We start from the raw sequence: 113,366 nt of genomic DNA, 5'->3' as shown, positions 1-113,366 counted from the left end.
CGCGGGCGCGCTCGCCTTCGCAGCAGCCCTCGTGGCGATCTTCGTGCTCGCCGGCCCCGAATCCCAACCCGGCAGGCCACTCGAACCACCCGGCCCACCCGGCACCGGCCCACTCACCCTCGTCAGCCTCGGCGACAGCACCCTCTCCGGCGAAGGCGCCGGCCTCTACACCCCCGAAACCAACGGCCTCAACGGAAACTGGTGCCACCGCTCACCCAACGCCACCATCCACGAAACCGACGTCGCCGACATCGAAGCCAAAGTCAACCTCGCCTGCTCCGGCGCCCCCTCCGCCCAAGTCGGCTTCGGCGACACCCAGCAGTGGACCGAACCCTCCCAAGCCCAGCGCCTCGGTGAACTCACCACCACCCACCGCGTCGCCGCCGTGGTCATCGCCGTCGGCGCCAACGACGAACCCCACTTCTCCCAGCTCATCTCCGAATGCTTCCAATCCTGGTTCAACGTCCGCGCCGCCCCCTGCAGCGAACGCCTCAAAACCGAATGGCAGCCCCGCGTCGACGCCATGGTCCCCCGCGTCGTCAAAGCCGTCGGCGACGTCAAAAAAGCCCTCGCCGACCGCGGCTACGACCCCGAGGACTACGACCTCGTCCTCCAGTCCTACGCCGCCCCCATCGGCCCCGGCATCCCCGAACAGTTCCGCAACCTCAACGGCTGCCCCTTCCGCACCGAAGACCTCGACTGGGTCGCCGGCCCCGGCATCACCGCCCTCACCGAAGGACTGCGCACCGCCGCCGCCCAATCCGGCGCCCGCTTCCTCGACCTCTCCCGCGCCGGCGTCGGCCACGAAGCCTGCAGCGGCGGCCCCAACGCCACCCACGAATGGTTCAGCAGGCTCACCGTGCAGTGGACCGACCTGTCCTCCGTGGACCGCGCCAACCACGCCATCCAGGAATCCTTCCACCCCAACGCCGCCGGCCACGCCCAGTTCGGCCGCTGCCTCGGCGAATTCCTCTCCACCGAAGCCCCCACCGCCGCCTGCCTCAAAGGCCAGGACGGCAACCTGCACGCCACAGCCGCGCCCTGACCGCGCTCACCCCGGGTTCCCGCGGCACCCCTCGGTCACGGCCTGACCGCGCTCGTCCCCGGACCGACAGCCGACCAGCGCACCGGTCGCCCCGCACCGATTCCACGCACCCCCAAGCGCGCTTGACCCCGGACCGGCGTCCGGGCGGCACCCCATCAACGATCCCGCGGCATCCCCTCCAGCACCGCCATGTTGCGCTCACCCCACTCACCCAGCGGCAACATCGCCGCGACCAGCGAAGCGCCGAACCCCGTCAGCGAATACGCCACCCTCGGCGGCACCTCCCGGTAGTCCTCCCGGTGCACCACCCCGGCATCCGCCAACTCCCGCAACGACAGGATCAGCATCCGCTCGCTGATCCCCGGCACCTCCCGCCGCACCTCCGCGAACCGCAACGGCCCGTCCTGCAACGCCCACAGGATCAACGCCTTCCACTTCCCACCCATCACATCGACCGCCGCGTCCAGCCCGCACGTGTAACCCCGCCGCTTCACCCAGCCACCCCTTCCACACGAACAAAAATGTAGGTACTTCCCCGAATGTACGTGCCGGGCGAAGATCAGCGCATGCACAACACCGAAGTCACCGTCGCCGGTCTCGGCGCGATGGGCTCCGCGCTCGCCAAAGCCCTGCTCGACGGCGGCCACACGGTCACCGTGTGGAACCGCACCCCCGGCCGCGTCCCCGAACTCGCCCCGCACGAAGTCCGCGACATCGAACAGGCCGTGGCCGCCAGCCCCGTCACCATCACCTGCCTGACCACCTACGACGCCACCCTCTCCGCCCTCGAACCAGCCGCCGAGGCCATCACCGGCCGCACCCTGATCACCCTCAACAGCGGCACCCCCGCCGGCGCCCGCACGATGGCCGCCTGGGCCACCGCCCACGGCGCCGACTTCCTCGACGGCGCGGTCAAGGACGTGCCCGACGCGGTCGGCAAACCCGACACCCTGCTCTACTACAGCGGCGACCGCACCGTGTTCGACCGGCACGCCGAACTGCTGCGCACCCTCGGCGGCGACACCGTGTTCCTCGGCCCCGACGTCGACCTGGCCGCGCTGTACGAATCTGCGGTCGGCGGCACACTGCTGCCCGCCCTGCTCGGCTTCTTCCAAGGCGCGGCACTGGTCACCGCCCGCGGGCTGCCCGCCGCGTCGCTCGTGCCGTACACGGTGAAGTGGCTGGAGATGATCGCCCAGGTGCTGCCCAGCCTCGCCGAGCACATCGACACCGGCGACTACACCAACCCCGCCTCGGCGCTGGGCCTGTTCCACGCGGGCATCGCGCACGACCGGGAACTGGCCGAGGAATCCGGCGTCGACTTCTCCTGGAACGCCCCGATGCACGATCTGCTCAACCGCGCCGTCGACCAGGGGCACGCCGAGCACAGCATCGCCGTGCTGACCGAGCTGCTCCGCTGATCTCGATGCCGTTTTTTCTACTTGATCGGATTTTGTACTAAACAGCCCGAGCGTATAGGTCGTTATACGTCAGAATGTCGGTGGCATCGGCTTGACTGTGGATCATGCACATCACCGAGCTCATCGACGACTGGGTGCACGGCTGGGCCGTGTCCCGCCGGGTCGGCCGGCCGGTCCCCATCGCAGCCGGCTTCCACCTGCACGTGGGCCTCCCCGGTCACCGCGAACGGTTCGTCCTCCCCCGGCTCGACGGCCTGCCGCCGGTGGCCGCCGGCCTGACCAGGGCGGACACCTGGATCAAGGTCTGCGCGCCGGAAACCGCCGTGCGCGCCGCCCTCTCCCCCGCCTGGACCTTCGACATCCCCGGCCACCTGATGTTCACCCCCCTGCACACCGCACCGCAGCGCCCGCTCCCGCCGCCGTACCGGCTCGAGTCCACAGTGGAGGGGAAGCTGCACCGCGTGGTGGTGCGCACGGCCGACGGCGAACTGGCTGCCCGCGGCCAGTTCGGCCTGGCGGGTCCGGCGGCGATCATGGACCAGATCGTCACCGAACCCGCCCACCAGCGCCGCGGCCTCGGCAGCGTGGTGATGGACGCGCTGCGGGAGCAGGCCATCGCGGCGGGCGCCGGGCGCGGCGTGCTGGTCGCGACGGACGACGGCCTCGCCCTCTACCGCCGTCTTGGCTGGACGCTCGTCTCACCGGTGACCGGTGTCCGGCTCACCGAAAGCGTGGCTGAATAGGGCGTTATACGCCGGGGGATCCAGCGGAGGGCCAGCACGCCGAGCAGCACGTGCAGCACCGCGGCCACTCCGGTAGCCACCCGCAACCCGGTGACGAACGCGCTCTTCGCCCCCTCCGCCGCCGCGGCCGCGAGGTGCGGCAGCTGGAGCGTTTCGCCGAGGGTCGCGGCCAGGCCGGGGCCGTCGAGCCGGAAGACCAGGGCCGCGAGCGAGCCGAGCAGCGCGATGCCCAGTGCGTTGCCGATTTCGTTGCTGGTCTCCGCGATCGCCCCGGCCGAACCCGCCCGTGCCGCGGGCACCGCACCGACCGCCGTATCGGCCACCACCGCGAAGGAGATGCCGTAGCCGACCCCCGCGACCACCGTGGACGCGACGTACCAGCCGATCCCGCCGGTGACCGCCGCCGGCAGCAGGAGCAGCAGCCCGGCCGCGATGGAGAAGTGGCAGCCCACCAGCGCCGCCCGCTTGCCGAGGCGGTCGACCACCACCGGCGTGACCACGCAGGTGAGCGTGAGCACCGCGGCACCGGGCAGCGCCAGCAACGCCGTGCGCAGCACCGGCAGGCCGAGCACGGACTGGAGGTAGACCCCCGCCAGGTACGCGGCCGCCGACCACGCCGCCAGCGGCAGCAAACCGGTGATGACCGCCACGGTGAACACCCGGTCGCGGAACAGGGTGAAGTCCATCAGCGGGTGTTCGAGGTGCCGCTGCCGCCGGACGAACCAGGCCACCAGCACCGGTCCCCCGATGCCCGCGAGCACCGGAACCACCGAAAACCCTTCGGTGGCAACGGCTTTGAGCGCGTAGACGGTGAGCAGCAGCCCCACCGCCGAAGTCACCACGCTGACGGCGTCGACGCGCCCGGGCCGGGTCGCCCGCACCTCGCGGAGCAGGACCGGCGCGAACACCAGGAACAACGCCAGCACCGGCAGGTTGACCAGGAACACCGAACCCCACCAGAACCGCTCCAGCAGCGCCCCGCCGACCACCGGGCCGATGGCGAACCCGGCGGCGAACGCGGCCGCGAAGATCCCGATGGCCCGCGCCCGCTGCCGCGGATCGGCGAACAGCTCGCTCAGCACCGCCAGCGCCGACGGCAGCAGGGTCGCCCCGGCCACCCCCATCAGCGTCCTGGCGGCGATCAGCAGTTCCGGGGTCGGCGCGAACGCGGCTCCCGCCGAGCCGATGCCGAACACCGCCGCCCCGATCACCAGCAACCTCAGCCTGCCGTACCGGTCGCCGAGGTTGCCGAACGCGATGAGCAGCGAGCCGACGGCGAAGCCGTAGCTGTCGAGGATCCACAGGGCCTCGCCGGCGCTCGGGGTGAGGGCCTGCCCGATCCGGGGCATCGCCAGGAACAGGATCGAACCGTCCATCGAAACCAGCAGGACCGGACCGAGGACCACCAATAACCCGAGCCAGGCCCGGGGTGCTTGCTGTGCTGACATGCCGTCGACCATCGGGCAGGCCGCGACCGGCAACCACTCCCCTGCCGTGGGTAGACCCAGCAGGTGCACCCACGGCGTGCCGGAGCGACCTAGGCTCGGTGCCGTGGAGAACCTCGGAGGATTCCTGAAGAGCCGGCGGGACCGGATCACCCCGGCCGACGCCGGTCTGCGCGCCTACGGGACCGCCCGCCGGGTGCCCGGCCTGCGCCGCGAGGAACTCGCCCAGCTGGCTGGGGTCAGCGCCGGGTACTACACCCGGCTGGAGCAGGGGCAGGCCGAAACCGCCTCGGCACAGGTCCTCGACGCGCTCGCCCGGGTGCTGCGGCTCGACCCGGTGGAAACCGCGCACCTGCACAACCTCGCCCGGCGATCCGCCGGCTCCCGGCTGGCCGAACCACCGCCCGAAGTGCTCCACCCCCGCGTGCTCGCCCTCCTCGAATCCCTCGGCGACGCGATGCCCGCGCTCGCGCTCGGCCGCCGCGGTGACGTGCTCGCGTGGAACCGCACCGGGCACGCCCTGTTCGCCGGGCACCTGCCGTTCGACGCCCCGCTGACCCCGGCGCGGCGGCCGTCCATCCCGCGGTTGTTCTTCCTCGACCCGCTGACCCGCGACCTGCACCGCAACTGGGCCGAACTCGCCCGCATCCACGTCGCGTACCTGCGGCTCACCGCCGGCCGGTTCCCCACGGACGCGCGCCTGGCCGAGCTGATCGGGGAACTGACCATGCGCAGCGACGAGTTCGCCGAGCTGTGGGCCACCGGGGACGTGGCCGACTGCACCGTGGGCCGCATGCACCTGCAGCACCCGACCATCGGCGCCGTGGACGTCGAGTACCAGGTCTGGCTGCAGCCGGACAGCCCCGACCACCGCCTCGAGATCTACACCCCCGACGACCCCGCCTCCGCCGACGCGCTGCGCATCCTGACCCACCTGACGAAGGACCGGCGGTGACCGGGCCCCGGTAGTGCGGGGCCCGGTCACGGGAGCAGGTCAGGGATGCGACGCACGAGACACTGACGATGAGGGCTTCGGCGGGGAGCCGCGTTCGGCCTCGTCGATCAGGGACCACGACAGGGCGATCAGCTCCCGCTCCTGCTCGTCCGCGTGGTTGGCCGCCGCCCAGGCGTGCCACGGGCCGCCCGGCCAGGTGAACTGCTCCGCGTACCTGGTGCCCAGCCCGGCATCGACCCGCCGCAGCGCGACCAGCGCCCACTGCTGGTCGTAGCGCTTCTCCAGCTCTCGCAGGTAGCGGTCCAGGTAGGTGGCCAGGATCGCGGCGTCCGCGACGGTGCCGAACCGGGCGAGCGCGTAGCAGTAACCCTGCCCGGCGTAGACGAGCCTGCTCTCCAGCAGCAGTTCCCCCAGCCGCTGCCGGAAACCCTCCCGGCGGCCCACCCCGATCAGCCAGGCCGCGGTGATCCTCGGCCGCCAGTCCTCGTCGAGCATCGAGGCCAGTTCCTCGTCGGTGACCCGCGCGGCGTCCTCCACCAGTGCCCTGGCGAACTCCTCCCGCCGCGGCCCCAGCCCGATGAAGTTGCCGTGCAGCAGCTGGCCGTACCGCGGCCGCTCCCCGTCGCCGATCACGTACCGCTCGATGATCTCCCCAGTCATACCCCGGATTCTGGCACCCCCGGGGCTCTGGGAAGTTGACCCCATGTACTCGATCTCACTGGGGGACGCGGAGCTGGGGCCGCTGGAGCCGTGGCACGCCGAGGAGTTCCTGGCCAACATCGACCGCGGCCGGGAGTTCATCGGCCGGTACGTCGGCCTGCCGGACCTGGTCACCGACCTCGAATCCAGCCGTGCCTACCTGCGCTCGTACGCGGAGAAGACGGCGAACGACACCGGCCGGATCCACGGCATCCGCAGCGGCGGCACGCTCGTCGGCGGCGTGTTGTTCCGCACCATGGACGTGCCGCAGGGCACCGCCGAAGCGGGCTGCTGGCTCGAACCCGCCGCGGCCGGCCGCGGCCTGGTGACCAGGGCGATGCGCGTGCTCATCGACTGGGCGATCGAAGACCGCGGCCTGCACCGCATCGAGTGGCAGGCGGCGTCGGGGAACGAGGCCAGCATCGCCGTGGCCCGGCGGCTCGGCATGCAACGCGAGGGCGTGCTCCGCCAGCACAGCGTGCACCGGGGCGAGCGGCTCGACCTCGAAGTCTGGTCTGTGCTGGCCCCGGAATGGCGCGCTCAGAAGCACGACTGAATAGGGCGTTATACACCTAGTGGTCCGGGAAGGCGCGCATCGCGGTGCCCAGCGCTTCCCGGACCACGGCGGCGAGATCCGCCCAGTCCGCCCGCTCGCCTCCGGCGTAGTGCTCGACCGCGGCGCGGACGGCACCGTTCACCATCGCGGCCAGTACGCGTACCTGCAGATCCCCGGCGGGCCGGTCCAGTGAACGCGCGATCGCGTCGGCGAACACGAGTTCCGCGTCGTTGTGCGCGCGCAGCCACACCGCCCGCAGACCCGGTTCGGCCTGGGCCAGGCGCACCAGCGACAGCATCGCCGGCACGTCGGCGACGGTGGTGCGCGCCGCGGCGTCGAACACCGCCGAGACGTCCCCGCCGGGCCGCCACTCCCCCAGCACCCCCGCCAGCACGTCGATCCCGGCGGTCAGCAGCGGCCGGACGCTGTCCTCCTTGCCACCGGCGTAACGCCAGAAGGTGCGCGGTGAGATGCCCGCCCCCGCCGCGATGTCCTCGACGGAGGTCGCCGCGACACCGCGGCTGGTGAACAACCGCACGGCCTCGCGCGCGATCTCCAGCCGCGTCTCCGCCTTGCGCCGCTCGGTGAGCGGCGGCCGTCCCAGCGCACTCCGGTCCACCACCTGCTCAGCCTACTATCTGGCACACTGTGCCTTAATGTCATGACATGCCAGAAAGTAGGTCCAGCATGCACGGACTCGACCAGCGCAGCGTGATCGTCACCGGCGCGGCGGCGGGCATCGGCCGGGCGGCCGCGCTGCGCTTCGCCCGCGAAGGTGCCCGGGTGGTGGTCGCCGACCTCAACGCCGCGGGCGCCGAAGCGGTGGTCGGCGAGATCTCCGAGGCCGGCGGCACCGCCGTCGCGGCCGTCGGGGACCTGAGCGAGCAGGCCGTGGTGGACCGGGTCGCGGCGACCGCGGCCGAGGCGTTCGGCGGCATCGACGTGCTGGTGAACAACGCCGGGATCATGGACGCGATGACCGCCGCCGCCGACGTCACCGACGAGGAGTGGGAGCGGGTGCTGCGGATCAACCTGACCGCACCGTTCCTGCTGACCCGCGCGGTCCTCCCCCACCTGCTCGCCCGCGGCAAGGGCGCCATCGTCAACACCGCGTCGGAGGCGGCCCTGCGCGGCAGCGCCGCCGGGACCGCCTACACCGTGTCGAAGCACGGGATCGCCGGGCTGACGAAGTCGCTGGCGATCATGTACCGGGACTCCGGCATCCGCACCAACGCCGTCGCGCCCGGCGCCACCATGACCACGATCGCCACCCGGCTGCCCGCCGAGGGGCACGGCCCGGCCGCGCTCGCGCCCTACCTCGGCAGCTTCGGCCGGATCGCGGACCCCGCCGAGCAGGCCGAGGTGATCGTCTTCCTGGCCTCCGACGCGGCGAGCAACCTCAACGGCGTGATCCTGCCGGTGGACAACGGCTGGTCAGCCGTCTGACTCCATCGGGTCGTCCGGGTAGTCGCCCTTGACCCGGTCGAGCACGGTGCCGAGCACGCCGAAGGCGATCATGCCGAGGCCGAGGCCGAGGTGCAGCCAGTTGTCGGCGTTGTTCAGCGGCACGAAGTTCGCCGGGCTCTCGTCGTCCAGCGCCACCCCGTAGATCCACAGCACCAGGTACAGGCCACCGCCGATCATCAGGAACGCGCGGGCGGCCCCCGGCCCGGTGAGGAAGGCGGCGACGCCGAGCACGCCGAACAGCAGGTGCACCAGGTTGTGCAGCACGGAGACCTGGAAGGCGCCGAACAGCTCCGCCTCGGAGTGCGGGCCGGCGAAGTGGAGGTCACCGCCGGTGATGCCCGGGATGAACCCGAGCAGCCCCACCACCAGGAAGGCGAGGCCGACGACAAGAGCCAGGACCTGGACGGGACGACGTGCTCGCTGGGTGCGCATTTTTTCCTTGCCTCCGGTTCGGTTGACCCCGCTGTACCCGTTACGTTCGGGTTCACGCGAACGAGGGGAACATTCGATGCGCGTTCTGACCTTCAACGCACTGGCACCGGACCTCGCCGACTGGCCACGCCGCCGCGAGGTGGTCGCCGAGGGCATCCGGGCGCTCGCGCCGGACCTGATCACCCTGCAGGAGGTCGGCGACGACATCACCGGACTGCTGGGCCCGGGGTGGCACCTGGCCTGGCACTCCGGCCGGGACGAGGGCGGGGCCGGCGCGGTCGCCGCGAGCCGCTGGCCGCTCGGTGAGGTGCGCGAACTGGACCAGCGCCCGCCGGGCCGGGAGGTGCAGAGCCCCTGGTGCGCCACGGTGCTGGCCGAGGTGCTGGCGCCGTCGCCGTTGTGGCTGGTGCACCACAAACCCAGCTGGCCGTACGGCTACGAAGCCGAACGCGAACTGCAGGCGGTGGCGGCGTCCCGGTTCGTCGACCGGCTGGTGCCCGACCCCGCCGCCACCGTGGTGCTGGCCGGTGACTTCGACGCCGATCCCGACGCCGCCAGCGTCCGGTTCTGGTCCGGGAAGCAATCGCTGGGCGGGCGCAGCCCCTGTTACGTCGACGCCTGGCGGGCGGTGCACCCGGACGAGCCGGGGCACACCTTCACGCCGGAGAACGCGCTCGTCCGGGACGGCGACATGCCCGCCGAGATGGGCCGCCGCATCGACTACGTGATGGTGCGCGCCGGGGTCCACGGTCCACCGCTGGCGGTCGCCGACTGCCGCCGCGTGTTCACCGAACCCGTTGGCGGGGTGCAGGCCAGCGACCACTACGGCGTGCTCGCCGAGTTCCGCACCCCGCCCCGCCGCCCGGGTTCGCTGGCCGGACTGAGAAGCGCGAGCTCTGGTTCCGCGCCGGACTAGCATCGGCGGTCATGGAACTGAGGCAGCTGGAGTACTTCGTCGCGGTCGCCGAGGAACGCGGCTTCACCCGCGCGGCCGAGCGGGTGCACATCAGCCAGTCCGGGGTCAGCGCCCAGATCCGGCAGCTCGAACGCGAACTGGGTGCCGAATTGTTCGACCGCACCGCCCGCACCGCCACGCTCACCGTGGCGGGCAAGGCCGCGCTCGAACACGCCCGTGCCGCGCTCGCCGCCGCCGGTTCGCTCAGCCAGGCCGTCGGTGAGGTGACCGACCTGATCCGGGGCCGCCTCACCGTCGGCATGGTCATCGGCTGCACCGTCACCCCGCTGTTCGACGCGCTCGCCGCCTTCCACCGCGCCCACCCCGGCGTCGAGCTGTCGCTGCTCGAGGACAACTCCGACCGGCTGGTCGACGGCGTTCGCGACGGCACCATCGACCTCGCGCTGATCGGCACCGCGGCCGCCACCCCGGCCGGGCTGGCGGCGCTGACCATCGTCAGCGACCGGCTGGTCGCCCTCGTCCCGGCCGAGCACCCGGTGGCCTCGGCACCGAGCCTGGGCCTGCGGGACCTCGTCACGCACCCGCTGATCTGCATGCCGCCCGGGACCGGCCTGCGCGCGGTGCTCGACCGGGCGTGCGCGGCGCAGGACCTCCACCCGGTGATCGGCCTGCAGGCCAGCGCCGCCGACGCGATCGCCGACCTGGCCGCCCGCGGCCTCGGTGTCGCCGTGCTCAGCGACTCGATGGCCGCGGGCTACCGCGACCGGCTGACCGCGGTCCCCCTCGACGGGGTCGACGTCCCGGCCCTGCTGGCGCTGGTGTGGAAGGGCACGAGCAGCCCCGCGCTGCGTGAACTGCTCCGGCACAGCAGGAAGGCGTTCGGCTCCGGGACGGGGTGACCCCGAAGGCATTCCGGACGACGATCGACCTCGGCGGCAGAACGGCGACCGGCTTCGCCGTGCCTTCACCGGCCGGCGGCCAGCACCGCCGCGAGGCCCTCCCGGAGGTCTTCGACGAAATACCCGGGGACCTCCAGCGACGGGAAGTGCCCCCCGCGTTCGGGCACCCGCCACCGGACGATCCGCCGGTACCGCTCCTGCGCCCAGGGGCGCGGGTACTTCTCGGTGTCGCGGGGGTACATGGTGATCGCCGACGGGACGTCGACCCGCAGCTCGGGGTCCAGTGAATTGTGGCTTTCGTAGTAGATGCGGGCCGCCGAGGCACCGGTCCGCGTCAGCCAGTACAGGGTGACGTCGTCGAGAACCCGGTCCCTGGAAATCGTTTCGAACGGGCTGTCCTCGGTGTCCGACCACTCGGCGAACTTGTCGAGCAGCCAGGCGAGCAGCCCCACCGGTGAGTCGACGAGCGAGTAGCCGATGGTCTGCGGCCGGGTCGCCTGCTGCTTCGCGTAGGCCGCGCGGTGGTGCCAGAAGTCGCGGGTTTCCTCGGCCCACCCGCGCTCGGCCGCGGTCAGCCCGTCCGTGCTCAGGCCGGGTGGTCCCGCCGCGAACGTGCTGTGGATGCCGAGCACGTGCTCCGGGAACCGGCCGCCGAGGATCGTGGTGATGTTGCCGCCCCAGTCACCGCCGTGGGCCAGGAACTCGCCGTAGCCGAGCCGTCCCATCAGCTCGACCCAGGCGGCGGCGATCTTTTCCGTGCCCCAGCCGGTGGTGGCCGGTTTGCCGCTGTAGCCGAAGCCGGGCAGCGAGGGGACCACGACGTGGAACGCCGACGCGTCCGCGTCCTTCGGGTCCGCCAGTTCGTCCACCACGTCGACGAACTCGGCGATGCTGCCCGGCCAGCCGTGCGTCAGGACCAGCGGGGTGGCATCGGCGCGCGCGGAGCGGCGGTGCAGGAAGTGGATGCCCAGGCCGTCGATGGTCGTGCGGAACTGGCCGATGCGGTCGAGGCGCGCTTCGAACGACCGCCAGTCGTATCCGGTGCGCCAGTAGTCCACGAGCTCGGTGAGGTCGGCGAGCGGAACCCCCTGTGCCCAGCGGCGATCGGTCGTTTCAGCCTCCGGCAACCGCGCCGCGGCCAGTCGCGCGCGCAGCTCGTCGAGGTCGGCGTCGGCCGCGCGGGCTTCGAATGCTTGCACGTCAGTGGTGGGCATGGGACCTCCTGATCCTCGGTGGAACCGGCTAAGACGGTTCTAACACGCCGCCGGGTTCCGGAGCAACCGGCTAAGGTGGTTCCATGCGTGATGGCTTTCCCGAGTTCCGCCTCGGCACCGTGCTGGCGACCAGCTTCACGGCGACGCTGACGGAGCGCTGCGGTGACGCCGTGGAGCGGATTCCGACCCCGCAGCGGCTCGTCGACTGGCTGGCGGTGAACGGCCTCGCCGTGGACTCCTGCACCAGCGCCCAGCTCGACCTCGCCCGGGAGCTGCGTGAATCGATCCACGCCGCCGCGACCGCCGCCGCGGTCCAGGAAGCGCTGCCCGCGTCCGCGGTCCAGATCCTCAACGACCGCAGCGTTCAGGGCCGGGCCGCGGCCGTGCTGACACCCGACGGCAAGCGGCGGTGGCAGCTCGGCTCGGCTTCCCGCGTGGAAGACGCCCTGAGCGTGATCGCCGCCGACGCGATCAGCATCATCGCGGGCGAGCGGGACGGGAAGCTGGCCCTGTGCGCCTCACCGACCTGCCGGGCCGCCTTCTTCGACACCAGTCAGAGCCGCACCCGCAAGTGGTGCGACATGAACACGTGCGGCAACCGCCAGAAGAAGGCGCGCTTCCGGGCCAGCCACCGCGAAAAGGCCCGCTGAATAGGGCGTTATACACCCGTTGTCGCGTTGGTGGCCCGTTCGGCGAGCAGGCGGGTCTGCTCGACCAGCTCCGGCGGCCCCTCGATCTCGTACGGCACCCCGACCGCGGCGACGGCCACCGCCAGCCACGCCCAGTCGTCGGTGCCGGTGACGTACCGGCACCGGCCCCCGCTCAGCGCGGTGAGCGAACCGGCTTCGGCACGCAGGTGCTCGGCGACCGTGCCGACCGGGGCGTCGAACCGGACCGCCGCTCCCCCGCCCTGGTCGGCGGTGAACGCGCTGACCCCGTCGGCGGGCAGCTCACGCGCGCGGAAGGTGGTGCCCGGCACGTCCACCGCACGGATCCGGTCCAGCCGGAAGGTCCGCCAGTCCGCCCGGTCGCGGTCGTAGCCCTGCAGGTACCAGCGGCCACCGAGCAGCACCTGCCGGTACGGCTCGACGCGGCGCCGCGAAGGCGTGCCGTCGCGGCTGGTGTAGTCGAACTCCACGTGCTGGTGCGCGGTCGCGGCGGTGGCCAGTCCGGCGACCACCGCCGGATCGGCGGGTGCCACCGGGCGGGTGCCCTCGGTCGCCGCGGCGACCGCCTCGGTCCGGTGCTTCAGCCGCTTCGGCAGGGCCTGTTCCAGTTTGCGCAGGGCGTCGTCGGCACCGGGATCACCGGTGGCCAGCGCCGCGAAGCGCAGGCCGACCACGGCGGCCACGGCCTCGTCGTCGGTGAACATCAGCGGCGGCAGCGCCCGCCCGGCCACCAGCCGGTAGCTGCCGCCGGGACCGCGTTCCGAGCGCACCGGGTAGCCGAGTTCCCGCAGCCGGTCGAGGTCGCGCCGCAGGGTGCGCGGTGAGGTGCCGAGCCGCTCGGCGAGTTCGGCGCCCGGCCAGTCGCGGCCGCTCTGCAGCAGCGACAACAGCTCCAGCATGCGTTCCCCGGGCCCCGCCATGCCCGCCAGCCTAGGACGGTCAGCGCAGGCGCCGGGCCCGCAACACGGTGTCGCGGCTGTGGTGCGTGCCCTCGGGCGGCGGCGCGACCCGCGGGCGGGTTTCGTTGACCAGCACCGCCCAGTCCTCGCCGAGCAGCCCGGCGATGTCGTCCGGCTGGTAGAACTCGGCCGGGTCGAACTCCGGGGGCAGGTCGGCGGGGTCGTGGCTGGCGAACAACAGCGTCCCGCCCGGGGCGACGGCGTCCAGCAGCCCGCGCAGCGCGGGGTGGCCCGGCTCGTTGCGGAGCGGGAAGTACTGGACCGACACCAGGTCGAAGGCACCGGCGGGCGGGCGCACGGTGGTCGGGTCGCCGTGGATCCACGCCACCCGGTCCGCCAGGTCCCCGCCCGTGGCCGCGGCCCGCTCCAGCGCCACCCGGGAGATGTCGATCGCGGTCACCCGCCAGCCGCGCCCGGCCAGCCACCGCGCGTCGGCGCCCTCCCCGCAGCCCACGTCGAGCGCCTGCCCCGGTGGCAGGCCGGCCACCTCGGCCACGAGCACCCCGTTGGGCTCACCGCTGAAGACCCGGTCACGGCTGCGGTACATCTCGTCCCAGAACTGCGCGTCCATGCGGTCGAGCCTGCCGCGCCCGGCGGGTTTTGGCAAAGTTCGTTGCCGAAACCGCAAGATCGGGGCACGGCGGGCCGACCGCGCCCGCTCAGGCGCCGCGGCCAAGGCGTTCGGTGAGCACGACGGTCACCTCGCTGCCCGCCTCCTTGCCGATCGCCTGGCGCAGCGCCGCCCGCACCGGGAGCTTGTGCTGCCCGTCGCCGAGGGCCATGAACGCGCCCTCGAAGGGGTGCCCGTCGATGGTGCCGCGCACCTTGACCAGGCCGCGCGTGCCGAAGTACGCGGCCGACTCCGGCCAGATCAGATAGGTGTGCCCGCCCTTGGCCGGGCTCTTGCGCAGGGTCTCGGTGAATCGCTCGTTCAGTTCCATGCCCCGACGTACGACGCCGCCTGCGCGTTTTCGACACTCCGCAGGAACTGGTCCGGCCGCAGTGCCCCGGCCACCACCCGCGTGTCCCCGAGCCAGCCGTGGAACCCGTGCCCGTAGGCCAGCGCGAACTGCGTGGCGCCGAGGACGAACGGCTTGCCGAGGGTGGCGATGCCCCGCGACTCCCCGGCCGCGTTGCGCGCGATCGGCGCACCGTCGACGTGGACCGTGGTCCGGTGGCCGTCGTTGACCACCGCGACGTGCGTCCAGCGGCCGGTCGGCAGCGCGTGGCTCCACGAGGTCGGGTCGGCGTCGGCGTGCTTCGGGTACACCACGAACTGCAGGAACCGCTCCCCCGACAGGTTCAGGCTGCACGTCGGCTCCTCCGGCGACCACCCGCTGGTCTTGCCCGCGTCCCCGGCCCGGCCCTCCCAGCTGAGGATGCCCATGAACGCGTGGTCACCGGTGAACGGCTCGGGCAGCTTGAGGAAGGTCTCGATGGTGTAGCCGTCCAGGAAGGCCATGCCGTTGATCGGTGCGTTCGGCCCGGTGCGCAGCACCGCACCCCGGTTCGGCGACTTCCCGCCGTCGAAGCGGAGGCTGGCGTGCGCGGGCTGCGCGTCGTGGTGTTCGGCCGACCAGGTGAGCACCTCGGGGGCGCTGGCGTGCAGCCGCTCGGCCCGCAGGTCGTTGCCCCCGCCGGTGAGGTCGCGCGCGACGGTGCCCGGCGCCACCGGCGAACCGTCCGGCCCCGGTGACGTCCCCGCCGCGTCGAACCGCCAGTACGCGACCGTGCCGGGCACCAGCACCGCCGACGGCGGGCGCGGCGGCGGCACCACCGGCGGCGCGAAGGCGGCGAACCGGCGGCGGAAGTCGATCTCCACGGAGAACCGCTCGACGTCCCCGCTGAGCTCGACGTGCTCGGCCTGCGGCAGGCTGCGCGCCTCCGGTCGCGTCCCGAGCAGCCACGGGCTGAACGTCTCCACGTCGATCACGTTGCGCGCCAGGTCGAACCGGTAGTACCGGAGCATGCCCGCGCCGCCGTAGTAGCGGTCCTGGTAGTTGGTCAGGTGCACGTGGACCGGGTTCCCGGCGTCGTTGGTCAGCGTGGTGCGGCCACACGGCCAGTAGTGCCCGTTCAGCGTCAGGAAGATCTGGTCGTTGCCGCGGATCAGCCGGTTCCACAGCAGCTCGCCGTAACCCGAGAGCGCGGCCCGGCCCCGCTCGTCCGCCGACGCGATCTCGTGCGTGGTCAGGATCGCCGGCAGCGCCGGGTGCCGGTCCAGCACGCCCTGCGCCCAGGTGATACCGCGGTCGGAGATCCGCCAGTCGAGCGCGAGCAGCAGCCACCGCCTGCCGCCGCCGGTGAGCAGGTGGTAGCTGTGGTAGCCGTCCGGGGACGAACCGCCGTGGGTCGGCATGCCGCGGAACCGATCCGGGCCGAAGGTGCGCAGGTACGGGGTGGTGCCGCGCTGGTCGTCGCCGGAGACGTCGTGGTTCCCGGCGAGCACGCTGTAGGGCAGGCGGCCGTCGATGGTGCGGAAGACCTCGTCGGCGGAGCGCATCTCCGCGTCGGTGCCGTGCTCGGTGACGTCGCCGAGGTGCGCCAGGAAGACGATGTTGTCCTCCCGGCGGCGGCGCACCAGGTGCATCAGCGTCTCGCGCACCGGCGCGGGATCCGAACCGCCCTGGTCGAACAGGTACTGGGTGTCCGGCAGCACGGCGAGGGTGAACCGCGGGTCGTGCGGATCCACCGGCCCCGCCGCTCCGGCCGGTCCGGCCGCCCCGGCGGGCGGAGCGGGCCACAGCGCCGAGGAAGCCGCGGCGGCGGGTACGCCGACCGCGGCACGCAGCAGCGAACGGCGGCGGATGGTGTCGTCCACGGGTCCTCCAAGATCGGGTTTCGCCGGGACAGCGTTCACCCGTTCGCTGGACCGTTCGTGACCTGCGGCCGAACCACCGGCGAACAACCGCCGAGCGTCAGTGCTCGGCAGGCTCCCGGCTGAGCGCGGTGTAGCCGAGTTCCAGGCTCTGCCGGAACAGCGGGTGCTGCACCGCCGGGACCGCCGCGAGCAGATCGGCTTCGATGGCCTCGACCAGCGGGTCGCATTCGGCCAGCAGCGCCTCGCCCGCGGCGGTCAGGCCGAGCAGCAGCACCCGGCGGTTCGCCGGGTCCCGGGTGCGCTCGATGTGCCCGCGGTCCTCCAGCCACCGCACCATTTCGTTCATCGTCTGCGGGGTGACGAACGAGCGGCGCGCGAGCTGGGCCGAGGACAGCCCGCGACGCCGCCGGAGCGCGGTCAGCGCGGTGAACTGCAGCGTGGTCAGCCCCTTGGGCCGCAGTGCCTCGTCCATCCGCGCGCGGATGGCCAGTTCCAGCCGTTTGACCAGGTAGAGGGTGAGCGGTTCGGCCATGTGCTGATCGTCCCGCAGCGCCCCGGTCACGAGTACAGCGCCCGCAGTTCGGCCTTGCGCACCTTGCCCGAGCCGGTGCGCGGCAGCTGGTCGCGGAACTCGATGTACTTGGGCACCTTGTACCCGGCGAGCCGCGCGCGGAGGTGGGCACGCAGTTCGCCGGCGCCCAGCCGGGCCCCCGGCCGCAGCACCACCACCGCCCGCGGCACCTCGCCCCACTTCGGGTCGGGCGCGCCGATCACCGCGCACAGCTCGACGTCCGGGTGCTCCAGCGCGGCGGCCTCCACCTCGGCGGGCGCGATGTTCTCCCCACCCGAGATGATCATGTCCTTGAGCCGGTCGACCACGGTGAAGTAGCCGTCACCGTCCACCGTGGCCACATCACCGGAGTGCAGCCAGCCACCGGCCAGTGCCCGTTCGGTGTCCGCCGGTCGGTTCCAGTAACCGAGCATGACGTTGGGCCCGCGCACCACCACTTCCCCGCGCTCACCCGGCGGCACCGGTTCCCCGTCCGGGCCGACCAGCCGCACGTCGGTGAAGAACGACGGCACACCAGCGGATCCGGCCTTGGTGTGCGCGGAGTCCGGATCGAGGATCAGCACGCCCGGCGCCGCCTCGGTCATGCCGTAGCCCTGCAGGAAGGTGAGCCCGCGATCCAGGTAGCGCCGGGTGGTCGCGGGCGGCACCGGCGCCCCGCCGCAGAGCAGGGTGCGCACGCTGGACAGGTCGGCCGCCGCCCAGCCCGGCTGCGCGGCCATCGCGTCGTACATCGCGGGCACGCCGAAGAGCAGGGTGACCCGGTGCCGCTCGATCGCGGCCAGTGCCGCGGCCGGGTCGAACGACGCCATCAGCACCGCGGTCCCGCCCTTGAGCAGGGTGGGCAGGCAGGTCATGCCCAGCGCGGCGGTGTGGAACAACGGGGCGGCGACCAGCGCCACCTCGTGGCCGGACAGGTCGGACTCGACCAGCACGTTGACGCAGTTCCAGGTCAGGTTGCCGTGCGAGAGCACCGCGCCCTTCGGCCGCCCGGTGCTGCCGGAGGTGTACATGATCAGGCACGGGTCGCCGAGCGCGACCGGCTCGTCCGCCGGTTCGGCCGGTCCCTCCGCGAACTGTTCGTACTCCGGCCCGTCGACGGCCAGGCGGTGCCGCAGCGCCGGGCCCGCCACCTCCACCGACGGGGCGTGCACCAGCACCGAAACCCCGGCGTCGTCGAGCACGTACGCCAGTTCCGGCGCCGCCAGCCTGCTGTTGACCGGCACGAAGATCGCGCCGAGCGAGGCGGTGGCGAACAGGGTCTCCAGGTAGGCGGGGTGGTTGGGGCCGAGGTAGGCGACCCGGTCGCCACGCCGCACCCCGAGCGAGCGCAGGCCGCGGGCCAGCCCCGCCGACCGGGCTGCGAGCCGGGCGTAGCTCACCGCCCGGTCACCGTGCACCAGCGCGATCCGGTCCGGGGTCATCCGCGCCCGCCGCACCGGCCACGAGCCGAGGCCCTCGTCGCGCATCAGTCGTTCCGGTAGGCCGAGAGACCGGGACGGTAGGTCTTCTCGTCGAGGAACTGGGTCATGCCCTTCTGCCTGCCGTGCTCCGGGTCGAGGAACTGCGACTGCTCCAGCTTGGCGTAGAGGTAGTCCTCGGCCTGCTCCCACGGCATCTCCTTGGCGAGCTTGTAACCCACCTTCGCCGCCCGCAGCACCACCGGGTTCATCGACGCCAGCTTCGCGGCCAGTTCCCGGGTGCGCTCCCGCAGGCGGTCCGCCGGCACCGCTTCGTTGACCAGCCGCATCTCCGCGGCACGGCGGCCGTCGAACGGCTCACCGGTCATGATGAAGTACAGCGCGTCCCGCTGGCTGACCGTGGCCGCCAGCGCCCGGCTGACCACCCCGCCCGGCGGAATGCCCCAGTTCACCTCGGACAGCCCGTACTGGGCGTCCTCCGCCGAGACGGCCAGGTCGCAGGCGACCAGCGGGGTGAACGCCCCGCCGAAGCACCAGCCGTTGACCATCGCGATGGTCGGCTTCGACCAGGTCGACAGGCGCTTCCACTGCCATTCGGCGCTGGCGCGGCGGACCCGGATCTGCACCGCCGGATCGCCGGACTCGTCCACCTCGCGGAAGTACTCACGCAGGTCCATGCCCGCGGAGAAGGCTTCGCCCGCCCCGGTCAGCACCAGCACGCGGCAGCGCGGGTCGCCTTCGAGCGCGTCGAGCGTGCGCACCATCTCGTCGTTGAGCGCCGGGTTCATCGCGTTGCGCTTGTCCGGGCGGTTGAGCGTGACCCAGGCGATGCCCTCGTCGAACTCGACGAGCACGTTGCGCCCCCACGGGGTGGCGGCGGAGTCGCGGGCGGTGGCTGGTGCGGACATGGGGTTTCCTCTCCAGGGATGCAGCGCAGAAAGCAGCTCAGAACGGGTAGCGCGCGGATTCGGCGCGCACGGTGACCCACTGGGTCTCGGTGAAGGCGTCGACGTTCGCCCGGGCGCCCCCGACCCGGCCGACGCCGGACGCGCCGACCCCGCCGAAGGGGGCGGCGGGATCGTCGTTCACCGTCTGGTCGTTGATGTGCACCAGGCCGGTGGGGATGCGGTCGGCCAGGGCGAGCCCGGCGGCCGGGTCGGCGGTGAGCACCCCCAGGCTCAGCCCGTACTCGGAGTCGGCGGCGAACTCCGCGGCCTCGTCGAGCGTGTCGAACGGGCGCACGCAGGCGACCGGGCCGAACACCTCCTCGGTGTAGGCCGGGATCGACGGGCCGCAGTCGGCGAGCACGGTCGGGCGGAAGAACGGCCCGTCCGCGCTGCCGCCCTGCACCAGCCGCGCCCCGGCGGCCACGCTGCGGTCGACCAGGTCGCGCACGTGCGCCAGCTGGCCGTCGTCGATGATCGGGCCGAGCACCACGTCCTCGGTGAACGGGTCGCCGACCGGCAGCTGTTCGGCCTTCTTGCCGAGCAGTTCGACGTAGCGGTCGTAGCGCGAGCGGTGCACCAGGTGCCTGCCCACGGCCATGCAGATCTGGCCCTGGTGCAGGAAACTGCCGAACGCACCGCAGGACGCGGCGGCCTCCAGATCGGCGTCCTCGAGCACCACCAGCGCGCTGTTGCCGCCGAGTTCCAGGTGCGCCCGCTTCAGCAGTTCCCCGGCGCGGGCGCCGATGGCGCGCCCGGCCCGGGTGGAGCCGGTGAAGGAGACCACCGGCACCCGCGGGTGCTCGACCAGCGCGGCCCCCGCCTCGGCCCCGCCGGGCAGGACCTGGAGCACCCCGGCGGGCAGCCCGGCCTCCTCGAAGAGCCGGGCGATGACCACCCCGCCGCACACCGCGGTGCGGGGATCGGGCTTGACGATCACCGCGTTGCCGAGCGCGAGCGCCGGCGCGACCGAACGCATGGACAGCAGCAGCGGGAAGTTGAACGGCGAGATCACCGCGACCACCCCGGCCGGCACGCGGCGTTCGAAGCTCATCCGGCCCGCCGCGGGCAGCAGTTCGCCGTACGGCGCCGAGGGCAGCGCGGCGGCCTGCACGCACTCCCCCGCCGAACCCTCGATCTCGATGCCCGCCTTGAGCCGGGCCGAACCCGACTCGCGGACCAGCCAGTCGCCGACGGTTCCGGTGTGCTCGGCCAGCAGGCCGGCGGCCCGCAGCAGCACCGCCGAACGCTCGGCGTGCGGGCGCGCGGCCCATTCGCGCTGCGCCGGGATCGCGCGCTCCACGGCAGCCGCGACGTCGGCCGCACCGGCCAGCCCCACCTCGCCGAGGCTCGCCCCGGTGGCGGGTTCGCGCACGGCACGGGTGCCGTCGCCGCCGTCCACCCAGGTACCGGTGAAAACCTTGCCGGTCCACCGCGCGGGATCGAGGAAATCCATCCGGAGCCTCCTTGCTCGGACTCGTTCATCAGGTTTCCTGATGAACCTGCGCACAGCCTGCGGGCCAGCCCACGCGGAAAGCAAGAGACGGTGACCTGGGTCACTGAAAAATACGCAGGCTTCCTGATGGATCAGTCGTTGCGGAGATCGTCCAGGCGCCGGGCACGCACGGCTTGTTCGAACGGGGTGTCCCCGCGTTCCTCGTGACCACCGGGTTCGGCGTACAGCTCGGCGATGCGGGCGCTGTCGTGGTGCGAGGCCAGTTCGGCCAGTTCCGGGTCGGATTCGGCGAGCACCTGCCGGAAGCGTTGTTCGGCGAGCGGGCCGAGGCGGTCGTAGATCTCCAGGAACAGCCGCTGCGCCCGGGCCCGGCACCAGCCGGGTGGCAGCATCACCGCGGGCAGGTCCGGATCGCGCTCGGGGAAGCCGCGCCAGTCCACCCGCAACTCGGTGCGCGTGCGCAACGCCTCGGCCGGGCCGACCCGGCCTGCCGCCAGGTGCGCGAGCAGCGGTTCGTAGCGTTCGACGAACTCGCGGTACTGCTTGGCGAGCGGTTCGAGGTCGAAGGCCCCGGCGGGCCCGCCCGCGGCCGGTCCACCCGGGACTTCGGCGGCCCGCAGCACACTGCCGCGCTCGACGCCCAGTTCGGCGAGCAGCGACACCGCCGGTCCGGCCAGATCACGCGGACAGACCCACAGGCCGTCGTACAGCGCGGCGAAGCCGAGCACGCGCAACCGCGACCGCAACGCGGTGCGCACCTCGCGTTCCTGCTCCGGCACGGAGAACGCGACCACGGTCCACTGCCCGTCCCAGTCCGGCGCGGTGGCACCGAAGGTGAGCATCCGGTGCGTGCGGGCGACGATCACCCCGCTGGTGCGCGGCGGGATCCCGTAGGCGGTGGTGCGCCCGCGGCGGGAAGTGGTCAGCAGGCCCTTGGCCGCCAGCCGCCGCATCGCCGCCCTGGCGTTGTCCGTGCCGATGCCGAACTCCGCGAGCAACCGCACCAGCGCGGCCGACGGGATGTGCTCGTCGCGCCAGTACCAGTAGTCGCCGAGCAACGAGGTCAGCAGCAGCTGCGGTTCGGCCCGCGGCGCGGTGTCCGGCATCCGCGCTCCCTTCATCGTCCGCCGGAGCCTACGGGCCACCGGGGTCTTGCAATTGGCTACATCTCATGCGACGCTCGTCGCCATCCTAGTCGGCTATCTGCTCCGACTCCTTCGTACACCACGCCTGGCCAGGCCCAATGCAGGGAGAACCACCGCCATGCGACCAGTCACCTCCGCGCGCAGAGGCGCCGCCACCGCCGCGGTCCTGCTCGCCCTCACCGGGTGCGGCGCCCAACTCGGCGAGGGCACCGCCGATCCGGCACCGGCCGGATCGAACACCGCGCTGCACGACGCGCTGCCCGAGGCCGTCCGGCAAGCCGGGGTCATCCGCTTCGCCGGCGACTCGCACCCGCCGTACCGCACGGTCGGCGCGGACGGCACCGTCACCGGCATCGACAAGGACTTCCAGGACGCGCTGGGCCAGCTGCTCGGCGTGCGCACCGAGACCATCGTGGTGGACAGCCTGCCCGCGGCGCTGCAGGGCATGTTGTCCAACCGGTACGACGCGTTCAACGGCCCGGTGAAGGTGACCGCCGAACGCGAGAAGCAGTTCGACACCATCACCTGGATGACCACGCGCACCTCCTACGTGGTGCCGACCGGCGCCCCGGTACCCATCCCGGCCACGGACGCGTTGTGCGGCAAGCGGGTCGCCGTGGTCACCGCGAGCGTGGTCGAGGAGCAGCTGCGGCAGTTGTCGGCCTACTGCGAACGCACCGGCCGCGGCCCGGTGCAGTCGATCGGGCTCGCCGACACCAACGCGACGCTGCTCGCCGCGCAGTCGGGCCGGGCCGAGGCCGCCGGCATGACGCAGGCCGCGGCGATCGACGTGACCACCCAGCAGCAGGGCGCCTACACCTACGTCACCCAGACCGAGGAACAGGGCGCCACCTCGGACAAGCTGGCCCTCTACACACCCAAGGCCGGGCAGCTGGGCCCGGTGCTGCACCGGGCCTTCGGTGAGCTGTTCGCCAGCGGCCGGTACCAGGAGATCATGCAGAGGTGGGGGCTCGGCGACGTCACCGTGCCGCAGCCCGAGTTCAACGCCGGGACCCCGGCATGACCGTGACCACCGAACCGGGGACCACCGCGCCCGCCCACGACGTGGCCACCGCCCGGCGGCGGTTCCGGCCGTGGCGGTGGGTGGCCGCCGCCGTGCTCGCGGTGCTGGCCGCGCAACTGCTGGTCTTCCTCGTCGGCAACGAGCGGTTCCAGTGGGACGTGGTCGCGGCGCACCTGTTCGCGCCGTCCGTCCTTTCCGGACTCGGCACCACCGTGCTGCTGGCCGTGCTGGCGATGGTGCTCGGCTCGGTGGTCGGCGGGCTGCTCGCCGCCGCGCAGCTGTCCGGCTTCGCCCCGGCGCGCTGGGCGGCCACGCTCTACGTCGGGGTGTTCCGCGGCATCCCGCCGCTGGTGCAGCTGATCTTCTGGTTCAACCTGGCCTACCTGCTGCCGAAGCTCTCGCTGAGCGTGCCGTTCGGCGGCCCGGCGCTGCTCACCTGGAACGCCAACGACCTGATCACCCCGCTCACCGCGGGCATCATCGGCCTCTCGCTGGTCGAATCGGCTTACCTGGCCGAAATCATCCGCGCCGGGGTGCTCGGCGTGGACCGGGGGCAGCGCGAAGCGGCGTCGGCGATGGGCTTCACCCCGGCGCAGACCTTCTTCCGGATCGTGCTGCCGCAGGCGATGCGGGTGATCATCCCGCCCAGCGGCAGCCAGTTCATCAGCGTGCTCAAGGGCACCGCGCTGGTTTCGGTGATCGCGATGAACGACCTGCTGCACGCGGTCCAGGTGATCTACAACCAGAGCTACGAGATCGTGCCGATGCTGATCGTGGCCTGCGTCTGGTACCTGGTCGTGGTCACGCTGCTGACCGTGGTGCAGCGGCGGCTCGAACGGCGCTTCGCCAGGGGAGGTGCCTCATGAGCAAGCCGGTGCTGCGGATGAGCGGCGTGCGCAAGTCGTTCGGCGCGCACGCCGCGCTCGACGGCGTCGACCTCGAGGTCAGCGAGGGCGAGGTGGTGGTGGTCATCGGGCCGTCCGGCTCGGGGAAGTCCACTTTGGTCCGCTGCGTGCACCAGCTGGAGTCGATCGACGCCGGAGCGATGTACCTCGACGGTGAGCTGATCGGCTACGAGGAGCACCGCGGGCGGCTGCGGCCGCTGAGCCCGCGTGGCGCGGCCGCGCAACGCAGGCGGGTCGGCATGGTGTTCCAGCAGTTCAACCTCTTCCCGCACTTCACCGCCCTGCGCAACGTCACCGAAGCGCCGGTGCGGGTGCACGGCCGCGGGCGCGCGGAAACCGAACGGGACGCGATCGCGTTGCTGGAGCGCGTCGGCCTCGGCGAGCGGCTGCACCACTACCCGCGCCAGCTCTCCGGCGGGCAGCAGCAGCGGGTGGCGATCGCCAGGGCGCTGGCGGTCCGCCCGCGGATCATGCTGTTCGACGAGCCCACCAGCGCGCTGGACCCGGAACTGGTCGACGAGGTGCTCGGCGTGCTGCGCGGGCTCGCCGCCGACGGGCTGACGATGGTCGTGGTCACCCACGAAATGGCGTTCGCCCGCGAGGTCGCCGACCGCTGCGTGTTCATGGAATCCGGCCGGATCGTCGAAACCGGTACCCCCGCCGAGTTGTTCGGCACCCCGCGCAGCCCGCGCCTGCGCGCCTTCCTGTCCCGTCACACCGAGGAAGTCTCTTGATCACCATCGCCGCCGTCGGGGACCTCATCCTCGACGAACCGGACCCGGAAAGCTTCTTCGCGCCGTCGGCCCCGCTGTTCCGGCAGGCCGACGTCGCGATCGGGCACGTCGAGGTCCCGCATTCGACCACCACCACGCAGATCAGCACCGACGTGCCCGCCCCGCCGGCCGATCCGGCCGCGCTCGGCGCGCTCACCGGCGCCGGGTTCGACGTGGTCACCTTGGCGGGCAACCACATCTTCGACGCCGGCGAGGTGGGGGTCACCGACACCGTGGCACACGCCCGCGCGGCCGGACTGCTCACCGCCGGGGCCGGGGCGAACCTGGGCGAAGCCCGCACGCCCGCCGTGGTCGAGCGCGACGGGCTGCGGATCGGCGTGCTGTCCTACAACTGCGTCGGCCCGCGGGAATCCTGGGCCACGTCGAAGAAGGCGGGTTGCGCGTACGTCCACGTGCTCACCCACTACGAACTCGACCACGCCAGCCCCGGCGGGCCACCGCGCATCTACACCTTCGCCGACCCGGACGGCCTGGAAGCGATGGCCGCCGACATCACCGCGTTGCGGGCCGAGGCCGACGTGGTGCTGGTGGCCCTGCACAAGGGCGTCGGGCACACCCCCGCGGCGGTGGCGATGTACGAGAGCCCGGTGGCCCGCGCGGCGGTCGACGCCGGGGCGGACGCGGTGTTCGGCCACCACGCGCACATCCTGCGCGGCATCGAGGTGCACCGCGGCAAGCCGATCTTCCACGGCCTCGGCAACTTCGTCACGGTCACCCGCGCGCTCACGCCGACCGGCGGGGACAACGCCGAACGGGCGGCGTGGGCGGAAAAGCGCAAGGCGCTCTACGGTTTCGCACCCGACCCGGCGATGCCGTACTACCCGTTCCACCCGGAGAGCCGGCACACCGTGGTGGCCGTCTGCCGCTTCGACCACGACGGGCTGGCCGAAGCCGGGCTGGTGCCCTGCCACATCGACGACCGCGGCCGCCCGGTGCCGCTCGCACCGGATTCCGAGGCGGGCGAAGCCGTGCTCGCCTACGTCCGCGACATCACCGCCCGCGCCCGGCTCGGCGCCGACCTGCTCCGGCGCGGTGGCGAAGTGCTGATCGCCGGGGCCGGCCACCGAAACGCCCAGGAGGACCACGCATGACCGACCAGCCGCTCGCCGGCCGCACGGTGATCGACCTGACCACCGCGCTCGCCGGGCCGTACGCCACCCTGCTGCTGGCCGGGCTCGGCGCCACGGTGATCAAGGTGGAGAACCCCGCGACCGGCGGGGACACCGCCCGCAGCAACGCGCCCTACCTCGGCCGCGACGGGCTGGCGCTGGGCCGCAGGCACGACGACGACATGTCGGTGTCGATGCTGGTGCGCGGCCGGGGCAAGCTCAGCGTGACGCTGAACCTCAAGGACCCGCGGGCGAAGGCGGTGTTCACCGACCTGGTGCGCGACGCCGACGTGCTGGTGGAGAACTACTCCCCCGGCGTCACCGGCAGGCTCGGCATCGACTACGCCGCCGTGCGGGAAATCAACCCGCGGCTGGTCTACACCTCGATCAGCGGGTTCGGCACGCAGGGCGGGCCGGGTTCGGGCAAGGCGATGGACTCGATCATCCAGGCGCTGTCCGGGGTGATGATGACCGCGGGCGAGCCGGACGGCGACCCGGTGCGCTTCGGCCTGCCGATCGGGGACCTGCTGGCGCCGCTGTTCGCCGTCATCGGCACGGTTTCGGCGCTGCTGCAGGCGGAAACCACCGGCGTGGGCCAGCACGTGGACGTGTCCATGCTCGGCGCGCTCACCTCGCTGGTGGCCTGCGAGCCGTTCGACGCCTTCGACGCGGTCGGGCTGCCGCAGCGCACCGGTTCGCTGGTGCCGCGGCTGGCGCCGTTCGGCGTCCTGCCCACCGCGGACGGGCACATCGCGCTCTGCGCGCCCACCGACGCGTTCGCCCGCGGCGTGCTGCGGGCGATGGGCCGCGAGGACCTCGTGGACGACGAGCGCTACCGCACCCGGGACGAACGCGTCCGCCGCGCGGACGAACTGCACGCGCTGATCGGCCAGTGGTGCCGCGCGCTGCCGTCGGCGGAGGTGGTGGACCGCCTGGCCGAGCACGGGGTGCCCGCCGCCGAGGTCCGCGAGCCGCGCGAAGCCGTGCGGGATCCGCTGGTGCGCGAACGGCGAGAGGTCGTGCCGCTCACCCATCCCCGGCACGGCGCGGTCGCCGACCTGTCCGCCACCGGGCTGCCGATCGTGTTCTCCGGCGCCTCGGTCGGCCTGGACTCCCCCGCGCCCGCGCTGGGCGAGCACAACGAGCACGTCTACCGCGAGCTGCTCGGGTACAGCGAAGACGAGCTGGCCGCGCTCGCCGCCGAAGCGGTCATCTGATGCTGCCGGAACGCACCGCCGCCGTCGCGCACCGGCGCTCGGCCGGGCTCCCGGTGGCCGGGTACGTCGGCGCCGACGTGCCGGTCGAGCTGCTCACCGCCGCCGGGCTGCTGCCGCTGCGGCTGACCGGGTCACCGGACGAGGACGCGAGCGCGGGCCGGGAGCGGCTCGGCGGCGGGCTCGACCCGGTGGCCTGCTCGGTGCTCACCCGGCTGCTCGAAGGCGCCTACGGGCACCTCGACGTGCTGGTGCTCTCCCGCGACTGCGAGGCGTCGCTGCGGTTGTTCTACGTGCTGCGGGAGATCCGGCGGGTCGAGCCGTCGATCGCGCTGCCGCCGCTGCACCTGGTCGACGTGCTGCACCTGCCGCACCACACCACCACCCGGTACGTGCTGGCCAAGGTGCGCCAGTTCCGGTCGTGGCTCGAAGCGGTGGCGGGACGCCGGATCGGCGACGACGACCTCGCGGCCGCGATCACCGCCCACGACCGGGTCCGGGGCCTGCTGCGCGAACTCGGCCCCCACCGGCGGGACCGGCGGCTGACCGGCACCGAAGCCCTGGGCGTGGTGTCGGCGGTGACCGCGATGCCGGTCGACGAAGCGGAGAAGTCGTTGCTGGAGTTGCTTTCCACGCTGCCCGGCCGCGAGCCGCGGCCCGGCCGCCCGGTCTACCTGACCGGCAGCAGCCACGACCACCCGGGGGTCTACACCGCGCTGGAGGAGGCGGGCCTGCTGGTCGTCGGCGAGGACCACGACTGGGGCGATCTGCTCGCGGTGGCCGACGTCGGCGCCCCCACCGAACCGGCGCTGGCCGAGCGGTACCAGTTCGCCGGTCCCGCCGCGCCCCGGGCGTCCATCGCCTGCCGCGCCGCGCACACCGCCGCCGCCGTGCGCGAACGCGGTGCCGAAGCCCTGCTGTCCTACGTCCGCCGCCACGACGACGCCCCGCCGTGGGACTTCCCGGCCCAGCGCGAAGCCGCCGGGGTGCCCGCGGTGCTCGCCGACCGCCAGGAGTACGGCCGGATCGACCTCGGCCTGATCGGCGCGCTGCGATGAGCGCCCGCCTGGCCAGCGCCACGGCGGCGACCGCCTACCAGCGGCGGTGGTTCGCCGGGCTCCGCGAAGAGGTCGCCGCGGGAACGCCGATGGCGCTGGTGAACGCGGACGCCCCGCAGGAGATCTTCCGCGCGATGGGCATCCCGTACGTGGTGAACCAGTGGTGGGCCTCCATCGTCGCGGCCAAGCAGCAGACCCAGGAACAGCTGGCACGGCTGCGTGAACGCGGGTACCCCGACTACACCGAGCAGTACAGCTCGACCTCGCTCGGCAGCGCGTTCGCGCCCGGCTCCGGGCCGTGGGGCGGTTTGCCGAAGCCGTCGATCGTGCTCGCGGAGACCACCGGCGACGCCTCCCGCAAGATCTTCGACGTCTGGGGCGAGCAGCCCGGCGTGACCTTCTACCCGCTGGAGAGCGCCGCCGCCGACACCGTGCCCCCGCGCTGGTGGGAGCTGATGCCGCACCGGTGGGAGGAGGCGGTCGGCACCGACCGGCTCGACCTGATGACCGGTGAGCTGCACGGCCTGATCCGGTTCCTGGAGACCACCACCGGACGGCGGTTCTCCGAGCAGCGGTTCACCGAGGTGATGGCGCTGGTCAACGAGCAGGAGGAGTGGAACCGGCGCACCCGCGACCTGATCGCCGCCGCCCGGCCGTGCCCGGTGGCGGTCACCGACAGCATTCCGGCGGTGATGGTGCCGCAGTGGCACCGCGGCACGGAATGGGCTCGTGACGCGGCCAAGGCGCTGCACGATGAGGTGGCCGCGCGGATCGCCGACGGCGTCGCCGTGTGCGAGCGGGAGCGGGCCCGGCTGATGTGGGTCGGCCGCGGGCTCTGGTTCGACCTCGACTTCTACCGGCGCTTCCAGGACCGCTACGGCGCGGTTTTCGTCTGGTCGATGTACCTCGCGATCGCCGCCGACGGTTACCTCCGGTACGGCGGTGACCCGGTCCGCGCGCTCGCCGCCCGCTTCGCCGCGTTCTCCGACCAGCTCTACACCCCGCCGTGGTCGGCGGAGTGGTACGTGCACCAGGCCCGCACGCACGGCGTCGACGGCGTGGTGCACCTGGTCTCCGACGACGCCCGCGGCAGCTGGGCCACCACCCGCGCCCTGCGGGCCGCGGGGGTGCCGGTGCTCGAACTGCACGCCGACAACGTCGACGCCCGCCGGTCCGATCCGGCGTTCCTGGACCGGGCGGTGGGCGACTGGCTCGCCACCGGGGTCCTCGGTGGTTAGGGCCGCCCCCGTGCTGGCCGGGGCGCTGGTGGCGTTGTTCGCCGGTTCGCTGACCAACACCATCATCGGCATCGCGCTGCCGACCATCGCCGGTGAACTCGGCGGGCAGGACCTCGTCGCCTGGGTGGCCGCCGCGGCGCTGCTGACGATGACCGCGGCCACGCCGGTCTGGGGCAAGCTGGCCGACCGGCGCGGACCGCGGCCGATGCTGCTCGCGGCCACCACGCTGTTCGTCGCGGCGTCGCTGGTGGCCGGGCTGGCGTCGTCGATGGGCTGGCTGATCGCCGGCCGGGCACTGCAGGGCGCGGCCAGTGGCGGCATCCTCGCCTGCGCCAACGCCCTGGTCGCGGTGCTGGTCCCGGCTCGCGAACGCGGTCGCTACACCGGGTGGTTCGGCCTGTCCTTCGGCACCGCGTCGGTGACCGGCCCGCTGCTCGGCGGCCTGCTGGTCACCCCGGGCGGTCCGGGCTGGCGCTGGTGCTTCCTCGGCGTGGTCCCGCTGACCGCGGTGGCCGCCCTGCTCATCCGGCTCGCGCCCGACCGGCGGCCACCACGCCCGGCGGCCCCGCTGGACCACCTCGGCGCGGCGCTGCTGGCCCTGGCCGCGAGCGGGCTGGTGGTGCTGCTCTCGGCCGGCGGGGTGGCCTGGCCGTGGCACTCGCCCGCCACCTTCGGCCTCGGCGCGGCCGTGCTGCTGGTCGCGGTGCTGGCGGTCCGGCGTGAACTGCGGGCCACCGACCCGATCCTGCCGCCGCGGTTGTTCCGCAGCCGGAACTTCACCGTCTCCTGCGCTGCCGGGCTGCTGGCCGGCACGGTGGTCTTCGGCGGGCTCATCTACCTGCCGCAGTTCCTCCAGGTGGTGCACGGGCACGGTCCGATGGCCGCCGGGCTGCTGATGCTGCCGCAGGTCGGCACCATGATCGTCACCTCGGCGGTGGCCGGGAGGCTGGTCACCAGGACCGGGCGGTGGAAGCGGTTCCCGGCCATCGGGTGCGCGCTGCTGGTGGCCGGGCCCGCCGTGCTGGCCCCGCTGAACGCGGACTGGCAGGTCGCCGTCGGCATGGCACTGCTCGGTGCGGGCGCCGGGCTGGTCCAGCAGGTGCTCGTGCTCGCCGCCCAGGACGCGGTCGATCCGCGTGACGTCGGCGTGGCGAGTTCGTCGGCCACCTTCGCCCGCACCCTCGGCGGCGCGGTGGGGGTGGCCGCCTTCGGCGCGCTGATCGCCGCGCGCCTGCGTGCCGAGCTGCCCGCCGCCCTCGGCGCGGCCGGGCTGCCGGCCACCGACGAAGCCGTCCGGCGCCTGCTCGGCACCCCGGCCCAGGTCGCCGCGCTCCCGCCGCACCTGGCCGACGCCGTCCGCGCGGCCTACACCCACGGGCTCCAGCTGGTTTTCCTCGTCACCCTCCCGGTCGCCGGGCTGGCTCTGCTGGCGGTCCTGTCCGCCCGCGAAACCCCACTCGGCGAAGCCGTTCCCGCGCACTGAAAGGACCGCCCATGTCCCGGCGTTCACGCCTGTTCCTCGCCGTCGCGCTCGCGCTCGTGGCCGCCGGTGCCGCCGCTTTCCTGCTCGTCCCGGACCGGTCCGCGCCCGCGGCCGGTTCCTTCGGCTCGTACCGGCCGGAACCGGCGTTCACCGAGCGCGTCAGCGAATCGTTCTACCTGCCGATGCGTGACGGCACCCGGCTGGCCGTCCGCGTCGACCGGCCGTCCGCGCCCGGCCGGTTCCCCGTGCTGTGGCAGCACAGCCTGTCGATCGACCGCAAGCCCGAGGACGGCGCCGGGCCGAAGACGGCGGGCTTGCAGGCGATGCCGGAGCTCACCGCGCACGGGTACGTGGTGGCGCAGGTGGCGCGGCGCGGCAACGGCCAGTCGTTCGGCGTCCGGCGCGGGTACAACGACCGGATCGAAGCGATGGACGCCTACGAGGTCACCGAATGGCTGGCCGCGCAGCCGTGGTCGACCGGGAACGTCGGCGTGTACGGCTGCTCCAACACCGGCGACGCCGCCATGCACGCGCTGTCCGTGCGGCCGCCGCACCTCAGGGCCGTGCTCGCCGGGTGCTTCTCGTGGGACAAGTACGACGCCTGGCGGGTCGGTGGCATCTCCGCGCAGTGGGGTTCCGGCCCGGCGCGCACGGTCGAACAGGACCTGCAGAACCAGCCGGTGGACGGGGACCCGGACAAGGTGCTGCTCGCCGAGGCCGCGCGGGAGCACCAGCAGTCCACGGTGCTGGCCGAGCTGTGGCGCGGCATGCCGTTCCGCGACAGCCTTTCCCCACTGGTGCAGTCCCGCTTCTGGAGCGAAGGCAGCGCGGGCAGCTACGCCGGGGCGATCCGCGACTCCGGCGTGCCGGTGTACGTCATCGGCGGCTGGCGGGACGAACTGCGTGGCCAGGGCGTCGCGGCCCTGCTCAACGTGCCGGGCTCACGGCTGCTCATCGGGCCGTGGAAGCACTGCGAGAACGCCGGTTTCGCGTTGCTCGAGGAAGCACACCGGTTCTTCGACCAGCACCTCAAGGGCATCGACACCGGGATCGGCGCCGAACCGCCGATCCACTACGCCACCCCGGCCGGTGATCGCGCCGACGCCACCGGGCTGACCTGGAAGTCCGCCACCACCTGGCCCTCCGGTGGCACGCCGACCCCGCTGGGCGGGGACGGGGTGCTCGGCTCCACCGTGCCCGGCGTGCGCGGGTTCACGGTCGGCACCGGGGTGCGCTGCCCGTCGGACCCGGGCAGCGGCGCGACCATCCAGCCGTGCCACATCCCCGGCAGCGGGACCGGCTGGGCCGGTCCGGTGCTGGAGCGGGACACCGAACTCACCGGCACCCCGGTGGCTGAGCTGTCGATGCGGGTGGACCGAGCCGACGCGCACGTGTTCGCCTACCTCGAAGACGTCGCGCCGGACGGCACCACCACGGTGATCACCGAAGGGCGGCAGCAGGTCTCGCTGCGTGCGGAGCACCCGGCGCCCTACACCCTGCCCGAAGGCGTGCCGTGGCACCGCTCCTGGGCCCAGGACGCCGCGCCGGTGGCGCCGGGTGAGACCACACGCCTGCGGTTCGCCCTGCTGCCGACGTCCTATTCGGTCCCGGCCGGGCACCGCGTGCAGTTGACGGTCACCGGTTACGACCCGCGTGAGACGGGGGTGCTGCCGGACGCCGAAGGTTCCCGCATCGAAATCGACGGCGGCACGCTCACGCTGCCCTAGGCAACTCCTTCGATCCGTTCGGCCACCCGGCTGGGTTCAGCGGGGGGTGTAGGTCAGGCAGTTGGCGGCGTGGTCGTCCGAGCCGCCGGGGCCGACGCGCACGCCCGAGGCGGTGCATTCGAGGCTGGCGTTGTGCACGCAGTCGGTCCGCGAGCAGGCGCCGACCTGGGCGACCACCTTGTCCAGGCCGCCGCGGGTGTTGAGGGCGACGAAGGTGTCGCAGTCCGCGGCGCCGTTGCTGCCGCCGACGGTGATGGCGTACGCGTGGCAGCCGTCGTGGTTGTAGGAACACCCGGTGACCGTGCACTCGTTGACCGCGGGCATTTCGGTGGCGGAGGTCATCTGCTACACCTCGCAAAGGTTGGTGGTGGGAATGCGTCAGTAACAAAACCGTCTCACCGGGAAACCGCGTTCGCAACCGGGCTGGCAATGAGGCAAGCCTTACCTGCGCGCCTTTTTCCCGGCACATCCGCGCAGGTCAGCCGCCCAGCGCGGACAACTCCACCCCAATGAGTGACTTTCTCCGGGAAACGCCGGAAAGCCATTCCGCCGGAAAATCGGTTGCCCCTCGCCACGGCCGTGCCGGACGATGCGCGGCGTGCGCTACTCGATCAACATCCCGAACTTCGGCGACTTCGCCGACGCCAGGACGGTCGCGGAGGTGGCCAGGGCCGCCGAAGACGCGGGCTGGGACGCCTTGTTCGTCTGGGACCACGTGGTGCTCGACAAGCACAAGTACCGCGGGCAGCCCTTCGGCGACCCGTGGATGCTGCTCACCGCCGCCGCGCTGGCGACCACCCGCCTGCGCCTGGGCACCCTGGTCACCCCGGTCGCCCGCCGGCGGCCCGAGCAGCTCGCCCGCCAGGTCGCCACGCTCGACGCGCTCAGCGGCGGCCGGGTGGTCTTCGGCGCCGGTCTCGGCGGCCCGATCGAGGACGAGTTCGGCAGCTTCGGCGACACCACCGACGCCGTGGTGCTCGCCCAGCGCCTGGACGAGGGCCTCGGCCTGCTGGAGCGGTACTGGTCGGGCGAGCAGGTCGACCACCAGGGCACCCACTACCGGGTGACCGAGGTCGAACTGCTGCCCGCCACCGTGCAGCGGCCCCGCCCGCCGGTCTGGATCGCCGGGTTCTGGCCGCACCGCAGGCCGATGCGCCGGGCGGCGCGCTGGGACGGTGTGGTGCCGCTGTTCAAGAGCGCCACCCACGGTCACCCGCCGCCCGTGGACGAGGTGCGGGCCCTGGTCGAGTTCGTCCGCGAGCACCGCACCGCGCCCGGTCCGTTCGAGGTGGTGCTCGGCGGGGTCAGCCCGGGTGACCCCGCCGAGGCGCGGGAGCTGATCGCCCCGCTGGCCGAGGCCGGGGCGACCTGGTGGGACGAGCGCAAGGTCCAGGGCAGCGACGAACTGCACCGCCTCGGGCCGGTGCTGCGTCGCGTGGTGCAGGGGCCGCCGGACTACCGGGCCGATTCGTAGCGCTTCAGCTCGGCGAAGAAGTCCGGGATCCCGGTCAGCGCACCGGTGGCCGCCACCGTGTCGTAGACGTACTTGCCGACCGCGAGGTCGAGCACCCCGAGGCCGAACGGCGAGAACACCACCGGCCGGTCCGCCGGCACCCGCACCGCCCCGGTCAGCACGTCGTTCAGCGTGCCGTCGAGGAAGTCGCGGTTGCCGGTGGCCTGCTCGGCCAGGTGCGGCGAGGTGTCGGCCTTGAGGCAGTGCTCCACGTCGTCGACGATGTTCACCGAGTTCAGGATGATCTCCGGCGACAGGTCCCGCAGCGAAACGTGCAGCACCAGCGGGTTGTGCGCGAACCACGCCGGGTCGTGCACGTGCGGGGTGCCCGCGACGGTGGCGAACACGACCAGGTCGGAGTTCCGGATCAGCGACTCCGCGTCCTCGTGCACCCGCGCGGCCCCGTCCACCCCGGCGACAAAACCGGCGGCGTGCTCGGCGGACAGGTCGAACACCCCCGTCTGCTCGAACGTCCAGCCCAGCGCCGCCAGGTAGGTGTGCAGGTACCGGGCGATCAGGCCGACGCCGATGAACCCGACCCGCCGCGGGCGGCCGCGGTCCCGGCTGAGCCGGTCGGCGGCCAGCGCCGCCGACGCCGCCGTGCGGGTCGCGCTGATCACCGAGCTTTCCAGGCAGGCGAACGGATAACCGGTGTCGTGGTCGTTCAGGATGAGCACCGCCGAAGCCCTCGGCAGGCCGTTCTCCACGTTGCCGGGGAAGCTGGAGATCCACTTCACGCCGTCCACCCGCACGTCGTCGCCGATCGACGCGGGCAGCGCGATGATCCGCGAGGACGGCCGGTCGGGAAAGCGCAGGAAGTAGGACGGCGGGTTCACCGTGTGCCCGGCCGCGTGCGTCCGGTAGGCCGCCTCGACCAGGTCGATCACGTGCTTTTCCTGACCGTGCAGTGCCTCCAGCACCTGGGCACCGGAGATCACCGCGAAGGACGGGACAGTGGGCACTTCTGGCTCCTCAGTTCTCGGGCAGGACACGGAATACACCGCAGCCGACCTGGCCGTCGGGATCGACCGCGGTCACCACGGCCAGTTCGCCCGCGCCTGCGGTCAGCGCGGTGGCGAGGCCGAACGCACCCGCCGCGCCGGAGGTGTCGCCGATCAGCTCGGCCGGGCAGCGCAGCCGGGCGTGCCCGCCCAGCGCCTTGGCCACCGCCGCGTGCTCGTCGTCACCGTCCACTCCGGACACCACGGCGGTGGTGACCGCACCGGCGTCCACCCCGGCACCGGCCAGCGCCCGCTCGATCCGCGTGGTCAGGGCCGCCGGCACGGCCTCGGGCTCCGGCGCGGTGCCGAACTCCAGTGCCCGCACCTCGGCGATCGGCGTGCGGTGGTGCTCGGCGGCGGATTCGGCGGTCTCGGTGAGGAACACGCAGCAGCCCTCCCCGAGCGGCCGGGCCGCCTGCTCACCGAGCCCGTGCCAGGTGATCCACGACCGGCGCGGGTTGAAGTCCTCCACCGCACCGGCCACCACCACCGGCGCCCGGCCCGCGCGGTGCAGGCGCCGGGCGTAGTTCAGCACCGACAGCCCGGTCACCCGGCCCGAGGTGACCGTCGAGTTCGGCCCCTGGAAACCGAAGCGGATGGCGCACTGCGCGGCCGGGTGGTTCATCACGCTGCCCGGGTACTGCTTGGCGTTGATGTGGTACGGCAGCGCCTCGGTCAGCGAGTCGTACATGATGTCCATCGCGCGGTCGGTGGTGGTCAGGTCACCGCCGAGCACCAGCGCGCGCTCCCCCGGCAGGTACGCGGAGAAGTCGTGCTCGCGCAGCAGCAGCGCCAGCGCGCCGACGGCGAAGCCGCCGGGGCGGCCGAGGCTGCGCTGCGCCCGGCTGTTGATCTGGCAGGCTTCACCGAGCAGTTCGGCCAGCGCGTCGTCGTCGACCAGGCCCGCCAGCTCGTACGGCAGCTCTTCGTCCACGGCGGACAGGGCGGGGCGGTCCGCCCGGATGCCGTCGCCGAAGGCACCGGTGCCGATGCCGTACGGTGAGAGCACCGACATGGCCGAGATGATCACGACGCGATCCTTTCCGCTTCCCGGTCGAACCGCTTCAGCACCACGGCCGCGTTGACGCCGCCGAAGCCGAGCGAGTTGACCAGGGCGATCCGCGGTTCGGCCCGGCGCGCCCGGTTGGGCACGCAGTCGACCGGGCACTCCGGATCGGGGGTGGTGTGGTTGATGGTCGGCGGCAGGAAGCCGTGGCCGAGGCCGAGGATGGCGGCGATGCTGGAGTGCGCGCCCGCCGCGCCCATGGTGTGCCCGATCATCGACTTGATGCCGGAGACCGGCGGCAGCGGCACGTCGCCGAAGACCTCGGCGAGCGCGGCGGCCTCCATCGGGTCGTTGGCCTTGGTGCCGGTGCCGTGCGCGACCACCAGATCGACCTCCGCCGGGGTGACCCCGGCGTTGCGCAGGGCGCCGCGCAGGCACTCGGCCACGGTCTCCTGCACCGGCCGGGTGGGGTGCGCGGCGTCGCAGTTGAGGTGGTAGTCCAGCACTTCGGCGTGGATGACCGCGTCACGGGCCAGCGCCGAGTCCAGCGGTTCGAGCAGCAGCATGGCCGCGCCCTCGCCGAACACCACCCCGCCGCGGTTCAGGTCGAACGGCTGGCACACCTCGTGCGCCAGCGCGCCCAGCCGGTAGAAGCTGGCGAAGGTCTTGCGGCACGGCGAATCCGCCCCGCCGACCAGGGCGTAGCCCACCTCGCCGGACCGGACGGCGTCCAGCCCGTACCCGATCGCGTAGTTGCCTGCCGCGCAGACGTCGGGCAGCGTCACCAGCTCGACGTCCTCCAGGCCGAGGTCGTCGGCCACCGACACCGGCATCCGGCCGAGCCTGGCCCGCCGGGCCACCACCGGGTCCAGGTCGGCCAGGCCCTTGTCCACCTCGGTGGTGGTCAGCTCGTCGACGTCGCGGGATTCGCCCTCGGTGGTGCCGATCGCGACCAGGCCGCGGTCCGCCCGCAGCCGGGCGGGCGCCATCCCGGCGTCCTCCACCGCCATCAGCGCGGCGGCCGAGGTCATCTGCGTCGCCCGGCCGTAGTGCGGTCGTTCCTCGTCGACGGGGAAGTCGGGCACCTCGCAGATCGCCCCGTGGTCGAATCCGGTCACGTCGAAGGCGGTGACCGGACCGGCGCTGCCGCGCCCGGCCAGCAAGCCCTCGAGGTACCCCGTTCTGCCGTTGCCGATGCCGGAGATCACCCCGATCCCGGTCACCACCACCCGGTTGCCCATGCCTCTCTCCTTCCGGTGCGCGCGCTCAGCCGCCGTAGCCGCCGTGGATTTCCAGCACCGAGCCGGTGATGTACCCGGCCCGCTCGGAACTGAGGAAGCCGACCAGGTCGGCGACCTCTTCGGGGCTGCCGGGGCGGCGCAGCGCGATCGAGTCGATCAGGTTGTTGCGGGCCTTCTCCGGCATGGCGTCGGCCATGTCGGTGTCGATCAGGCCGGGTGCCACCACGTTCACCCGGACGCCGAACCGGCCCGCCTCCCTGGCCAGCGACTTGGAGAAGCCGATGATCCCGGCCTTCGAGGCGGCGTAGTTGGTCTGCCCGGCGTTGCCGTAGACCCCGGTCACCGAGGACAGCGTGGTGATCGAGCCCTCGCGGCGCTTCATCATCGGGTAGACCACCGCGCGGCAGACGTTGAACACCCCGTCCAGGTTGGTGCGCAGCACGCTGGTCCACTTCTCGTCCGGCATGGTGGCCAGCGGGGTGTCGGCGGTGATCCCGGCGGCGGTGACCGCGGTGGTGACCGGGCCGAGTTCGCGTTCGGTGCGGGAAACCCAGTCCTTGACCGCGGCGGCGTCGGTGACGTCGGCGCGCATCGCCAGCACCCGGGTGCCCTCCTCACCCAGTTCCTTCTCCAGTTCCGTGGCCGCGCGCTCGTCGGCGCGGTAGCAGAAACTCACGTCGTAGCCGTCCTGGGCGAGCTGCCGCACGCACGCCCGGCCGATCCCCCTGGCTCCGCCACTGACCAGGGCCACCCCTGAACTCATCGATTTCCCTTCACTCGCAACAGGATTCCCGCGGCGCTGCCGGCCGGATCACCGGACGGCACGAGCACGAGCCGGTCCGCCGGACCGGGTTGGCAGAGCGCGGTGGCCACGGCGAAGGCCGCCGAGGCCGCGCCGGTGTCGCCGAACCAGCCGCCGGGTGCGCGGCCGAGCACCTCGCCGCCGAACAACTCGGCCGCCACCGCGCGTTCGGGTGCCGAACCGGTGGCCGGGACGACCGCCCAGACCTCCTCCGGCGCCGCTCCCGCCTGCGCCAGCAGGGCGGCGGTGGTGGCGCGCAGGGCTTCGGTCACCGCCTGCTCGCCTTCGCCGAGCACCACCCGGCTGTGCAGCGCGGCGATCTCGGCCAGCCCGGTGGCCGGTGCGGGCTCGACGCTGAACACCACGCCGCCTTCGCCGAGCGCTCCCCCGCTGTGCAGCCAGGCGCGCTCGGCCGAGCACTCCTCGACCGCACCGGCCAGCACCCGGTCGGCCCGCCCGGCGGCGAGCAGCCGGTTGGCGTAGGCCAGCGCGAACAACCCGGCACCGGGGCCACCGGCGATCGTGGTGTTCGGGCCGGTCAGCCCGTACCGGATGGCGCACTGGGCGGCGGCGTAGTTCATCACCGCCGCGGGCAGCACCTTGGTGTCCACGTGGATGGGCTTCTCACCGAGCAGCGAGTCCCTGGTGATGCTCATCGTGCTGCGCATGCTGCCCGCGGTGGTGCCGAGCACCAGGCCGACGCGGCCGCTGGGTTCGGCCTCGGGCTCGGCCAGCCTGCCCACGGTGGCCAGCGCGAACACGGTGGCGCGATCGGTCGACCGGCCCACCCGGCCGCTGACCAGCGTCTTCGGGTCGTAGTCCGGGACCAGGAAGGCGGGTCCGCCCTCGATCGGCCGACCGGTGCGGACGCCCTCGGCGAAGTCGCCGGTCGCGGCGCCGAACGGGGACACCGCCGACCAGCCGGTGATCACCGGGTTTCCCGCCGTCACAACGCGCTCCTCTCGTACTTGCCGAGCAGCAGCACGGCGTTGTTGCCGCCGAAGGCCAGCCCGTTGTTCTGCACCACCCGCAGTTCGGCCGCCACCGCCCGGTTCGGCACGCAGTCCACCCCGCACGCCGGATCGGTCTCGCGGTGGTTGATCGTCGGCGGCACGAAACCGTGCTCCAGCGCCACCGCGCAGGCGATCGTGCCCAGCGCGGCCGAGGCGCCCATCGCGTGGCCGAGCATCGATTTGAGCGAGATGGTGCGGGGCGGCCGTTCGCCGTAGACGTCGCGGATCGCGTCGCACTCGGTGATGTCGTTGAGCTTGGTGCCGGTGCCGTGCGCGGAGATCAGGTCGACCTCCTCCGGTTTGACCTCGGCGTCGTCCAGCGCCAGCCGCATGCACCGCGCGACGCTGGACCGGGTGGGCGCCACCGGGTGCCTGCCGTCGCAGTTGAGTCCGTACCCCAGTACTTCGGCGTGGATCGGGGCCCCGCGGGCCAGTGCCGAATCCAGCGTCTCCAGCAGCACGATGCCCGCGCCCTCGCCGTTGAGGATGCCCACGCGCCCGGAGTCGAACGGGCGGCAGGCGTCCGGGGCGACCAGGCCGAGCCGGTGGAAGCTGGCGAAGTTGCGGCGGCTGACCACGTCCGCGCCACCGGCGAGCGCGTAGTCGGCCGTGCCGGAGCGGACCGCGTCGAAGGCGTCGCCGATCGCGTAGTTGCCCGCCGAGCACGCCGTGCCGATGGTGTAGGCGTCCACATCGGACAGTTCGAACTCGGCGGCGATGTCGAGCGCCAGCCGCTGCGCGGACAGCCGCCCGGCGAGCACCGGGTCCGCCTGCCCGCCGCCGACCAGCGCGGCCACCAGGCTGTCGATGTCCTGCGACTGGCCGTCCGTGGTGCCCACCACGATCGTGCCGCGCCGGGGCCGGAGCGCTTCGGCGCCGATCCCGGCGTCGGCCAGTGCCATCGCCGTCGCGGCCACGGAGAACTCGCTGGTCCGGCTCAGCCCGCCGGGCGGGCCGGACAGCCAGTCCCCCGGCTCGAACCCGGTCACCTCGCAGAGCAGTTCCGACGGGAAACCCGTGGTGTCGAAGGCGGTCGCCGGACCGGCGCCGGACCGGCCCGCCCGCAGGCCCGCGGTGAACTCGGGCAGCCCGATGCCGATGCTGGACACGGCGCCCATGCCGGTGATCACCACCCGGCGGGCCGGCGCGGCGGTCATCAGGACCTGCTCACCGCGCCGGTCACCGGCTCCGCGGCGGCCGGGACGCCGGTGCCGGAAGCCCAGCCCAGCTCTTCGGCGACGAACTCGTAGACCGCGGCCAGGCTCATCAGCCGCGACAGGTCCACCTGGTCGATCTCCACGCCGAAGCGCTTCTCCAGCGCGGCGAGCAGGTCGATGGCGCTCAGCGAGTCGATGCCGAGGTCCTCGTCGAACAGGGTGTGCTCGGTTAGTTCCTCCGGCTCGATCTCGAACGCCTCGCAGGCCAGTTCCTTGATCACGGCCTTGCGCTCGGCGATCTCCACGTCGTTCACAGTGGCGCCCCTTCCCTCTCGTAGTTGCTTGCCAGCCACCCGTCGTCGTAGATCGAGTCGAGGTAGCGCTCACCCAGGTCCGGCGCGATCAGCACACCGGTGCCCGACATCCGGTTCCGCGACAGCCAGTCCAGCGCCCCGGCCAGCACGGTGCCGGTCGAGCCGCCGAAGAGGAAACCGTGGCCGGCCAGCTTGCGGCACATCGCGATCGAGTCCGGTTCGCTGACGTGGACCACGTCGTCCACGAAGGACCGGTCGAAGATGGCGGGCGGGGTGCTGGTGCCGAGGCCGGGGATCAGCCGCCGCGCGGGCGGCAGGCCGAAGGTGACCGAGCCCGCCGCGTCGATCGCGACCACCTTGACCGGCAGCCGTTCGTCGCGGATGTACCGCGCGCAGCCCATCAGCGTGCCGGTGGTGCCCGCGCCGACGAAGAGCACTTCGACGTCCGGGAACTGCTTCAGGATCTCCGGGCCGGTGGTGCGGTAGTGCGCGCCCCAGTTGTCCGGGTTGGCGTACTGGTTGAGCCAGACGTACCGGTCGTCGCGGGCGCAGAGCTCACGCACGTGGTCCAGCCGCGCGGTCAGGAAACCGCCGTCGGCACCCGGTTCGGTGACCAGGTGCACCACCGCGCCGTAGCTTTCCATCAACCGCACCGCGGCCGGGTTGCAGCGGATGTCGGTGACGCATTCGAACCGGCGGCCCCGGGCGGCGAGAATCATGCTCAGCGCCACGCCGAGATTTCCGGAAGACGATTCCACCAATACCGATTCCGGGCCGAGCGCACCCGAGCGCTCGGCGGCGGAAACCATTTCCGCGGCGGCCTTGAGCTTGATCGAACCGGCGAAGTTGAACCCCTCGCACTTGAGGTAGAGCGGCTGCCCGAGCATACCGAGCAGATCGACGTAGAGATCGCCGACGTTGAACTGGTGCGGTTCGGTGATCAACGGCATACCGGCCGCCTTCGCCGAATTCCGGAACGCTGGAACATAGGACAATCATCTCCCTGTGGACTGGTGGGGACAATCCGCGAAAATCTGATAAAGCACGCGGATCGCGCATCACGCGACCTGGTATCGCAAGCCGGTCAGCTCGACCCGGGAATTCACGTCCAATTTCCGGAAAATGCGCCCGAGGTGCGCGTGGACGGTGTGCGGTGAGACGAACATGCGGGCGGCGACCTGCCGGTTGGTCAGCCCCTGCGCGACCAGCTCGGCCACGTCGCGTTCGGTGTCGGTCAGGCTGGCCCAGCCGGAGACCGGGCGCTCGGCGTAGGTCCAGTGCCGCCGCCGCACCCCGGCCGCGCGCAACCGGCTGCGCACCCGTGCCGCGTCGCGCAGCGCGCCGGTCGACTGGTAGCCCTCCAGCGCGGTGTCCAGTTCGGACACCACGGCGGCGGACGGCTTGCCTTCGCGGGCCAGCACCCCGGCGAGGTCCTCCGCCGCCGACGCCACGGCCCAGCGGTGCGCGTGCGCGGCCACCGCCTCCCGCAGCCTGCCGGGGTCGCGCAGGCTCACCCCGGCGGCGTGCGCGGCCGCGGCGGACAACACGGGGAACTCCGGGTTGCGGGCGGCGAGTTCGGCGGCACCGGAGGCCGCGAGCCCGGCCAGCGTGGGATCGCCGGCGGCGACGGCGGTGCGTGCCAGCCACCCCGCCGCCACCGGGTGCAGCAGCAGGGGCGGGCCGGGCCGGGTCCGCCCGTACCGCGTGAGCACCTCGGCGGGTTCCAGCCGGGCCGACGCGAGTTGCAGGTCGAGCCAGGTCCGGGTGGCGGGGTCGTGGCCGGGCAGGCCGCGGTACCGCTCGATGTGCTGTTCGGCGTCGCCGAGTTCCCCGCGGCGCAGGGCGACTTCGCCGAGCACGGCGTGCGCACCGGGCAGGAACCGGGCCACCCCGGCTCCGGTCTCGATCGCGGCCTCGGCTTCGGCCGCCGCGTCACCGAGCCGCCCGGCCCAGAGCGCGAGGCGGGCGCGGGTCACCCGCACCGCCACCCCGAACGGCACGTGCGCGGCCTGCTCGACGCGGGCTTCGATGTCGGCGAGCACCGCTTCGGCCTGCTCGGCCTCGCCCAGCTGCGCCAGGCGTTCGGCCAGCACCAGCGCGGGGTGCGGCAGCGGCACCACGGCCAGTTCCGGCACCGGGCAGGCCGCCGCGGCCCGGGCCAGCCGCAGGCTTTCCGCGACTTCCCCGGCGCCCCAAGCCTTTTCGGCCAGCAGCAGCCGGGCAACGGCACCGGCGGCGTCGTCCTGCCCGGCCAGGTCTTCGGCCAGGGTCACGCCCGAGTCGGTCCCGGCCAACGCGGCCAGCCGGACGGCCTGGCTCTCCGGATCGCCGCCCGGCTCCAGTTCCGCCGCGGCTTCGGTGCCGCGGCCGGTGAGCACGCGCAGGGACGCCGCGATCGTCCGCAGTCGCGTCCCGTCCCCCGCGGTCACCAGGTCGGCCGCGTCGGCGAGGGCGCCCGAGCGCACCAGCGCGTCCGCGCGCGTGGCGGTCAGGCCGGGTACTTCGGCGTCATCGGCCGAAGCCAGCGCCAGCGCCTTCGCCGCGATGGTGGCCGCCGTGGCCGGTTCGGTGTCGACCACGCGCGCCGCGGCGGTCGCCAGCGCCTGGACCGCTTGGGTGTCCCCGGGCAGCGCGCCGCTGAGCAGGTGGTCCACCGCCGCCCCGCGGGCACCGGTGCCGCGGCCGAGCAGCAGCAGCCCCGCCTGCCGGTGCAGCGCGGTGCGCACGGACGCGGGGATCACCTCGCTGATCGCCCGCCGGAGCAGGCCGCAGTGGAACGACAGTTCGCCGTCACCGGAGCCGGTCAGCACACCCGAGTCGACCACCTCGCGCACCGCGCGGGCGATGTCGGCGGCCGTGCGGCCCAGCAGTTCGGCCACGTCGGCGGCGTGGAAGGTGTGGCCGAGCACGGCGGCGACCTCGAGCACGCCGACGGTGTCCGCGCTGAACGCGCTCAGCCGCTCGTGCACCGCGCCGGTCAGCCGGGCGGGCAACCGGCCGGTGCACAGCTCGCCGTCGCGGACGGCGTTCTCCTCCCGCAGCCCTTCGGCCAGTGCCACCAGCAACGCCGGATTGCCGCCCGCGCCGGCGATCAACGCGGCCAGCTCCTCGCCCGGCGGGGTGCCGAGCACGTCGGCGACCAGTCCGGTCGCCGCGGCCTCCGGCAGCGGGGCCAGCCGCAGGCGCTGGGCCCCGGCGCCGGCGAGGCGGTCGAACAGGCGCGCGGCGGCCGCGCCGGTGCGGCCCTGCTCGGTGCCGTCCCGCCGCGCCAGCACCCAGGTGACCGGCGCACCACGCAGGTGCGCGGCGAAGGACTGCAAGGCGGCCAGGGTCATCGGATCGGCCCACTGCACGTCGTCGAGCGCGATCAGCTGCGGGGCCCGGCGGGCGCGGTCCTCGATCTCGCCCAGCAGCCGGGCGGACAGGCGCATCGGGGTGTCGTCGGGGCGCGCCAGCGCCCACACCGTCGCGCCGAGCGCGTCGGCCAGCGGCGCCAGCGGCGTCCACTGCGTCAGTTCGTCGGCACGGGCCGAACAGGCCGCCACCCCGCACCCCGCCGCCGCGGCCACGGTCTCGGCCAGCAGGCGGCTGCGGCCGGCCCCCGGCTCGCCCTCCACCAGCACCACCCCGCCCGCGCCCCGGCCGAGCGCGGCCAGCGCGCCGGTCAGCACCGACCACTCGCGGTCACGGTCGGTCAAGGCAGTCACCAGATCTCCAGCCATCCTCGTCACCCATTTCGAGTAGCACCGCCCGAAAGGTAAGTGCGCCGGCGGCGCACCGGCTATCCGCAGTAATCGGAAACCGATTCCGCGCGGCGAAGACTGAGAATTCCCGTAGTTTTCTCAGGAATTCGATCGGGATACGCACACGGAAACCACCCCGGTCAGCAGAAAGCGACCGGGGTGAGAATTGAGAAAACAGTGTTATTTTTACGCGGAATCGCGTGAGGCGTAGACGGTCATCGCGGCACCGAGCAGTTGCGCGCCGCGGCCGGTCATCGGGTTGTGCCCGGTGATCTTCTCGATCCGCCGCAGGCGGTAGTCCAGCGTGCTGCGGTGGATGTAGAGGTCCTTCGCCGCCCGGCTGCGGTTGTAGTCGGCCCGGATCAGCACGCCGAGCGTTTCCCGCAGCACCGTGCTCGCCATCAGCGGCCGGATGATCTCCACCAGGTTGTCCGCGATCGCCTCGTGCTGGGAAACCGCGTATTCGACCAGGAAGTCGCCGCGGCCGTAGACCCCCGGTTCGCTGCCCGCGGCCTTGGCCAGCTTCAGCACCTCGACCGCTTCCCGGTAGCCGTCCGGGATCTCCGCCCTGGTGCGGCCGGCCACCGCGCACCAGACGCGGCCCCGCAGCCGCCTGCCCAGTTCCTGGGTGATGCGCGAAGAGCGGTCCCCGTCGTCGTCCGGGATCAGCGCGACCGCACCCGAAGGACAGGGCGCCACCAGGGTTTCCGGCCCGTAGCCCGCCAGCGCGTCGGCGATTTCGCCCTGCTCGCGCGGCCCGGCCTGCAGCACGGTCACCACGTACAGCTGTGCCAGCAGCGGTTCCACGTGCGGCGGCGCGGTGCCGTCCGCGATCAGCCTGGCGGCCAGTTCCGCCGGTGGGTGCACCGCGGCTTCCAGCGGGGTCACCGCGTCGGTCTGCTCCTGCGCACTTTCCAGCAGCACGCGCAACCGGGCGCGGACCGCGGGCGGCGCGCTCTCGGCCAGCGAGCCGATCAGCTCCGCCAGTTCGCTCATCGGCGATTCGCCGGCGGGCACCAATTGCAGGGGCCACCTCTTCTTCGCGGCCGAAGCCATCGGTTCATCCAACATGGAATTCACCTGCTTGCTCTGGGCGGCCACCTACCTGATTACCCTTTTCCCGGAGCTGCGCCACCACTCGCCGGTATTCGACTGCATCGACCGTCCCCTGCCTGGGAATGAGCGCCGCCGGACAGCGGCATGTTTCGGTTACGTTTGTCGAGGCTAGGAACGGCCGGTGATCAAGTCAACCCAAACCCACACGGACTCATAGACCCGGACTTAATCTCGTGGTGCCGTACCGCCGGTTACCCGACCAGTGGGCGGACCACACCACCGGGGTACGGTTGGTGAAACCCCACCTCAGCGCTGCTGGGCGCGGACGGCCCCGGCCAGCTCGGTGCGCCGCCGCACCCCCAGCTTGCGGAACGAGTTCGTCAGGTGCTTCTCCACCGCCCGCACGCTGACCTCCAGCGACCGGGCGATGCCGGCGTTGGTCTCGCCCGCCGCGGCCAGCTCCACCACCCGGCGTTCGGCGGGGGTCAGCGTGCCCGCCCCGGCTCGCCGCTCCCCCACCCGGCGGGCCCACCGCTCGGCCACCAGGTCCCCGCACTCTTCGGCGAGCTCCCGGGCCCGGCTCAGGTGCTCCGCGGCCTCGTCCGGCTCGGTCTCCCGCAACCGCTGCCCCAACCGGACCAGTGCCCTGGCCAGTTCGGACCGGTTGGCCGAGGTCCCCAGCACCGCCACCGCCTCACGCAGCAGCGCCAGCCCTTCGGCGCCGGGGGTGAGGTCACCGGCCACCCTGGCCGCCCGCCCGATCGCGGCGGGCGCCCCCCACTCGCGGGCCCGCAGGCGCTCCTGCTCGGCCAGTTCCCTGGCCGAGGCCGTGTCCCCGAGCCTGCGGTGCAACGCCGCCGCGGACAACCGCCACGAGAACAGGCCGGGATTGCGCCAGCCCGCCCGTTCCAGCTGCCAGCCGATGTCCAGGGTGAACGCCAGCGCCGACTCGCGATCGCCCTCCAGCGCCGCCGCGGTGCCGCGCAGCAGCCCCAGCACCGCGGCGGCCAGCACGTTCGTGCCCTCCTCCGGCGGATCGGCGAGCAGGCGGCGGATCAGCTCGCCGTCCCTGGTGGTCACCGCGGTCAGCGAGAGCGGCACCAGGATGGCCGTGCCGGTCCTGGCCCAGTCCGGCGGCGGGCCGGCCAGCACCCGGTGGGCGATTTCCCCGGCTTCGGTCAGCCTGCCCCGGTTGAGCGCGACCAGCGTCCGCTCGGCGTCGATCAGGTCGCGTTCGACCGCGCTGCCGCTGTCCCCGCACTGCTCCCGCGCGCTGTCCAGCCACGGCGCCAGCTCCTCCACCGAATCCGCCGCGCACAACGTTTCCACCAGCAGCGGGAGCACCCCGTGCACGTGTGACGGCGTGGCGGGCTCGCGCCGGAGGATGCGCGCGGCCAGCCGGGCCGCTTCGGCGGCGGTGGCGCCGGAAACCTTGGTGGTGGCGTAGAGCAGGACGGTCAGCAGTTCCCGCTCGGCGGTCGTGTTCACCGCGGGGTCCGGGCCGAACCCGCGCAGCCGCCACGCCGAGGCCATCAGCTCGGCCGGGTCCGTCGAGCCGAGGTGCCGTGCCCTGGCCTCCAGGTGCAGGGCGAGTTCCCGGTCGCCACCGGTGAGTTCACCCGGCGCGCCGAGCTGGCCCACCACCTCGTCGAGCAGGTCGCGCACGTAAGGGGGTGCGTCGGCGAACAACGCCGGCGAGAGCCGGACCAGCGCGGCGGCGCGGTCACCCGGGGTGGTGAGCAACGCGGTGGCCTGGGCCACGTGCCGGACCGACGCCTCCCGGTCCACCCCGACCTCGGCGGTGGCCAGTGCCATGTAGGCCGCCGCGCGGTCGTTGTCGTCCAGCGTGTCGTCCAGCAGCAACCGGCGCAGGTACCGCACGGCGGCCTCCGGCGCCCCCCGCCGCACCGCCGCGTCGGCCGCGCTCCGCAACGCCTCAGCGGCCCACGGCAGGCGCACCGAGAGCACGCCGAGCAGGCGTTCGGCCACCTCCTCGGCCGGGATCCCGCCGAGGTGCAGTTCCTCGGCGGCCCGCACGTGGGCCCGCTCCCGCTCGTCGACGGTCATCGACTCGTCGAGCGCGTCGCGGACCAGTGCGTGCGCGAACCGCGGCGAGCGCCCGTCCAGCAGGCCGAACCGGCCGAGCGTGCGCAGGGCGAGCTCGCCGGCCACCTCGTCCAGCCCGGTCAGCCGGCAGATCAGGTCCAGGTCGGCGTGCTCGCCGAGCACGGTGATCGCCTTCGCCACCTCGCGCACCGGTTCCGGCTGCGCGTGCAGGCACGCCAGCAGCCAGTCGCGCAACCGCACCGGCCGGGCCGCGTGCACGCGGGCGCGGTTCGCCGCCACCGGCTCGACCTCCTCGGCGGCCAGTTCGTCGAGCAGCGTGGCCAGGAACATCGGGTTGCCGCCGGTGACCTCCCGGCAGGCGGCGGCGAACTCCGCCTCGGCCTGCCCGCCGGTGTGCCAGTTGACCAGGCCCAGCACCGCCGACGCGCTCAGCGGGCGCGGGCGCACGGTGGTGGTGGCGGCCTCGGCCAGCTGGCGGACCAGCGGCTCGTCGGCCAGTGCGTCACCGTCGCGGACCGCGCACACCAGCAGCAGCGGCAGGTGCGCCACGCGCTGGGCCAGGTGCGCCAGCCAGCGCAGCGACGGTTCGTCGGCGTAGTGCACGTCGTCGGCGAGCACCAGCAGCGGACCGCGGTCGGCGCTGATGTTGGCCAGCAGCGCGTCCAGCCCGGCCAGCAGCTGCCGCGGCGGGATGTCGCGGCGGATCAGGCCGTTGGTGCTGGGCCCGTCCGAGGGGGCGCAGATCCGGCCCGCGGCCCCGGTCAGCCAGCGGTCGCGGACCTCCTGGGACGCGGCGAACAGCTGCGGGTTGAGCAGCTGGCCGATCACCCCGCAGGTGAACTCCCGTTCCAGCCGCGCCCCACCCGCGCGCAGCACGGAGGTCCAGGCCAGCCCGGCGACCTCCGGCAGGGCCCGCAGCAGGGCCGACTTGCCCGCCCCCGGCGGGCCGCTGACCAGCAGCACCGAGCCGGTGCCCGCCCGCGCGGCGGTGGCGGCGGCCTCGGCGATGGCCAGTTCGCCGTCGCGTTCGAGCAGCGGGGGCCGCCGCACGGTGATCGGGCCGCTCATGACCGCTCCAGCACGGGCGCGCTCATCGCCCGGATCCGGCCGAGGTAGGCGGGTTCGCCCCAGCGCTCGGCGAGGGCGTGTTCCTCCAGCACGAGTCGCCTCGCCTCCTCGGGTTGCCCGCAGGCCAGGTGCGCGATCCCGGCCAGCACGCGCCAGGACAGCAGCACCGGGTTCAGCCACTGCCTGGCCAGCATCCGCCGCCCGCTTTCCAGGAACAGTTCCAGCGCCTCGGCCGGATCGCCGTCGGCCAGGCGGACCAGTCCGGCGGCGAACAACGCCTGCGCGCCGCCCATGCTGTGCTCCACCCCGGGCGGCAGCGGTTCGGCGGCGCACCGGCGGGCCTCCTCGGGCCGGTTCCGCTGCAGGTGCAGGGTCACCGTCAGCGCCCTGGCGTGCCCGGCCACCATCGGGTGCCAGCTGTGCTCCGGCAGTTCCTGGCCCATCCAGTCGAAGTACTGCGCGGCCTCGTCCCAGCGCTCCTGCACCAGCGCGACCGAACCGCGGGTCAGCATGGCCCACACCGCCGCCGCCCGCATCCCGCGGCGGCGGGCCTCGACCAGCACCTCGTCCACGCTCCTGGCGGCGTCCTCGGCGGCACCGGCGAGCATCAGCACCGCGCAGGCGAGCAGGCTGGGGCTCAGCGGGTGCGCCGAGCGGTCCGGCGGCGCCAGCGCGATCTTGGCCAGTTCCACCGCTCTGGCGCGGTCCTCCCCGCGGACGGCGAGCACCCAGGCGGTCACGCCCGCGCCCGCCGGGGTCTCCACCGCCGTCCCGGCCGGGGTGGCCGCCGCGGTGGTGAAGGGGTAGTCGTCGAGTTCCGGAATGGTTTCCTCGGCCAGGTGGCACAACGCGGTCAGCGCCTCGCGTTCGGTTTCGGAGATGCCGTGCAGCCGGGCCGCCGCGATCAGCGTGCGCCGGGCCACGGCCGGCCGGCTCTGGGAGACCAGCATGTCCGCCGCCCGCAGGCGCAGTTCGGGCGCCACCGGCCCGCCGCCCAGCAGCACCCGCACCAGCCGCCGGTCGCTCGCCTCCGGCGCGGTGACCGATTCGACCGCGGCCAGTTCGACCATCAGCCGGGCCTTCGCCGGTTCCGCCGCCGGTTCCCGCAACGCGCGTTCCAGCAACCGGGCCGCCTCCTCGTGGTGACGCCGGGCGTGCAGGCGCCGGGCTTCGCCGTGCAGCAGGCGTTCGGTCCCCGGCGAACCGGCCGGTGCGCTGAGCGCCACGCGGGCCAGGAACGCGGGCTCGGCGCCGGTGCGCAGGCCCAGCACGAGAACCCGGCGGAACAGTTCGGCCCGCTCGGCGGCGGGCATTCCGGCCAGCACCCGCTCGGCCACCACCGGTTCGGTGAAGCGGACGGGCCGCTCCGGCGGGCCACCGTCGGCGAGGCCGAGGCGGCGCAGCACCCCGGCCGCCCTGGCCGCCACCGCCGGCGGCAGCCCGGACACCGCGCAGACCAGCTGCCAGTCGGCGTCGTTCCCGCAGCCGGCCACGGTGCGGGCCAGCGCGGCGGGTTCCGCCGCGAGCACCCGCATCACCCGGCTGACCCAGTCGCCCCTGGCCTCGGCCGCGGCCACGGCCGGCGGGTCCTCACCCGAGAGCAGCGCCGCCCGCACCACCGACGGCACCCCGCGGGTGCGGAGCCGAAGTTCCGCGGCCTCCTCCGGACCGGCCGGGCGGTCCAGGTTCGCCGACAGCAGCCGCCGCACGCCGTCGACGGTCAGCGGGCGCAGGCGCAGCACGTGCCGGGCGGGCTCGTGCACGGTCGCCTCGGCGCCGAGTTCCCCGGTCATCGCTTCGGCCGGGGTGCCGATCTCGTTGATCGCCACCACCACCAGCAGCGGCGCCCAGCTCAGCCGCCGCAGCATCGCCCGCAGCCAGAGCCACGACCGCTCGTCCATCCACTGGGCGTCGTCGAGCACCAGCAGCAGCGGCCGCTGCACGGCCGCGGTGACGAAGGGCTCGCACAGCACGGCCGCCGGTTCCCCGGCGCCGACCTCGGCACCGAGTCCGGAGGCGAAGGTCCCGACCACGTCGTTGCCCGCCCCGGTTCCGCCCGGCGGGTACGGGATGCCGGCGGCGTGCAGCACCCGGACGTCCTCGGTGGCCGCGGCGGCCATCGTGTGCCGCAGCAACGCGGTGCGGCCGGCTCCCGGCGGGCCGGTCACCTGGACGTAGGCCGAGCGGCCCGCCGCCAGCCCGCGCACCGCCGAGGTGAGCACTTCGAGTTCGGTTTCGCGATCGACCAGCAGTTCCCGGGGCAGGACCCCCGTGCCTCCGCTCACGCGCCCAGCCCTTCGGACCGCGCGCGCAGCGCGGCGGGGAGTTCGTCCCGCAGCCCGATCCGCAGCTTGCGGTACACGCTCGACAGGTGGGTCTCCACCGTGCGCAGCGAGACGAACAGGCGGTCGGCGATCTCGCGGTTGCTCTCCCCCGCCGCCGCCAGCTCGGCCACCCGCAGTTCGCTGCCGCTCAGCGCCCCGAGGCGCCGGGCGTCGAGCAGGGTGTGCATCCGGCCGCCCGCCGAGACCAGCAGGTCACGCGCGACCGAACCGAGCGCGAGGTAACCGGACTGGGTGGCCAGCGCGATCGCGCTGCGCAGGTGCGCCCGCGCGCCCTTGGTGTCGTCGGCGGCCAGCAGCGCCCGGCCGAACAGGTACTCGGCCCTGGCGTGGCTCAGCGGCGCGGGTGCTTCGGCGAGCTGGTCGACGGCGTCGCGGAGCACGTCCAGCGCCCGGCGGCCACGGGCGGCCACCCCGGCGGTCAGCCGCGCCAGCCCGAGGCTTTCGGCGGTGCGCCACTCGCCTGCCAGCTGCTCGCCGTATTCGGCCAGCTCGGCGGCCTCGGCGTGCCGGTCCAGTTCGGCGAGCACGCACGCGGCTTCCAGCCACCACGGCACAAAAACCGGATTGCGCACGCCCGCCTCGGCCAGCCGCCTGCCGCAGTCGAAGAGGATGGCCAGCGCGCTCGGGTGATCACCGCGCAACCGCAGCACCTCGGCCGAGGCCAGCACGGCGTGCGGGTACATCCAGCCGAAGTGCGGCCAGCGGGTGCGCACCAGCAGCGCCTCGGCCCGGTCCGGCTGCCCCATCTTGACCAGCACCGAGGCCAGGCGCACCGAGGGCACCACCGCCTCGGCGGTCATGCCCTCCAGCTCGGCCGCGCCGTGCATCGCCGCCTGCGCGTCGGCGGCGGCGTCGGGCAGCTCGCCGAGACCTTCGAGCACGGTGGCGCGCGCCGCCAGCGCGGTCCGGCTCACCGGCGCGCCCGCGGTCTTGAGCAGCCGGTTCAACGCGGCCAGCGCCTCCCGCGGTTCACCGGCGTAGCTGAGCGCGGTGGCCGCGGCGACGATCGGCGGCGGGTAGTGCGACGGCAGGCCCTGCACCAGGGCCCGGCGGGCCTGCGAGGCCACCGCGGCGGCGTCCCGGCCGCCGAGCATGGTGGTGTAGGCGGCCAGTCCGCCCTGCACCCGGCTGACGTGGGAGGGGCCGCGCAGCCACCGCGCTTCCGGCAGGCGCGCCAGCACGTCGGCGGTGGTGGTCTCCTCGCTCAGCCCGACGGTGGTCAGCGCCACCTGGATCCGGCCGCGCAGTTCGTGGTCGCCCTCGTCGGCCCGGCCACCGCGCTGGGCGTCGAACTCGGCGAGCATCCGGTTCAGCACGCCGAACGCCTCGGGCGCGCGGCGGGCGGCGAGCGCGGAGGCGCCGAACAGGTGCGCGAGCCGGGCACCGACCCGTACGTCACCGATCCGGTCGATGGCCCGCCCGAGGAAGGCCATCGCGGCGGCCGGCTCGGTGCCCACCACGGTTTCGGCCAGCCGCACCACCGATTCCGCGTCCTCCGGCGCCGAGTCCAGCACCCGGGACAGGTAGCGCACGGCCGTGTCCGGTTCCTCGGCCCGCACCGCGGCGGCCGCCTGGCACAGCACCCGGTGCATCCACCGCTCCGGCAGTTCGGGCAGGGCCATCAGCAGGTGCGCCACCTTCGCCGCCGGCCCGCCCTGGTCGGTCAGCACCGCGGCGGCGTGCCGCCGCAGCCGCACCACCTCGTCCCCGGGCAGCTGCGCGAGCACCGCGTGGCCGAACGCCGGGTGGGCCAGCGAAACCGGTTCCGGGCGCAGGACCTCGTCGTGGCGCAGGATCTGCAGCGCTTCGGCGACCAGCCGGGCGGGCAGGTCGCACAGCACCGGCAGGGTGGCGGGCTCGGCCACCCCCGCGGCGTCCAGCACGGCCAGCACCCGCAGCACCGCACCGACGTGCGGTGGCCGTTCGGCCAGGTACGCCACGGCGACCGAGTGCAACAGCCGTTCGCCCGCCGCCACCACCGCGGGCACGGCACCGGCTTCCGGGCGCACCCCGCGGGCGGCCAGTTCGTCGAGCAGGCGGCGCAGCAGCCGGGGGTTCCCGGCGGAGACCCGGGCGCACGCGGCGGTGAACCCGCCGTCGGGCACGGCACCGAGCGAGCGCACCACGGCGCGGCGCACCTCCGCCTCCGGCAGCGGGTCCAGGCGCAGCGACACCGGCTCGTGCTCGGCGGCCAGCCCGGTCACCGGCCCGGTGTCGCCCGGCCGCAGCGCCAGCACCACCAGCACCGGGCACCTGCCCGCGCGCCGCAGCACGAAGTTCAGCCACTGCAAGGATTCCTCGTCCGCCGCGGCCGCGTCGTCGACCAGCACCACCAGCGGTCCGCGGCCGAGGGCCCGCATCACCGGGCACATCAGGTCGTTGAGCAAGGCGAACCGGTCCCCCTCCGGTTCGACCACCACGTCTTCGTCCAGCGAGGCCAGCAGTTCGCGGAGCACACCGAAGGGCTGCGCGGGTTCGCGCGCCACGGCGGGCAGCACGGTGGCTTCGCCGGCCAGTTCCCGGTGCAGCAGCCGCAGCAGCGTCGTCTTGCCCATACCACCGCCACCGCGGAGCAGGACCAGCGACGCGCCGGTGGCGCCGCGAGCGGCGTCGAGGAGGAAACCGAATTCCGCCATCCGGCCCATCAACTCGGGGGGCTGGGCCGGAGCACCGGTACCACGAGTCGACACGCCACGCCTCCGTCAACCAACACAAACCAACATCCGGTTACGGAAACGACATTACCGAATACACGACCCGTGCGGGGCACACGGAAACCAATGGAAAAGCTAGATTCCGGCGGCAGGCGTGAAAGTCGTTCACATTGCCAGCGCGGCGAACGCCGTGGCGAGCAGGACAACCCCCGAAAGGAGCATTCCGGCACGCGGGTCGTGCGGTACCGACAGCAAACGGACAGCTTGGCGGGGTTGCGCCGCGGGCACCCGCGTGAGCGTGGCGCGGACCCGGCCGAGCACGGCGGGCAGCACCGGCAGGCAGGCCACCACCGCGAGCACCGGCACCGTCGGCGAATCCGCCGGGATCGCGCTCACCACGTGGTGCACGGCCAGGTGCAGGGTGGCGGTGGCGAGCACCACCGCGGCGCCGGCGAGCCGCACGGGCTGGCCGGTGGTGGTCAGCTGCCGGTTGGCCAGCAGGTGCCTGGCGTGCGGCCGGGAAGCCAGTTTCCGCAACCGGCGGCGGTCCCGGCGCAGCATCGACAGCGCCTGGTCGAGCCCGATCAGCGCGCCGATGCCGAAGAGCACCAGCCCGGTGGCCGCACCGGTGTGCGCGACCTGCGAGAGCACCAGCGAAGCCCCGGCGGCCGCCGCGGCAGGCGCCCACAGCTGCCGCGGGGTGGCGCCCGCCAGCAGCACCGCGGCGCAGCCGAGCAGCAGGATCAGTGAGGCGGCGGGCAGATCGAACAATTCCGGGGCCATCCGACGTTCTCCGTTTCCGCGATTTCGCCGTTGCTTACCCCATCGATGCTGGTCGAATGCGGTGCGGCGGGCAGCCCGGAGCGCCCCCGGAAGGGGGGTGGGGGCAACCCCACCACGCGGGGCCTTGATCCGCCGGACGCGGAATCGCCCTCCGCGAAACGCGGAAAGCGACGGGCAGGACGAAGCGAAAATGGGGCTCCCGCGACCGGATGAGTCGCGGGAGCCCCATTTCATGACGCTGTTTCTATCGGGAAAGCGAGCGCACCCCGGGGCTGGCGGCGGCGAGCACGGTCAACCCCGCCATCACCCCGCCGACGGCCAGCACCGTGCCGCTCACGCCGAGCGCGGCCAGTGCGAAACCGCCGAGCAGCGAACCGAAGGCCAGCGGCCCGTAGGCCAGCAGCGAAGCCACACTGGTCACCCGGCCGCGCAGGTGGTCCGGCACGATCCGCACCAGGTAGGCGCTGACCGCCACGGTCCACACCGCACCGACGTAGGACATCAGCCCGAACACCGCGCCGAGCAGCACCGGGTCCCCGGTGACGAGCAGTGTGGCCGGCACCAGCAGCGCCCACAGCGCGTTCGCCCCGATCACCAGTGCCGGCAGGGAAACCCGGCGGATCCAGAAGGTGGCACCGAGCGCACCGAGCAGGCCGCCGACCCCGCTGACCGCCGAGACCAGTGCGGCCACCGCCTGCGAACCGCCGTCCTCGCGCACGATCACCAGCACGGTCAGCACCAGCACCTGGAACAGCAGGTTGCTCACCGCGATCAACCCGGCCGCGGCACGGGCGAACCGGTGCCCGCCCAGCCACCGCAGTCCTTCCAGCAGCGCCGCCAGCGGTTTCTGCGGTTCGGCCGACCGCGGTTCGGCCTGCAGCTTCTTCTTGATCATCAGCACCGTGCCGAGGGAGAAGGCGTGCAGCACCGCGGTGGCCAGGAACGGGAACCACTGCGTCACCGCGCTGAGCACCCCCGCCCCCGGCTGCCCGAGCAGCCCGGCGCCCTGTTCCCTGGCTTCGTTGCGCGACATCGCCGTGGTCAGGTGCTGTTCGGGCACCACGCTGGGCAGGGCCGCGCGCTCGGTGATCCGGTACACCACGGTGAACGCGCCCTCGACGAAGGCGACCACCGACAGGTGCCACAGGTTCAGCCCGCCGAAGACCATGCCGATCGGGATGCTGCCGACCGCGACCAGCCTGCCCAGATCGCAGGCGATCAGCAGCCGCCGCCGGTCGAAGCGGTCCACGATCACCCCGGCGGGCAACTGCACCACCAGGTAGGGCAGCTGCGCGGCGAAGGTGATCAGCCCGGCGGCGGCCGCGGAACCGGTGGCCCACAACACGATCAGCGGATAGGCGAAGGCGCTCAGCCGCGAGCCGAGGAAGGACAGCCCGGCCCCGGACCACAGCAGCAGGAACTCGCGGTTGCCGCGCAGTCCCCGGTCCGGGGCCGTCGTCCCGGCGGCGGTCACCGCCGGGCCCGCCGGGATTCGGCGGGCCCCGCGCACCAGTCCAGCACCGCCATCGCGCTGTGCAGTTTGTGCTGCGCCTGCCGGAAAGCCAGGCTCATCGGGCCGTCGAGGACCTCGGCGGTGACCTCCTCGCCGCGGTGCGCGGGCAGGTCGTGCAGGAACACCGCGTCCGGGCTGGCGTCCCAGAGCCCGGCGTGCACGGTGAACGGCGCGAACACCGACCGCCAGTCCGGGTCGGCCTTCGCCGTTCCGGTGGTCTGCCAGCGGGTGGTGTAGATGGCGTCGAACCCGCCGGGCAGCGCGGCCATGTCGTGCCGTTCGGTGATCGAGGCACCGCACCGGGCGGCCTGCTCGGCGGCGGTCTGCACGATCGGCTTGGCCAGCCCGTACCCCGGCGGGGTGCGCAGTTCCAGCACCGTGCCGGGGAACCGGGTCAGCCCCAGCGCCAGTGCCGCCGCGGTGTTGTTGCCCTCGCCGACGTAGAGCACGCGCAGGCCGCTGATCCGGCTGAAGTGGCAGAACAACGTGGTGAGGTCGGTCAGGCCCTGGGTGGGGTGCTCCTCTACGTTCATCGCGTTGATCACCGGGATGCCGTGGCCCGCCAGTTCGGCGAGGTCGGCGGCGGGCAGCGTGGTCCGCGCGATCAGCACGTCCAGCATGGCGGCGAGCACGCGGCCGGTGTCGGCCAGTGTTTCGCCGGTGTTCAGCTGGAGGTCGCCGGGGCCGTAGGTGATCAGCCGCCCGCCCAGCCGCAGGGCACCGCTGGAGAAGGCGGTCCGCGTGCGGGTCGAGGTCTTCTCGAAGTAGACGCCCACGACGGCCCCGTCGAGCGGGGCGCCCGGCTCGGCACCCGCCGCGTACGCCGCGCCGCGGCTGATCACGTACTGCAGGTCCTGCTCGCTCAGATCGTTGAGGGACAACAGGTTCCTGGTGAGCTTGGTCGGTGCAGCGAGCAACTCGGTCATCGCGTTCCTCCGTCGGACAGCAGCGCCTGGACCAGCGCCGCGAGTTCACCGGCCCGCCGCGGCCGGAGGGCCTCCTCGTGCTCACCGGCCATCCGGTGCACGGTCAGCCCGCCACCGGCCAGCTCCCGCCAGTGCGCGAGGTAGCCGGCGTAGGACAGGCCGCGGAGCACCCCGTGGCGTTCCTCGGCGCACTCGTCGGTGATCACCAGTCGGATCGGCGTGCCGGCCACCGGGTAGCGGTAGCCGTACATCGCCTCGGTCAGCGCCCGCGCCCGGTACACCTGGCGGCGCATGGCCGCCAGGTCGCCCGAGTCGGCCGACAACCCGGCCAGCCGCAGCAGCGATTCGACCTCGCCGGTGGGCGCCAGTTCCGGCTGCGCGCACAGTTCGGCCAGGCGGTCGGTCAGCACGTCGCTGGTGACCACCTCCGGGGAGACCGCCGGGTCGCCGATCGGGTCGATCAGCACCAGCGCCGCCGCCGGGGTCCGGGCCTCGGCGAGCTGCCGCGCCATCTCCCAGGCCAGCGTCGCGCCGGAAGACCAGCCCAGCAGCGCGAACCGGCCCTCCGGTTGCATCTCGGCCACGTAGCGCGCGGCCAGTTCGGTCAGCTCGACCGGTCCGTCGCCCACGCCGTCGGGGGCTTCGAAGGCGGCCACCGACCGGCCCACCCGGTCGGCCAGCGGCAGGAACCAGTGCGCGCTGCCGCCCTGCGGGTGCACGCAGTACAGCGCCGGGGCGGTGTCCCGGTTGCGCAGCCAGGCCAGTGCCCGGCCGCTGCCGCCGGCCGCCGCGTCCAGGCGGGCGGCCAGTGCCTCGACGGTGCGGGTTTCGAACACGTCGCGCACGGACACGGTGAACCCGGCCGTGCGCAGGCCGGCGACCACGGTCAGCGTGCGGATCGAATCCCCGCCCACGGTGAAGAAGTCGTCCGTCACGCCGATCCCGGCCACACCGAGCACCGAGCCCCAGACCTCGGCGATCCGCCGCTCGGTTTCGGTGCGGGGCGCCACCGCCGGTTCCTCGGCCAGCTGCGAGCGGTCCGGGTCCGGCAGCGCCTTGCGGTCGACCTTCCCGTTGGCGGTCAGCGGGAGCGCGTCGAGCACGAGCAACGCCGAGGGCACCAGGTGCTCCGGCACGGTCTTGGCGAGTTCGGCCCGCACGGCTTCCCGGTCGGCCTCGCCGACCAGGTAGCCGATGAGGCGGCCACCGGCGGCCTTCGCCGCGGCGTCCCGCACGCCGGGCACCGCCCGCAGCGCGGCTTCGACCTCCCCGAGTTCCACCCGCTGCCCGCGGATCTTGACCTGGTTGTCGCGGCGGCCGATGAACTCCAGCTGCCCGTCCGGCCGGTAGCGCACGCGGTCCCCGGTGCGGTAGAGCAGTCCCTTGCCGGTGAACGGGTCCGGCACGAACGCCTGCGCGGTCCGCTCGGGGTCACCGAGGTAACCGTGGCCGACGCCCTCACCACCGACGTACAGCTCACCGGGCACCCCGATCGGCGACGGGCGGCGGTGCGCGTCGAGCACGTACAGCCGCGTGTTCCGGATCGCCCGGCCGATCGGCACCAGTGCGGCCCCGGCGGGCAGCGGTTCGGTGAGCACGGCGTGCGTGACGTCGTCCGAGCACTCGGTCGGCCCGTAGGCGTTGACCACCGGGATGCCGGGGAACCGCGCGAACCACCGGGTGCACAGTTCCGGCGGCAGCGCCTCACCGGTGACCACCAGCCAGCGCAACGCGCCCAGCGGCGGCACCGGGGCACCGGCGTCCCAGTCGTCCAGCGCCGCCCGCAGCAGCGACGGCACCACTTCCAGCACGCTGATCGCCTCGGCCTCCACCGTGCCGAACAACGCGGCGGGATCGGCGGCGCAGGCCGGGGTCACCACCCGCACCCGGCCGCCGGTCAGCAACGCGGCCAGCATCTGCCAGATCGACACGTCGAAGGTCAGCGGCGCGTTCTGCACCACCGAGTCGGCCCCGGTCAGCGCCAGGTCCTCGACCTTGGCCAGCAGGTGGTTGACCATGCCGCGGCGGTGCACCATCGCGCCCTTCGGCGCGCCCGTGGAACCGGAGGTGTAGAGCACGTACGCCAGGTCGTGCTCCCCGCCCCGCGGTGGCAGCAACTCGGTGTGCTGCTCGTCGCCGAGCACCACGATCTCCGCGCCCGTCCCGGCGGCGGCCCTGGCCGCGTGCCCGGCGTGCTCCGGGGTGACCAGCACGACCCGCGCGCCGCTGTCGGCCAGCAGCCGTGCCGTCCGCGCCTCGGGCGCGGCGGTGTCGAGCGGGAGGTAGGCCGCGCCCGCCCCGAGCACCCCGAGCACCGCGGTGACGAACCGCGTCCCGGGATCGGCCAGCACGGCGACCAGCCAGCCCGGTTCGGCGCCGTCCAGCTGCCCGGAAACCGCGCTCGCACGGCCGACGAGCTGCGCGTAGGTCAGGGTTTCGCGGTCGTCGGTCACGGCCACCGAAGCCGGCTGCCGAGCAGCCACCGCCCGCACCCGCTCCACGAGACCTTCACCGTCGAGGGGCCGTTCGGTCTGGTTCCAGGTGTTCAGCACCAGCTCGCGCTCGCCGGCGGGCAGGCACGCCTGCCTGGCGTCGCCGTCCGGGTCGGCGATCATCGCCTCCAGCACCGCCCGGTACATCGCGGCCAGCCGCTCACCGTCGGCGCGGCGCACCACGTCGGTCCGGGTGTGCAGCATCAGCCGGTCCCCCATCACGCCCATCTGCAGCGCGAACTCGTTGGGGCTGTCGTCGATCACCGTGTCGCCGTCGACCAGGCCCACGTCGACCACGTGGAAGTCGAGGTAGATGAAGAAGGTGTCGATCAGCCGGTCCGGCGAACCGGTCTCGCGGTGGATCTCCGGCAGCGGGAACCGCCGGTGCGGCCACAGCTCGACCTGCCGGGAGTAGGTCGAGCGGATCAGCTCGCGCCAGGTGGCCGCCGAGCGGTCGAAGCCGAACGGCACGGTGTTGAGGTACATGCCGAACACCCGGTCGGCGCCGAGCAGTTCGGGCCGGGTGTCGCAGACCAGGCCGGTGCTGAACGCCTCCTGGTCGGTGAGCATGCTCATCACCTTCAGGTAACCGGCGTGCCAGATGCTCTTGAGCGACACCCCCAGCGAGGTGGCCAGCCCGCGCAGCCCGTCCATCAGGTCCGTGCACGACAGGTCGACGCGGTACGGCAGCCCGGGTTCCGGGTCCTTCCAGCCCTGCGGCAGCTCGATCTTCGGCTGCCGCGCGACGACGTCCTTCCAGTACCGGCGATCCTCCGCCGAGTCCAGCGAATCGAGTTCGGCGGCGATGAAGTCGGCGTAGCGCACCTCGGGCAGCGCCGCCAGGTCCGCGTCGTGGCCGTCGCGCAGCCGCCCGTAGGCGGTGAGGATCTCCATCAGCAGCGAGTGGTAGCTCCAGCCCTCCAGCACGGCGTGGCACTCGGTGATGGACAGCCACCAGCCGTCGCCGACCACGTGCGCGAACAGCCGGATCAGCGGGGGCACGGCGACGTCGAACAGCTCGGCCCGCTCGGCGGCGGTGAACTTCCGCAGCGCGCCCAGCTGGGTGCGCTCGTCCTGCCCGCGCAGGTCGCGCATGCCGACCGACATGGTCGCCTCGGCGTGCACCAGCTGCATCGGCACCGAGAACGAGGTGGCGTCGAGCGAGGTGCGCAGGATCTCGTGCCGGTCGACCACCAGTGCCGCGGCGGCCCGCAGCGCTTCGAAGTCGAACTCCTCCTCGTCGTTGACCTTGAACGAACTGATGTTGTGGTAGATGTGGTCCGATCCGCCGGCCAGCATCTCCACCAGCATGCCGGTCTGCACCTGCGACATCGGGTACGCGTCGGTCACCCCCGGCGCCAGCCGCGCGCGGTCCTCGGCGGTGATCAGCTCGAACGGCGCCACCGGCGTGTCGATGGGCGCCGGTGCCGAACGCTCGTCGCAGAAGGCCGCGAGCTGGGCGATGGTGCGGTATTCGAAGATGTCGCGCACCGAGACGTCGAACCCGGCCGTGCGCAGCGCGCCGACCAGTGCCACCGCCCGGATCGAGTCGCCGCCGACTTCGAAGAAGCCGTCGTGCACGCCGAGCGTGCCGGTGTCCAGCGCCTCCCGCCAGATCGAGGCCATGCGCGCCTCGGTCACCGTGCGCGGGGCGGTCACCTCACCGGCTGCCCGCATCGCCGCGCCGTCCGGCTCCGGCAGCGCGCGGCGATCCAGTTTCCCGTTGGTGGTCAGGGGAATCCGGTCGAGCACCACGTAGGCGGCCGGCACCATGTAGTCCGGCAGCGACTTGGCCGCCAGCGCCCGCAGCTCGCCGGGATCGGCCTCGTCGGTCACCAGGTAGGCCACCAGCCGCTTGTCGCCGGGGGTGTCCTCACGCAGCACGACCACCGCGTCGCGCACCGACGGGTGCCCGGCCAGCACGGCCGCGATCTCGCCGAGTTCGATGCGGAACCCGCGGAGCTTGACCTGGTGGTCGATGCGGCCGAGGAACTCCAGGCTGCCGTCGGGCAGCCGCCGCGCCAGGTCGCCGCTGCGGTAGAGCCGGTCACCGGGGGCGCCGAACGGGTCCGGCACGAACCGTTCGGCGGTCAGCTCCGGGCGCCCGAGATAACCCCTGGCCACCCCGTGCCCGCCGACGTGCATCTCCCCCGGCATCCCGGTCGGCACCAGGTTGCCGTGCCGGTCGAGCAGGTGGATGCGCTCGCCGTCGAGCGGGTGGCCGACCGGGTTGCCCGCGCCCGGCTCCAGGTCCGCCTCGGTCAGCGCGTGGAAGGTGGAGTGCACGCAGGTCTCGGTGATGCCGTACATGTTGATCAGCGCCGGGCGGCTCAGCCCGAACCGCCGCACCCACGGCGCGAGTTCACGCTGCTCCAGCTTCTCCCCCGCGAACACCACCGCGCTCAGCGACAGCTCCGCCAGGCGGGGGTCGCCGGCTTCGGCGGCGGCGACCAGCGAGCGGAAGGCCGACGGGGTCTGCGACAGCACGGTGACGCGTTCGCGCACCAGCAGGTCGAGGAACTCCTCCGGCGACCGCGACACGGCGAACGGCACCACGACCAGCTTCCCGCCGTGCAGCAGCGCACCCCACATCTCCCACACCGACACGTCGAAGGCGTAGGAGTGGAACATCGACCAGCTGTCGTCGGCGCCGAAGCCGTAGTGCAGCTGCGCGGCCCGCAGCAGGCCGTGCACGTTGGCGTGGGTGACGCAGACGCCCTTCGGCCGCCCGGTGGAGCCGGAGGTGTAGATGACGTAGGCGAGGTTCTCCGGGCCGCTCAACGGCTCGGGCGCGGTCCCGGGGGCGGCCGAGACCGCGGCTCGGTCGTCACCGTCGAGCACCACGATCCGTCCGGAGTGGACTTCCCGCACCAGGTCCAGGTGCTTGGCGGTGGTGACCACCAGCGGGGCCGCGGCGTCCTCGAGCATGAAGCGCAGCCGGTCGGCCGGGTAGGCCGGATCGAGCGGCAGGTACCCCGCGCCGGACTTGGTCACGCCGAGCAGCGTGGGCACCAGGTCCGGACCGCGGTCGAGGCAGACCCCGACCAGGGTTTCCGGCACCGCGCCGAGCTCACGCAGGTGGTGGGCGAGCCGGTTGGCGCGGCGGTCCAGTTCGGCGTAGCTCAGGCCCGCGCCGTCGCAGGTGACCGCCACCCCGTCCGGGGTGCGGGCGGCCTGCTCGGCGAACACCTCGTGCAGGCAGCGCGCTTCGGGGTCGACCTCGGCCCGGCCCGCCTGCCGGACCAGGCGCGCGCGTTCCGGCTCGGGCAGCACGTCCAGCTCGTGCACGCCGGTGCCGGGTGCGGTGGCGATGCTCTCCAGCAGGCGCGTGTAGTGCTCGGCCAGCCGCCGCGCGGTCGGCGCCTCGAACAGGCCGGTGGCGTACTCGACCTGCCCGCCGATCGAGCCGTCCGGCAGTTCGGCCAGCCGCAGCGCCAGGTCGAACTTGGCCACCTGCCACTTCAGGTCCACGTACTCCACCCGCAGCCCGGCCAGGTCACCGCCGAGCACCGGCAGCGCGTGCATGGTGAACGCGACCTGGAACAGCGGCGTGACCGACATGTCGCGCTCGGGCTGCAGCTCGTCGACCAGCCTGCTGAACGGCACGGCCTGCCGGTCGAGCGCCTCCAGCACGGTGATCCGGTTGCGCGCCAGCACGTCCTCGAACGACGGCTCGCCGGAGATCCGCAGGCGCAGCGCCAGGCTGTTCATCACGTACCCGAGCAGCCCGTCGAGTTCGGGGTGCGTGCGGCCGGAGACCATGGTGCCCACGGTGACGTCGTCCTGGCCGGTGTAGCGGGCGAGCAGGCACTGGAACGCGGTCAGCAGCACCATGAACGGGGTGGCGTCCCCGGCCTTGGCCAGCTCCCGCAGCGCGTTCGCGGTGCCCGCGGGGATGTGCACCGGCACGCCCGCCCCCCGCCAGCCGCGCACCGGCGGCCTCGGGTGGTCGGTGGGCAGTTCGAGCCGCGGGGCGTCGGCCAGCTGGTCGCGCCAGTACCACAGGTGCTGCTCCATGGCCGCGTCTGAGAAGAAATCCCGTTGCCAGGCGGCGAAATCGGCGTACTGCACGGCGGGTGGCGGCAGCGGCGAGGGCTGCCCGGCGGCGAACGCCAGGTACAGCGCGCCGAGTTCGCTGAGCAGCACCTCCTGCGACACCTCGTCGGAGGCGATGTGGTGGAACACCGCCAGCAGCAGGTGGTCGTGCTCGCCGATGCGCAGCAGGGTCAGCCGCAGCGGGTGCTCGCGCTCCAGGTCGAACGGGCGCAGCGCCTCCTGCTCGGCCCGCGCCACCGCGGCCTCTTCGCCGGGCACCTCGATCTCGGTCCACCGCGGTTCGGACGGCGGGTCGACCAGCTGCACCGGTTCGTCACCAGCCAGCTCGTACCGGGTGCGCAGGATTTCGTGGCGGGACACCAGTTCCGCCCACACCCGGCGCAGCGCCCCGGTGTCCAGCGGGCCGCGCAACCGCAGCGCCAGCGGCACCAGGTACTCGGGGCTGCCCGGGTCCAGCCGGTTGAGGAACCACTGCTGCCGCTGCCCGAACGACAGCCGCAGCGGCGCGGTCCGGTCGGCGGGCCCGATCGACACCCGGTTGCCCGCCGAGCTGCCCGCCATCCGGCGGCGCACCAGCTCTTCGCGGTAGAGCTCGGTTTCCTGCATGGTCATCGCTGGGCCTCCTTGCTGCGCGCGCGCACTTCGGCCGCGCTGAGTCCGTCGATCTCGGCTCTGATCAGGTCGCCGACGGTTCCGGCGAGCCCGGCCACGGTCGGCGCGTCGAACAACGCGCGCATGCCGATCTCCAGGTCGAACTCCTGCCGCAGCATGGACACCACCGTGGCGGCCGACATCGAATGCCCGCCGAGGTCGAAGAAGTTGTCGTGCACGCCGATGCGCCTGCCGAGCACCCGGGACCAGATGGCGGCGATGCGGCGTTCCAGCACCGTGCGCGGCGCCTGACCGGCCTGCTCCGGCGCCTGCGCCGCGTCCGGTTCCGGCAGCGCCCGGCGGTCCACCTTGCCGTTGGCGGTCAGCGGCAGCGCCTCCATCGGCACGAACACGCTGGGGATTTCGTGGCGCGGCAGCGAGTCCGCCAGGAACTCGCCCAGGTCCGCGCCACCGACGTGGTAGGCGACCAGTTTCTGGCCGCTGAGGACGACCACGGTCTCGCGCACCTCGGGGTGCGCCAGGATGGCGGCCTCCACCGCGCCGAGTTCCACCCGGTACCCGCGCACCTTGACCTGGTTGTCGGCGCGGCCGCGGAACTCCACCGTGCCGTCGGGCAGCACCCGGCCGAGGTCGCCGGTCCGGTAGAGCCGCCCGCCCGGGGTCCCGTGCGGGTCCGGCAGGAACTTCTCCGCGGTCAGCTCCGGCCTGCCGGTGTACCCCCTGGCCACGCCGATGCCGCCGATGTGGATTTCGCCCACCACGCCGATCGGCAGCGGCTCCAGGTACTCGTCGAGCACGTACATGGTGGTGTTCGGGATCGGGCTGCCGATGGACAGGAACTCGTGCACCCGCTCCCCCGCTCCGGGGAACAGCGCCGAGTTGCCCACGGTGATCTCGGTCGGGCCGTATTCGGCGGCGAAGCGCGCGTCCGGCCGCCCGGTCACCGCGCGCCAGCGGTCCGCCAGCGTGGCGGGCACCCAGTCACCGGCGGCGCTGACCAGTTCCGCCAGCGGCACCGGACCGGCGTCGGCCAGCTGCCCGAGCACCAGTTCCAGCTGCGCGGGCGCGAGCTTGACGAAGCTGAACGGGCCCGCGTCGGCCAGCATCGGGCCGAGCTTGGTCAGGTCGAACTCCTGCGGGAACAGGTGCACCGGCTGCCCGGTGAGCAGCGGGGTGTAGAGGTTCGGCAGGCCGAGGTCGTAGGCGATGGAGGTGAACAGCGGCGCGCCACCGGTGCCGTGCGCGGCGTACGCGCCGACCGACCAGTCCAGGTAGTTCGCCAGCCCGCGGTGCGCCACCGCGACACCCTTCGGCGTGCCGGTCGAACCGGAGGTGTAGATCAGGTACGCCAGCCGGTCCAGCCCGCCGCCGGCTTCTGCCGGTGCCTCGTCGGACTGCCGCGCCAGCTCCGCGCGGTCGAGGTCGACCAGGAACCGCTCGACCTCCAGGCCCCCGGCCAGGTCCGCGTCGGACACCAGCAGTTCCGCCCCGGAATCGGCGAGCAGGTGCCGCACGCGGTCGGCCGGGAACGACGGGTCCAGCGGCAGGTGGGCGCCCCCGGCCTTCCACACGCCGAGCAACGCCGCCACCAGGTCCGGCCCGCGGTCCAGCAGCACACCGACCACGGATTCGGCGGTGACGCCCCGCGACCGCAGCAGGTTCGCGAAGCGGTTCGCCTCGCGGTCCAGCTCGCCGTAGCTGACGGTGCCGCCGTCGTGCACCAGCGCCACCGCGTCCGGCCGCCGGGCCGCCTGCTCGGCGATCGCCAGGTGCACCGGCCGGGACGGCTGCTCGGTGGCCGTGTCGTTCCAGGAGCGCAGCAGCAGTTCGCGTTCGGCGTCCGCGACGAGCCCGGCGGTGCCGACCGGGGCGTCCGGTGCCGCGGTCAGCGATTCGGCCAGCCGCACGAAGTTAGCGCCCAGCCGTTCGATGGTGGCCTCGTCGAACAACGCGGTGGCGTATTCGAGGATGCCGTCGAGCGTGCCGTCCGCGTGCGTGCGCATGATCAGCGTGAGATCGGTTTTCGCGGTGCGCCAGATCGACCGCATCGTCTCCGCGTCGACCCCGTTCGTGCCCGCTTCGGCCAGGTCGGCGTCGTGCAGGTCGAAGATCACCTGGTACACCGGGGTCCTGGCCAGGTCGCGGCCCGGCTGGATCTCCTCGACCAGCCGCTCGAACGGCAGGTCGGCGTGGGCGAAGGCACCCGTGCAGGCGGCCCGCACCCGGCCGAGCGCCTCGGTGAAGCTCAGCTCCGGGGTCAGCTTCGCCCGCAGCGCCAGGGAGTTGAGGAAGAAGCCGACCGCGGACTCGGCCTCGGGCGCGGTCCGCCCGGCGACCGGCGTGCCGACCACCACGTCCCAGTCCCGGCTGTAGCGGGCGAGCAGCACGGTGAACACGGTCAGCAGCGACATGAACGGCGTCGCCCCGGCACGGCGGCCCTGCGCCAGCAACGCGCCCGCCACCTCCGGCGGCAGCGTGAAGTCCAGCACCGCACCACGGGAATCGCGTTCGGCGGCCCGGGGGCGGTCCACCGGCAGCTCCAGCGGGTGCACCCCGTCGAGCGCGTCGCGCCAGTACGCCAGCTGCTCCTCCAGCAACGCCCCGGTCAGCGCCCGCCGCTGCCGGATCGCGTGGTCGGCGTACTGCAACGCGGGGGCGGGCAGTTCCTCGCCCTGGCACAGCCGCGCGAACTCGTCGGTCAGCACCGCCAGCGACCGGCCGTCGACGGCGATGTGGTGCGCGGTGACCAGCAGCAGGCTCCCGGCGTCCTGGCGGTCCACCAGCAGCGCGCGCCAGACCGGGCCCCGCGCCAGGTCGAAGCCGCGGGCCAGTTCCGCGGCGAACAGCTCGGCTTCGGCTTCGCCCGGCCCGGCCACGCGCAGTTCGACCGCACCGGCCGGATCGATGACCTGGCACGGCTCGTTGTCGTGCACCACGTACCGGGTGCGCAGCACTTCGTGCCGTTCCGCCAGCAGGTTCAGCGCCCGCGCGACCTCGTCCCGCCCGATGCCGGCGGGCACGGTGAGGAACAGCGGCACGATGTACTCCTGGTCGCCCTGGCGCAGTTGCTCCAGGAACCACAGGCGCCGCTGGCCGGACGACAGCGGCAACCGGCCGTCCGGGCGGGCCACCGGCTCCGGCGCCGCTTCCACGTCCTTCGTGGACAGCAACGCGGCCTGCGTGCGCACGGTGGAGGCGGCGAACAGGTGCCGGACCTCGATCCGCCTGCCGGTCCGCGCCCGCAGCCACTCGGCCAGCCGGGTGATCAGCAGGGAATGCCCGCCCAATTGGAAGAAGTCGTCCTCGGCCCCGACGCGGTCCACCTCGAGCAGTTCCGCCCACGCCTCGGCGACCACCTGCTCGGCGGGCGTGGCGGGGGCCTGGTACCCGGGCCGCCCGGCCAGCGCGTCCAGGTCCATCGCCCGCAGCGCGGTGCGGTCGACCTTGCCGCTGGTGGTCAGCGGCAGTTCGGCCACCGGCACCACCAGCGTCGGCACCAGGTGCTCAGGCAGCCGCCCGCGCAGGAAGGTGCGCAGCGCGGCGGGCTCGGCCTCACCCACCACGAACGCCGCCAGGCGCAGTTCACCACCGGGACCGGGGACCGCGAGCACGGCCCCGCCGCGCACCGCGGGGTGCACGCGCAACGCGGCTTCGACCTCACCCGGCTCGATCCGCACGCCGTTGACCTTCACCTGGTCGTCGAGGCGGCCGAGGTAGTCGAGCATGCCGTCCTCGCGCCAGCGCGCGCGGTCGCCGGTGCGGTACAGCCGCGCCCCCGGCGGGCCCAGCGGGTCGGGCACGAAGCGCTCGGCGGTCAGCTCCGGCTGACCGGCGTAACCGAGGCCGACCCCGGCGCCGCCGATGTAGAGCTCCCCGGCCAGGCCGATCGGGGTCAGTTCACCGTGCTCGTCGAGCACCACCACGTGGTCACCGCTGATCGGCGCGCCGATCGGCACCGGGCCGGTGGTCTGCGCGGGGTCGCAGCGGTAGGCGGTGGCGTCGATGGCGCACTCGGTGGGGCCGTAGGTGTTCCACAGCTCGACCGGCAGCTTCGCCCACACCTGCTGGCACAGCTCGGCCTGCAGCGCCTCCCCGGCGGAGAACAGCAGCCGCAGCGAGGTGCACTCGGCCAGCCGCGGCTCGGCGACCAGCAGCCGCAGCACCGAGGGCACCACCTGCAGCACGGTCACCCCGTCGCGGACGACCGCCTCGACCATGGTGCCGGGGTCGCGTTCGGCACCGGCCGGGGCCAGCACCACCGTGCCCCCGCTGACCAGCGGCGCGAAGACCTCCCAGCCCGCCGCGTCGAACGACAGCGAGGTCTTCTGCAGCACGCGGTCGGCCGGGGACAGGCCGTGGGTCCGCACGGTCCAGTGCACCCGGTTGGCGATGCCGCCGTGGGTGACCACGGCGCCCTTGGGCCGCCCGGTGGAGCCGGAGGTGTAGATGACGTAGGCCGGGTGGTCCGGGGTGAGGGCGGGCCGGGGCACGGCGGGTGCGTGGCCGGGCACCGCGGTCAGCTCGGCGACGGACTCGTCGGTGAGCACGATCCGGGCGCCGGTTTCGGCGACGATGCCGTCGATGCGGTCCTCGGGGTGGGCCGGGTCCAGCGGCACGTACGCCCCGCCGGTCCGCCACACCCCCAGCAGGGCCGCCACCAGGTCGATCCCGCGGCGCAGCCGCACGCCGACCACGTCGCCGGGGGTGCAGCCGCGTTCGTGCAGTTCGGCCGCCACCCGCCCGGCGCGGCGGTCGAGTTCGGCGTAGGTGGCGCTGTCCCAGCCGTCGATCGCGGCGACCGCACCGGGGGTGCGCACGACCTGCTGGGCGAACGCCTCGTGCAGCAGCACGGCGGTCACGACCTGACCCCGGTGGTCCGCACGCTCAGCGGCCGCAGGTCCTGCCACACCTCGCCGATCCGCGCGAGGCAGGCTTCCCGGCTGCCTTCGGTGCCCTCCGGCCGCCACCCGGCGGGCAGCTCGCGCCGCGCGGGCCACAGGGAGTACTGCTCTTCGCTGTTCACCACGACCCGGTAGCCGGGGCCGGTGTCGCCGGGAAAGGTCATCGTTTTCCTCCGTAGGAAGCGGCGGTCAGTGGTTGGCCGGTGGCGAAGGCAAGCAGCCTGGCCCGCTCGGTGTCGTCGAGCAGCGGCACGCCGGCCACCGGGCGGCCGGGATCGGTGTAGGCGGCGCGGATGAGCAGCCGGAAGTGCTCGGCCAGCCGCGCGATCGTGCCCGCGTCGAACAGATCGGTGTCGTACTTGAGCGCGCACCGGATGGAGGTGCTGTCGCGCACCACCTCCAGCGTCACGTCGAACTGGCCCTCCTGCTGCGGCACGTCGAAGGTGGACAGCCGCAGGCCGGCGTGGTCGGCGGTGGCACCGTGCCCGCCGGAGGCGAGCGAGAGCAGCGTCGCCTGCCGCCGGGCGGTGACCGAGGTGGCCAGCACCTGGAACAGGCCGGAGGTGCCGGACGCCCGCGTCCGGCCGAGCGCGCGCGGCAGCAGCGCGGACGGGTAGTCGACCCGCGCCATGCCCTCGCGCAGCTGCCCGCTGGTCTCGGCGAGCACCTCGCGGAAGGTCGAGTCCGGGCCGCAGCGGGTGCGCAGCGGGATCGAGTTGACGAAGTAACCCGCCACGCCCTGGCGGTTCAGGCCCATGGTGGAGGTGGCCGCGCAGCCGATCAGGAAGTCGCGCTGGCCGGAATAGCGGTGCAGCAGCGCCTGGAACAGCCCGATCAGGTACCGCGCCGGTGTGGTCCGCACGGCCCGCGAGGCGGGCACCAGCCCGGCGACGATGTCCTCGGGCATCTGGAACACGTGCGTCGCGCCGCGCATCCGCTGGTGCCCGGGCCGCGGCCGGTCGGTGGGCAGGTCGAGCACGGCGGGGGCGCCTTCGCACAGCTCACGCCAGTAGGCCGCCAGCTCCTCGGCGCGCGGGGAGTCGAGCAGGCGCCGTTCGGCGGTGACGAAGTCGTCGTAGGTGGCCTTGAGCGGGGCCCAGCCGGGCGTGCCGCCCGCCCGCAGCGCCTGGTAGGCGTCGAGCAGGTCCTCCAGCACCAGCACCTGCGACGGCAGGTCCAGTGCGATGTGGTGGCTGACGAAGACCAGCAGCGCGTCGTCGGGGGCGCGGCGCAGCAGCACCAGCCGGGCCGGTGCACCGGCGGGCAGCTGGAACGGGCGGATCACCTCGGCGCGGGCCAGCGCGGCCAGCACCTCCTCGCCCACGTCACCGACGTCGCGGACCTCCAGGCGGAACAGGCCGCCGTCGCTGACCACCCGCCGCGGCACCCCGTCGATCTCGGTGAACACCGAGCGCAGGGTGTCGTGCCGTTCGGCGGTCAGCGCGGTCGCGCGGGCGAGCGCGGGCACGTCCAGCCGGTTGTGCAGCCGCAGGGTGAAGACCACGTTGTAGGCGGCGCTGTCCGGGGCCATCCGGTTGATGAACCACAACGCCTCCTGCCCCACCGACAGTGCGTGTTCCATGCTGAATCCCGTCTGGTGCGGGGATCCTGGCCGGTGCGCGCACCGGCCAGGACCGCGGAGCACCGAATCAGTTGTTGTTCGCGTTGTTGTTGTTCAGGTTGTTGTTGTTCACGTTGTTGTTCAGGTTGTTGTTGTTCATCGCGGCTCACCCCCTTCAGCGCGGGACGACGGGGACGGGGAGGAAGTGATCGGGCACCGGGGATCGCCCGGCACGACCACCATGTCCGCCGCGGGCTCCCGGCCACATCACCCATGTTGCTATCGGCTTCCCGGGTGACCACATGGGTGATGTGGGCGCCGCGCCGCCCCGGCGATGCTCGCCGCACGTGCTGTCACAGAAGGGATTTCCAGATGACGCTGCAGCTCGACGGCATCGGCACCGAGGCGGGCGCCCCGATGTCGCATGTGCTGTCCGAAGCCGACCGGCAGGCGGTGCGGGGCCTGGCCGCCGAACTGGCCGATCCCGCGGGCCGGATCGACGACCCGGTGTGGGTCGACCGCGCCAGGGAGGCGGCCAGCAGGCTGCCGTCCGCGCTGGGTGCCGCCGTGCGCCGGTTCCGCCGCGACCCCGGCCGGGAGGGTGTGCTGCAGGTGCGCGGGCTCCCGGTCGACGAGGACGCGCTGCCCCCGACCCCCACCGTGCCCGGCTCGGTGCAGCAGCACCCCACGGTGCCCGCGTCGTCGCTGGTGCTGACCAGCATGCAACTCGGCGAAGTGGTCGCCTTCCGCCAGGAGAAGGGCGGGGCGCTGGTGCAGAACGTGGTGCCGGTGCCCGGCAAGGAGGACTTCCAGGGCAACGCCGGCTCGGTGCGGCTGAAGATGCACACCGAGAACGCCTTCCACCGCAACAGCCCGGACTACGTGATCCTGATGTGCCTGCGCAACGACCACGACAACGTGGCGGGCCTGCTGACCTCGTCGGTGCGGTGCGCGGTGGAACTGCTGCCGGAGCACACGCGGGAGGTGCTGGGGCAGCCGAGGTTCATCACCTCGGCACCCGGTTCGTTCGAAGGCGCGGAGACCCCGCTACCGCGCCCGGTGCTCGACGGCGACCCGGCGGACCCGGACATCCGCGTCGACTTCGCCAGCACCGACCCGCTCGACGTGACCGCGGCCGGCGCCCTCGACCAGCTGCGTGAGGCGTTCGACGCGGTGCGCCGCACGTTCGTGCTCAGCCCGGGTGACCTGGCCGTCGTGGACAACCGCATCGCGGTGCACGGGCGCACCTCGTTCCGCCCCCGCTACGACGGCCGGGACCGCTGGCTGCAGCGCACCTACGTGCACCTGGACGCCCGCCGCTCCCGCCCGGACCGGCCGGGCAACGGCAACGTGCTCAACTGAGGCGGGGCGCGGGGGCGTGCCGCCGCCCCTGCGCCACCACCCCGGCGAAGTCCTCCGGCCGCACCTTCAGCCGGATCCGCTCCCCCGAAACGCTGAGCACGCTGAGGAATTCGACCGCCTCGGGCTCGGCGTTGCCGAACCAGTGCGGGACCCAGGTGTCGAACTCGACCGCTTCCCCGGTGCCCAGGGCGAAATCGCGCTCACCGAGCACCACGCGCAGGCGCCCGCTGAGCACGTACAGCCAGTGGTAACCCCGGTGCGACCGCGGTTCGGGCACCCGGCCGACCGGCCCGGCGGGCAGCACGCTCTTGAACGCGCGCAGCTCGGCCCGGCCGGTGGTCAGCGGCAGCGCGGTCATGCCGTGGCGGGTGATCGGGCGCGGGTGCAGCCGCGGATCCCCGGTCGGCGGCGGGTCGACCAGTTCGTCGAGCGCGACCCGGTAGGCCCGCGCCAGCGGGAGCAGCAACGCCAGCGTCGGCGTCCGGTGCCCGGATTCCAGGCGCGACAGCGTGCTCACCGAGATCCCGGTCCGCTCCGCCGCGGCCGCGAGCGTGTCACCCGCCCGCTTGCGCAGGGCACGCAACCGGGGGCCGATCGCGGCCAGCAGCGGCTCGAACTCGTCGGTCATGCACTGGATTGTAGGGTCAGACGGTCAGCACGATCTTCCCGCGCGTGCGGCCCTGCTGGCTGAGTTCCCACGCGCGGGCGGCTTCGGCCAGCGGCAGTTCGTGCTCGACGTGCACGGTGAGCTTGCCCTCGTCGGCCAGCCGCGCCAGTTCGGTCAGCCGGGCCGCGTCGGGACGCACCCAGAGCACGTGCCCGCCCAGTTCGGCGGCGTCCCCGTCGGCAATGGACACCAGCCGCCCGGGGGTCCGGTGCACCCCGGCGGAATCGTGCACGGCTCCGCCGCCGGCGAAGTCCAGCACCACGTCCACCCCGTCGCCCGCCAGCGACCGCACCCGGTCGGCCAGGCCCTCGCCGTAGGTCACCGGCTCGGCGCCCAGCGACCGCAGGAACTCGTGGTTCCGCTCGCTGGCCGTGCCGATCACCCTGGCCCCGCGGGCGACGGCGAGCTGGACACCGAGCGAACCCACGCCGCCGGACGCGCCGTGGACCAGCACGGTGTCGCCACGGCCCACCTCGACCCGGTCGATCGACTGCAGCGCGGTCAGCCCGGCCAGCGGCACCCCCGCCGCCTGCGCCCAGTTCAGCGCGGCCGGCTTGCGGGCGAGCATGCGCACGTTCGCCGCCACGCGCTCGGCGTAGGCACCGAGGTGCGCCGAATCCTTGCGGATGTAGCCGTAGACCTCGTCCCCGACGGCGAACTCCGGCACGTCCGGGCCGAGCGCGGTGACCACCCCGGCCACGTCCCAGCCGGGCACCAGCGGGAACTGGACCTCCATGATCGGGTCCAGGTAACCGGCGCCCAGTTTCCAGTCCACCGGGTTGACCCCGGCGGCACGCACCTCGATCAGCACCTCGCTGGGGCCGACCTTCGGTTCCGGGTGTTCGGTCAGGGTGAGCTGGTCCGGCCCGCCGTAGCCGGCCTGGGTGATCGCCTTCATGCCGCCATTCAACCCCGGTTCCGGCTCCGGCATTCCGTTCTACGGGGTGAACGTCCACACCGCCCGCGAGCCGGGGCCGACCGCCAGTTCCGAATGCCCGATCCGCTCGGTGTGCCGGTGGGCCACCGGCCGGTTGAGCGCCAGCTCCACCTGGCGCAGGCCGGTGTGGCCGAGCGGCACGGCGTCGAGGCGGATGGTGGTGCCGCCGCCCTTGGCCACCACCCCGCCGGGCACGTCCACCACGGTGAACCCGCCCGCGCGCAGCAGCGGCACGGTGTTGCCGAGGTCGCGGGCGGTGAGCGCCAGCCGGATGCCGGTGACGTCGCGCATCAGGTGGTCGCGGTAGCCGTCGGGCAGGTACCGCTCGCGGCCGACGTCACCGGGGTGGCTGGCCGGTTCGGTGCCGCTGCGCGGATCGGCGAAGTACTCCTGCCGGTATTCCATGCCCCAGGCGCCGAAGCGGTCGTACTCGACGGTGGTGTACACCGCGTCGAACCAGGGCACCGGGATGCCGTCGCCGAAGTCGCGCGTCTGCTGGAACTCGAACGGATCGGTCACGCCCAGGTCGCGCAGGTTCCGCAGGACGACTTCGAAGTCGCCTTCCCGCTCGGTCGACACGCCCATGCCGCCGGCACCCAGCTCACCGTCCTGGCCGGTCAGGTCCCCGACGCCGAACACCTCGAGATAGGTTTCGCGGCCCTTGAGGTACCGGCCGGTCCAGGTGTTGCCGCCGGCCCCGGTGGAGGTGCGGACCTCGAAGTCGGCGAACTCGCGCAGGTAGGCCGAGTGCTCGATGGCGTCGGCGGTTTCGCGGTCGACCACCCCGTAGGCGTGGTTGTAGTGGAGCAGCTGGCCGCCGGAATCCGCCGCCGCGGCGGTTCCGCCGAGGCTGATCGTCAGAACCGCGGTGAGTGCCAGGGACAACCGGCGAAAGCGCATGGTGCCATCGTAGGACCCGGCTGTCTCGGCTCACTCGAGTCCGGTTGGGGCCGCCGCTTCGAGTTCGCCGACGGTACCGGCCATGATCGTGCGCACGTGCTCGGTGAGGTGCTCGACCGGCCAGTCCCACCACGCCACCGCGAGCAGCCGGTCGATCTCGCCGGGGGTGTACCGCAGGCGGATGAGCTTGGCCGGGTTGCCGCCGGCGATGCCGTAGTCGGGCACGTCCGAGGTGACCACCGCCCCGGAGGCGATCACCGCACCGTGCCCGATCCGCACGCCGGGCAGCACCAGCGCGCCGTGCCCGAACCACACGTCGTGCCCGACCACGGTGTCCCCGCGGGCGGGCAGTCCGGTGATCAGGTCGAAGTGGTCCGCCCAGGACCCGCCCATGATCGGGAAGGGGAAGGTGGACGGGCCGTCCATCCGGTGGTTGGCGCCGTTCATGATGAACCGCGTCCCGGTGCCCAGCGCACAGAACCGCCCGATCACCAGCTTCTCCGGCCCGTAGTGGTAGAGCACGTTGCGGGTCTCGAAGGCGGTGGCGTGGTCGGGGTCGTCGTAGTGGGTGTAGTCCCCCACCTCGATCAGCGGCGAGCGCACCAGCGGTTTGAGCAGCACCACCCGCTCCTGCCCCGGCATCGGGTGGAGCACCGTCGGATCGGCGGGCACGGGCATGACTTGGTTCCTCACGGGGTCGCGGATGATCTTCCGCTCCACCCGAGCACCGTGTCAATCCGGATTCCGCGGCAGCACCCTGGTCACCATCGCGTGGACGGCCGCTCGTTCCGGGGCGGGTCCCGTCCGGTCGGCGAAGAGCAGGTGCGCGGAGCCGACCAGCATCGGTGCCAGGGCGTCGACTTCGGCGTCCGCGGCGAGCCTGCCGAGGGCGCGTTCGGCGGTGAGGTAGCCGGCGATCAGGCCCACGGCCTCGGTCAGCACCGGCACCCCGGCGGGCCAGGTCTCGCGCAGGCGCGCCCGCAGTTCGTCCCGGAAGGTGAGCAGCGCGACGATCGACACCGCGACCGAGCCGAACACCGCGATCAGCGCGTCGGTCAGGTTGTCGGCGACGGTGCCGCGCCCGGCGGCTTCACGCAGCGACTTCGCCTGTTCGCCCATCCGCTCCACGCGGTCGAGCACGAACTCGGCGAGGAAGGCGTCGAAGTCGGCGAAGTGCCGGTGCAGCACGCCTTTCGCGCAACCGGCTTCGGTGGTGACCGCCCGGCTGGTCAGGCCGCTCGGCCCGTCCCGGAGGAGCACCCGGTCGGCCGCTTCGAACAACTGCGCCCGCACCGCGCGCAACGCCACCCCGGTCGGCATCTTCCTCCTTGCTCAAGTGGGCGCTTGCCCACTAGCGTGGGCACATGCCCACTATAGCTGAGTCCTTCGGCTCGGACGCCGAACGCTACGACCGGACCCGTCCCGCCTACCCCGCCGAACTGGTGGCGGACACCATCGCCGCCGCACCCGGGCGCACGGTGCTCGACGTCGGCTGCGGCACCGGTATCGCCGCCCGCCAGTTCCAGGCGGCGGGCTGCACCGTCCTCGGCGTGGAACCGGACGAGCGGATGGCGCTGTTCGCCCGCCACACCGGTGTCGAGGTGGAGGTCGCCACCTTCGAGGCGTGGGACCCCGGCAACCGGCGGTTCGACGTGGTGCTCGCCGGGCAGGCGTGGCACTGGGTCGACCCGGCCGCCGGTCCGCTGAAGGCCGCGCAAGCACTGCGCCCCGGCGGCACCCTGGCCGTGTTCTGGCACGAATTCATCCCGCCCCCCGAGGTCGGCGACCCCCTCGCGGCGGCCCACTCACGCGCCTGCCCGGATTCCCCGTTCGACTTCCGGCAGGTCGCCAAGCACGGCTACCAGCCACTGGCCGACAAGGCCGCCGGGGAAATCCACGCCACCGGCGCCTTCGCCACGCCGACCCACCGGAAGTACGAATGGACCCGCCGCTACCAACGGGACGAATGGCTGGACCTGGTGCCGACCTGGGGCGCCTTCACCCAGCTCGACTCGGCCAAACTGACCACCGTCCTGGCAGAGGCAGGCGCCGCGATCGACGCCCTCGGCGGGGAATTCACCATGCACTACACCACGCGTGCCGTGTTCGCCGTGCGCGAGGAAGTCTGACCGTCCAGTTCCCGGCGCCTTCCCGACCGGAGCGGGACGGTCTGCCACTGATCTGCTCCATGAGTGCGCAGGCCCACCAACCGTTCCGGTTTCGCCCAGGGAGACCAGCGAACCGCCGGTCGTGATCGTCCAGGGTCGTGCTTTCAGGCCCGGTGTTGCCGCTCCGGCCAACGGCCCGTTCTGCGGACACCCCGAAACCGAGGCGAACAAGCAGCGGCTTGGTCTTTCGTGCTCATTGCCGCCTTCCTGCGCGCCGCCGACGTTCCAGGCAGCCGATCCGCGGTCCTCACCGGCAACCCAGACAGTCCTGATTCCGCTGTTGTCCCCAGCGCCGCGGCGATCTCCGCCCACAGCCGCATCGCGGCTGTGGGCCGAGGCCGCGGCTTCCGGTGGATTGACGCCTTCATCCATCTCAGCTTATGGTTCTGGGGCCGTCATCAACTCATGTCAATGCGGATTCTGGACGGGCTCGACGGTGAGGCATCCGCGTGGGGGAAGGACCAGAGTCATGTCTGCCAAGTTCGCTGCGTCTTCGAAGCGCCGCTGGCGCAGGTTCACCGCCTCGGCCTCGGTCGTTGCCATGGCGGGTGCCGCACTGCTGGCCCAGGCCCCGGCGGCCGGTGCGGCGGGACAGCTCAGCGGCAGTTGCCTCGATGTGTGGGTGCACCAGAACAAGCTGTCCGGTTCGGCGTGGTACACCACCCCGTCCGCGGGCGTGCACCACTGGACCGGCACTTCCTTCCGCGCCGACGGTTCGCTGGGCAACGAGAGCAACATCTCCATCCAGCTGTTCGCGGGCGGGCGGGAGATCGTCCGGCGCGGAGCGGACAACATCGCCGGCAACTACACCTACACCAGCACCGCCCACCCCAAGTTCGCGCTGAACGCCGACACCGCGGCCTACCACCCGGACGAGCACGTCGGGTTCTGGATCAAGTTCGACATCCCGCTCGCCGACGACGACAAGTTCTGGTGCTCGTTCGTCACCCGCAACATCTGACCTTGGCAGCCAGCCGTCCGGCGTCACGAAGGTCCGCGTCGGCCAAGGCCACGGGCGTCGGGCTCCTGGCCCTGGTCGCCGTCGCCGGTGGCGCCTGCACCGCGCCCCCCGTTCAGCGCAGTGCCCCGGCCGGCGAGCACGTGGCCTGGGTCATCCTGGACGCGGACAGCCGCGGCGCGGTACTGCTGCGCGCCTCCGGCGGGGCGCCCGACACCCTGCGCGGGACGGACCGGTTCGGTACCCGGGCCTGGGAACGCAACGACCTGGCTGCGGCCCAGCCCGCGGTGGTTTGTGCACGCCAGTGCCCCGACGCCGTCGCGTCCAGTGGAACGGTGAGCGGGATCGATGTCCCGGCGACCGCCCTCGGCAAGGCCGACGTGGCGGCCACCGGCCTCACCGCCGGCTCGACCCTTCTCTCGGCCACCGGTGACGCTGTCGTACAAGAGGTTCGCCCGGCTGGTGACCGGGTGACATTGCTGTCCACCAGTGGCTCCACACGCCGGCAGGTCGATGTCGACGGGACACGGACGACGTGGCGGGCGTCCAACGACAACCGCGCTGCCATCGCGCTGGTCGCCAACACCGGGGGTTCGGGCTACACGGTACGCACGTTCCACCGGGGAACCGCCTGGGAACCCACAGACTGGACGGCGCAGAGCAGCACGCTGTTCGGCTGCGCCAATGCGGGTGGTCGCCACGTCGTGGTCTCCGACCCGGTGCCCACCCTGATAGCTCTGCGAGACGGTACCCGTGTGGCGATCCCCGGCCTGGAATCGGGCGGGGACTGCGCATTCACCGAGCACGCGGCCGTGGTGGCCCAGTACGGGCTGACCGGATCGGGCTACCGCACCCTCCTGGTCACCACCGGCCTCGATGGTGAGGTTTTGTGGCGGCAGGAATACGGCGACGAAGCCCGGATCCGCGCGGACCTCGGCGGCGAGAATTTCCTGGTTCTGCTGGCGGGAACAGCTTACGAACACGACAGCCGGGGCGTGCTCCTGCAGACCGTGCGAGATGTGGCGGACGCGCGATACGACGAGAACGGCGACATCGTGCTGGTCTCCCCTTCAGGCACCACCCGGTGGAAACCCGGCACTGGCCGAGCATGAACACGACCTCCCCGGTCAGCTCGACGCGCGGAAAATCGAAATGCCGACACCGCCCTCGCCCTGCGCCAGGCGGTCGCCCCCACGAACGAGCCCGGCTTCCCCTTGGACACATGCTGGGCACGGTGCTCCCGGAGCACACTCGATGACGGGTTCCTGCCGAGGGGGCTGCGCATCCGTGGTGCCCGGAGGACACGCGTCACGAAACCCATAGCCGTATACCCGTCGGCAACGGGCGGGTGCAGCGCGGAAGACCGACTTTCGAGATTCTCGGGCAACTGCTGACAAAGGCCGGGAACTGTGGTCAGGTCGTCGCGGGAATTCTGGGGGGAACCTTGGTTCTTGCCGTGATTCCGAGTCCGGCGCAGGGGTTTGGCAACTCGGGCCGATACCTCTGCGGGCTTACGGCAGCTGCATCATCGCCGGCGTGCTCGTGGCCGTGTGGCTCACCCGGCGGCGGGTCCAGCGCGGTGGCGAACCCGGTGTGGTGGCCGACATCGCGGTGTGGGCGGTGCCGTTCGGCATCGTCGGCGGGCGGATCTACCACGTGCTCACCTCGTGGCAGCCGTACTTCGGGGAGGGCGGTGATCCGGTCCGCGCGCTGTACCTCTGGGAAGGCGGCACCGAGCACCTCGACCGGCTCTTCGACCGCTTCTACCGCGCGGACACCTCACGATCGCTGCCCGGCTCCGGGCTCGGCCTGGCCATCGTGGCCGGCATCGCCGAAGCCCACGGCGGAGCGGCGTTCGCCAGGAACCGAACCGGGGGCGGCGCGGCGATCGGCTTTTCCATCGGCACCAGCCGCGTCCTGCCCGGCCGGGACGCCGATCGCTGATCCGCGCGGCGAGCCCCGGTTTCGTCCCGAACAAGCCCGGTTTTCCCTTGCCGGTGCCGCGTCCGGCCCTTCCCTGGTCAGTCGGTGAAGCTGCCGGACAGGTTGGCGGTGTTGGTGCTGCCGGGTGACCCGCTGCCCCCGGTCTGCGTCAGCGGCTTCCCGTCGACCGTGGCCGTCGCGGCCAGGGTGCCGCCGCTGTGCCGCATGGTCAACGTGAATTCGTGGCGGCCGGTGCCGTAGGGGACCTCGACCGTCTTGCGCCAGGGCAGGGTGACCCCGTTCTCCTCGCTGACCTTCCCGTCGAAGGTGAAGGTGAGGGACAGGGTGGCGGTGCCGGTCACCTCCAGCTCCAGGAGGTGTTGCCGCGGCGCCGGGTCGGACGAGGTGGCCGCGGTAGTCGCCGGTGGTGGTGTGGAGGTGGCCGGCGGTGCCGGTTCCCCGCACGCGGCGAGCAGGCCCGCCACCAGCAGCACGACGACGGCTGTTCGGATCATGGCTCACAGTAGACACCACCCGGTGCGGGACCGGTCCCGGCCGTGAAACCAGCACATGGTGCTCCGGCAACGCCGTTGCGCTCGGGTCTACTTCGGACGGACCTGGCCGGCGCGATCCCGCGGCCTCGAAGTCCGGTACAGCACAACGACGAAAGCGGGCACGCCGATGATCGAGGTGACCACCCCGACCGGCACCTCACGCGGGTCCAGCGCGGTGCGCGCCAGCGTGTCCACCCAGACCAGGAACACCGCGCCCGCGACCGCCGTCACCGGCAGCAGGCGGCGGTGGCCCGGGCCGGTCAGCGCCCTGGCCGCGTGCGGCAGCACCAGCCCGACAAAACCGACCGCCCCGACCGCGCTGACCAGGGCGGCGGTCAGCAACGCGGTGGCGCACAGCAGCACGATCCGGGTGCGCGCCACCGAGACGCCCAGCGCGGCGGCGGTGTCCTGGCCGAGGGCGAACACGTCCAGCGCGCGGGCGTGCCCGAAGCACACCGCCAGCGCCACGGCCAGCACCACCGCCCCGACGCCGACCTCGGCCCAGGAGGCGCTGGCGAACGAGCCGAGCAGCCAGAACAGCACCCCGCGCGTGGTTTCCGGGTCGGCGCCGGTGAGCACGATGAACGAGGTGAGCGCGGAGAACAGCTGCATCGCGGCGACCCCGGACAGCACCACCCGGTCGGTGCTGCCGCCGAGCACCCCGCTGAGCAGCAGCACCAGCGCGAACGAGATGGCCGCCCCGATGAAGGCACCGGCGGACAGCGAGACCACGCCGCCGCCCACGCCGAGCACCACCACCAGCACCGCCCCGGTCGACGCGCCGGAGGACACGCCCAGCACGAACGGGTCCGCCAGCGGGTTGCGCAGCAGCGACTGCATCACCACCCCGCACACGGCGAGCCCGGCCCCGCAGACCGCGGCCAGCAGCGCCCGCGGCAGCCGCAGGTGCCACACGATGCCGTCCCGCAGCGGGCTGAGCACCGGCTCACCCAGGCCGAGGTGGGCGAGCACGGTCGAATACACCTCGCCGACGCCGATACCGGCCGGGCCGATGGTGATCGCCACCGCGATCGAGACCACCAGCACGCCGAGCCCCACGACGCAGAACCAGGCCACCTGCGACCCGGTGCGCGGCCGCCTCACCCCGCGAGCCCGAACTTCCGCAGCGCTTCGGCGACCTGCTCGGTGCCGTCCACGGTCCGCAGCGACGGGTTCATCGCCTGCCCGCTGAGCAGCACGTAGCGCTTGTTCTTCACCGCGTCGAGGTCCTTGGTGACCGGCTGGGATTCGAGGAAGGCGATCTTCGCCTCCCCGGTTTCCGCGGTCTGCGAGCGGCGGGTCAGGTCCCCGAGCACGATCACCTGCGGATTCCGGTCGGCGACGGTCTCCCAGTTGATCTGCGGCCACTCGTCGCGGGTGTCGTCGAAGACGTTGCGCGCGCCGAGCGTGGTGGTGATCACGCCGGGTGCCCCGCAGCACCCGGCCAGGTAGGGGGATTCGGCGTTGGCGAACCAGTACAGCAGGCTCACCCCGTCCGCCCGCATCGCCGCGCGTTCCATCCGCCCCGCCAGCTCGGTGACCAGCTGCTCCCCGCGTGCCTCCACCCCGAACAACGTGGCCAGCTGGCGGATCTCGGTGTAGACGACCTCCATGGTCAGCGGTTCGGTGCGGGCGCCGTCACCACCGGCGTTGTTGTCCTTGAGGCAGTCGGACGGTGAGACGTAGGCCGGCACGCCGAGCTGCTCGAACTGCTCGCGGGTGGCCACCCCGCCTTCACCGAGCGTGGAGACGAACGAGGCCGCCACGAAGTCCGGCTCGACCGCGAGCACGGCTTCGAAGGACGGGTTGTTCTCGGCCAGGCGCGGCACCTTGGCGTTGTCCGCGGCGAGCGCGGGCAGCACCGGGTCGGTCCAGGTGGCGGTGCCCGCCATCCGGTCGGCCAGGCCCAGCGAGAGCATGATCTCGGCGGTCCCCTGGTTCAACGCGACGGCGCGCTCGGGCGGTTTCGCCGCCGACACCCGGTGGCCGCAGTTCTCCACGGTCCGGGCGGCGGGGTCGGTGGCATTCCCGCCGGCGCAGCCCGGCAGGACCAGGGCGGCGGCGAGCAGCAGGTGGGCGGAGCGGATCTTCGGCACGGGAATCCCTGCGTCGAGGGGCTCGTCACGCGGAGCCCGAACGGTCGGTGGCCCCGGCCGCGCCGGGGTGCCGGCAGGTTTTCGGACTCGGGGTCGTCCGGGCGGAACGCCTTCCCGGACCGGGGTCCAGTGGCCGCTGTTCCGCTCGTCGCCGCTCACCGCTGCGCGTCAGCTCCGGATTCACACCGGATTCCCTCGCCTGGCGTCCGCAACCTATCACGCGGCCGGTCCTTGACCGCCGTGTCGGAAGTCGTGCAATCTTCACCGAAGATGTTCGTTGTTGTTGAATAGTGTGCAGGAGCTGCCGAAGATGACCGCTCTTCCGTTCAGATCCGCCTCCCGGGCGCTGACCGCCCTGTTCGCGTCCGGCGCACTGGTGCTCGGGGCCGTCACCCCCGCCTCCGCCGCGGTGCCCGACTACGGCACCGCCGAAGCGGGCAACCCGTTCGTCGACGGCTGGTACGCCGATCCGGACGTGGCCATCTACGGCAACACCTACTGGGTCTTCCCGACCACCTCCCGGCGCTACGCCGAGCAGACGCACCTCGACGCGTTCTCCTCGACGGACCTGGTGCACTGGACCAAGCACAGCAACGTGCTGACCACCGAGAACGTGTCGTGGGCGAAGTACGCGGTGTGGGCCCCGGCCCCGATCGAGCGCGACGGCAAGTACTTCCTCTACTTCGCGGCCAACGACATCCAGAGCGACGCCGAACACGGCGGCATCGGCGTGGCCGTGGCCGACCGCCCGGAGGGCCCGTACCGCGACGCGCTCGGCCACCCGCTGATCGACCGGTTCCACAACGGCGCGCAGCCCATCGACCAGGACGTCTTCATCGACGACGACGGGCAGGCGTACATGTACTACGGCGGCTGGGGGCACGCCAACGTGGTCAAGCTGAACGCCGACATGACCAGCCTCGGCACCTTCGAGGACGGCAGCACCTTCCGCGAGATCACCCCGACACCGGAGTACGTCGAGGGCTCGCAGATGTTCAAGCGCAACGGCAAGTACTACCTGATGTGGTCCGAAGGCGGCTGGACCGGGCCGAACTACTCGGTCTCCTACGCCATGGCCGATTCGCCGACCGGGCCGTTCACCAAGCTGGACCGGGTGCTCGCGCAGGACCCGGCGGTCGCCCGCGGCTCGGGGCACAACTCGGTGCTCAACGTGCCCGGCACCGACATCTGGTACATCGTCTACCACCGCCGCCCGCTCAGCGAGACCGACGGCAACCACCGGCAGCTGGCCTACGACCGGATGAACTTCAACCCCGACGGCACCATCGCGCGGATCACCATGAAGGTGCAGGACAACTTCGCCGACGGCAACACCTTCGGCTGGAAGACCCACGGCGGGCAGTGGGCGGTCCGGGCCGAGCAGCTGGCGGCGAGCCGCTCGGCGGGCGGGAAGGCGTTGCTGGACACCAACTTCGGCGATTTCACGCAGGACACCCGCGTGCGGCTGACCGCCAGCCGCGGCGATGCCGGTGTGGTGTTCCGGGTACGCGAAGCCGCCGTCGGCACGGACAGCTACCAGGGTTACTACGCCGGGATCAGCGCGTCGGGCCGGGTCGTGCTCGGGCGCGCCGACAACTCGTGGACGGAACTGGCGTCGGCTCCGCTGGCCGGGGCCATCGGGCGGAGCCACCACCTCCGGGTGACCGCGGTCGGCCCGGCCATCCGGGTGTACGTCGACGACCTGACCGCGCCGAAGCTCAGCGTCGCCGACGGCACCTTCCCCAGCGGCGCGAACGGCGTCCGGGTCTTCGAGGCGGCGGCTGCCTTCGACGACTTCGCGGTGCGTCCGGCACACTGACCGGTCATGGCGTTCAGCGAAGAGGAAATCGCGTACCTGCGCTCGCAGCCACTGGCCCGGCTGTCCACCGTCGCGGCGGACGGGCAGCCGGACGTGGTGCCGGTGGCGTTCGAGTTCGACGGCACCGGCTTCTGGATCGGCGGCGGCGCCACCGCGGTGCACACCCGCAAGTTCCGCAACGTGGCGGGCGGGCACGAGCGGGTGGCGCTGGTGGTCGACGACCTGGTGTCGATGGAACCGTTCGTCGCCAGGGGGATCCGCGTCCACGGGTGGGCGGGTGCGCCCGAGGAACGGGTCGGCGTGGTCGGGCCGGGGACCTTCTTCCGGGTCACGCCGGCCGTCTCGTGGAGCTGGAACCTCGCGGGTGAACCGGTCGGTGAGCGGTGGTACGGCGCGGTGCGCCGGGTCCACAGTGGAGGTGGGGCTACCATCTCCGGGTGACCGCCTACGATTTCGACGAGCTGGAGCACCTGGACGCCTCGGCCCTGCCCGAGCGCCAGCAACGGATCCTGGTCACCATCCAGGACTGGGTGAACCGGTACGGCTACTCCCCCAGCACCCGCGAGATCGGGGACGCGGTCGGCCTGCGGTCCTCGTCGTCGGTGTCGAAGCACCTGGCGGCGTTGGAGGAGAAGGGTTTCCTGCGGCGCGGCACCACGGTCTCGCGGCCGATGGACGTGCGCCTGTTCCTGCGCGGCTCGCGTGGCCAGGAGGCCGGCGGCTCGGTGAGCGTGCCGGTGGTCGGCCACATCGCCGCGGGCACCCCGATCGCCGCCGACGAGCACGTCGACGAGGTGCTGACGCTGCCCCGGCAGTTCGCCGGGCGCGGCACCGTGTTCGGCCTGCAGGTCCGCGGCGATTCGATGATCGACGCCGCCATCTGCGACGGGGACACCGTGGTGGTCCGCCAGCAGCCCGAAGCGCATTCGGGCCAGATCGTCGCCGCCATGATCGACGACGAGGCGACGGTGAAGGTCTACCGCCGGCGCGGTGGTCACGTCTACCTGGAACCGCGGAACCCCGCCTACGAGGTCATCGACGGAGATCGCGCGGTGATCCTGGGTGTGGTCGTCTCGGTGCTGCGCAGCGTCTGAGGCGGCGCGGGGTCAGGAAGTCTTCGAGGAGGCTTCCTTCGCGCGGGCGGTTTCGGCGCGGAATTCGGCCTGGGTGGCGCGTTCGCGGACGAGCCAGTCCGGGAGTTCGGCCTTGAGCGCGTCGATCTGCTCGGTGGTCAGCGGAGCGGTGAGACCGGCGCGGGTGAGGCCGCCGATCGAGATGCCGAGCTTGGCGGCGGCGACCGACCGCGGGTGCGGGCCGTCGCGGCGCAGGTCCCGCAGCCATTCCGGCGGGTCCGCCTGCAGGGCGTTCAGCTCGTCGCGGGAAACGACACCCTCCTGGAACTCCGCCGGGGTGGCTTCGAGGTAAACGCCCAGCTTCTTCGCCGCGGTCGCCGGCTTCATCGTCTGAGGGGTCTTGTGCGACGTCATGCGGTCCAGGGTAACCAGCCCGGTCACGCCCGGTAATCTGGCCGCCGTGACCGAATCGTTCAGCCTCGCGTACGTGCCGGGGGTGACCCCGGGCAAGTGGGTGCGCACCTGGGCGGAACGGCTGCCCCGCGTCCCGCTGCACCTGCTGCAGGTGGCGCCCGCCGAAGCCGAGGCCAAGGTCCGCGACCGCGAGGCCGACGCGGCCCTGCTGCGCCTGCCGGTCGACCGCACCGGCCTGCACGCGATCCCGCTCTACACCGAGACCACCGTGGTCGTGGTGCCGAAGGACCACTTCACCGCCGCCGCCGACGAGGTGTCCACGCAGGACCTGGCCGACGAGGTCCTGCTGCACCCGCTCGACGACACCCTCGACTGGGCGCGTCCGCCCGGCCGCCCGGCCCTCGAACGCCCGGCCAGCACCGCCGACGCCGTCGAACTGGTCGCCGCCGGGGTCGGCCTGCTGGTGGTGCCGCAGTCCCTGGCCCGCCTTCACCACCGCCGCGACCTCACCTACCGCCCGCTGACCGGGGCCCCCGAATCGCGGGTGGCGCTGTCGTGGCTGGAGGAGGAGACCACCGACCTGATGGAGCAGTTCATCGGGATCGTGCGCGGCCGGACGGTCAACAGCACCCGCGGCCGCCGGCCGGAGCCCGCCGAGCCCAAGCCCAGGGTCAAGGCCGAACCCCGGAAGCCGGCCCGCCGCACCCCGCCGCGGCGCGGCAGGCCCCGCCGCCGGTAACTCCTCAGACAAGCTGAGTGCTACCGTCGGGGCGTGTCCCCTTCCGTGCAACGCCGGCCGCTGACCTCCCAGACCGCGGACGTGCTGCTGGAGCACATCCGCTCCGGCCGGTGGCCGCTGGGCCACAAGCTCCCCGGCGAAGCGACCCTGGCGGCCCAGCTGGGCGTCGGCCGGTCGACGCTGCGCGAGGCCGTCCGCGAACTTGCGGGCAAGGGCGTGCTCGATTCCCGGCAGGGATCCGGGGTGTTCGTCACCGCGCTCGACGTCACCGAGGACTGGGACGCCGTGCTCCGGCGTGCCTCGGTGGTCTCGGTGCTCGAAGCGCGGATCGCCATCGAAGCGGAGGCCGCCGCGCTCGCGGCCGGGCGGCGCACCCCGGTCGACCTGCGGGCGATCAAGCGCGCGCTGGTCAGGCGCCAGTGGCAGGGCCGCGGCATCGAGGAGCACGTCGACGCGGACATGGACTTCCACCGCGCGGTGGTCACCGCGGCGCACAACGACGTGCTGGCCGAGTTGTTCGACAGCTTCGTCCCCCGCGTCCGCAAGGCGATGATCGACATGCTCCGGGTGCGCCCGCTCGACTCACCCGCAGCCGACGACGCCGCGCACGCGGAGCTGGCCGACGCGATCGCCGCACGGGACGCCGCGGCGGCGGCCGACGCCAGCCGCGCCCACCTCACCGGATTGAAGCAGGCTTTTTCATGAGCACCGCCGTACTGGAACTGCGTGAGGTCACCTTCCGCCGCCAGGGCAAGCAGATCCTGACCGACGTCAGCCTGACCGTGCGGCGTGGTGAGCACTGGGCGCTGCTCGGCCCGAACGGGGCGGGCAAGAGCACCGTGCTCGGCTTCTGCGGGGCGCTGACCCACCCCACCACGGGCACCGTGCACGTGCTCGGCGAGCAACTCGGCCGGGTCGACCTCCAGTCGCTGCGCCGCACCATCGGCCACGTCAACCCGCGTCACCCGCTGCGCTCACCGCTGACCGTGCGGGAGGTGGTGCTGACCGGGCTCACCGGCACCATCGACCTGCCACCGCGCTGGCGGCCGGCGCCGGAAGAGGTCACCGAGGCCGACGCGCTGATCGAGGTGCTGGGCCTGCGCGGGCAGGCGGAGGACCGCTGGCCGACGCTGTCGCAGGGGGAACGCGGCCGGGCGCTGCTGGCCAGGGCGCTGGTCTGCGGTCCACGGCTGCTGCTGCTCGACGAGCCGTCGACCGGGCTCGACGTGGCCGCCCGCGAGCAGTTGCTGGAGACCGTCGACCTGCTCGACCAGACCCACCCCGGGGTGGCGTCGATCCTGGTCACCCACCACCTCGAAGAGCTGCCGGTGACCACCAGCCACGCCCTGCTGCTGGCCGGTGGCCGGGTGGTGGCGGCCGGGCCGGTCGGCACCACCGTCACCACGGAGCACGTCTCCGCCGCCTTCGAGCACCCGATCGAGGTGCGCCAGGAGGACGGCCGGTGGTCGGCGCGGGCGCTGCGGGAACCGCGCCCACCGACCGGCGGCGCGGTTCCCCGGGCGAGCTGACGGGTCAGCAGTTGTTCTGCACCGGCTTGCCGGCGAACCGGTCGGCGAGGTAACCGAGCACGTCACCGGCGGAGAAGACCATCGTGGTCACGTGCTCGCCGGCGAAGGTGCCCCAGGTGACGCCGGCCCCGGCGGCGCAGTACTTCGAGCGCAGCGCCTGTGCCTGCGCCAGCGGGATGATTTCGTCGACCACGCCGTGGAACAGGTAGATCGGCGCCTCCGGGGCCCGGTTGCCGAGTTCGTTCTCGGCCAGGCGCGCCTGCCAGTCCGGCTGGGTCAGCGGATTGCTGGTGGTGTAGTCGGCGATGCGCCCGAAGGCGTAGCCGAACACCGCGTCGACGCAGGCGCCCTGCTGGGTTTCGTACAGTTCGCGCCCCTTGGCGTTGAGGTAGTCGGGCAGGTCCAGTTCCGGGTAGGCCGCGTCCAGGCCGAGCGCGGAGAGCAGCAGGAAGCCGAACCCGATGCTGCCGTCGAGGAATTCCGAGACCGCGGTCAGGTCGGCCGGGGTGCCGCCCGCGGTGATTCCGGCGACCTCGAGTTCCGGGGCGTATTCGGGGGCGAGTTCCCCGGCCCACGCCGCTCCCCCGCCGCCCTGGGAGTAACCGGAGAACGCCACGGGACCACCCGCGGCCAGCCCGGCGGCGGGCAGCCGGGTCGCCGCGCGGACCGCGTCGATCACCGTCCGCCCCTCGGACCGGCCGACCACGTAGGTGTGCCGTCCGGGTGTGCCGAGCCCTTCGTAGTCGGTGATCGCCACCGCCCAGCCGCGTTGCAGCATGGCGTCGATGAACAGCGGTTTCTCGTAGTCCGGCTGGAACTTCGACGGCGCGCACGAGTCGCCGATGCCGCGGGTGCCGCTGGCCACCGACACGATCGGGCGTGCACCGCCGCCGGTCCACGCCCTGGCGGGCACCAGCACCCGGCCCGACACCGCGATCGGCGTGCCGGTGGCCGAGGTCGACCGGTACAGCACCAGGTACCCGCGGACACCGAGCTGACCGGGCAGCTCGCGCCACCAGATCACGTCGCCGTTCTCCCCCGGCGGCAACGGGTCCGGCGGGGTGTAGAAGGCGTCGCCCGGCGGGCCCTGCGGTGGGGCGGCCGCCAGCGCGGGAGCGGCGGACACCGACAGCGCGGCGAGCACCACGACCACGAACGCCCGCCACGTCTTCCGGAAGCTGCGCATCTTCTGAACTCCTCGTTGAGCCCGGTATTCCTGTCAGAACACGGTGCCGACGTCGGTGGTGACCAGGCGGTCCAGCGCCCGTTCGGCCACCGCGGCGATGGTCATCGACGGGTTGCAGGCGGCGGTGGTGCCCGGCATCAGCGCCCCGTCGAGCACGTAGAGCCCGCGCTGCCCGAGGACCCGGCCCTCCAGGTCGCACACCGAGCCCATGGCCGCGCCGCCGAGCGGGTGCCAGGTGGCCGGCGCGATCGCGGTGGTGTCCACCAGCACGCTCAGCGGCCCGGCGAGCGCCGAGATCCGCTCGTGGATGCGGCGGCCCAGCTCGCGGTCACCACCGGCCGGCCAGTGCGGCACGGCGTCGTCCTCGGCCGGGTCGTAGACGAACCGCCCGCGGGTCTGGCTGATGCCGAAGCCGACGAGCACGGTGGTCCGCAGGTCCGGCAGCGGTGGCAGGGACGCCTGGATGACGGTGTTGGCCAGCGCCGGGTCGTCCCACTCTTTGCTGCCGTAGACCACCGGGCCGCCCTGCGGGGCGCCGAAGTCGTCGGCGAGATCGGTCCAGGTGTAGACGCGGTCGCCGTTGCTGCCCCAGCCGCCGCCGAGTGCACCGGGCAGGCCGGGGATGCCGCCGTGGGCCGCCGCGCGCATGAGCAGGCGGGTGGTGTTCGCCGTGCCGGCGGCCGGCACCAGCGCCTTCGCGGCGAGCACCTTCTTCTCCAGCACCGTGCCGCGGGTGTCGATGCGGTCCACGGTGAGCTCCCACCGGCCGTCGGCGGCCCGCGCCACGTCGGTGACGTTGTGCTGGGTGACCACCGTGCAGCGGCCGGTGGCTTCCGCGGCGGCGAGGTAGGTCACGTCCACCGAGTGCTTGCCGCCGTTGTTCACGCCGAGCGCGCAGTCGCCGTTGGTGTAGGACGGTGGCATTTCGCCGTCCAGCTCCCGCAGTGCGCAGGTCCAGTCGATCGGCATCGGGATCTTCGACACCGGGTATCCGGCTTTCTTCGCGCCGGCGGCGAAAACCCGTGCCGCGGCGTAGGTGCCGCTGTTGATCAGTTCGTCCGGCGCGGTCCGCACCCGCAGCATCCCGGCGACGCGCGGGTAGTAGACGCGGTCCATCTCGGCGTAGTCCAGCTGCTCGGGGAAGCAGGCTTCGAACAGCTCCGCGGTGGGTTGCAGCGTCATGCCCTGGTACACCAGCGAACCACCGCCGACACCCGCGGCGCACACCATGCTCATGCCCCGGCCGGACACCTGTTCCAGCAACCCGGTGCACGGCTCGAACGGCACGGGCGGGATGCCGGGCAGCGAGGGCGCCGAACCCAGCCAGAACATGCGCTTGTCCGGTGAGGTGGCGTGCGGGAACGTCTCGGCGCCGGGGCCGGTCGGCCACCGCCGCCCGCGTTCGAGCACCAGCACCGGGACACCCGCCTGAGCCAGGCGGAGCGCGGTCACCCCGCCGCCGAAGCCGGAGCCGACGACCACCACGCGGTGCTCTTCGCGGGTGACCGGGACGCGGGCCGGCGCGCTGCCGGTGCCGGTCACGGACAACCCGGTGGCGGCGGCCGCCCCGAACAACACCGAACGCCGGCTCAAGCTGGGCACGGGCGGGTCCTCCTGGCGTGGGACGAGTCGATTACCAACAGCGACAGTAGGGAGCAAAAACGAGAGACTGTACGGATTGCCCGTCTCACTACTCGTGAGTAGCCTGTTGCCCCATGCGCCGTGTGGACGCCCGCCGCAACCGGGAAACCATCCTGCGGGCGGCCGATCAGGCGTTCAGTGAAAGCACCGGTGTGGTGGCGCTGGACGAGGTCGCCCGGCGGGCCGGGCTCGGCCGCGCCACGGTCTACCGGCACTTCCCCGACCGCAACGCGCTGGCGCTGGCGGTGGCCGCCGAGCACCTGTCCGCGCTCAAGCAGGTGGTGCGGCAGCGCCCGTCGTTCCGCGAACTGCTGGACACCGTGCTGTGCCTGCAGGCCGAGCGCCGCTCGCTGGTCCGCCTGTTCCGCGAACTGCCCGAGCGCAGCCAGCGGCAGTACACCCACGCGCTGATCGGCGTGCTGCGGCCCGCCTTCGACGAGGCCCAGCGCCAGGGCACGCTGCGCCGCGACATCCAGCCAGCCGACCTGGCGCTGCTGTTCGAAATGCTCGAAGCCGCGCTGACCGCGGGCCCGGCCCCGGTGGACCGCACCGAACCGGCCCGGCGCCTGGTGCGGGTGCTGCTCGACGGGCTGTTCCGCGAGACACCCTGACGTCGTCTGTGGTGTGAACGGGTGACACCACGGCCTCGCTCCCCGGACTAGCGTCACGCGCAGTTCCACGTACCACCCGAGGAGAACCCAGCACAGTGCAGCGCGCCCTTTCCCTCGCCGCCACCGGGTTTCTCGTCCTGGCGCTCGCCGCCTGCGGCGCCAAGACCGAGGACACCGCCGAGGCGGCCAGACCAGCGAGCACGTCAGCCACGCCCACCCCGGCGGAGCCGACCACGGCGGACGGGCACACCAGCCCCGGTATGCGGTTGAAGTTCGGTGAGCGGGCCGTGCTGCCGGTGGACTACAACGAGGAACGCTTCGGCACCGTGGCGCTCACGGTGACCTCGATCGAGCCGGGCGTGCCCGCCGACCTCGAGCAGTTCCCGGCCGACCAGGTCGCCGGGGTCACGCCGTACTACCTGAAGTTCAGCATCGAATACGTCAAGGGCGACGACCTGGCCGGGCTGCCGGTCTCGCTGCGCGGCCTGGAAGCCGGCGGCAGGTCCGGCGGCATGGCGCTGATCGGCGACACGCCCACCTGCGACTCGGTCAACGCGCCCCGCGACGGGTTCAAGACGCCGGGGCAGAAGTACGACAGCTGCGTGCTCTACGGCGGCAAGGACGGGGCCGTGATCGCGGTGGCCGCGTTCAACACGGGCGACGCCTACCGCAAGAACCCGGTCCTGTGGGGTAGCTGAGGCCGCCGCACCGGGGAGACCGGCCGGCTCGCGGGGGTATCGCCCCCCGCCCCCCGCGAGCCGGCCACCCCCTCAGCCGAGGTGGGCCAGCACCGCCTCGGCGCCGGCCCGCATGCCGAGCAGGTTCGGGTGCACCGGGGCGGCGATCGAGGTCGGGAACAGCCCTTCGACCCACTTGGTGCCCGGCGGGGTGCACACGTCGTGGCCACGGCTGCCGGTGAAGGTGTCGACGTACTCGGCGCCGTGTGTCTCCGCCTGCTCGGCGACCACCTCGTTCAGCGCCTGCTCCACACCGTCCAGATAGGACACGTCACCACTGGCGATCGGCACGATCGGGAAGCAGCCACCGCTTTCCGGCAGGATCGCCGGATAACCGACGAGCACGATCCGCGCCTGCGGCGCCCGCGCGCGGATGCCCTCGATCGCTTCGCCCAGCTTCGGCGCGAACTGCTCGAACCGCTCACGCAGCTGGTCGGTGCCGCCGGCGGTGTAGTGCTGCTCGCACGGCGCCCCACCCGGGTCGGTGACCGCGAGCACGGAACAGGTCACCACGATCTCGCCGAAGCCGACGTCGTTGCCGCCCATGCCCATGGTGACCAGGTCGGTGTCCTCGGTCAGGGCGTCGAACTGCGGGGGCACGAAGCCGAACTGGCGGCCGGTCAGGTCGCGGGTGGTCGCCCCGCCGCAGCTGACGTCGGTGAACTCGGCGGGGCCCAGTTCGGCGGCCACCAGCGAGGGGTAGTTGCGGTCCGACCGCAGGCAGGGCAGGGAAACCTGGTTGGGGATCAACGGGCCCGAGGTGAAGGAGTCGCCGAGGGCGACGTAGCGGCCGAGGGGTTCGGCGGCCGAAGCCGCCGGGGAGACCAGCAGGGCGGTGGCCAGCGCCACCGCGGCGGACAGGGCGAAACGTCGTCGTTTCGAGGCCATGATCAGCTCCGGGGTGAGATGGGTCACGCGGAGGTTACTGGCGGGTTTGAATCCTGGTCAACGGTTCGACCGGGATTCGACCCGGGTAGGGTCCGCGGGTGACCCGGCCCTCCCGCACGCGGCGGCGCACCGCCCAGCCCGACCCCGAGCGCGCGCTGCTCGAGGCCGGGACCCGGCTGTTCGCCCGGCGCGGCTACGAGGCGGTGTCGATCGACGACATCGCCGCGGAAGCCGGGCTGGCCAAGGGATTGCTGTACTACTACTTCACCGGGAAACGCGCGCTGTACCTGGAGATCGTGCGCGCCGCCGGCGACGACCTCGCCGCCAGGACGACCCCCGACCCCGGCCTGCCCGCCGGCGAGCGGACCGCGGCGGTGCTGGACGCGGTGATCGCCTGGGCCAAGGAGTACGGCGAGAGCACCCGGCTGCTGCTCGCGCAGAACACCGGCGCCGACCCCGAGCTGCGGGCGATCCTGCAGGCGGCCCGCGACCGCCAGGCCGAAATGATGCTCGACGGGCTGCGGCGGACCGGCGCCGAACTCGGCAAGCCGCCCCTGCCCGGCACCCCGGTGCTGCGCCACGCCGTGCACGGCTGGATCGCCTTCGTCGAGGCCGTGCTGGCGCAGTGGCTGGAAAAACCGGACGTCAGCGAGGCGGAGCTGCGGGAGTTGTTCCTGCGTGCCGCCGGGGGTGTGCTCACCGCCGCGCTGCGCACCTCCGGTTAGGGCTCAGCCGCCGACGACGGCGGTGACGCGGATTTCGACCCGCATCTTCGGCGCACCGAGCGCGGGCACGCCGATCTCGGTCCAGATGGGCGCCCGGTCGCCCATGCGCTCGCGGAACTGCGCCACCATGACGCGGTTGTGCGTCTCGCCGATGAAGCCCGGGGTCTCCGGGACGTGGTACGAGTTCACCGCGACCACGTCACGCCAGGTGGCCCCGGCCGTGGCCAGGGTCCGCTCGACGTTCTCGAACGCCCGGACGATCTCCTCTTCGAGGTCTTCGGGGAAGTTCAGCTCGTCGTCCCAGCCGCCCTGCCCGGAGATCTCGACGCGGTCGCCGATCCGGACGGCCTGGGAGTAATGCATCCCGGTCAGTTGTGTTTCGCCGTAGCCGGGGGTGGCGAAGAACTCCGGCTCGCTCATGGGATCCCTTTCGATTGGACTTCAAGCTTGAAGTAAACCGTACCCGAGTTTACTTCACGCGTAAAGTCATGGGTGCTGGGTAGGGTGCCGCCATGGACGAGACGCGGTGGCTGTCCCCGGCCGAGAAGGAAGCCTGGACCGGGCTGGTGTCGCTGGTCCTGCTGCTGCCGGGGCGCCTGGAGGCCCCGCTGCAGCACGACGCGGGCCTGACCCTGTTCGAGTACCTGGCGCTGAGCCACATCTCCGAGGCACCGGACCGCCGCCTGCGGATGAGCGAGCTGGCCTACCTGGCCAGCGGCTCGCTGTCCCGGCTGTCCAATGTGGTCAAGCGGTTCGAGCAGCGCGGCTGGGTGGAGCGCTCCCCCGACCCGGAGGACGGCCGGTACACCCTCGCCGCCCTCACCGACGCCGGGTACGAGGTGGTGGTCGCCGCCGCGCCCACCCACCTGCGCACCGTCCGGCAGTTCGTGCTGGACCCGCTGACCGCCGCCGACCAGCAGGCCCTCGCCCGCATCGCCGCCAAGCTGCGGATCCGGCCCGCCGACCTCGCGTAGTTCAGCGCTCGCGGGTGGAGTTCAGCCAGTCCTCGTAGAACGGCGGCATGTCCGAGGCTCGGCTGGTGAAACGGGCATCGCGCTTCTCGCGGAAGGCGGCCACGCCCTCGGCGCCGTCGCCGATGCTGGTGTAGAACATCGCCAGCGAGTCGACCCGGTGGGCGTCCTCCGGGTTCGGCAGCGCCGGGTTGCGCCGCATCATCTGCCGGGTGAGCGCGGTGGCCACCGCCGACCGGCCGCGGGTCCACCGGTCCGCCAGCGCCCTGGCCGCGCCGAGCAGTTCGGCGGGCTCGTGCACCGACCGCACCAGCCCGGCTTCGCGACTCGCGCCGGCGTCGAGGATTTCGGCGCTGTAGGCCAGGTCCAGCGCGGTGGCCAGGCCGACGATGCGCGGCAGGAACCACGTCGACGCCGCCTCGGGCACCACGCCGAGCCGCCCGAACACCAGGCCGATGCGTGCCGTGGTGGCGGCCAGCCGCGCGTCCATGGCCAGCGTCATCGTCGCGCCGATGCCGACCGCCGCCCCGTTGATCGCGGCGATCACCGGTTTGCGGCAGTTGTGGATGGCCAGCGTGACCCGCCCGCCGGTGTCGCGGATCCTGGCCAGTGCGGGGTCGTCGAGTTCGGCCAGGTCCGCCAGCCCGGGCCTCCGCTCGCCGTCGAGGCCGAACACGTTGCCCTCGGCGCTGAGGTCCATCCCGGCGCAGAACGCCCGCCCCGCCCCGGTGACGATGATCGCGCGCACCTCGTCCTCGTCGTTGACCTCGGTGAACGCGGCTTCGAGCTCGTCGGCCATGGTGACGGTGAACGCGTTCAACTGCCCGGGGCGGTCCAGGGTGAGGGTGAGGATGCCGTCGCTGACTTCGCGCGTGATCGTCGTCGTGCTCATGGGTGCAGCTTAAGCACGCCGGAACTCGGCGGTCCCGGTTCGGTGCGTGCTTCGATCGGGCGCCGTCGTTACGACCCGGCGGCCTGCCGAACGCGCTCGACCGTGGTGGTGAGCTGGGTGAGGTCCGGCACGACCGCGTCGGCGATGTTCGGGTCGTTCGGGTCGTGGTGCCGGTTGACCCAGACGCGCGGCACCCCGAACTCGCGGGCGGGCCGCATGTCGTGGAAGTAGCTCTGCGCGACGTGCACCCAGTTTCCGCTGGTGGCGCCGAAGGAGCGGGCGAACCGGTGGAAGTGGTTCAGGTTCGGCTTGTACGAACCGGCGTCCTCGGCGGTGACGACGGCGTCGATGGGCACGGCCAGTCGCCGCTGGGTTTCGCCGATGATGTCGCGGTCGCAGTTCGTGAGCAGCGCGAGGTTCCAGCCCGCGTCACGGAGTTCGGTGAGCGCGGCGCGGACGTCGGGGAAGACCGGCCAGTACGGGATGCCGTCGGCGAGCACGGTGGCGTCGTCGTCGAGCAGGCCGAGCCCGGCTTCGGCGGCGGTGCGGCGCAGCGACTCGGTGAGCACGTCGCGGTAGCGCATCGCCGGGTACTCGGCCTGCACCCGCGGCTCGTGGCGGTTGTAGACCTCCAGCAGCTCGGCGCCCCGGCCGGGGTAGAGCAGTTCGGCGCCGGTGGCGATGCCGTGCCGCCAGTCGATCAGCGTGCCGAAGCAGTCGAAGGTGGCCCAGCGGGTCATCCGGAAGTCCCCTCACGCGAGTTACGGTCAGTCTGCTATACCGAGTGCCCGAATCGCAAGACTCAGCCGAGCAGCCCGCGCAGCGCGTGGCCGAGGTGCTCGCGCATCTCCTCGGTGGCCCGCACCAGGTCGCCGGAGCCGATCGCCCGCAGCAGCCGCCGGTGCTCGGCGGCCAGGTCCCCCGGCGCCGGGTACGAGCCGCTGAGCTGGGCCAGGCAGAGCTGCATCTCCTCCTGCAAGGCGGGGTAGATGCGGTTCAGCCGGTCGCTGCCGGCGCAGGCGATCAACGCCACGTGGAAGGCGGTGTGCGCGTCGACCCCGGCCCCCCAGCTCGCGTCCGGCGGCAGCGCCTCCAGTTCGGCCAGCCGCGCCTCCGCCCCGGCCAGGGACAGGTCACCGCCGACGATCCGGCGGACCGCCTCCAGCTCCAGCGGGGTGCGCACGAAGAACAGGTCGCGCACGTCGTCGCGGGACAGGGCGGGCACCCGCAGCGACCGCGCGTTCGTCTTCTGCAGCAGGTGCCTGGCCAGCAGTTCCTGCAGCGCCGAGCGCACCGTCGGCCGCGCCACGCCGAAGGTGGCCGCCAGCGCGTGCTCGGTCACCGGCTCCCCCGGCTTCAGGTCGCCGCTGAGGATGCGCTGCCGCACCTCGGCGACGAGCGCGTCCCGGGTGCTCATGGTCCGCAGCGCGACGCTCATCCGCCCCCTCCCGTCAGCCAGACAACAGAACCAGGTTACGGCAAATCGGGTCCCTCCGAAGACGGTCATACCGTCTGACCTCCCCCGCCCGGGTGGACCCTTTTGACATCCGCCCGGCTGCCGTCGCAGGATTCGCTCGTATGTTCTACTGCGGTCGGCTTCCCCTCGACAGCACGAGTGCGGAGGGGTGTCGCCGGAGTGTCGTTCAACGGTGGTGAGGGCTCGCGCTGGCAGGACCTGGCGGCCCGGCTGGACGGGCAGCGGCGCACCGAGGGCATGGAGCGCGACAGCCCCACGTCGAACCACCGGCGCGAGCTGTACGTGCCACCGCGGGACCTGCGCGACCGGTGGATGCCCGACCACACCGGCGCCGCCAAGCGCGTGCCGTTCGCCGAGCTGCACTGCCATTCGCACTTCAGCTTCCTCGACGGCGCCTCCTCCCCCGAGGAACTCGTCGAGGAAGCCGCGCGGCTGGAACTGGACGCGCTCGCGCTGACCGACACCGACGGCTTCCACGGCGCGGTGCGCTTCGCCCAGGCCGCCCGGGAACTGGGCGTGCGCACCGTTTACGGCGCCGAACTGAGCCTGAACCTGCCCCGGCAGCAAACCGGTGTCGCCTATCCCGAAGGCGAACACCTGCTGGCACTGGCGCGCGGCCCCGAGGGCTACCGGCGGCTGTGCCGGGTGATCTCCTCGGCGCACCTGCGTGCCGACGCCGAGAAGGGACTGCCGCGCTACGACTGGACCGAGGTGGTCGACGAACTGGCCGGGCACGTCAAGATCCTGACCGGCGGGGACCACGGGGCGGTGCGCCGCGCCTACCTCGCCGGTGGGCTGCCCGCCGCCGACCGGGCGCTCCGGCAGCTGGTCACGCGGTTCGGCCGCGAACACGTGGTGGTCGAGCTGATCTCCTACGGCGAGCCGCTGGACGACGTGCACAACGACGACCTCGAAGCCCTCGCCAAGGCCCACGAGTTGCCGGTGATCGCGTCCAAGGGCGTGCGCTACCACACCCCGGCCCGCGGGCGGGCCCTCGCGCCGGCGGTGGCGGCGTTGCGGGCGCGGCGCACCATCGCCGAGATGGAAGGCTGGCTGCGCGCCGGTGACGACGCTTTCCTGCGGTCCGGCGCGGAAATGGCCGAAATCTTCACGCAGTACGAGGGCGCGGTGCAGAACGCCGCGCTGCTCGGTGTCGAGTGCGCCTTCGACCTGCGCCTGGTCGCACCCCGCCTGCCACCGTTCCCGCTCCAGGACGGGCACACCGAAAACAGTTTCCTGCAGGAGCTGACCTGGCAGGGCGCTGCCCGCCACTACGGCCCGCGTGAGGCGAACCCGGCGGCCTACCGCCAGCTCGAACACGAACTGGCGCTCATCGAAGAACTCGGCTTCCCCGGTTACTTCCTGGTGGTGTGGGACATCGTGCGGTTCTGCGGCGAGCACGGAATCCTCTGCCAGGGCCGCGGTTCGGCCGCGAACTCCGCGGTCTGCTACGCCCTCGGCATCACCAAGGCCGACCCGGTGAAATGGGGGCTGCTGTTCGAGCGCTTCCTCGCCCCCGAACGCGACGGCCCGCCGGACATCGACATCGACATCGAATCCGACCGCCGCGAGGAGGTCATCCAGTACGTCTACGGCCGCTACGGACGCCGCAACGCCGCACTGGTGGCCAACGTGATCACCTACCGCAACCGCTCCGCGGTCCGCGACGCCGCCCGCGCCCTGGGTTACTCCCCCGGCCAGATCGACCGCTGGGCCAAGACCCTCGACGCCTGGGGCACGCTCGCCTCGGCCCGCGCCGATCCCGATCAGGACATCCCCGGCGAGGTGCTCGACCTCGCCGCCGGGCTCGAGGGCACGCCCCGGCACCTGGGCATCCACCCCGGCGGCATGGTGCTCACCGACCAGCCGGTCTCGGAGGTCGTGCCGGTGGAGAACGCCCGCATGGCCGACCGCACCGTGCTGCAGTGGGACAAGGACGACTGCGCCGAGATCGGCCTGGTCAAGTTCGACCTGCTCGGCCTCGGCATGCTCTCGGCCACCCACCACACCATCGACCTGGTCGCCGAGCACGAGCACGAGGTGATCGACCTGGCGCACCTCGACCTGGCCGATCCGAAGGTCTACGACATGCTCTGCGCGGCCGACGCGATCGGGGTGTTCCAGGTGGAATCCCGCGCCCAGCTCGCCACCCTGCCCCGGCTGCGCCCGCGTGAGTTCTACGACCTGGTGGTCGAAGTCGCGCTCATCCGCCCCGGCCCCATCCAGGGCGGTTCGGTGCACCCCTACATCCGGCGGCGCAACGGCGGGGAGTGGCAGCACGCGCACCCCCTGCTCGCCCGTTCGCTCGACCGCACCCTCGGGGTGCCGCTGTTCCAGGAACAGGTGATGCAGATGGCCGTCGACGTCGCCTCGTTCACCCCGGCCGAAGCCGACCAGCTGCGCCGCGCCATGGGCGCCAAGCGGTCCCACCGGAAGATGACGCAGCTCAAGCAGCGCTTCTACGAGGGGGCCGCGGCCAACGGCGTCACCGGTGAGCTCGCCGACCAGATCTTCAACCAGGTCGAAGCGTTCGCCGGGTACGGCTTCCCCGAAGCGCACTCGATGTCCTTCGCGCACCTCGTCTACGCCTCGGCGTTCCTCAAGCTCTACCACCCGGCCGCGTTCTGCGCGGGGCTGCTGCGGGCCCAGCCGATGGGCTTCTACTCCCCGCAATCCCTGGTCGCCGACGCCCGCCGCCACGGGGTGCTGGTCCACCGCCCCGACATCGAACGCAGCCTCGCCCACACCACCACCGAACCCGACCCCGCCAGCCGGGGCGGTGTCGCCGTCCGCCTCGGCCTGGGCGAGATCCGCGGGCTGGGAGCGGAAGTCGCCCAGCGCGTCGTCGCCGAACGCGCCCGGAGCCCGTTCACCGGGATCGACAACCTCGCCCGCCGCACCGGCCTGACCACCGCACAGCTGGAAAACCTCGCCACCGCGGGCGCGCTGACCCCGCTCGACGCCTCGCGCCGCCGTGCACTGTGGACGGCCGGGGCCGCCGCCCGCGACGAACCCGGGGCGCTGCCGGGCACCACCGCACCCACCCCGCCACCCGCCCTGCCCGGCATGACCGCGCTCGAACTGCTCACCGCCGACGTGCACACCACCGGCCTGTCCCCCGACCAGCACCCGGTCGACCTGCTGCGCGCCCGGCTCACCGAACGCGGCGCGCTCACCGTGGCGCGGCTGCCCACCGTGCTCAACGGCACCCGCGTGCTGGTCGGCGGCGTGATCACCCACCGGCAGCGCCCGCCGACCGCCGGCGGGGTCACCTTCCTGTCGCTGGAGGACGAAACCGGCATCGTCAACGTCACCGTCACCCCCGGCCTCGACCGGCGCCACCGCACGCTCATCCGCTCCAGCACCGCGCTGCTGGTGCGCGGCATGCTGGAGTCCCACTCCGGTGCGCTCAACATCAGCGCCGAACACCTGGAGGCGCTCCCCGCGCGCGGCACCGCCCCGTCCCGCGACTACCGCTGAACCCGGGTTCCCCTTCCTCGTGCTGGGTCAGGGGGCGGCCGGCGGAAGGTCCAGGATGCCGGTGGCTTGCGACCAGGCACAACGCCACGTGCCACCGGCATTGGTGTAGACGTCGGTGTGCCAGGCCTCGTGCCGCGGGATGTCCGCGCCGTCGACGGTGAGTTCGATAACGCACCGGTAGCGGAGGACGACGACGTCGGTGCCGACGATGGCGTCCACGTCGCCGGTCAGCTCCAGTTCCCGGTAGGCGACCCGCCCGGTGGTGAGCAGATCCAGGTATTCGGCCTTCGTCCACACGGTGCCGGTCGGGTTGCACAACCGGTACTCCGCGGCGTGCAAGCGGTCGTAGGTGCCGCGATCCACGTCGAGGAGGCATCGGATCCGCTCCTGCTCAGCCTTGATCACCCGGCCGGCCACATCGTCGGTCATACCGCTCCTGTTCACTCGTTCGGTCTGGTCGGCGACACATGCGCCTACAACCATTCCAGAAGGCGTGGCGAAGGAACCGCGGGCCAGCGCGGGCCGGACCGCTCATCGCTCGCCGCGCGGTCAGGAGGACGACAGCACGCGATAGGACACATGCAGCACCGAGCTCGTGGCCCGCGACTTCACCTGTTCGAGTTTCAGCGGCGGGACGCCGTCGAAGAGGCGGGCACCGGCGCCCAGGGTCAACGGCACGATGTGCAGCCGCAGTTCGTCGACGAGGCCGGCGGTGAGGTACTGGTTGATCGTTCGCGCGCCGCCCTGGATCAGCACATGACCATCCCCGGCGGCGGCGCGGGCCTGGGCCAGCGCGGACTCGATGCCGTCGGTGACGAAGTGGTAGGTGGTGCCGCCGTCCATCGGCTGCGGGTCACGCGGGTGGTGGGTGAGCACGAAAACCGGGGCGTGGAACGGCGGGTTGTCACCCCACCAGCCGTTCCACGGCCGGTCCCACTCGCCGCGCACCGGGCCGAACATGTTGCGCCCCATGATGAAGGCGCCGGCGGCGCCCAGCTGATCGATCTCGGCCCGGTGCTCGGCGGGGTTGTCGAACATCCAGCCGTGCAGCTGGTTGCCCCAGCCGTCGCCGCCGTCCTCGCCGAAGGGGCGTTCCTCGCTCTGGCCGGGCCCGGCCACGTACCCGTCGGCCGAGATCGTGATGTCGCTGACGACCTTGCCGGGCTGTTCGTTCATGGCGCTGTCCTCCTGGGGTCGGGGCGTTCGTCAGGACAGACCAGGCGGGCCCGCGGAACTCATCGGCCGCCCACCGCTTTTCGTCCAGGCGCACGCAGCAGTGCCCTGCACCGGTGGCAATCCGATCATGGTGAATCGCTGTGAGGCACCAATGGCTCCGCGACCCCGGCACGTGGGATCCCGAGGCGGGTGGCACCGGGGGCGAGCAGCCGGTCCACTTCGGCCCGCTGGTCGTCCGGGGCCAGGTCGAAGTGCGCCTGGTTCTGCTCCGTTTTCGGGTCCTCGGAAGGCAGGAACCGCAGCCGGAAACCGGGGTCGTCGGCGGGCAGCAGCGTGCTGCCGGTCTGCTCCCAGCCCAGCAACCCGGCCCAGAACCGGGCGAGCGCGGCAGGCTCCAGAGCGTCGAAGCAGAGCGCGTGCAGGCGAAGGGACATGCCTGATTCTGGCGCTAAGCCGAAGCGGCCCGCAGCCAGGGCAGGAAACCGGCCGAGGTGATCGCGATGGCGCACCCGACCAGCACCGCCACCTGGGAACCCGCCTGCCCGGCGAGGCCGGAGGCGAGCAGCCCGCCCAGCGGCAGCACGGCGGCCTGCCCGGTGCGCACCACGGCGAACACCCGCCCCTGCACCGCGTCCTCGGTCCGCAGCTGCCGCAGCGTGGCGGCGGCGACCGCGACGACGAGCGCGCAGGCGGAGAACACGATCTGGAACCCCACCAGCGCGGGCACGGGGGCAACCACGGCCGCCACCGGAACGCAGCACAGGCCCGCGACGGCCAGCAGCAGCGCGGGCACCATGGACCGCACCGGCCCGTAGCGCTTGAGCGGACGGCCCGCAAAAACCGAGGCCACCAGCGCACTGGCACCGCCCACGGCCATCACCACCCCCAGGGTGGGCGTGGGCACGTGCAGCACCTCGGTCACGTGCGCGGTCCACAGCGCACCGATCATCGCGCCGCCGAGGTTCACCAGCAGCATCGCCAGGGTCGCCGAACGCAGCACCCGGTCACCGGCCAACCGGCGGAGGCCGATCAGCCGGTCACCCCGGGTCCGCCGCCCTCCCCCGGCGCTCGGCGTGCGGCCGGGGAGCACCAGCAGCAGGAGCCCGGAGAGCGCGAACGCCGAGGCGTCGAACAGCAGGGCCGCGTTCGTGCCGAGCACCGCCAGCACCACGCCGACGGCGGGCGGGCCGAGCACGTCGGCCAGTCCCTGCGCCCTGGCGAACCAGGTGTTGGCGGTGGACAGCTCGGTCCGCGGCACCACCCGCGGCAGCAGGGTCTGCAGGCCGACGTCGAACACCACCGCACCGCAGCCCAGCCCGGCGGCCAGCAGCAGCAACCACGGCCACGCCACCACGCCGATCGCCGCGGCCAGCACGACCACCACCAGCAGCAGGCACCGGCCGAGATCGGCGCACGCGCACCAGTCACGCAGGCGTGAACTGTGGTCGAGCGGCCTGCCGAGCAGCATCGACAGCAGTCCCGGCGCGCTCTGCACGGTGAACAGCAGCGCCGCCTGCGCCACCGTGGCCCCGCCCTCGGTGACGGCGAAGACCGGCAGCGCCACCAGGGTGAACCGGTCCCCGACCACGCCCAGCAGGCGGGCGGCCACCAGCGGGCCCAGGGCCCTGGCCCAGGCCGGTGCTGCGGTCCGGCTCCCGGCGCTCACACCGCCACGTAGGGCACCGGCCAGGCCCGCATCCGGTACGGCAGCAACAGGAACCGCTCGTGCCCGCGAACGGCCAGCCCCAGTTCGAGCGCGGTGTCCAGGGCGTCGAGGGTGTCCTCGGGCAGTTCGTCGAGCCGGGACCGCGCCGCCAGCACCCGGAAGTGCCCGGCCCCGGTGCGATCGATGGTCAGGCGCGCGTGCTCACCGCCGGGCCGCACGTCCTTGACGGTGATGAACGTCGGCCCGTTGCGGTAGTACAGCGTGCCGTAGCGGTAGCCCGCCCGCCACCGGTCCGCGATGCCCGGCCCCGCCACCGGTGGCACCAGGTGCACGTGGTCGCGGAGGGCGAAGGCGGGTTCGCCCGCCATCCGCCACTCGACCCGGATCGTCCGGCTGGTCAGTTCCCGCAGCACCCGCAGGTGCTCGAGGTCCTCGTCCGGTGACACCCCGAACCGCACGGGTTCGGTGACCCGCACCCGCCGCTCCGGCGGGAGGGACGGCGCTTCCGGGTCGCAGTCGCCGAGCCGCGCCACCACGAGCCGCAGTTCGTCCTCGCGGACTTCCGCCCTGGTCATCTCAGCCCACCTTGACCGGGAGATCGCTGGTCGCCAGCGCGAGCAGCTGGCCGCTTTCGGCGAACAGCAGGCCCCGCCGGAGCAGGTCTTCGATCCACTGCCCGAGTTCGAATTCCGGGAGGTCGAACCCCCGGCTCTCCAGGCGCTTCACCAGTGCGGCCGGTGACCGGCCGTGTTCGAGTTCCCGGTAGGCGGCCACGAGCTCGGGGCGGTCGATCACGTGGATCGAACCGGGCCAGCCGACGCGTTCGTCCAGGATGACGATGCGGTCTTCGGTGGCGAGCCGGGTGAGGCTGCTGTCGGGATAGGCGTCGGTCCACGCGTCGAGCAGCACGAGCAGGGCCTCGGCGTCGTGGTCGGAAAGCCCGCGCGGCGGGGTGTCGTAGAGGTAGACCATGTCGTGCATGTCCTCTTCGGACAGTGCGTAGACGTGGCGGTACAGCTCCGCGGTGGTGCGCTCGGGGAAACCGAGGGCCGGGTCCTCGAAGTACGGGCTGAACCGTTCGAGCAGGATGCGGGAGGCACCCGCGGGTGGTTGCAGGTGCACCAGCGCGGGCAGCTGCTCCAGCACCGACCGGTACTGCACGGCGTCCTCACCGGGGAAGCCGTAGAGCCAGTTCCACGAAACGGTCAGGCCCTTCGACTCCAGGTCCCGCAGCGTGCGCACGTTCCGGATGCCCGACACGCCCTTGTCCATCAGCTTGAGCACCGGGCTGACCAGCGATTCGATCCCGGGTTGCACGTGGGCCACCCGCCCGGCGTGCAGCGCGCCGACCTCGGCTTCCTTCAGGTTCGACTTGACCTCGTAGTGGATGCGCAGGTCCCAGTCCAGTTCGGCGACCTTCGGCAGGAAGTCGCGGAAGTAGGAGTTGTCGATGATGTTGTCCACCATGATCACGTCGAGCACCTCGTAGCGCTCGACCAGGCCGCGCAGCTCGGTCAGCAGGTTCTCCGGCGCCTTCGACCGGAACACCATGCCGGTGCCGTTGAGCCCGCAGAAGGTGCACTGGTGCACCTCACCCCACCAGCAGCCGCGGGCCGATTCCAGCACCAGCTTCGGTTCCAGGTGCTCGGCGATCGGCGAGACCCCCATCAGGCCGAACCAGTCGTCGAAGTCGGGCACCGGGATCTGCCCGGCGGGCAACGGCCGCGGCTGCTCGTTGCAGCGCTGGTCCGTTCCGCTCCACCAGCACAGCCCGGCAATGCCGGCGAGGTCGCCGCCGTCCCGCAGCGCCTTGACGAACTGCGGGAAGGTCTTCTCGGCCTCGCCGCGCAAGACGAAGTCGACGAACCGGTGGTTGCGGTGCAGCGCGGCGCCCATCGGCCCGTCGCAGTTGCCGCCACCGAAGACGATCCGGGTCGACGGCGCCAGTTGCTTGATCCGCCTGGCCACGGCGAGGCTGGGCACGTTCTGCATGAAGGTCGTGCTGAACCCGACCAGCGACGGTTTCCGCACCAGGATCTCGGTGGCGGCCTGTTCGACGAACGCCGCCGCGTGCGTGCGCATGCGCTCGACCAGGCCGGTGTCCAGGTTCCGGCGGGCGGCGTAGGCCCGCAGCGTGTCCCGGCCGAAGCCGGGGTCGCCGTGCAGTTCCCCGGCGAACACCCAGTCGCCGAGCCCGTGGAACAACCCGGTTTCGGCGACGTCGTTGTATTCGGCGGGCCCGATCTCCTCGCCGGTGGCCGCCATCAGGTGTTCGGCCCACCGGGTGCCGCCGTGGTAGGTGTCCGGGCGGGGCAGACCGGCCGCCACGCAGCTCGACCGCAGCAGGCCCAGCGGGAGCGACGGTGACTCGATGGCCTGCCAGGGCATGGCGACCAGGCACACGGACAAGATCCTCACCTACTTCCCGGCCGCGGGCGGGGCCGTTTCGCCGCCGGCCCCGCCCGCCAGCCGTGCGTTACTTCTTCGTCGAACGCTGGGTCGGGACGAGGTACTTGCACTCGCCCGTGGTCGTCTTCTTGATCGTCGTCTTCTTGACCTTCACCGGAAATCACCTCCCTTCGGTGGGCTCACCCCGGCTGCGCGCAGCCGGGCGTGGTGGCGTCGCAGGAACCAGCGCCGGACCGCGTCCGGATCCCGGCCGGTCAGTTCGCCGAGCGAGCGGCTGATCCCGTCGAGGAAGGTGAGTTCCATGCCGATGGCGAGCCATTCGTCACCGTTCTCCTCCCAGGCTTCCTTCGCCGCCGCCGATCGGGAGGTGCGCGCCAGGTAGTTCAGCCCGATCGCGATGTGGCGTATCTCGTCCCGGCGGACGTAGTGGTAGAGGGTGCCGAGGGAGTCGTCCGCGAACACCTCGGCGAGCAGGATGAACTCGTCCGCGGCGAACCCCTCCAGCATGGTGTGCACCAGTGCCTTGCCCAGGTAAGGCAACGCGGTCAGGCCCTCGTGCAGCGGTTCCAGCACTTCCCGCGCTTCCTCCGGCTCGCCGCCGACCAGGCGTGCGTACTGGTAGAAGGCGTCGGCGTGGCGTGCTTCGTCCGAGGTCGCCGTGGCGAGGCTGAAGCGCAATGGCGCGTCCTCGGTCTGCGCGGCCAGCGTCGCGGCGGCCACCAGGCCGGCCTGCTCCGCGTAGTAGCCGCGGGAGGCCGTGCGCCAGGCCAGTTCCGCGCGTTCCTCGTCCTTGGTCAGGTCCCCGATGCGCAGCACCTCCTCGACGCGCCAGGGGGCGACGTCCCGGCCGAGGCCGAAGATCCGGTAGGCCACCGCGTCGGCGTCGAGATCGCTGGGGTGGAGAAGACCGCTCATCTGCTGGCTCCCGTTCCTCTGGCGCCCACCGACGCCACCACCTCGGCCGCCGCCGCGACGGCGGCCGGTTGCGGGAGGAGTTCCCGCCGCAGTACCGGGCTGAAGGGCATGGGGACCGGCTCGCCGGAGAGCACCCGGAGCCGTTCCGGCGGCAGCACGCCTTCGGTGAGCAGGTGCAGGCCCAGTTCCGCGAGCAGGGAAGCCGCCCGGGGGGCCTCGTCCACCAGCACCGCCGCACCGGTCCTGGCGACCCGCGCGCACACGCCGGGCCGGTCCAGTGGCGCCGCCGTGCGGAGGTCGATCACCTCCGCGGAACAACCGCGGGCGTCGAGCACCTTCGCCGCGTACCAGCAGGTGCGGACCGAGTTGCCGATGCCGATCAGGCTGACGTCGGTACCGGGCAGCGCCTGCCCGGCGACCCCGAACGGCAGCGCCGCCGCACCGGGCTCGGCTTCGGGCAGGTCCGGCCAGCCGGGCGCGTAGAGCGCCGGGGATTCGAGGAACACCACCGGATCCGGGTGCCGCAGCGCGGTGGTCAGCAGGCCCGCCGCGGAGTTGGGCGAGGCGGGCACCACCACGGCCAGTCCCGGCACCTGGGCCAGCGTGCTGTGCAGGGTGTGCTCGTGCTGGGCGCCGAGGTGCTCGTCGGCCATGGTCAGCCCGCGCACCACCAGCGGCACGGAGAACTGGCCACCGGTGAAGTAACGCCATTTGGTGGCCTGGTTCACCAGCGGGTCCATCGCGCTGTGGAGGAACGCCGCCCGCGCGATGTTCACCACCGCGCGGCGGCCGGTCAGCGCCATCCCGGTGGCCATGCCGACCATGGCGCTCTCGGCGATCGGCATGCGGATGATCCGGTCGGCGCCGAAGGTCTCCACCAGCTCCCCGGAGTGGTAGGTGCACAGCATCGCCATGTCCGGCTGCTCGGCGAGCGCCGCGCGCATGGCGTCCCGCACCGGGTGCGTCCTCATCGCTTTCCCCCGTCCCAGGCGGCGGCCGTGAGGTCCGACGCCGCGGTGGCCGGGTCCGGCAGTTCGGCCAGCAGTGCCGCCGACACGGCCTTCTCGATTTCGTCGCGGATCGCCCGCTCCTCCTGGACCGGGTCGAAGCCCGGCCCGGCGATCCGGGCGCCGATGGTGCGCAGCGGGTCGTGCGCGGTCCGGGTGGCGACCTCGTCGGCCGGCCGGTACTCGGCGGGGGCGACCGGGCCGAGCTGCATGTGGAAGTGCCGCAGGTAGGTGCGCACGACGATGGCACGCGGGCCGGTGCCCGACCGGCAGGCGGCGAAGGCATCGGCGGTGGTGTCGAGCAGGCCGTCGAGGTCGTCGTCGGTGACCACCGTGGTCGCGATGTCGGCGCCGCGGAGCACCGCTTCGGGGAACAGCGCCTGCACGTCGCTGCTGCGGGTCTGGTCCTGCCAGCCGTTGTCCTCGCACACCAGCACCAGCGGCAGTTCCAGGTGGCGGGCGATGTGCAGGGTTTCCAGCGCCGGTCCCGCACCGAGCGCGCCGTCACCGAAGAACACCACGACCGCCCGCCCCGACGACCGCGCGGAGGCCGCCACGCCCGCCGCGATCGGCAGGTGCGAGGCCACGATGGAACTGGCGCCGAGCAGCCGGGCCGCGCGGTCGGCGAGGTGCATCGAGCCGCCCTTGCCCCCGCAGCAGCCACCCGCCCGGCCGAGGATCTCCCGGAACAACGATTCCGGCGCCGTTCCGCAGCACAGGGCGTGCCCGTGGCAGCGGTAGTAGCTGACCACCCATTCCCCCGGGTCCCGCAGGGACAGCACCCCCGCGGCGGGCAGTTCGTGGCCGGTCGACGGGTGCACCGCACCGGGGACCAGGCCACGCCGGGCCAGGCCGAGCACCTCCTCGTCGAAGATGCGGATCCGGGTCATGTTGCGCCAGACAGCCGGCAGGTCGGCACTCGTCAATGGGTCACGCCCCCAATGGCCGCGACAATTCCGCCAGACCAGTGCGGCCGGCTCGGGGAATCGCGGTTCGCCGACGGTACCGCAGTGCCGTTCCGGCGAACAATCGTCCGGTCGGCGCAACGGGACATCCCGCCGGTCATGCGGTAATTCACCGAGATCAAGAAAAAGGTAGTCCGAGTCACCACTTCCCGGCACTCACTCGGACCAGGCGATTCCGGCATTACCGGAACACCCTTCACCGAGCGTCAGCCCCGCACCCGGGAATGGGCCGTCCAGGGCCATAACACCGGCGGTGGACAATGCCGGATCCGTCGTTGACGGGGTCCACCCGGCGTTCCTACGCTCGTCGGCAGGCAGGAAGAGGTGGTCATGGGGGTCGTCGAGGACATCATCCGTTTCCCGTTCACCCGGTACGAGGAACTCGAACTCGCTCCAGGGCACGCCGAAGCCCTCCGCCGGAACGCCCTGGTCCGGGTCGAACTCCCGTACGGTGGCAGCGCATGGCTGGCCACCCGGCACGAGCACGTGCGCCTGGTCATGTCCGATCCGCGGTTCAGCCGCGAAGCCGCGACGGCACCGGGCTCCCCGCGGCAAATGCCGGGAGCGCCGGGGAAGTCGACCATTCTCGATGTCGACCGCCCGGCCCATTCCCGGCTTCGGCGGCTGGTGGCCAGGGCCTTCACCAGGGAGCGCATGAACGCGCTGCGCGGTGATATCGAAACCGTCGCCGCCCGCCTGGTCGACCGGCTCGAAGAACGCGGCCGCGGTGTCGACCTGGTGGCCGAATTCGCCCTGCCGCTGCCGATGACGATCATTTGCCAATTGCTCGGCGTGCCCTACCGGGACCGGCCGCATTTCCGGCGGCTCACCGAAGGCGTGCTGGCGATCCAGGAATTGTCCGCCGACGAGTTCACCGAAGTCGTCGAAGGATTGGACGACTACCTGACCGAACTGGTCCGGGCGCACCGCGACCACCCGGCCGACGACGTGCTCGGCATCCTGGTCACCGCCAGGGACGGCCGCGACCAGCTCTCCGAGGACGAGCTGATCAGCTTCGGCGCCACCCTGCTGGCCGCGGGCTACGAAACCACCGCGAGCCACCTGTCCAGCGCGGTGTACTTCCTGGCCACCCGCCCGCGGATCCGGCAGCACCTGCTGGCCGGGCGGTGGCCGCTGCGCCAGGCCGTCGACGAACTGCTGCGGATCATCCCGATGAACGGCGGGTCCGGGCTACCCCGGGTGGCGCTGGAGGACCTGTGGGTGGGCGACACGCTGGTGCGCGCGGGTGAGGCGGTGTTCCCGTCCACGGTCGCGGCGAACCGCGATCCGGTGGTGTTCCCGGCGCCGGAGACCTTCCGCCCGGACCGCCCCGGGAACCCGCACCTGACCTTCGGCCACGGCTTCCACCACTGCCTCGGCGCTCATCTGGTGCGGATGGAGTCCGAGGTGAGCCTGGGGCTGCTGCTCTCCCGGCTCCCGGGCCTGCGGCTCGCGGTGCCCGCCGAGGAGATCGAGTGGAAGCGCGGCATGGTCGTCCGCGGGCCGAAGGCCCTGCCGGTCACCTGGTGACCGGTCAGCCGGTGACCGCGGCGAGCACGTCGTCGAAGACGTCGCGGTCGGAGACCAGGTCGAAGTGGCTGACGCAGCCGCCGTCGACGACGGTGTCGCAGGCCGAAGAGAGCGTGGTGCAGGAGACCGCGCCCGGGGTCGGGTCGTCACCGTTCAGCTGGGTGCGGAAGGCCGAGCCCCTGGTCGCCTGCTCGCAGGCCGTCGAACCCGGGGCGGGGCGGGTACCCGGACCACCGCCGAGGTTCGGGCCGCCGAGGGAGATCCGGTCGTCCACGGCCGCGGCACCGCTGAGGAACTTGACGTACCAGCGCGACGGCAGCCCGCCGAGCGAGTGGGTGACCACGTCCACCTTCGCCGCGCCCGTCGCGGCCCGGACCTCGTCCACCTCCGCGGCGAACTGGCTCGCCGCCGTGGTGAGCGAGCCCGTCGAGTCGTAGCCGAAGGCCACCGGGTGGCTCTTGGGATAGCCGTTCAGCCGGAACCGCAGTGACATCGTGTCGAAGTTGGCGGGTGCGCCGGACAGGCCGTGCACGAAAACGACGGGTTCCCGGCCGGTCGGTTCGGCGATCCCGGCGGTCAGCGCCAGCACGGCTAGCAGCTTCATCGTTGCTCCCAGCGGTCGGCGAGCGATCGCTGGAATGCTGGCAGTTCCGCCGGCGCCGGAGCATCGGCGAAACCGCCAGCCCCGGCTCAGGCGGTGACCAGGGACAACCCGTACGCCTGGAGGATCTCGTTCACCGGCTGGAACCAGGTCTCGCCACCGGAGCCGCAGTTGCCCCAGCCGCCCGAGGTGACGCCCTGGGCCTGGTCGCCGGTGATGAACGAGCCGCCGGAATCACCGGGCTCGGCGCAGACGTTCGTCCTGGTCATCTGGTGCACCGCGCCCTGGGCGTAGTTCACCGTCTCGTTGTGCCCGAGCACGGTGCCGCAGTGCCAGTGCGTGGTCGAGCCGGACCGGCACACCGAGGTGCCCACCGGCGCCACCCACGAGCCCCGGACCAGCGCGTCGCTCACCGTGCCCCAGCCGAGCACCACCGGCGCGGTCCACCAGCCGTTGCCGATGCCGACGTAGCCGTAGTCGTTGCCGGGGAACGAAGAACCGTGGAACGAGCCCATCGCCGAGCCGTCCCAGCCCACCACCGAACTGCCGGCGCCACCGCAGTGCCCGGCGGTGACGAAGCCGCCGTGCACCGAGAAGCCGATCGAGCAGCGCGTGTTCCCGTTGATGTAGAACGGGTCCCCGCCGACCGTGCCGGCCGCGAACGGCACCGGCTTCGGGCCGGTCTCCACGGTGACCGGCCCGGCCGCGCGCGCCCGGTCGAGGAAGGCCGCCAGCGCGGGACTTCCCGCTCCACTCCGGACGGTGATGACCACGCTGCCGGTGCGGTGGTCGGCCCGCCAGCCGCTGACCTCGGCCGGGGCCGGGCTCGCCGCGGCACTGGCGTCGATGGCGGCCTTGACCGCGTCCAGCCGGGCGGCGCTGATGGCGACCGGCGTGGTCACCGCGCCGGCCGCTTCGACGGCGGGGGCGGCGGCCGGGTCGGTCAGGCCGACGACCAGCTTGCCCCTGGCCGGGTCGAACCAGGCACCGCCGAACGCGGCTCCGGCCGCCTCCTGCGCCACCGGCAGCGCCCTGCTGGCCACGGCTTCGCCGGCCAGCCGCGTGCGGGCCTGCTCGGCGCTGAGGCCGAGGTCGCGTTGCATGGCCGGGACGAGGCCGGGCGAGACCGGGGGTGCGGCGGTGGCGGTTCCGGTGGTGACGGCGGTGAGCACCAGGCAGGCCGTCGCGGTCAGGGACAACAGGTTTCGGCGCATCGACACTCCTCGGGGCGGGGGCGGAAGCCGAGTTTCTCCGGCTCCCGCAGGTCTAGACCAGTTCTTGGCGGAAAATGACCACCCGCTGTCCGGATCCGGCCAACCCCGATCGCCCGGAGCGCCTTGTCCGGCCGAAATTTTCGGGTTAGATTTCGCGGGAGCGCTCCCAGGAGGCCGATCCGCCACTCGGCACCACGCCCCCAGATCGGAGTCCAGCCATGCCCCTGCCCTTCCGCCTGGCCGTTCTCGGCGTCACCACCGGCCTGCTCGGTGCGCTGCCCGCCGTCACTCCCCCGGCAGCCGCCGCCCCGGCGCCCGAGCAGCTCGACCGGGGACTGATCAGCGTCCGCGCCCAGGACGGCAACTTCCTCAGCTGGCGCTCGCTGTTGTCCGACCCGCCGGACATCGCGTTCAACCTCTACCGCGACGGGACGAAGGTGAACCCGGCGCCGATCCGCGGCGTGACGAACTACCGGGACACCGGCGCCGGCGCGGGTGCGCGCTACACCATCCGCCCGGTCACCGGTGGCGTGGAACCGGCCGCGGGCCAGGCCGCCATCCCGTTCGCCACGTCGATGGACGTGCCGCTGCAGATCCCGCCCGGCGGCACCACCCCCTCCGGGGAGGGCTACACCCACAGCGCCAACGACGCCAGCGTCGGCGACCTCGACGGCGACGGCCAGTACGAAATCGTGCTGAAGTGGGAGCCCAGCAACGCCAAGGACAACTCGCAGTCCGGCTACACCGGCAACACCCATCTCGACGCCTACGAACTCGACGGCACCCGGCTGTGGCGCATCGACCTCGGCCGCAACATCCGCTCCGGCGCCCACTACACGCAGTTCCAGGTGTTCGACTACGACGGCGACGGCCGGTCCGAAGTGGCGGTGAAGACCGCCGACGGCACGCGCTCGGGCACCGGCCAGGTGATCGGCAACGCCGGTGCCGACCACCGCAACTCCGCCGGTTACGTCCTGTCCGGGCCGGAGTTCCTCACCGTCTTCCGCGGCACCGACGGGGCCGTGCTGGACACCGAGAACTACGTCCCGCCGCGCGGCAACGTCGCCGACTGGGGCGACAACTACGGCAACCGCGTGGACCGTTTCCTGGCGGGCACCGCCTACGTGGACGGCTCGTCGCCGAGCATCATCATGGCCCGCGGGTACTACACGCGTGCCGTGGTCGTCGCCTGGGACTTCCGCAACGGGGCGCTGACCCGGCGGTGGACCTACGACTCGGGCAACGGCAACAGCGGCGCGTACGGGCAGGGCAACCACCAGCTCTCGGTCGCCGACGTGGACGCCGACGGCCGCCAGGAGATCATCTACGGCTCCGCCACCATCGACGACAACGGCGCGCTGATGTACCGCACCGGCTACGGCCACGGCGACGCGCTGCACGTCGGTGACTTCGTGCCCAGCCGCACCGGCCAGGAGGTGTGGACCATTCACGAAAGCGGCACCACCGGCGCCGACCTGCACGACGCGCGCACCGGCCAGGTCCTGTTCCGGGTCGCGAACAACAGCGGCGGTGAAGGACCGGGACGCGGTGTCGCGGGTGACATCCACGCGGGCAACCCGGGCGCCGAATACTGGGCGACCGGCGGCGGGGCGCCGAACAACCTGCTCAACTCCTCCGGTGGCAGCGTCGGCAGGCGGCCTTCGTCGGCGAACTTCCTCATCTGGTGGGACGGTGACGCCCAGCGCGAACTGCTCGACGGCACCCACATCGACAAGTACGGCACCGGTGGCGACACCCGCCTGCTGACCGGTTCCGGCGTGGCCACCGCCAACGGCACCAAGGCCACCCCGGCGCTGTCCGCCGACATCCTCGGCGACTGGCGGGAAGAGGTGGTCTGGCGGACCTCGGACAACCGGGCGCTGCGGATCTACTCCACCACCGACAGCACCGGCATCAGCCGCCCGTCGCTGATGCAGGACCGGCAGTACCGCGTGGCCGTGGCGTGGCAGAACACCGCTTACAACC

100 protein-coding genes, 1 pseudogene and 1 riboswitch (2 of these 102 cut by a window edge) are annotated in these 113,366 nt (G+C 72.8%); of the genes and pseudogenes, 38 read left to right on the top strand and 63 right to left on the bottom strand.

Features of this window, described 5'->3' with window-relative positions:
* On the top strand, positions 1-1,045 hold the 3' portion of the coding sequence (locus AC07EG_RS22425; RefSeq protein ID WP_478255094.1) for a GDSL-type esterase/lipase family protein. 26 nt of this gene lie to the left of the window's left edge; only the last 1,045 of its 1,071 coding nucleotides appear in the window; the start codon falls outside the window, past its left edge; it ends in the stop codon at positions 1,043-1,045.
* A 155-nt stretch (positions 1,046-1,200) separates the two neighbouring features.
* On the opposite strand, the gene AC07EG_RS22420 is transcribed toward AC07EG_RS22425, so the two are convergent.
* On the bottom strand, positions 1,201-1,491 hold the full coding sequence (locus tag AC07EG_RS22420) for a winged helix-turn-helix transcriptional regulator (RefSeq protein ID WP_478255220.1): 291 nt from the start codon (positions 1,489-1,491) through the stop codon (positions 1,201-1,203).
* A gap of 120 nt (positions 1,492-1,611) precedes the next feature.
* Between AC07EG_RS22420 and AC07EG_RS22415 the strand changes: the two genes are divergently transcribed.
* Together AC07EG_RS22415 and AC07EG_RS22410 are read left to right on the top strand one after the other, a co-directional pair.
* Positions 1,612-2,466 carry an NAD(P)-dependent oxidoreductase gene (locus tag AC07EG_RS22415; protein WP_478255093.1) on the top strand — a complete coding sequence of 285 codons (855 nt, stop codon included), beginning with the start codon at positions 1,612-1,614 and terminating at the stop codon, positions 2,464-2,466.
* Positions 2,467-2,570: 104 nt separating this feature from the next.
* Positions 2,571-3,209: a GNAT family N-acetyltransferase gene (locus AC07EG_RS22410; protein ID WP_478255092.1), complete on the top strand. Its 639-nt coding sequence runs from the start codon at positions 2,571-2,573 to the stop codon at positions 3,207-3,209.
* Here the strand turns inward: AC07EG_RS22410 and AC07EG_RS22405 are convergent.
* Complete coding sequence (locus tag AC07EG_RS22405; protein WP_478255091.1) at positions 3,137-4,585, bottom strand: MFS transporter; 1,449 nt, start codon at positions 4,583-4,585, stop codon at positions 3,137-3,139. The genes AC07EG_RS22410 and AC07EG_RS22405 overlap by 73 nt on opposite strands.
* A 175-nt stretch (positions 4,586-4,760) precedes the next feature.
* On the opposite strand from AC07EG_RS22405, the gene AC07EG_RS22400 reads away from it, so the two are divergent.
* Positions 4,761-5,609: a helix-turn-helix domain-containing protein gene (locus AC07EG_RS22400; RefSeq protein WP_478255090.1), complete on the top strand. Its 849-nt coding sequence runs from the start codon at positions 4,761-4,763 to the stop codon at positions 5,607-5,609.
* A gap of 39 nt (positions 5,610-5,648) precedes the next feature.
* Here AC07EG_RS22400 and AC07EG_RS22395 read toward each other — a convergent pair whose 3' ends face one another.
* The gene (locus AC07EG_RS22395) at positions 5,649-6,269 is read right to left on the bottom strand and encodes a DUF6000 family protein (protein ID WP_478255089.1); all 621 of its coding nucleotides are present in this window, start codon (positions 6,267-6,269) and stop codon (positions 5,649-5,651) included.
* A 43-nt stretch (positions 6,270-6,312) separates the two neighbouring features.
* On the opposite strand from AC07EG_RS22395, the gene AC07EG_RS22390 reads away from it, so the two are divergent.
* Positions 6,313-6,864, top strand: coding sequence for a GNAT family N-acetyltransferase (locus tag AC07EG_RS22390; RefSeq protein ID WP_478255088.1), 552 nt, complete (start codon positions 6,313-6,315; stop codon positions 6,862-6,864).
* 16 nt (positions 6,865-6,880) lie between these two features.
* Here AC07EG_RS22390 and AC07EG_RS22385 read toward each other — a convergent pair whose 3' ends face one another.
* Positions 6,881-7,486 (bottom strand): TetR/AcrR family transcriptional regulator, encoded by a 606-nt coding sequence (locus AC07EG_RS22385; protein ID WP_478255087.1) that lies wholly within the window; start codon positions 7,484-7,486, stop codon positions 6,881-6,883.
* A gap of 44 nt (positions 7,487-7,530) precedes the next feature.
* Between AC07EG_RS22385 and AC07EG_RS22380 the strand changes: the two genes are divergently transcribed.
* Positions 7,531-8,310 (top strand): SDR family NAD(P)-dependent oxidoreductase, encoded by a 780-nt coding sequence (locus AC07EG_RS22380; protein WP_478255086.1) that lies wholly within the window; start codon positions 7,531-7,533, stop codon positions 8,308-8,310.
* On the opposite strand, the gene AC07EG_RS22375 is transcribed toward AC07EG_RS22380, so the two are convergent.
* Positions 8,299-8,763: a DUF4383 domain-containing protein gene (locus AC07EG_RS22375; protein ID WP_478255085.1), complete on the bottom strand. Its 465-nt coding sequence runs from the start codon at positions 8,761-8,763 to the stop codon at positions 8,299-8,301. The genes AC07EG_RS22380 and AC07EG_RS22375 overlap by 12 nt on opposite strands.
* A 76-nt stretch (positions 8,764-8,839) precedes the next feature.
* Here AC07EG_RS22375 and AC07EG_RS22370 point away from each other — a divergent pair, with 76 nt between their 5' ends.
* Together AC07EG_RS22370 and AC07EG_RS22365 are read left to right on the top strand one after the other, a co-directional pair.
* On the top strand, positions 8,840-9,679 hold the full coding sequence (locus AC07EG_RS22370) for an endonuclease/exonuclease/phosphatase family protein (RefSeq protein WP_478255084.1): 840 nt from the start codon (positions 8,840-8,842) through the stop codon (positions 9,677-9,679).
* Positions 9,680-9,690: 11 nt separating this feature from the next.
* Positions 9,691-10,578, top strand: coding sequence for a LysR family transcriptional regulator (locus AC07EG_RS22365; RefSeq protein ID WP_478255083.1), 888 nt, complete (start codon positions 9,691-9,693; stop codon positions 10,576-10,578).
* A 65-nt stretch (positions 10,579-10,643) separates the two neighbouring features.
* Here AC07EG_RS22365 and AC07EG_RS22360 read toward each other — a convergent pair whose 3' ends face one another.
* Positions 10,644-11,792, bottom strand: a complete 1,149-nt coding sequence (locus AC07EG_RS22360; RefSeq protein WP_478255082.1) for an epoxide hydrolase family protein — start codon at positions 11,790-11,792, stop codon at positions 10,644-10,646.
* 83 nt (positions 11,793-11,875) lie between these two features.
* Between AC07EG_RS22360 and AC07EG_RS22355 the strand changes: the two genes are divergently transcribed.
* Entirely contained in the window at positions 11,876-12,442 is a 567-nt protein-coding gene (locus AC07EG_RS22355; RefSeq protein ID WP_478255081.1) for a CGNR zinc finger domain-containing protein, read from the top strand.
* An 8-nt stretch (positions 12,443-12,450) separates the two neighbouring features.
* On the opposite strand, the gene AC07EG_RS22350 is transcribed toward AC07EG_RS22355, so the two are convergent.
* From AC07EG_RS22350 to AC07EG_RS22310, 9 genes are all read right to left on the bottom strand, one after another.
* Complete coding sequence (locus AC07EG_RS22350; RefSeq protein WP_478255080.1) at positions 12,451-13,380, bottom strand: helix-turn-helix transcriptional regulator; 930 nt, start codon at positions 13,378-13,380, stop codon at positions 12,451-12,453.
* Positions 13,381-13,399: 19 nt separating this feature from the next.
* On the bottom strand, positions 13,400-13,990 hold the full coding sequence (locus AC07EG_RS22345; RefSeq protein WP_478255079.1) for a class I SAM-dependent methyltransferase: 591 nt from the start codon (positions 13,988-13,990) through the stop codon (positions 13,400-13,402).
* Between the two features lie 88 nt (positions 13,991-14,078).
* Positions 14,079-14,360: a DUF1905 domain-containing protein gene (locus AC07EG_RS22340; RefSeq protein ID WP_478255078.1), complete on the bottom strand. Its 282-nt coding sequence runs from the start codon at positions 14,358-14,360 to the stop codon at positions 14,079-14,081.
* Positions 14,351-16,240, bottom strand: a complete 1,890-nt coding sequence (locus AC07EG_RS22335) for a LamG-like jellyroll fold domain-containing protein (RefSeq protein ID WP_478255077.1) — start codon at positions 16,238-16,240, stop codon at positions 14,351-14,353. The genes AC07EG_RS22340 and AC07EG_RS22335 overlap by 10 nt, the downstream gene beginning before the upstream one ends.
* Positions 16,241-16,337: 97 nt before the next feature.
* A complete protein-coding gene (locus AC07EG_RS22330; protein WP_478255076.1) occupies positions 16,338-16,772 on the bottom strand; it encodes a MarR family winged helix-turn-helix transcriptional regulator in 435 nt (144 codons plus the stop codon).
* 26 nt (positions 16,773-16,798) lie between these two features.
* The gene (locus tag AC07EG_RS22325; RefSeq protein WP_478255075.1) at positions 16,799-18,277 is read right to left on the bottom strand and encodes an acyl-CoA synthetase; all 1,479 of its coding nucleotides are present in this window, start codon (positions 18,275-18,277) and stop codon (positions 16,799-16,801) included.
* Positions 18,277-19,137: a p-hydroxycinnamoyl CoA hydratase/lyase gene (locus AC07EG_RS22320; RefSeq protein WP_478255074.1), complete on the bottom strand. Its 861-nt coding sequence runs from the start codon at positions 19,135-19,137 to the stop codon at positions 18,277-18,279. Before AC07EG_RS22320 ends, AC07EG_RS22325 begins: the two co-directional genes overlap by 1 nt.
* Before the next feature lie 37 nt (positions 19,138-19,174).
* Positions 19,175-20,629, bottom strand: a complete 1,455-nt coding sequence (locus AC07EG_RS22315; RefSeq protein WP_478255073.1) for an aldehyde dehydrogenase family protein — start codon at positions 20,627-20,629, stop codon at positions 19,175-19,177.
* A gap of 131 nt (positions 20,630-20,760) precedes the next feature.
* On the bottom strand, positions 20,761-21,735 hold the full coding sequence (locus tag AC07EG_RS22310; protein WP_478255072.1) for a PaaX family transcriptional regulator: 975 nt from the start codon (positions 21,733-21,735) through the stop codon (positions 20,761-20,763).
* Positions 21,736-21,892: 157 nt separating this feature from the next.
* On the opposite strand from AC07EG_RS22310, the gene AC07EG_RS22305 reads away from it, so the two are divergent.
* From AC07EG_RS22305 to AC07EG_RS22265, 9 genes are read left to right on the top strand one after another with little or no spacing between them, the layout of a single operon-like run.
* On the top strand, positions 21,893-22,798 hold the full coding sequence (locus AC07EG_RS22305; RefSeq protein WP_478255071.1) for a transporter substrate-binding domain-containing protein: 906 nt from the start codon (positions 21,893-21,895) through the stop codon (positions 22,796-22,798).
* Positions 22,795-23,664, top strand: a complete 870-nt coding sequence (locus tag AC07EG_RS22300; RefSeq protein WP_478255070.1) for an amino acid ABC transporter permease — start codon at positions 22,795-22,797, stop codon at positions 23,662-23,664. The genes AC07EG_RS22305 and AC07EG_RS22300 overlap by 4 nt, the downstream gene beginning before the upstream one ends.
* Entirely contained in the window at positions 23,661-24,437 is a 777-nt protein-coding gene (locus AC07EG_RS22295) for an amino acid ABC transporter ATP-binding protein (RefSeq protein WP_478255069.1), read from the top strand. The genes AC07EG_RS22300 and AC07EG_RS22295 overlap by 4 nt, the downstream gene beginning before the upstream one ends.
* Positions 24,434-25,588, top strand: coding sequence for a CapA family protein (locus tag AC07EG_RS22290; RefSeq protein ID WP_478255068.1), 1,155 nt, complete (start codon positions 24,434-24,436; stop codon positions 25,586-25,588). The genes AC07EG_RS22295 and AC07EG_RS22290 overlap by 4 nt, the downstream gene beginning before the upstream one ends.
* Positions 25,585-26,823: a CaiB/BaiF CoA transferase family protein gene (locus tag AC07EG_RS22285; protein ID WP_478255067.1), complete on the top strand. Its 1,239-nt coding sequence runs from the start codon at positions 25,585-25,587 to the stop codon at positions 26,821-26,823. Before AC07EG_RS22290 ends, AC07EG_RS22285 begins: the two co-directional genes overlap by 4 nt.
* Positions 26,823-27,878: a 2-hydroxyacyl-CoA dehydratase gene (locus AC07EG_RS22280; protein WP_478255066.1), complete on the top strand. Its 1,056-nt coding sequence runs from the start codon at positions 26,823-26,825 to the stop codon at positions 27,876-27,878. Before AC07EG_RS22285 ends, AC07EG_RS22280 begins: the two co-directional genes overlap by 1 nt.
* Positions 27,875-29,116: a 2-hydroxyacyl-CoA dehydratase gene (locus tag AC07EG_RS22275; RefSeq protein WP_478255065.1), complete on the top strand. Its 1,242-nt coding sequence runs from the start codon at positions 27,875-27,877 to the stop codon at positions 29,114-29,116. Before AC07EG_RS22280 ends, AC07EG_RS22275 begins: the two co-directional genes overlap by 4 nt.
* The gene (locus AC07EG_RS22270) at positions 29,109-30,599 is read left to right on the top strand and encodes an MFS transporter (protein WP_478255064.1); all 1,491 of its coding nucleotides are present in this window, start codon (positions 29,109-29,111) and stop codon (positions 30,597-30,599) included. Before AC07EG_RS22275 ends, AC07EG_RS22270 begins: the two co-directional genes overlap by 8 nt.
* An 11-nt stretch (positions 30,600-30,610) precedes the next feature.
* Positions 30,611-32,326 carry a CocE/NonD family hydrolase gene (locus AC07EG_RS22265; RefSeq protein WP_478255063.1) on the top strand — a complete coding sequence of 572 codons (1,716 nt, stop codon included), beginning with the start codon at positions 30,611-30,613 and terminating at the stop codon, positions 32,324-32,326.
* Between the two features lie 36 nt (positions 32,327-32,362).
* On the opposite strand, the gene AC07EG_RS22260 is transcribed toward AC07EG_RS22265, so the two are convergent.
* Positions 32,363-32,668, bottom strand: coding sequence for a DUF1540 domain-containing protein (locus AC07EG_RS22260; RefSeq protein ID WP_478255062.1), 306 nt, complete (start codon positions 32,666-32,668; stop codon positions 32,363-32,365).
* A gap of 256 nt (positions 32,669-32,924) precedes the next feature.
* Between AC07EG_RS22260 and AC07EG_RS22255 the strand changes: the two genes are divergently transcribed.
* A complete protein-coding gene (locus AC07EG_RS22255) occupies positions 32,925-33,800 on the top strand; it encodes an LLM class flavin-dependent oxidoreductase (RefSeq protein ID WP_478255061.1) in 876 nt (291 codons plus the stop codon).
* Here the strand turns inward: AC07EG_RS22255 and sbnB are convergent.
* The 20 genes from sbnB to AC07EG_RS22155 all read right to left on the bottom strand — a co-directional run bounded on the left by sbnB (position 33,782) and on the right by AC07EG_RS22155 (position 70,171).
* Positions 33,782-34,801 carry a 2,3-diaminopropionate biosynthesis protein SbnB gene (sbnB, locus tag AC07EG_RS22250; protein ID WP_478255060.1) on the bottom strand — a complete coding sequence of 340 codons (1,020 nt, stop codon included), beginning with the start codon at positions 34,799-34,801 and terminating at the stop codon, positions 33,782-33,784. The genes AC07EG_RS22255 and sbnB overlap by 19 nt on opposite strands.
* A gap of 10 nt (positions 34,802-34,811) precedes the next feature.
* Complete coding sequence (locus AC07EG_RS22245) at positions 34,812-35,870, bottom strand: beta-ketoacyl synthase N-terminal-like domain-containing protein (protein WP_478255059.1); 1,059 nt, start codon at positions 35,868-35,870, stop codon at positions 34,812-34,814.
* Complete coding sequence (locus AC07EG_RS22240) at positions 35,867-37,087, bottom strand: beta-ketoacyl-[acyl-carrier-protein] synthase family protein (protein ID WP_478255058.1); 1,221 nt, start codon at positions 37,085-37,087, stop codon at positions 35,867-35,869. Before AC07EG_RS22240 ends, AC07EG_RS22245 begins: the two co-directional genes overlap by 4 nt.
* Before the next feature lie 25 nt (positions 37,088-37,112).
* On the bottom strand, positions 37,113-37,850 hold the full coding sequence (gene fabG, locus AC07EG_RS22235) for a 3-oxoacyl-ACP reductase FabG (protein ID WP_478255057.1): 738 nt from the start codon (positions 37,848-37,850) through the stop codon (positions 37,113-37,115).
* Complete coding sequence (locus tag AC07EG_RS22230) at positions 37,847-38,839, bottom strand: beta-ketoacyl synthase N-terminal-like domain-containing protein (RefSeq protein ID WP_478255056.1); 993 nt, start codon at positions 38,837-38,839, stop codon at positions 37,847-37,849. Before AC07EG_RS22230 ends, fabG begins: the two co-directional genes overlap by 4 nt.
* Positions 38,836-40,059, bottom strand: a complete 1,224-nt coding sequence (locus AC07EG_RS22225; RefSeq protein WP_478255055.1) for a beta-ketoacyl-[acyl-carrier-protein] synthase family protein — start codon at positions 40,057-40,059, stop codon at positions 38,836-38,838. The genes AC07EG_RS22230 and AC07EG_RS22225 overlap by 4 nt, the downstream gene beginning before the upstream one ends.
* Positions 40,059-40,373 carry an acyl carrier protein gene (locus AC07EG_RS22220; protein ID WP_478255054.1) on the bottom strand — a complete coding sequence of 105 codons (315 nt, stop codon included), beginning with the start codon at positions 40,371-40,373 and terminating at the stop codon, positions 40,059-40,061. The genes AC07EG_RS22225 and AC07EG_RS22220 overlap by 1 nt, the downstream gene beginning before the upstream one ends.
* A complete protein-coding gene (gene sbnA, locus AC07EG_RS22215; protein ID WP_478255053.1) occupies positions 40,370-41,323 on the bottom strand; it encodes a 2,3-diaminopropionate biosynthesis protein SbnA in 954 nt (317 codons plus the stop codon). Before sbnA ends, AC07EG_RS22220 begins: the two co-directional genes overlap by 4 nt.
* Positions 41,324-41,431: 108 nt before the next feature.
* Positions 41,432-44,071: a helix-turn-helix transcriptional regulator gene (locus tag AC07EG_RS22210; RefSeq protein ID WP_478255052.1), complete on the bottom strand. Its 2,640-nt coding sequence runs from the start codon at positions 44,069-44,071 to the stop codon at positions 41,432-41,434.
* 231 nt (positions 44,072-44,302) lie between these two features.
* Complete coding sequence (locus tag AC07EG_RS22205; RefSeq protein ID WP_478255051.1) at positions 44,303-45,187, bottom strand: PucR family transcriptional regulator; 885 nt, start codon at positions 45,185-45,187, stop codon at positions 44,303-44,305.
* A gap of 291 nt (positions 45,188-45,478) precedes the next feature.
* Complete coding sequence (locus tag AC07EG_RS22200; protein ID WP_478255050.1) at positions 45,479-48,307, bottom strand: ATP-binding protein; 2,829 nt, start codon at positions 48,305-48,307, stop codon at positions 45,479-45,481.
* Positions 48,304-50,592 (bottom strand): AAA family ATPase, encoded by a 2,289-nt coding sequence (locus AC07EG_RS22195; RefSeq protein ID WP_478255049.1) that lies wholly within the window; start codon positions 50,590-50,592, stop codon positions 48,304-48,306. Before AC07EG_RS22195 ends, AC07EG_RS22200 begins: the two co-directional genes overlap by 4 nt.
* Positions 50,589-53,342 (bottom strand): LuxR C-terminal-related transcriptional regulator, encoded by a 2,754-nt coding sequence (locus tag AC07EG_RS22190; protein WP_478255048.1) that lies wholly within the window; start codon positions 53,340-53,342, stop codon positions 50,589-50,591. The genes AC07EG_RS22195 and AC07EG_RS22190 overlap by 4 nt, the downstream gene beginning before the upstream one ends.
* A 129-nt stretch (positions 53,343-53,471) precedes the next feature.
* Complete coding sequence (locus AC07EG_RS22185; RefSeq protein WP_478255047.1) at positions 53,472-54,089, bottom strand: hypothetical protein; 618 nt, start codon at positions 54,087-54,089, stop codon at positions 53,472-53,474.
* A gap of 244 nt (positions 54,090-54,333) precedes the next feature.
* Positions 54,334-55,599, bottom strand: a complete 1,266-nt coding sequence (locus AC07EG_RS22180) for an MFS transporter (RefSeq protein ID WP_478255046.1) — start codon at positions 55,597-55,599, stop codon at positions 54,334-54,336.
* Entirely contained in the window at positions 55,560-56,528 is a 969-nt protein-coding gene (locus tag AC07EG_RS22175; RefSeq protein ID WP_478255045.1) for an ornithine carbamoyltransferase, read from the bottom strand. The genes AC07EG_RS22180 and AC07EG_RS22175 overlap by 40 nt, the downstream gene beginning before the upstream one ends.
* Complete coding sequence (locus AC07EG_RS22170) at positions 56,525-63,688, bottom strand: amino acid adenylation domain-containing protein (RefSeq protein ID WP_478255044.1); 7,164 nt, start codon at positions 63,686-63,688, stop codon at positions 56,525-56,527. Before AC07EG_RS22170 ends, AC07EG_RS22175 begins: the two co-directional genes overlap by 4 nt.
* Positions 63,685-68,547, bottom strand: coding sequence for an amino acid adenylation domain-containing protein (locus AC07EG_RS22165; RefSeq protein ID WP_478255043.1), 4,863 nt, complete (start codon positions 68,545-68,547; stop codon positions 63,685-63,687). Before AC07EG_RS22165 ends, AC07EG_RS22170 begins: the two co-directional genes overlap by 4 nt.
* Positions 68,544-68,753: an MbtH family protein gene (locus AC07EG_RS22160; protein ID WP_478255042.1), complete on the bottom strand. Its 210-nt coding sequence runs from the start codon at positions 68,751-68,753 to the stop codon at positions 68,544-68,546. The genes AC07EG_RS22165 and AC07EG_RS22160 overlap by 4 nt, the downstream gene beginning before the upstream one ends.
* Positions 68,750-70,171 carry a condensation domain-containing protein gene (locus AC07EG_RS22155; RefSeq protein WP_478255041.1) on the bottom strand — a complete coding sequence of 474 codons (1,422 nt, stop codon included), beginning with the start codon at positions 70,169-70,171 and terminating at the stop codon, positions 68,750-68,752. Before AC07EG_RS22155 ends, AC07EG_RS22160 begins: the two co-directional genes overlap by 4 nt.
* Before the next feature lie 351 nt (positions 70,172-70,522).
* On the opposite strand from AC07EG_RS22155, the gene AC07EG_RS22150 reads away from it, so the two are divergent.
* The gene (locus AC07EG_RS22150) at positions 70,523-71,512 is read left to right on the top strand and encodes a TauD/TfdA family dioxygenase (protein WP_478255040.1); all 990 of its coding nucleotides are present in this window, start codon (positions 70,523-70,525) and stop codon (positions 71,510-71,512) included.
* Here AC07EG_RS22150 and AC07EG_RS22145 read toward each other — a convergent pair.
* From AC07EG_RS22145 to AC07EG_RS22125, 5 genes are read right to left on the bottom strand one after another with little or no spacing between them, the layout of a single operon-like run.
* Entirely contained in the window at positions 71,505-72,140 is a 636-nt protein-coding gene (locus AC07EG_RS22145; protein WP_478255039.1) for a helix-turn-helix domain-containing protein, read from the bottom strand. The two genes, AC07EG_RS22150 and AC07EG_RS22145, sit on opposite strands and share 8 nt — an antisense overlap.
* A gap of 16 nt (positions 72,141-72,156) precedes the next feature.
* The gene (locus AC07EG_RS22140) at positions 72,157-73,077 is read right to left on the bottom strand and encodes an NADP-dependent oxidoreductase (RefSeq protein ID WP_478255038.1); all 921 of its coding nucleotides are present in this window, start codon (positions 73,075-73,077) and stop codon (positions 72,157-72,159) included.
* A 39-nt stretch (positions 73,078-73,116) separates the two neighbouring features.
* Complete coding sequence (locus AC07EG_RS22135; protein ID WP_478255037.1) at positions 73,117-74,016, bottom strand: DUF5829 family protein; 900 nt, start codon at positions 74,014-74,016, stop codon at positions 73,117-73,119.
* 30 nt (positions 74,017-74,046) lie between these two features.
* Entirely contained in the window at positions 74,047-74,694 is a 648-nt protein-coding gene (locus AC07EG_RS22130; RefSeq protein WP_478255036.1) for a CatB-related O-acetyltransferase, read from the bottom strand.
* Positions 74,695-74,748: 54 nt separating this feature from the next.
* Positions 74,749-75,336: a TetR/AcrR family transcriptional regulator gene (locus AC07EG_RS22125; RefSeq protein ID WP_478255035.1), complete on the bottom strand. Its 588-nt coding sequence runs from the start codon at positions 75,334-75,336 to the stop codon at positions 74,749-74,751.
* 44 nt (positions 75,337-75,380) lie between these two features.
* On the opposite strand from AC07EG_RS22125, the gene AC07EG_RS22120 reads away from it, so the two are divergent.
* From AC07EG_RS22120 to AC07EG_RS22100, 5 genes and pseudogenes are all read left to right on the top strand, one after another.
* Positions 75,381-76,145 carry a class I SAM-dependent methyltransferase gene (locus tag AC07EG_RS22120; protein WP_478255034.1) on the top strand — a complete coding sequence of 255 codons (765 nt, stop codon included), beginning with the start codon at positions 75,381-75,383 and terminating at the stop codon, positions 76,143-76,145.
* Between the two features lie 508 nt (positions 76,146-76,653).
* The gene (locus AC07EG_RS22115; protein ID WP_478255033.1) at positions 76,654-77,145 is read left to right on the top strand and encodes a hypothetical protein; all 492 of its coding nucleotides are present in this window, start codon (positions 76,654-76,656) and stop codon (positions 77,143-77,145) included.
* Positions 77,146-77,147: 2 nt separating this feature from the next.
* Positions 77,148-78,254, top strand: coding sequence for a hypothetical protein (locus AC07EG_RS22110; protein ID WP_478255032.1), 1,107 nt, complete (start codon positions 77,148-77,150; stop codon positions 78,252-78,254).
* Positions 78,255-78,586: 332 nt separating this feature from the next.
* A pseudogene (locus AC07EG_RS22105) lies at positions 78,587-78,873 on the top strand (prolipoprotein diacylglyceryl transferase family protein); the annotation flags it as partial.
* Positions 78,853-79,086: an ATP-binding protein gene (locus AC07EG_RS22100; RefSeq protein WP_478255219.1), complete on the top strand. Its 234-nt coding sequence runs from the start codon at positions 78,853-78,855 to the stop codon at positions 79,084-79,086. The pseudogene AC07EG_RS22105 and the gene AC07EG_RS22100, both read left to right, overlap by 21 nt.
* A gap of 77 nt (positions 79,087-79,163) precedes the next feature.
* Here the strand turns inward: AC07EG_RS22100 and AC07EG_RS22095 are convergent, their stop codons facing one another.
* From AC07EG_RS22095 to AC07EG_RS22085, 3 genes are all read right to left on the bottom strand, one after another.
* Positions 79,164-79,580: a hypothetical protein gene (locus tag AC07EG_RS22095; protein WP_478255031.1), complete on the bottom strand. Its 417-nt coding sequence runs from the start codon at positions 79,578-79,580 to the stop codon at positions 79,164-79,166.
* 87 nt (positions 79,581-79,667) lie between these two features.
* Complete coding sequence (locus AC07EG_RS22090; protein WP_478255030.1) at positions 79,668-80,723, bottom strand: FecCD family ABC transporter permease; 1,056 nt, start codon at positions 80,721-80,723, stop codon at positions 79,668-79,670.
* Positions 80,720-81,715 carry an ABC transporter substrate-binding protein gene (locus AC07EG_RS22085; RefSeq protein WP_478255029.1) on the bottom strand — a complete coding sequence of 332 codons (996 nt, stop codon included), beginning with the start codon at positions 81,713-81,715 and terminating at the stop codon, positions 80,720-80,722. Before AC07EG_RS22085 ends, AC07EG_RS22090 begins: the two co-directional genes overlap by 4 nt.
* A 75-nt stretch (positions 81,716-81,790) precedes the next feature.
* Positions 81,791-81,911, bottom strand: a riboswitch (cobalamin riboswitch).
* Between the two features lie 114 nt (positions 81,912-82,025).
* Between AC07EG_RS22085 and AC07EG_RS22080 the strand changes: the two genes are divergently transcribed.
* Genes AC07EG_RS22080 through lexA form a run of 3 tightly spaced genes read left to right on the top strand, consistent with a single transcriptional unit; the run spans position 82,026 to position 84,628 of the window.
* On the top strand, positions 82,026-83,534 hold the full coding sequence (locus AC07EG_RS22080) for a glycoside hydrolase family 43 protein (RefSeq protein WP_478255028.1): 1,509 nt from the start codon (positions 82,026-82,028) through the stop codon (positions 83,532-83,534).
* 6 nt (positions 83,535-83,540) lie between these two features.
* Positions 83,541-83,975: a PPOX class F420-dependent oxidoreductase gene (locus AC07EG_RS22075; RefSeq protein ID WP_478255027.1), complete on the top strand. Its 435-nt coding sequence runs from the start codon at positions 83,541-83,543 to the stop codon at positions 83,973-83,975.
* Positions 83,972-84,628, top strand: coding sequence for a transcriptional repressor LexA (lexA, locus tag AC07EG_RS22070; protein ID WP_478255026.1), 657 nt, complete (start codon positions 83,972-83,974; stop codon positions 84,626-84,628). The genes AC07EG_RS22075 and lexA overlap by 4 nt, the downstream gene beginning before the upstream one ends.
* A gap of 12 nt (positions 84,629-84,640) precedes the next feature.
* Here lexA and AC07EG_RS22065 read toward each other — a convergent pair whose 3' ends face one another.
* On the bottom strand, positions 84,641-85,021 hold the full coding sequence (locus AC07EG_RS22065; RefSeq protein ID WP_478255025.1) for a DUF5997 family protein: 381 nt from the start codon (positions 85,019-85,021) through the stop codon (positions 84,641-84,643).
* On the opposite strand from AC07EG_RS22065, the gene AC07EG_RS22060 reads away from it, so the two are divergent.
* The 3 genes from AC07EG_RS22060 to AC07EG_RS22050 are packed head-to-tail and all read left to right on the top strand — an operon-like array spanning position 85,020 to position 87,289.
* On the top strand, positions 85,020-85,760 hold the full coding sequence (locus AC07EG_RS22060; protein WP_478255024.1) for a LysR family transcriptional regulator substrate-binding protein: 741 nt from the start codon (positions 85,020-85,022) through the stop codon (positions 85,758-85,760). The genes AC07EG_RS22065 and AC07EG_RS22060 overlap by 2 nt on opposite strands.
* 33 nt (positions 85,761-85,793) lie before the next feature.
* Positions 85,794-86,465 carry a FadR/GntR family transcriptional regulator gene (locus AC07EG_RS22055; RefSeq protein ID WP_478255023.1) on the top strand — a complete coding sequence of 224 codons (672 nt, stop codon included), beginning with the start codon at positions 85,794-85,796 and terminating at the stop codon, positions 86,463-86,465.
* Positions 86,462-87,289, top strand: a complete 828-nt coding sequence (locus AC07EG_RS22050; protein WP_478255022.1) for an ABC transporter ATP-binding protein — start codon at positions 86,462-86,464, stop codon at positions 87,287-87,289. The genes AC07EG_RS22055 and AC07EG_RS22050 overlap by 4 nt, the downstream gene beginning before the upstream one ends.
* A gap of 4 nt (positions 87,290-87,293) precedes the next feature.
* Here AC07EG_RS22050 and AC07EG_RS22045 read toward each other — a convergent pair whose 3' ends face one another.
* Together AC07EG_RS22045 and AC07EG_RS22040 are read right to left on the bottom strand one after the other, a co-directional pair.
* Positions 87,294-88,475, bottom strand: coding sequence for a lipase family protein (locus AC07EG_RS22045; protein WP_478255021.1), 1,182 nt, complete (start codon positions 88,473-88,475; stop codon positions 87,294-87,296).
* Positions 88,476-88,508: 33 nt separating this feature from the next.
* Positions 88,509-90,077 carry a GMC oxidoreductase gene (locus AC07EG_RS22040; RefSeq protein WP_478255020.1) on the bottom strand — a complete coding sequence of 523 codons (1,569 nt, stop codon included), beginning with the start codon at positions 90,075-90,077 and terminating at the stop codon, positions 88,509-88,511.
* A gap of 113 nt (positions 90,078-90,190) precedes the next feature.
* Here AC07EG_RS22040 and AC07EG_RS22035 point away from each other — a divergent pair, with 113 nt between their 5' ends.
* Both AC07EG_RS22035 and AC07EG_RS22030 read left to right on the top strand, forming a co-directional pair.
* On the top strand, positions 90,191-90,727 hold the full coding sequence (locus AC07EG_RS22035) for a TetR family transcriptional regulator (RefSeq protein ID WP_478255019.1): 537 nt from the start codon (positions 90,191-90,193) through the stop codon (positions 90,725-90,727).
* A gap of 95 nt (positions 90,728-90,822) precedes the next feature.
* Positions 90,823-91,425 carry a hypothetical protein gene (locus AC07EG_RS22030; protein ID WP_478255018.1) on the top strand — a complete coding sequence of 201 codons (603 nt, stop codon included), beginning with the start codon at positions 90,823-90,825 and terminating at the stop codon, positions 91,423-91,425.
* A gap of 72 nt (positions 91,426-91,497) precedes the next feature.
* Here the strand turns inward: AC07EG_RS22030 and AC07EG_RS22025 are convergent, their stop codons facing one another.
* Positions 91,498-92,379, bottom strand: coding sequence for an SGNH/GDSL hydrolase family protein (locus AC07EG_RS22025; protein WP_478255017.1), 882 nt, complete (start codon positions 92,377-92,379; stop codon positions 91,498-91,500).
* Positions 92,380-92,450: 71 nt separating this feature from the next.
* Between AC07EG_RS22025 and AC07EG_RS22020 the strand changes: the two genes are divergently transcribed.
* Positions 92,451-93,077 (top strand): TetR/AcrR family transcriptional regulator, encoded by a 627-nt coding sequence (locus AC07EG_RS22020; RefSeq protein WP_478255016.1) that lies wholly within the window; start codon positions 92,451-92,453, stop codon positions 93,075-93,077.
* A gap of 3 nt (positions 93,078-93,080) precedes the next feature.
* Here the strand turns inward: AC07EG_RS22020 and AC07EG_RS22015 are convergent, their stop codons facing one another.
* A complete protein-coding gene (locus tag AC07EG_RS22015; protein ID WP_478255015.1) occupies positions 93,081-93,497 on the bottom strand; it encodes a RidA family protein in 417 nt (138 codons plus the stop codon).
* Positions 93,498-93,589: 92 nt separating this feature from the next.
* Between AC07EG_RS22015 and AC07EG_RS22010 the strand changes: the two genes are divergently transcribed.
* The gene (locus AC07EG_RS22010; protein WP_478255014.1) at positions 93,590-94,051 is read left to right on the top strand and encodes a MarR family winged helix-turn-helix transcriptional regulator; all 462 of its coding nucleotides are present in this window, start codon (positions 93,590-93,592) and stop codon (positions 94,049-94,051) included.
* Between the two features lies 1 nt (position 94,052).
* Here AC07EG_RS22010 and AC07EG_RS22005 read toward each other — a convergent pair whose 3' ends face one another.
* The 3 genes from AC07EG_RS22005 to AC07EG_RS21995 all read right to left on the bottom strand — a co-directional run bounded on the left by AC07EG_RS22005 (position 94,053) and on the right by AC07EG_RS21995 (position 96,378).
* The gene (locus tag AC07EG_RS22005; protein WP_478255013.1) at positions 94,053-94,940 is read right to left on the bottom strand and encodes a crotonase/enoyl-CoA hydratase family protein; all 888 of its coding nucleotides are present in this window, start codon (positions 94,938-94,940) and stop codon (positions 94,053-94,055) included.
* A gap of 68 nt (positions 94,941-95,008) precedes the next feature.
* Entirely contained in the window at positions 95,009-95,680 is a 672-nt protein-coding gene (locus AC07EG_RS22000; protein WP_478255012.1) for an HAD family hydrolase, read from the bottom strand.
* 62 nt (positions 95,681-95,742) lie between these two features.
* Positions 95,743-96,378, bottom strand: coding sequence for a GntR family transcriptional regulator (locus AC07EG_RS21995; RefSeq protein WP_478255011.1), 636 nt, complete (start codon positions 96,376-96,378; stop codon positions 95,743-95,745).
* Between the two features lie 198 nt (positions 96,379-96,576).
* Between AC07EG_RS21995 and AC07EG_RS21990 the strand changes: the two genes are divergently transcribed.
* Positions 96,577-99,897, top strand: a complete 3,321-nt coding sequence (locus AC07EG_RS21990; RefSeq protein ID WP_478255010.1) for an error-prone DNA polymerase — start codon at positions 96,577-96,579, stop codon at positions 99,895-99,897.
* A gap of 27 nt (positions 99,898-99,924) precedes the next feature.
* Here AC07EG_RS21990 and AC07EG_RS21985 read toward each other — a convergent pair whose 3' ends face one another.
* The 9 genes from AC07EG_RS21985 to AC07EG_RS21945 form a co-directional block, all read right to left on the bottom strand.
* Positions 99,925-100,326 (bottom strand): nuclear transport factor 2 family protein, encoded by a 402-nt coding sequence (locus tag AC07EG_RS21985; RefSeq protein WP_478255009.1) that lies wholly within the window; start codon positions 100,324-100,326, stop codon positions 99,925-99,927.
* A gap of 120 nt (positions 100,327-100,446) precedes the next feature.
* Complete coding sequence (locus AC07EG_RS21980; RefSeq protein ID WP_478255008.1) at positions 100,447-101,073, bottom strand: dihydrofolate reductase family protein; 627 nt, start codon at positions 101,071-101,073, stop codon at positions 100,447-100,449.
* A 125-nt stretch (positions 101,074-101,198) separates the two neighbouring features.
* Positions 101,199-101,507, bottom strand: a complete 309-nt coding sequence (locus AC07EG_RS21975) for a VOC family protein (RefSeq protein ID WP_478255007.1) — start codon at positions 101,505-101,507, stop codon at positions 101,199-101,201.
* A gap of 14 nt (positions 101,508-101,521) precedes the next feature.
* Positions 101,522-102,739, bottom strand: a complete 1,218-nt coding sequence (locus tag AC07EG_RS21970; protein ID WP_478255006.1) for an MFS transporter — start codon at positions 102,737-102,739, stop codon at positions 101,522-101,524.
* The gene (locus tag AC07EG_RS21965) at positions 102,736-103,314 is read right to left on the bottom strand and encodes a DUF5825 family protein (RefSeq protein WP_478255005.1); all 579 of its coding nucleotides are present in this window, start codon (positions 103,312-103,314) and stop codon (positions 102,736-102,738) included. The genes AC07EG_RS21970 and AC07EG_RS21965 overlap by 4 nt, the downstream gene beginning before the upstream one ends.
* A 1-nt stretch (position 103,315) precedes the next feature.
* The gene (locus AC07EG_RS21960; protein WP_478255004.1) at positions 103,316-105,157 is read right to left on the bottom strand and encodes a RiPP maturation radical SAM C-methyltransferase; all 1,842 of its coding nucleotides are present in this window, start codon (positions 105,155-105,157) and stop codon (positions 103,316-103,318) included.
* A gap of 141 nt (positions 105,158-105,298) precedes the next feature.
* A complete protein-coding gene (locus AC07EG_RS21955) occupies positions 105,299-106,063 on the bottom strand; it encodes a ferritin-like domain-containing protein (RefSeq protein WP_478255003.1) in 765 nt (254 codons plus the stop codon).
* The gene (locus tag AC07EG_RS21950) at positions 106,060-107,034 is read right to left on the bottom strand and encodes an alpha-ketoacid dehydrogenase subunit beta (protein WP_478255002.1); all 975 of its coding nucleotides are present in this window, start codon (positions 107,032-107,034) and stop codon (positions 106,060-106,062) included. Before AC07EG_RS21950 ends, AC07EG_RS21955 begins: the two co-directional genes overlap by 4 nt.
* Positions 107,031-107,960 (bottom strand): thiamine pyrophosphate-dependent enzyme, encoded by a 930-nt coding sequence (locus AC07EG_RS21945; RefSeq protein ID WP_478255001.1) that lies wholly within the window; start codon positions 107,958-107,960, stop codon positions 107,031-107,033. The genes AC07EG_RS21950 and AC07EG_RS21945 overlap by 4 nt, the downstream gene beginning before the upstream one ends.
* Before the next feature lie 405 nt (positions 107,961-108,365).
* On the opposite strand from AC07EG_RS21945, the gene AC07EG_RS21940 reads away from it, so the two are divergent.
* On the top strand, positions 108,366-109,565 hold the full coding sequence (locus AC07EG_RS21940; protein WP_478255000.1) for a cytochrome P450: 1,200 nt from the start codon (positions 108,366-108,368) through the stop codon (positions 109,563-109,565).
* Between the two features lie 4 nt (positions 109,566-109,569).
* Here the strand turns inward: AC07EG_RS21940 and AC07EG_RS21935 are convergent, their stop codons facing one another.
* Both AC07EG_RS21935 and AC07EG_RS21930 read right to left on the bottom strand, forming a co-directional pair.
* The gene (locus AC07EG_RS21935; RefSeq protein ID WP_478254999.1) at positions 109,570-110,169 is read right to left on the bottom strand and encodes an esterase/lipase family protein; all 600 of its coding nucleotides are present in this window, start codon (positions 110,167-110,169) and stop codon (positions 109,570-109,572) included.
* Positions 110,170-110,255: 86 nt separating this feature from the next.
* Positions 110,256-111,380, bottom strand: coding sequence for a S1 family peptidase (locus tag AC07EG_RS21930; RefSeq protein ID WP_478254998.1), 1,125 nt, complete (start codon positions 111,378-111,380; stop codon positions 110,256-110,258).
* Positions 111,381-111,598: 218 nt separating this feature from the next.
* Between AC07EG_RS21930 and AC07EG_RS21925 the strand changes: the two genes are divergently transcribed.
* On the top strand, positions 111,599-113,366 hold the 5' portion of the coding sequence (locus AC07EG_RS21925; protein WP_478254997.1) for a rhamnogalacturonan lyase. 32 nt of this gene lie beyond the right edge of the window; 1,768 of the gene's 1,800 nt are visible here — the first part of the coding sequence; its start codon is at positions 111,599-111,601; the stop codon falls past the right edge of the window.

The organism is Amycolatopsis sp. NPDC045836 (assembly GCF_056431745.1).
The sequence above is the reverse complement of the archived record's forward strand: the minus strand, read 5'-3'. Positions and strand labels throughout refer to the sequence as shown.

Coding starts and splice junctions, on each gene's coding strand:
- AC07EG_RS22420 (WP_478255220.1), bottom strand. CDS start 1,491: ATGGGTGGGAAGTGGAAGGCGTTGATCCTGTGGGCGTTGCAGGACGGG.
- AC07EG_RS22415 (WP_478255093.1), top strand. CDS start 1,612: ATGCACAACACCGAAGTCACCGTCGCCGGTCTCGGCGCGATGGGCTCC.
- AC07EG_RS22410 (WP_478255092.1), top strand. CDS start 2,571: ATGCACATCACCGAGCTCATCGACGACTGGGTGCACGGCTGGGCCGTG.
- AC07EG_RS22405 (WP_478255091.1), bottom strand. CDS start 4,585: ATGGACGGTTCGATCCTGTTCCTGGCGATGCCCCGGATCGGGCAGGCC.
- AC07EG_RS22395 (WP_478255089.1), bottom strand. CDS start 6,269: ATGACTGGGGAGATCATCGAGCGGTACGTGATCGGCGACGGGGAGCGG.
- AC07EG_RS22390 (WP_478255088.1), top strand. CDS start 6,313: ATGTACTCGATCTCACTGGGGGACGCGGAGCTGGGGCCGCTGGAGCCG.
- AC07EG_RS22380 (WP_478255086.1), top strand. CDS start 7,531: ATGCCAGAAAGTAGGTCCAGCATGCACGGACTCGACCAGCGCAGCGTG.
- AC07EG_RS22375 (WP_478255085.1), bottom strand. CDS start 8,763: ATGCGCACCCAGCGAGCACGTCGTCCCGTCCAGGTCCTGGCTCTTGTC.
- AC07EG_RS22370 (WP_478255084.1), top strand. CDS start 8,840: ATGCGCGTTCTGACCTTCAACGCACTGGCACCGGACCTCGCCGACTGG.
- AC07EG_RS22365 (WP_478255083.1), top strand. CDS start 9,691: ATGGAACTGAGGCAGCTGGAGTACTTCGTCGCGGTCGCCGAGGAACGC.
- AC07EG_RS22360 (WP_478255082.1), bottom strand. CDS start 11,792: ATGCCCACCACTGACGTGCAAGCATTCGAAGCCCGCGCGGCCGACGCC.
- AC07EG_RS22355 (WP_478255081.1), top strand. CDS start 11,876: ATGCGTGATGGCTTTCCCGAGTTCCGCCTCGGCACCGTGCTGGCGACC.
- AC07EG_RS22350 (WP_478255080.1), bottom strand. CDS start 13,380: ATGGCGGGGCCCGGGGAACGCATGCTGGAGCTGTTGTCGCTGCTGCAG.
- AC07EG_RS22345 (WP_478255079.1), bottom strand. CDS start 13,990: ATGGACGCGCAGTTCTGGGACGAGATGTACCGCAGCCGTGACCGGGTC.
- AC07EG_RS22340 (WP_478255078.1), bottom strand. CDS start 14,360: ATGGAACTGAACGAGCGATTCACCGAGACCCTGCGCAAGAGCCCGGCC.
- AC07EG_RS22330 (WP_478255076.1), bottom strand. CDS start 16,772: ATGGCCGAACCGCTCACCCTCTACCTGGTCAAACGGCTGGAACTGGCC.
- AC07EG_RS22325 (WP_478255075.1), bottom strand. CDS start 18,277: ATGCGCGACGAGGGCCTCGGCTCGTGGCCGGTGCGGCGGGCGCGGATG.
- AC07EG_RS22320 (WP_478255074.1), bottom strand. CDS start 19,137: ATGTCCGCACCAGCCACCGCCCGCGACTCCGCCGCCACCCCGTGGGGG.
- AC07EG_RS22315 (WP_478255073.1), bottom strand. CDS start 20,629: ATGGATTTCCTCGATCCCGCGCGGTGGACCGGCAAGGTTTTCACCGGT.
- AC07EG_RS22310 (WP_478255072.1), bottom strand. CDS start 21,735: ATGCCGGACACCGCGCCGCGGGCCGAACCGCAGCTGCTGCTGACCTCG.
- AC07EG_RS22305 (WP_478255071.1), top strand. CDS start 21,893: ATGCGACCAGTCACCTCCGCGCGCAGAGGCGCCGCCACCGCCGCGGTC.
- AC07EG_RS22300 (WP_478255070.1), top strand. CDS start 22,795: ATGACCGTGACCACCGAACCGGGGACCACCGCGCCCGCCCACGACGTG.
- AC07EG_RS22295 (WP_478255069.1), top strand. CDS start 23,661: ATGAGCAAGCCGGTGCTGCGGATGAGCGGCGTGCGCAAGTCGTTCGGC.
- AC07EG_RS22285 (WP_478255067.1), top strand. CDS start 25,585: ATGACCGACCAGCCGCTCGCCGGCCGCACGGTGATCGACCTGACCACC.
- AC07EG_RS22280 (WP_478255066.1), top strand. CDS start 26,823: ATGCTGCCGGAACGCACCGCCGCCGTCGCGCACCGGCGCTCGGCCGGG.
- AC07EG_RS22275 (WP_478255065.1), top strand. CDS start 27,875: ATGAGCGCCCGCCTGGCCAGCGCCACGGCGGCGACCGCCTACCAGCGG.
- AC07EG_RS22265 (WP_478255063.1), top strand. CDS start 30,611: ATGTCCCGGCGTTCACGCCTGTTCCTCGCCGTCGCGCTCGCGCTCGTG.
- AC07EG_RS22260 (WP_478255062.1), bottom strand. CDS start 32,668: ATGACCTCCGCCACCGAAATGCCCGCGGTCAACGAGTGCACGGTCACC.
- AC07EG_RS22240 (WP_478255058.1), bottom strand. CDS start 37,087: ATGGGCAACCGGGTGGTGGTGACCGGGATCGGGGTGATCTCCGGCATC.
- fabG (WP_478255057.1), bottom strand. CDS start 37,850: ATGAGTTCAGGGGTGGCCCTGGTCAGTGGCGGAGCCAGGGGGATCGGC.
- AC07EG_RS22225 (WP_478255055.1), bottom strand. CDS start 40,059: ATGACCGCCGCGCCGGCCCGCCGGGTGGTGATCACCGGCATGGGCGCC.
- sbnA (WP_478255053.1), bottom strand. CDS start 41,323: ATGCCGTTGATCACCGAACCGCACCAGTTCAACGTCGGCGATCTCTAC.
- AC07EG_RS22205 (WP_478255051.1), bottom strand. CDS start 45,187: ATGTTGGATGAACCGATGGCTTCGGCCGCGAAGAAGAGGTGGCCCCTG.
- AC07EG_RS22200 (WP_478255050.1), bottom strand. CDS start 48,307: ATGAGCGGCCCGATCACCGTGCGGCGGCCCCCGCTGCTCGAACGCGAC.
- AC07EG_RS22185 (WP_478255047.1), bottom strand. CDS start 54,089: ATGGCCCCGGAATTGTTCGATCTGCCCGCCGCCTCACTGATCCTGCTG.
- AC07EG_RS22175 (WP_478255045.1), bottom strand. CDS start 56,528: ATGACCGAGTTGCTCGCTGCACCGACCAAGCTCACCAGGAACCTGTTG.
- AC07EG_RS22170 (WP_478255044.1), bottom strand. CDS start 63,688: ATGACCATGCAGGAAACCGAGCTCTACCGCGAAGAGCTGGTGCGCCGC.
- AC07EG_RS22160 (WP_478255042.1), bottom strand. CDS start 68,753: ATGACCTTTCCCGGCGACACCGGCCCCGGCTACCGGGTCGTGGTGAAC.
- AC07EG_RS22155 (WP_478255041.1), bottom strand. CDS start 70,171: ATGGAACACGCACTGTCGGTGGGGCAGGAGGCGTTGTGGTTCATCAAC.
- AC07EG_RS22150 (WP_478255040.1), top strand. CDS start 70,523: ATGACGCTGCAGCTCGACGGCATCGGCACCGAGGCGGGCGCCCCGATG.
- AC07EG_RS22145 (WP_478255039.1), bottom strand. CDS start 72,140: ATGACCGACGAGTTCGAGCCGCTGCTGGCCGCGATCGGCCCCCGGTTG.
- AC07EG_RS22140 (WP_478255038.1), bottom strand. CDS start 73,077: ATGAAGGCGATCACCCAGGCCGGCTACGGCGGGCCGGACCAGCTCACC.
- AC07EG_RS22135 (WP_478255037.1), bottom strand. CDS start 74,016: ATGCGCTTTCGCCGGTTGTCCCTGGCACTCACCGCGGTTCTGACGATC.
- AC07EG_RS22130 (WP_478255036.1), bottom strand. CDS start 74,694: ATGCCCGTGCCCGCCGATCCGACGGTGCTCCACCCGATGCCGGGGCAG.
- AC07EG_RS22125 (WP_478255035.1), bottom strand. CDS start 75,336: ATGCCGACCGGGGTGGCGTTGCGCGCGGTGCGGGCGCAGTTGTTCGAA.
- AC07EG_RS22120 (WP_478255034.1), top strand. CDS start 75,381: ATGCCCACTATAGCTGAGTCCTTCGGCTCGGACGCCGAACGCTACGAC.
- AC07EG_RS22115 (WP_478255033.1), top strand. CDS start 76,654: ATGTCTGCCAAGTTCGCTGCGTCTTCGAAGCGCCGCTGGCGCAGGTTC.
- AC07EG_RS22095 (WP_478255031.1), bottom strand. CDS start 79,580: ATGATCCGAACAGCCGTCGTCGTGCTGCTGGTGGCGGGCCTGCTCGCC.
- AC07EG_RS22080 (WP_478255028.1), top strand. CDS start 82,026: ATGACCGCTCTTCCGTTCAGATCCGCCTCCCGGGCGCTGACCGCCCTG.
- AC07EG_RS22075 (WP_478255027.1), top strand. CDS start 83,541: ATGGCGTTCAGCGAAGAGGAAATCGCGTACCTGCGCTCGCAGCCACTG.
- AC07EG_RS22060 (WP_478255024.1), top strand. CDS start 85,020: ATGCGGTCCAGGGTAACCAGCCCGGTCACGCCCGGTAATCTGGCCGCC.
- AC07EG_RS22065 (WP_478255025.1), bottom strand. CDS start 85,021: ATGACGTCGCACAAGACCCCTCAGACGATGAAGCCGGCGACCGCGGCG.
- AC07EG_RS22050 (WP_478255022.1), top strand. CDS start 86,462: ATGAGCACCGCCGTACTGGAACTGCGTGAGGTCACCTTCCGCCGCCAG.
- AC07EG_RS22045 (WP_478255021.1), bottom strand. CDS start 88,475: ATGCGCAGCTTCCGGAAGACGTGGCGGGCGTTCGTGGTCGTGGTGCTC.
- AC07EG_RS22035 (WP_478255019.1), top strand. CDS start 90,191: ATGCGCCGTGTGGACGCCCGCCGCAACCGGGAAACCATCCTGCGGGCG.
- AC07EG_RS22015 (WP_478255015.1), bottom strand. CDS start 93,497: ATGAGCGAGCCGGAGTTCTTCGCCACCCCCGGCTACGGCGAAACACAA.
- AC07EG_RS22010 (WP_478255014.1), top strand. CDS start 93,590: ATGGACGAGACGCGGTGGCTGTCCCCGGCCGAGAAGGAAGCCTGGACC.
- AC07EG_RS22005 (WP_478255013.1), bottom strand. CDS start 94,940: ATGAGCACGACGACGATCACGCGCGAAGTCAGCGACGGCATCCTCACC.
- AC07EG_RS22000 (WP_478255012.1), bottom strand. CDS start 95,680: ATGACCCGCTGGGCCACCTTCGACTGCTTCGGCACGCTGATCGACTGG.
- AC07EG_RS21995 (WP_478255011.1), bottom strand. CDS start 96,378: ATGAGCGTCGCGCTGCGGACCATGAGCACCCGGGACGCGCTCGTCGCC.
- AC07EG_RS21985 (WP_478255009.1), bottom strand. CDS start 100,326: ATGACCGACGATGTGGCCGGCCGGGTGATCAAGGCTGAGCAGGAGCGG.
- AC07EG_RS21980 (WP_478255008.1), bottom strand. CDS start 101,073: ATGAACGAACAGCCCGGCAAGGTCGTCAGCGACATCACGATCTCGGCC.
- AC07EG_RS21975 (WP_478255007.1), bottom strand. CDS start 101,507: ATGTCCCTTCGCCTGCACGCGCTCTGCTTCGACGCTCTGGAGCCTGCC.
- AC07EG_RS21965 (WP_478255005.1), bottom strand. CDS start 103,314: ATGACCAGGGCGGAAGTCCGCGAGGACGAACTGCGGCTCGTGGTGGCG.
- AC07EG_RS21955 (WP_478255003.1), bottom strand. CDS start 106,063: ATGAGCGGTCTTCTCCACCCCAGCGATCTCGACGCCGACGCGGTGGCC.
- AC07EG_RS21950 (WP_478255002.1), bottom strand. CDS start 107,034: ATGAGGACGCACCCGGTGCGGGACGCCATGCGCGCGGCGCTCGCCGAG.
- AC07EG_RS21945 (WP_478255001.1), bottom strand. CDS start 107,960: ATGACCCGGATCCGCATCTTCGACGAGGAGGTGCTCGGCCTGGCCCGG.
- AC07EG_RS21940 (WP_478255000.1), top strand. CDS start 108,366: ATGGGGGTCGTCGAGGACATCATCCGTTTCCCGTTCACCCGGTACGAG.
- AC07EG_RS21935 (WP_478254999.1), bottom strand. CDS start 110,169: ATGAAGCTGCTAGCCGTGCTGGCGCTGACCGCCGGGATCGCCGAACCG.
- AC07EG_RS21930 (WP_478254998.1), bottom strand. CDS start 111,380: ATGCGCCGAAACCTGTTGTCCCTGACCGCGACGGCCTGCCTGGTGCTC.